This is a genomic window from Salinibacterium sp. NG253 (assembly GCF_015864945.1).
Taxonomy (GTDB): domain Bacteria; phylum Actinomycetota; class Actinomycetes; order Actinomycetales; family Microbacteriaceae; genus Rhodoglobus.
Genome location: NZ_JADYWF010000003.1, coordinates 115344 through 230686, shown reverse-complemented (window position 1 = coordinate 230686; position 115343 = coordinate 115344). Strand labels below are relative to the sequence as shown.

General features: G+C 61.1%; 117 protein-coding genes (1 of these 117 only partly in view). 24 read left to right on the top strand and 93 right to left on the bottom strand.

Annotation, left to right across the window (positions count from 1 at the left end; all coding sequences use genetic code 11):
* The 5 genes from I6E52_RS13970 to infC all read right to left on the bottom strand — a co-directional run.
* Positions 1–393: the 5' portion of an amino acid ABC transporter ATP-binding protein gene (locus I6E52_RS13970; protein ID WP_197126736.1), read on the bottom strand. The gene continues 360 nt to the left of window position 1, outside the view; the window shows 393 of its 753 coding nt (coding positions 1–393); its start codon is at positions 391–393; the stop codon falls past the left edge of the window.
* 92 nt (positions 394–485) lie between these two features.
* Entirely contained in the window at positions 486–1289 is an 804-nt protein-coding gene (locus tag I6E52_RS13965; RefSeq protein ID WP_197158394.1) for an RNA methyltransferase, read from the bottom strand.
* A 105-nt stretch (positions 1290–1394) separates the two neighbouring features.
* Positions 1395–1781, bottom strand: a complete 387-nt coding sequence (gene rplT / locus I6E52_RS13960; RefSeq protein ID WP_009771944.1) for a 50S ribosomal protein L20 — start codon at positions 1779–1781, stop codon at positions 1395–1397.
* An 18-nt stretch (positions 1782–1799) separates the two neighbouring features.
* Positions 1800–1994: a 50S ribosomal protein L35 gene (gene rpmI, locus I6E52_RS13955; RefSeq protein WP_197108656.1), complete on the bottom strand. Its 195-nt coding sequence runs from the start codon at positions 1992–1994 to the stop codon at positions 1800–1802.
* Complete coding sequence (infC, locus tag I6E52_RS13950) at positions 1987–2589, bottom strand: translation initiation factor IF-3 (protein WP_197126768.1); 603 nt, start codon at positions 2587–2589, stop codon at positions 1987–1989. Before infC ends, rpmI begins: the two co-directional genes overlap by 8 nt.
* A 324-nt stretch (positions 2590–2913) precedes the next feature.
* Between infC and I6E52_RS13945 the strand changes: the two genes are divergently transcribed.
* Positions 2914–3264 (top strand): DUF1844 domain-containing protein, encoded by a 351-nt coding sequence (locus I6E52_RS13945; RefSeq protein ID WP_197126597.1) that lies wholly within the window; start codon positions 2914–2916, stop codon positions 3262–3264.
* Between the two features lie 21 nt (positions 3265–3285).
* On the opposite strand, the gene I6E52_RS13940 is transcribed toward I6E52_RS13945, so the two are convergent.
* The 6 genes from I6E52_RS13940 to I6E52_RS13915 form a co-directional block, all read right to left on the bottom strand.
* Positions 3286–4062, bottom strand: coding sequence for an SseB family protein (locus I6E52_RS13940; RefSeq protein WP_197158392.1), 777 nt, complete (start codon positions 4060–4062; stop codon positions 3286–3288).
* A gap of 71 nt (positions 4063–4133) precedes the next feature.
* Complete coding sequence (gene priA / locus I6E52_RS13935; RefSeq protein WP_197139251.1) at positions 4134–4883, bottom strand: bifunctional 1-(5-phosphoribosyl)-5-((5-phosphoribosylamino)methylideneamino)imidazole-4-carboxamide isomerase/phosphoribosylanthranilate isomerase PriA; 750 nt, start codon at positions 4881–4883, stop codon at positions 4134–4136.
* Between the two features lie 79 nt (positions 4884–4962).
* On the bottom strand, positions 4963–5640 hold the full coding sequence (gene hisH / locus I6E52_RS13930) for an imidazole glycerol phosphate synthase subunit HisH (protein WP_197158390.1): 678 nt from the start codon (positions 5638–5640) through the stop codon (positions 4963–4965).
* Positions 5597–6202, bottom strand: a complete 606-nt coding sequence (gene hisB, locus I6E52_RS13925) for an imidazoleglycerol-phosphate dehydratase HisB (RefSeq protein WP_197126731.1) — start codon at positions 6200–6202, stop codon at positions 5597–5599. The genes hisH and hisB overlap by 44 nt, the downstream gene beginning before the upstream one ends.
* Positions 6199–7287: a histidinol-phosphate transaminase gene (locus tag I6E52_RS13920; protein ID WP_197158388.1), complete on the bottom strand. Its 1089-nt coding sequence runs from the start codon at positions 7285–7287 to the stop codon at positions 6199–6201. Before I6E52_RS13920 ends, hisB begins: the two co-directional genes overlap by 4 nt.
* Positions 7288–7359: 72 nt before the next feature.
* Positions 7360–7725 (bottom strand): LysM peptidoglycan-binding domain-containing protein, encoded by a 366-nt coding sequence (locus I6E52_RS13915; RefSeq protein WP_231601034.1) that lies wholly within the window; start codon positions 7723–7725, stop codon positions 7360–7362.
* Between the two features lie 231 nt (positions 7726–7956).
* Between I6E52_RS13915 and lexA the strand changes: the two genes are divergently transcribed.
* Positions 7957–8649, top strand: a complete 693-nt coding sequence (gene lexA / locus I6E52_RS13910; RefSeq protein WP_197158386.1) for a transcriptional repressor LexA — start codon at positions 7957–7959, stop codon at positions 8647–8649.
* Between the two features lie 23 nt (positions 8650–8672).
* Here the strand turns inward: lexA and I6E52_RS13905 are convergent, their stop codons facing one another.
* The gene (locus I6E52_RS13905; RefSeq protein WP_197158384.1) at positions 8673–9272 is read right to left on the bottom strand and encodes a TetR/AcrR family transcriptional regulator; all 600 of its coding nucleotides are present in this window, start codon (positions 9270–9272) and stop codon (positions 8673–8675) included.
* 78 nt (positions 9273–9350) lie between these two features.
* On the opposite strand from I6E52_RS13905, the gene I6E52_RS13900 reads away from it, so the two are divergent.
* Positions 9351–10145, top strand: a complete 795-nt coding sequence (locus I6E52_RS13900; RefSeq protein WP_197158382.1) for an SDR family oxidoreductase — start codon at positions 9351–9353, stop codon at positions 10143–10145.
* Between the two features lie 66 nt (positions 10146–10211).
* Here the strand turns inward: I6E52_RS13900 and hflX are convergent, their stop codons facing one another.
* Positions 10212–11771, bottom strand: a complete 1560-nt coding sequence (gene hflX, locus I6E52_RS13895) for a GTPase HflX (protein ID WP_197158380.1) — start codon at positions 11769–11771, stop codon at positions 10212–10214.
* 41 nt (positions 11772–11812) lie between these two features.
* Between hflX and I6E52_RS13890 the strand changes: the two genes are divergently transcribed.
* Entirely contained in the window at positions 11813–12448 is a 636-nt protein-coding gene (locus I6E52_RS13890; RefSeq protein WP_197158378.1) for a class I SAM-dependent methyltransferase, read from the top strand.
* Positions 12449–12486: 38 nt separating this feature from the next.
* On the opposite strand, the gene dapF is transcribed toward I6E52_RS13890, so the two are convergent.
* The 17 genes from dapF to I6E52_RS13805 all read right to left on the bottom strand — a co-directional run bounded on the left by dapF (position 12487) and on the right by I6E52_RS13805 (position 30553).
* Entirely contained in the window at positions 12487–13365 is an 879-nt protein-coding gene (gene dapF, locus I6E52_RS13885; protein ID WP_197158376.1) for a diaminopimelate epimerase, read from the bottom strand.
* On the bottom strand, positions 13352–14278 hold the full coding sequence (gene miaA / locus I6E52_RS13880; protein ID WP_374059118.1) for a tRNA (adenosine(37)-N6)-dimethylallyltransferase MiaA: 927 nt from the start codon (positions 14276–14278) through the stop codon (positions 13352–13354). Before miaA ends, dapF begins: the two co-directional genes overlap by 14 nt.
* Positions 14279–14414: 136 nt before the next feature.
* Positions 14415–15968 (bottom strand): tRNA (N6-isopentenyl adenosine(37)-C2)-methylthiotransferase MiaB, encoded by a 1554-nt coding sequence (gene miaB / locus I6E52_RS13875; RefSeq protein ID WP_197158371.1) that lies wholly within the window; start codon positions 15966–15968, stop codon positions 14415–14417.
* A 60-nt stretch (positions 15969–16028) separates the two neighbouring features.
* The gene (locus I6E52_RS14610; RefSeq protein WP_307842552.1) at positions 16029–16880 is read right to left on the bottom strand and encodes a regulatory protein RecX; all 852 of its coding nucleotides are present in this window, start codon (positions 16878–16880) and stop codon (positions 16029–16031) included.
* 9 nt (positions 16881–16889) lie between these two features.
* The gene (gene recA / locus I6E52_RS13865; RefSeq protein WP_197158368.1) at positions 16890–18056 is read right to left on the bottom strand and encodes a recombinase RecA; all 1167 of its coding nucleotides are present in this window, start codon (positions 18054–18056) and stop codon (positions 16890–16892) included.
* 243 nt (positions 18057–18299) lie between these two features.
* Complete coding sequence (locus I6E52_RS13860) at positions 18300–18524, bottom strand: DUF3046 domain-containing protein (protein ID WP_197158365.1); 225 nt, start codon at positions 18522–18524, stop codon at positions 18300–18302.
* Positions 18525–18621: 97 nt separating this feature from the next.
* On the bottom strand, positions 18622–18930 hold the full coding sequence (locus I6E52_RS13855; protein ID WP_197108707.1) for a helix-turn-helix domain-containing protein: 309 nt from the start codon (positions 18928–18930) through the stop codon (positions 18622–18624).
* Between the two features lie 206 nt (positions 18931–19136).
* Positions 19137–19634 (bottom strand): CinA family protein, encoded by a 498-nt coding sequence (locus I6E52_RS13850; protein ID WP_197126721.1) that lies wholly within the window; start codon positions 19632–19634, stop codon positions 19137–19139.
* A gap of 10 nt (positions 19635–19644) precedes the next feature.
* Positions 19645–20238, bottom strand: coding sequence for a CDP-diacylglycerol--glycerol-3-phosphate 3-phosphatidyltransferase (pgsA, locus tag I6E52_RS13845; protein WP_197158362.1), 594 nt, complete (start codon positions 20236–20238; stop codon positions 19645–19647).
* Between the two features lie 67 nt (positions 20239–20305).
* Positions 20306–23071, bottom strand: coding sequence for a DNA translocase FtsK (locus I6E52_RS13840; protein ID WP_231602214.1), 2766 nt, complete (start codon positions 23069–23071; stop codon positions 20306–20308).
* 73 nt (positions 23072–23144) lie between these two features.
* Entirely contained in the window at positions 23145–24545 is a 1401-nt protein-coding gene (locus I6E52_RS13835; RefSeq protein ID WP_197158359.1) for an ABC transporter permease, read from the bottom strand.
* Entirely contained in the window at positions 24542–25267 is a 726-nt protein-coding gene (locus I6E52_RS13830; protein ID WP_197158357.1) for an ABC transporter ATP-binding protein, read from the bottom strand. The genes I6E52_RS13835 and I6E52_RS13830 overlap by 4 nt, the downstream gene beginning before the upstream one ends.
* Positions 25267–26196, bottom strand: coding sequence for a biotin/lipoyl-binding protein (locus I6E52_RS13825; RefSeq protein WP_231602212.1), 930 nt, complete (start codon positions 26194–26196; stop codon positions 25267–25269). The genes I6E52_RS13830 and I6E52_RS13825 overlap by 1 nt, the downstream gene beginning before the upstream one ends.
* Positions 26197–26432: 236 nt before the next feature.
* Positions 26433–28109: a ribonuclease J gene (locus I6E52_RS13820; protein WP_197158353.1), complete on the bottom strand. Its 1677-nt coding sequence runs from the start codon at positions 28107–28109 to the stop codon at positions 26433–26435.
* Positions 28110–28202: 93 nt separating this feature from the next.
* On the bottom strand, positions 28203–29177 hold the full coding sequence (dapA, locus tag I6E52_RS13815; protein WP_197126715.1) for a 4-hydroxy-tetrahydrodipicolinate synthase: 975 nt from the start codon (positions 29175–29177) through the stop codon (positions 28203–28205).
* Positions 29178–29186: 9 nt separating this feature from the next.
* On the bottom strand, positions 29187–29747 hold the full coding sequence (locus tag I6E52_RS13810) for a dihydrofolate reductase (protein WP_197158351.1): 561 nt from the start codon (positions 29745–29747) through the stop codon (positions 29187–29189).
* On the bottom strand, positions 29744–30553 hold the full coding sequence (locus I6E52_RS13805) for a thymidylate synthase (protein ID WP_197158448.1): 810 nt from the start codon (positions 30551–30553) through the stop codon (positions 29744–29746). Before I6E52_RS13805 ends, I6E52_RS13810 begins: the two co-directional genes overlap by 4 nt.
* A 134-nt stretch (positions 30554–30687) precedes the next feature.
* Here I6E52_RS13805 and I6E52_RS13800 point away from each other — a divergent pair, with 134 nt between their 5' ends.
* Positions 30688–31113 carry an OsmC family peroxiredoxin gene (locus tag I6E52_RS13800; RefSeq protein ID WP_197158349.1) on the top strand — a complete coding sequence of 142 codons (426 nt, stop codon included), beginning with the start codon at positions 30688–30690 and terminating at the stop codon, positions 31111–31113.
* Positions 31114–31115: 2 nt separating this feature from the next.
* Positions 31116–32027, top strand: coding sequence for a TIGR01777 family oxidoreductase (locus I6E52_RS13795; RefSeq protein WP_197158347.1), 912 nt, complete (start codon positions 31116–31118; stop codon positions 32025–32027).
* Positions 32028–32055: 28 nt separating this feature from the next.
* Here I6E52_RS13795 and I6E52_RS13790 read toward each other — a convergent pair whose 3' ends face one another.
* Positions 32056–32511, bottom strand: coding sequence for a hypothetical protein (locus I6E52_RS13790; RefSeq protein ID WP_197126573.1), 456 nt, complete (start codon positions 32509–32511; stop codon positions 32056–32058).
* Positions 32508–33263: a 4-hydroxy-tetrahydrodipicolinate reductase gene (gene dapB, locus I6E52_RS13785; RefSeq protein ID WP_197126572.1), complete on the bottom strand. Its 756-nt coding sequence runs from the start codon at positions 33261–33263 to the stop codon at positions 32508–32510. Before dapB ends, I6E52_RS13790 begins: the two co-directional genes overlap by 4 nt.
* A gap of 70 nt (positions 33264–33333) precedes the next feature.
* On the opposite strand from dapB, the gene I6E52_RS13780 reads away from it, so the two are divergent.
* Positions 33334–33873: a GNAT family N-acetyltransferase gene (locus tag I6E52_RS13780; RefSeq protein WP_197158345.1), complete on the top strand. Its 540-nt coding sequence runs from the start codon at positions 33334–33336 to the stop codon at positions 33871–33873.
* A 48-nt stretch (positions 33874–33921) separates the two neighbouring features.
* Here the strand turns inward: I6E52_RS13780 and I6E52_RS13775 are convergent, their stop codons facing one another.
* Together I6E52_RS13775 and I6E52_RS13770 are read right to left on the bottom strand one after the other, a co-directional pair.
* Positions 33922–34524: a histidine phosphatase family protein gene (locus I6E52_RS13775; protein WP_197126633.1), complete on the bottom strand. Its 603-nt coding sequence runs from the start codon at positions 34522–34524 to the stop codon at positions 33922–33924.
* Positions 34525–34542: 18 nt separating this feature from the next.
* Positions 34543–35913: a pitrilysin family protein gene (locus I6E52_RS13770; protein WP_197158343.1), complete on the bottom strand. Its 1371-nt coding sequence runs from the start codon at positions 35911–35913 to the stop codon at positions 34543–34545.
* A gap of 310 nt (positions 35914–36223) precedes the next feature.
* On the opposite strand from I6E52_RS13770, the gene I6E52_RS13765 reads away from it, so the two are divergent.
* Positions 36224–36814, top strand: a complete 591-nt coding sequence (locus I6E52_RS13765) for a TetR/AcrR family transcriptional regulator (protein ID WP_197158341.1) — start codon at positions 36224–36226, stop codon at positions 36812–36814.
* A gap of 98 nt (positions 36815–36912) precedes the next feature.
* Here I6E52_RS13765 and I6E52_RS13760 read toward each other — a convergent pair whose 3' ends face one another.
* On the bottom strand, positions 36913–37905 hold the full coding sequence (locus I6E52_RS13760) for an aldo/keto reductase (protein WP_197158339.1): 993 nt from the start codon (positions 37903–37905) through the stop codon (positions 36913–36915).
* A gap of 192 nt (positions 37906–38097) precedes the next feature.
* On the opposite strand from I6E52_RS13760, the gene I6E52_RS13755 reads away from it, so the two are divergent.
* A complete protein-coding gene (locus tag I6E52_RS13755; protein ID WP_197158336.1) occupies positions 38098–38628 on the top strand; it encodes a YbhB/YbcL family Raf kinase inhibitor-like protein in 531 nt (176 codons plus the stop codon).
* Positions 38629–38734: 106 nt separating this feature from the next.
* On the opposite strand, the gene I6E52_RS13750 is transcribed toward I6E52_RS13755, so the two are convergent.
* Both I6E52_RS13750 and I6E52_RS13745 read right to left on the bottom strand, forming a co-directional pair.
* Positions 38735–38920, bottom strand: coding sequence for a hypothetical protein (locus I6E52_RS13750; RefSeq protein WP_197126704.1), 186 nt, complete (start codon positions 38918–38920; stop codon positions 38735–38737).
* 187 nt (positions 38921–39107) lie between these two features.
* On the bottom strand, positions 39108–41357 hold the full coding sequence (locus I6E52_RS13745) for a polyribonucleotide nucleotidyltransferase (RefSeq protein WP_197158333.1): 2250 nt from the start codon (positions 41355–41357) through the stop codon (positions 39108–39110).
* Between the two features lie 320 nt (positions 41358–41677).
* Here I6E52_RS13745 and I6E52_RS13740 point away from each other — a divergent pair, with 320 nt between their 5' ends.
* Complete coding sequence (locus I6E52_RS13740; RefSeq protein WP_197126702.1) at positions 41678–41860, top strand: DUF5302 domain-containing protein; 183 nt, start codon at positions 41678–41680, stop codon at positions 41858–41860.
* A gap of 131 nt (positions 41861–41991) precedes the next feature.
* Positions 41992–42924 (top strand): polyphosphate kinase 2, encoded by a 933-nt coding sequence (ppk2, locus tag I6E52_RS13735; RefSeq protein WP_197158330.1) that lies wholly within the window; start codon positions 41992–41994, stop codon positions 42922–42924.
* A 52-nt stretch (positions 42925–42976) separates the two neighbouring features.
* On the opposite strand, the gene I6E52_RS13730 is transcribed toward ppk2, so the two are convergent.
* Together I6E52_RS13730 and I6E52_RS13725 are read right to left on the bottom strand one after the other, a co-directional pair.
* Complete coding sequence (locus tag I6E52_RS13730; protein WP_197158328.1) at positions 42977–43609, bottom strand: FMN reductase; 633 nt, start codon at positions 43607–43609, stop codon at positions 42977–42979.
* A 53-nt stretch (positions 43610–43662) separates the two neighbouring features.
* Complete coding sequence (locus I6E52_RS13725; RefSeq protein WP_197158326.1) at positions 43663–44778, bottom strand: LLM class flavin-dependent oxidoreductase; 1116 nt, start codon at positions 44776–44778, stop codon at positions 43663–43665.
* Between the two features lie 207 nt (positions 44779–44985).
* On the opposite strand from I6E52_RS13725, the gene I6E52_RS13720 reads away from it, so the two are divergent.
* Entirely contained in the window at positions 44986–45951 is a 966-nt protein-coding gene (locus I6E52_RS13720) for an alpha/beta hydrolase (RefSeq protein WP_197158324.1), read from the top strand.
* Positions 45952–46066: 115 nt separating this feature from the next.
* A complete protein-coding gene (locus tag I6E52_RS13715; RefSeq protein ID WP_197158322.1) occupies positions 46067–47074 on the top strand; it encodes a helix-turn-helix domain-containing protein in 1008 nt (335 codons plus the stop codon).
* Positions 47075–47106: 32 nt separating this feature from the next.
* Here the strand turns inward: I6E52_RS13715 and I6E52_RS13710 are convergent, their stop codons facing one another.
* The 6 genes from I6E52_RS13710 to I6E52_RS13685 form a co-directional block, all read right to left on the bottom strand.
* On the bottom strand, positions 47107–47883 hold the full coding sequence (locus I6E52_RS13710; protein WP_197158320.1) for an anti-sigma factor: 777 nt from the start codon (positions 47881–47883) through the stop codon (positions 47107–47109).
* Positions 47870–48430: an RNA polymerase sigma factor gene (locus tag I6E52_RS13705; protein WP_197158318.1), complete on the bottom strand. Its 561-nt coding sequence runs from the start codon at positions 48428–48430 to the stop codon at positions 47870–47872. The genes I6E52_RS13710 and I6E52_RS13705 overlap by 14 nt, the downstream gene beginning before the upstream one ends.
* A gap of 23 nt (positions 48431–48453) precedes the next feature.
* Complete coding sequence (locus I6E52_RS13700) at positions 48454–49062, bottom strand: class F sortase (protein ID WP_197158316.1); 609 nt, start codon at positions 49060–49062, stop codon at positions 48454–48456.
* A 69-nt stretch (positions 49063–49131) separates the two neighbouring features.
* Entirely contained in the window at positions 49132–49956 is an 825-nt protein-coding gene (locus I6E52_RS13695) for a DUF4397 domain-containing protein (RefSeq protein ID WP_197158314.1), read from the bottom strand.
* Positions 49957–50048: 92 nt separating this feature from the next.
* On the bottom strand, positions 50049–51314 hold the full coding sequence (locus I6E52_RS13690) for a benzoate/H(+) symporter BenE family transporter (RefSeq protein ID WP_231602211.1): 1266 nt from the start codon (positions 51312–51314) through the stop codon (positions 50049–50051).
* Positions 51315–51323: 9 nt separating this feature from the next.
* Positions 51324–52241: an NADP-dependent oxidoreductase gene (locus tag I6E52_RS13685; RefSeq protein WP_197158312.1), complete on the bottom strand. Its 918-nt coding sequence runs from the start codon at positions 52239–52241 to the stop codon at positions 51324–51326.
* Between the two features lie 101 nt (positions 52242–52342).
* Between I6E52_RS13685 and I6E52_RS13680 the strand changes: the two genes are divergently transcribed.
* A complete protein-coding gene (locus I6E52_RS13680; RefSeq protein ID WP_197158310.1) occupies positions 52343–52951 on the top strand; it encodes an HdeD family acid-resistance protein in 609 nt (202 codons plus the stop codon).
* Positions 52952–53119: 168 nt separating this feature from the next.
* Here I6E52_RS13680 and rpsO read toward each other — a convergent pair whose 3' ends face one another.
* Entirely contained in the window at positions 53120–53389 is a 270-nt protein-coding gene (gene rpsO, locus I6E52_RS13675) for a 30S ribosomal protein S15 (RefSeq protein ID WP_009771894.1), read from the bottom strand.
* 118 nt (positions 53390–53507) lie between these two features.
* Positions 53508–54341: a hypothetical protein gene (locus tag I6E52_RS13670; protein ID WP_197158308.1), complete on the bottom strand. Its 834-nt coding sequence runs from the start codon at positions 54339–54341 to the stop codon at positions 53508–53510.
* A gap of 94 nt (positions 54342–54435) precedes the next feature.
* Here I6E52_RS13670 and I6E52_RS13665 point away from each other — a divergent pair, with 94 nt between their 5' ends.
* The gene (locus I6E52_RS13665; protein ID WP_197158305.1) at positions 54436–55617 is read left to right on the top strand and encodes a MarP family serine protease; all 1182 of its coding nucleotides are present in this window, start codon (positions 54436–54438) and stop codon (positions 55615–55617) included.
* Positions 55618–55650: 33 nt separating this feature from the next.
* On the opposite strand, the gene I6E52_RS13660 is transcribed toward I6E52_RS13665, so the two are convergent.
* The 5 genes from I6E52_RS13660 to I6E52_RS13640 form a co-directional block, all read right to left on the bottom strand.
* A complete protein-coding gene (locus I6E52_RS13660) occupies positions 55651–56328 on the bottom strand; it encodes a hypothetical protein (protein WP_197158303.1) in 678 nt (225 codons plus the stop codon).
* Positions 56325–56987, bottom strand: a complete 663-nt coding sequence (locus tag I6E52_RS13655; protein ID WP_197158301.1) for a lysoplasmalogenase — start codon at positions 56985–56987, stop codon at positions 56325–56327. Before I6E52_RS13655 ends, I6E52_RS13660 begins: the two co-directional genes overlap by 4 nt.
* A gap of 19 nt (positions 56988–57006) precedes the next feature.
* Positions 57007–57468 (bottom strand): VanZ family protein, encoded by a 462-nt coding sequence (locus I6E52_RS13650; RefSeq protein WP_197126685.1) that lies wholly within the window; start codon positions 57466–57468, stop codon positions 57007–57009.
* Positions 57469–57511: 43 nt separating this feature from the next.
* Positions 57512–58309 (bottom strand): nuclease-related domain-containing protein, encoded by a 798-nt coding sequence (locus I6E52_RS13645; protein WP_307842551.1) that lies wholly within the window; start codon positions 58307–58309, stop codon positions 57512–57514.
* A gap of 218 nt (positions 58310–58527) precedes the next feature.
* The gene (locus tag I6E52_RS13640) at positions 58528–60798 is read right to left on the bottom strand and encodes a UvrD-helicase domain-containing protein (protein ID WP_197158299.1); all 2271 of its coding nucleotides are present in this window, start codon (positions 60796–60798) and stop codon (positions 58528–58530) included.
* A gap of 239 nt (positions 60799–61037) precedes the next feature.
* Here I6E52_RS13640 and I6E52_RS13635 point away from each other — a divergent pair, with 239 nt between their 5' ends.
* Complete coding sequence (locus I6E52_RS13635) at positions 61038–62114, top strand: hypothetical protein (protein WP_197158297.1); 1077 nt, start codon at positions 61038–61040, stop codon at positions 62112–62114.
* Positions 62115–62152: 38 nt separating this feature from the next.
* Here the strand turns inward: I6E52_RS13635 and I6E52_RS13630 are convergent, their stop codons facing one another.
* Together I6E52_RS13630 and I6E52_RS13625 are read right to left on the bottom strand one after the other, a co-directional pair.
* Positions 62153–63391 (bottom strand): PrsW family intramembrane metalloprotease, encoded by a 1239-nt coding sequence (locus I6E52_RS13630; protein ID WP_197158295.1) that lies wholly within the window; start codon positions 63389–63391, stop codon positions 62153–62155.
* Between the two features lie 43 nt (positions 63392–63434).
* Positions 63435–64262 carry a hypothetical protein gene (locus I6E52_RS13625; protein ID WP_197158293.1) on the bottom strand — a complete coding sequence of 276 codons (828 nt, stop codon included), beginning with the start codon at positions 64260–64262 and terminating at the stop codon, positions 63435–63437.
* A gap of 124 nt (positions 64263–64386) precedes the next feature.
* Between I6E52_RS13625 and I6E52_RS13620 the strand changes: the two genes are divergently transcribed.
* The gene (locus tag I6E52_RS13620; protein WP_197158291.1) at positions 64387–65862 is read left to right on the top strand and encodes an AlkA N-terminal domain-containing protein; all 1476 of its coding nucleotides are present in this window, start codon (positions 64387–64389) and stop codon (positions 65860–65862) included.
* 9 nt (positions 65863–65871) lie between these two features.
* Positions 65872–66498 carry a protoporphyrinogen oxidase gene (locus tag I6E52_RS13615; RefSeq protein ID WP_197158289.1) on the top strand — a complete coding sequence of 209 codons (627 nt, stop codon included), beginning with the start codon at positions 65872–65874 and terminating at the stop codon, positions 66496–66498.
* 105 nt (positions 66499–66603) lie between these two features.
* Here the strand turns inward: I6E52_RS13615 and I6E52_RS13610 are convergent, their stop codons facing one another.
* From I6E52_RS13610 to I6E52_RS13595, 4 genes are all read right to left on the bottom strand, one after another.
* Positions 66604–68064 carry an aspartate ammonia-lyase gene (locus I6E52_RS13610; protein ID WP_197158287.1) on the bottom strand — a complete coding sequence of 487 codons (1461 nt, stop codon included), beginning with the start codon at positions 68062–68064 and terminating at the stop codon, positions 66604–66606.
* A 129-nt stretch (positions 68065–68193) separates the two neighbouring features.
* A complete protein-coding gene (locus tag I6E52_RS13605; RefSeq protein WP_197158284.1) occupies positions 68194–70341 on the bottom strand; it encodes a DEAD/DEAH box helicase in 2148 nt (715 codons plus the stop codon).
* A 208-nt stretch (positions 70342–70549) separates the two neighbouring features.
* Positions 70550–70894, bottom strand: a complete 345-nt coding sequence (locus I6E52_RS13600; protein ID WP_307842549.1) for a DUF6804 family protein — start codon at positions 70892–70894, stop codon at positions 70550–70552.
* Positions 70895–70943: 49 nt separating this feature from the next.
* Positions 70944–72827: a DUF2207 domain-containing protein gene (locus I6E52_RS13595; protein WP_231602210.1), complete on the bottom strand. Its 1884-nt coding sequence runs from the start codon at positions 72825–72827 to the stop codon at positions 70944–70946.
* A gap of 67 nt (positions 72828–72894) precedes the next feature.
* On the opposite strand from I6E52_RS13595, the gene I6E52_RS13590 reads away from it, so the two are divergent.
* Complete coding sequence (locus tag I6E52_RS13590) at positions 72895–74226, top strand: M20/M25/M40 family metallo-hydrolase (RefSeq protein ID WP_197158282.1); 1332 nt, start codon at positions 72895–72897, stop codon at positions 74224–74226.
* 20 nt (positions 74227–74246) lie between these two features.
* Here the strand turns inward: I6E52_RS13590 and I6E52_RS13585 are convergent, their stop codons facing one another.
* From I6E52_RS13585 to I6E52_RS13550, 8 genes are all read right to left on the bottom strand, one after another.
* Entirely contained in the window at positions 74247–75116 is an 870-nt protein-coding gene (locus I6E52_RS13585) for a glycerophosphodiester phosphodiesterase family protein (protein WP_307842548.1), read from the bottom strand.
* 164 nt (positions 75117–75280) lie between these two features.
* On the bottom strand, positions 75281–76183 hold the full coding sequence (locus I6E52_RS13580; protein ID WP_197126674.1) for a ribokinase: 903 nt from the start codon (positions 76181–76183) through the stop codon (positions 75281–75283).
* Between the two features lie 39 nt (positions 76184–76222).
* Positions 76223–77695, bottom strand: coding sequence for an SDR family oxidoreductase (locus tag I6E52_RS13575; protein WP_197126673.1), 1473 nt, complete (start codon positions 77693–77695; stop codon positions 76223–76225).
* A gap of 67 nt (positions 77696–77762) precedes the next feature.
* Complete coding sequence (locus I6E52_RS13570) at positions 77763–78605, bottom strand: CAP domain-containing protein (protein ID WP_197158278.1); 843 nt, start codon at positions 78603–78605, stop codon at positions 77763–77765.
* A 58-nt stretch (positions 78606–78663) separates the two neighbouring features.
* Positions 78664–79521: an aldehyde dehydrogenase family protein gene (locus I6E52_RS13565; RefSeq protein WP_197158276.1), complete on the bottom strand. Its 858-nt coding sequence runs from the start codon at positions 79519–79521 to the stop codon at positions 78664–78666.
* Entirely contained in the window at positions 79518–81029 is a 1512-nt protein-coding gene (locus I6E52_RS13560; RefSeq protein ID WP_197139181.1) for an aldehyde dehydrogenase family protein, read from the bottom strand. Before I6E52_RS13560 ends, I6E52_RS13565 begins: the two co-directional genes overlap by 4 nt.
* An 8-nt stretch (positions 81030–81037) precedes the next feature.
* On the bottom strand, positions 81038–82051 hold the full coding sequence (deoC, locus tag I6E52_RS13555; protein WP_197108838.1) for a deoxyribose-phosphate aldolase: 1014 nt from the start codon (positions 82049–82051) through the stop codon (positions 81038–81040).
* The gene (locus I6E52_RS13550; protein WP_197108840.1) at positions 82048–82992 is read right to left on the bottom strand and encodes a sugar-binding transcriptional regulator; all 945 of its coding nucleotides are present in this window, start codon (positions 82990–82992) and stop codon (positions 82048–82050) included. Before I6E52_RS13550 ends, deoC begins: the two co-directional genes overlap by 4 nt.
* Before the next feature lie 189 nt (positions 82993–83181).
* Here I6E52_RS13550 and I6E52_RS13545 point away from each other — a divergent pair, with 189 nt between their 5' ends.
* A complete protein-coding gene (locus tag I6E52_RS13545) occupies positions 83182–84144 on the top strand; it encodes an ROK family protein (protein ID WP_197158273.1) in 963 nt (320 codons plus the stop codon).
* 65 nt (positions 84145–84209) lie between these two features.
* On the opposite strand, the gene I6E52_RS13540 is transcribed toward I6E52_RS13545, so the two are convergent.
* Positions 84210–85457, bottom strand: coding sequence for a CynX/NimT family MFS transporter (locus I6E52_RS13540; RefSeq protein ID WP_197158270.1), 1248 nt, complete (start codon positions 85455–85457; stop codon positions 84210–84212).
* Between the two features lie 89 nt (positions 85458–85546).
* On the opposite strand from I6E52_RS13540, the gene I6E52_RS13535 reads away from it, so the two are divergent.
* Positions 85547–85816 carry a hypothetical protein gene (locus I6E52_RS13535; RefSeq protein ID WP_197126666.1) on the top strand — a complete coding sequence of 90 codons (270 nt, stop codon included), beginning with the start codon at positions 85547–85549 and terminating at the stop codon, positions 85814–85816.
* A gap of 10 nt (positions 85817–85826) precedes the next feature.
* Here the strand turns inward: I6E52_RS13535 and I6E52_RS13530 are convergent, their stop codons facing one another.
* The 4 genes from I6E52_RS13530 to truB are packed head-to-tail and all read right to left on the bottom strand — an operon-like array spanning position 85827 to position 88559.
* Positions 85827–86783 (bottom strand): bifunctional riboflavin kinase/FAD synthetase, encoded by a 957-nt coding sequence (locus I6E52_RS13530; RefSeq protein WP_197158267.1) that lies wholly within the window; start codon positions 86781–86783, stop codon positions 85827–85829.
* A 1-nt stretch (position 86784) separates the two neighbouring features.
* Positions 86785–87198: a hypothetical protein gene (locus tag I6E52_RS13525; RefSeq protein WP_197158265.1), complete on the bottom strand. Its 414-nt coding sequence runs from the start codon at positions 87196–87198 to the stop codon at positions 86785–86787.
* Positions 87199–87223: 25 nt separating this feature from the next.
* Entirely contained in the window at positions 87224–87592 is a 369-nt protein-coding gene (locus I6E52_RS13520; protein ID WP_197158263.1) for a hypothetical protein, read from the bottom strand.
* Complete coding sequence (truB, locus tag I6E52_RS13515; protein WP_197158261.1) at positions 87585–88559, bottom strand: tRNA pseudouridine(55) synthase TruB; 975 nt, start codon at positions 88557–88559, stop codon at positions 87585–87587. Before truB ends, I6E52_RS13520 begins: the two co-directional genes overlap by 8 nt.
* Before the next feature lie 132 nt (positions 88560–88691).
* Here truB and I6E52_RS13510 point away from each other — a divergent pair, with 132 nt between their 5' ends.
* A complete protein-coding gene (locus tag I6E52_RS13510) occupies positions 88692–89711 on the top strand; it encodes a ketopantoate reductase family protein (RefSeq protein ID WP_197158259.1) in 1020 nt (339 codons plus the stop codon).
* A 59-nt stretch (positions 89712–89770) separates the two neighbouring features.
* Positions 89771–90664, top strand: coding sequence for an A/G-specific adenine glycosylase (locus I6E52_RS13505; protein ID WP_197158256.1), 894 nt, complete (start codon positions 89771–89773; stop codon positions 90662–90664).
* A 41-nt stretch (positions 90665–90705) separates the two neighbouring features.
* Here the strand turns inward: I6E52_RS13505 and rbfA are convergent, their stop codons facing one another.
* From rbfA to I6E52_RS13415, 18 genes are all read right to left on the bottom strand, one after another.
* Entirely contained in the window at positions 90706–91188 is a 483-nt protein-coding gene (gene rbfA, locus I6E52_RS13500; RefSeq protein ID WP_197158254.1) for a 30S ribosome-binding factor RbfA, read from the bottom strand.
* Between the two features lie 125 nt (positions 91189–91313).
* On the bottom strand, positions 91314–94130 hold the full coding sequence (gene infB / locus I6E52_RS13495; protein WP_197126658.1) for a translation initiation factor IF-2: 2817 nt from the start codon (positions 94128–94130) through the stop codon (positions 91314–91316).
* Positions 94131–94220: 90 nt separating this feature from the next.
* Complete coding sequence (locus I6E52_RS13490; protein ID WP_197108869.1) at positions 94221–94511, bottom strand: YlxR family protein; 291 nt, start codon at positions 94509–94511, stop codon at positions 94221–94223.
* A gap of 120 nt (positions 94512–94631) precedes the next feature.
* On the bottom strand, positions 94632–95630 hold the full coding sequence (gene nusA, locus I6E52_RS13485) for a transcription termination factor NusA (RefSeq protein ID WP_197158252.1): 999 nt from the start codon (positions 95628–95630) through the stop codon (positions 94632–94634).
* A gap of 75 nt (positions 95631–95705) precedes the next feature.
* Entirely contained in the window at positions 95706–97487 is a 1782-nt protein-coding gene (locus tag I6E52_RS13480) for a proline--tRNA ligase (RefSeq protein WP_197158250.1), read from the bottom strand.
* Between the two features lie 18 nt (positions 97488–97505).
* Positions 97506–98654, bottom strand: a complete 1149-nt coding sequence (gene ispG, locus I6E52_RS13475) for a flavodoxin-dependent (E)-4-hydroxy-3-methylbut-2-enyl-diphosphate synthase (RefSeq protein ID WP_197110642.1) — start codon at positions 98652–98654, stop codon at positions 97506–97508.
* A gap of 40 nt (positions 98655–98694) precedes the next feature.
* Complete coding sequence (locus I6E52_RS13470) at positions 98695–99753, bottom strand: alpha/beta fold hydrolase (RefSeq protein WP_197158248.1); 1059 nt, start codon at positions 99751–99753, stop codon at positions 98695–98697.
* A gap of 45 nt (positions 99754–99798) precedes the next feature.
* Positions 99799–100440 carry a CoA transferase subunit B gene (locus tag I6E52_RS13465; RefSeq protein WP_197158246.1) on the bottom strand — a complete coding sequence of 214 codons (642 nt, stop codon included), beginning with the start codon at positions 100438–100440 and terminating at the stop codon, positions 99799–99801.
* Positions 100440–101216, bottom strand: a complete 777-nt coding sequence (locus I6E52_RS13460) for a CoA transferase subunit A (RefSeq protein WP_197158244.1) — start codon at positions 101214–101216, stop codon at positions 100440–100442. The genes I6E52_RS13465 and I6E52_RS13460 overlap by 1 nt, the downstream gene beginning before the upstream one ends.
* A complete protein-coding gene (locus tag I6E52_RS13455) occupies positions 101213–102121 on the bottom strand; it encodes an alpha/beta fold hydrolase (protein ID WP_197158242.1) in 909 nt (302 codons plus the stop codon). Before I6E52_RS13455 ends, I6E52_RS13460 begins: the two co-directional genes overlap by 4 nt.
* On the bottom strand, positions 102118–102864 hold the full coding sequence (locus tag I6E52_RS13450) for a 3-hydroxybutyrate dehydrogenase (RefSeq protein ID WP_197158240.1): 747 nt from the start codon (positions 102862–102864) through the stop codon (positions 102118–102120). The genes I6E52_RS13455 and I6E52_RS13450 overlap by 4 nt, the downstream gene beginning before the upstream one ends.
* Positions 102861–103517 (bottom strand): TetR/AcrR family transcriptional regulator, encoded by a 657-nt coding sequence (locus tag I6E52_RS13445; protein ID WP_197126652.1) that lies wholly within the window; start codon positions 103515–103517, stop codon positions 102861–102863. Before I6E52_RS13445 ends, I6E52_RS13450 begins: the two co-directional genes overlap by 4 nt.
* Positions 103514–105076 (bottom strand): class I adenylate-forming enzyme family protein, encoded by a 1563-nt coding sequence (locus I6E52_RS13440; RefSeq protein WP_197158238.1) that lies wholly within the window; start codon positions 105074–105076, stop codon positions 103514–103516. The genes I6E52_RS13445 and I6E52_RS13440 overlap by 4 nt, the downstream gene beginning before the upstream one ends.
* Positions 105073–106152, bottom strand: a complete 1080-nt coding sequence (locus tag I6E52_RS13435) for a branched-chain amino acid ABC transporter permease (protein ID WP_197158236.1) — start codon at positions 106150–106152, stop codon at positions 105073–105075. The genes I6E52_RS13440 and I6E52_RS13435 overlap by 4 nt, the downstream gene beginning before the upstream one ends.
* The gene (locus I6E52_RS13430) at positions 106149–107024 is read right to left on the bottom strand and encodes a branched-chain amino acid ABC transporter permease (protein WP_197126649.1); all 876 of its coding nucleotides are present in this window, start codon (positions 107022–107024) and stop codon (positions 106149–106151) included. Before I6E52_RS13430 ends, I6E52_RS13435 begins: the two co-directional genes overlap by 4 nt.
* On the bottom strand, positions 107021–107716 hold the full coding sequence (locus tag I6E52_RS13425; protein WP_197158234.1) for an ABC transporter ATP-binding protein: 696 nt from the start codon (positions 107714–107716) through the stop codon (positions 107021–107023). The genes I6E52_RS13430 and I6E52_RS13425 overlap by 4 nt, the downstream gene beginning before the upstream one ends.
* Positions 107713–108468: an ABC transporter ATP-binding protein gene (locus I6E52_RS13420; RefSeq protein WP_197158232.1), complete on the bottom strand. Its 756-nt coding sequence runs from the start codon at positions 108466–108468 to the stop codon at positions 107713–107715. Before I6E52_RS13420 ends, I6E52_RS13425 begins: the two co-directional genes overlap by 4 nt.
* 14 nt (positions 108469–108482) lie before the next feature.
* A complete protein-coding gene (locus tag I6E52_RS13415) occupies positions 108483–109673 on the bottom strand; it encodes a substrate-binding domain-containing protein (protein WP_197126644.1) in 1191 nt (396 codons plus the stop codon).
* A gap of 127 nt (positions 109674–109800) precedes the next feature.
* Between I6E52_RS13415 and I6E52_RS13410 the strand changes: the two genes are divergently transcribed.
* A complete protein-coding gene (locus I6E52_RS13410) occupies positions 109801–110997 on the top strand; it encodes an acetyl-CoA C-acetyltransferase (protein WP_197158230.1) in 1197 nt (398 codons plus the stop codon).
* Positions 110998–111099: 102 nt separating this feature from the next.
* Here I6E52_RS13410 and I6E52_RS13405 read toward each other — a convergent pair whose 3' ends face one another.
* The 4 genes from I6E52_RS13405 to I6E52_RS13390 form a co-directional block, all read right to left on the bottom strand.
* Positions 111100–112428, bottom strand: coding sequence for an RIP metalloprotease (locus tag I6E52_RS13405; protein ID WP_197158228.1), 1329 nt, complete (start codon positions 112426–112428; stop codon positions 111100–111102).
* An 89-nt stretch (positions 112429–112517) separates the two neighbouring features.
* Positions 112518–113600, bottom strand: a complete 1083-nt coding sequence (locus I6E52_RS13400) for a 1-deoxy-D-xylulose-5-phosphate reductoisomerase (protein WP_197158226.1) — start codon at positions 113598–113600, stop codon at positions 112518–112520.
* A gap of 50 nt (positions 113601–113650) precedes the next feature.
* Positions 113651–114634, bottom strand: a complete 984-nt coding sequence (locus tag I6E52_RS13395; RefSeq protein WP_197158224.1) for an FKBP-type peptidyl-prolyl cis-trans isomerase — start codon at positions 114632–114634, stop codon at positions 113651–113653.
* A gap of 150 nt (positions 114635–114784) precedes the next feature.
* Positions 114785–115267 carry an OsmC family protein gene (locus I6E52_RS13390; protein ID WP_197158222.1) on the bottom strand — a complete coding sequence of 161 codons (483 nt, stop codon included), beginning with the start codon at positions 115265–115267 and terminating at the stop codon, positions 114785–114787.
* Between the last annotated feature and the right edge of the window lie 76 nt (positions 115268–115343).

The following is a 115343-nucleotide window of genomic DNA, read 5'->3' as shown; positions in this document are numbered from 1 at the left end:
GCGATCGAGAAGCTCCATCGCCTTCTTGTCGGCCTCCGCCTTGGACATCTTGCGCACGCGGCGCGGGCCGAGAGTGACGTTCTCAAGAATCGTCTTGTGAGCGAAGAGGTTGAAGGACTGGAACACCATGCCGACGTCTGCGCGCAACTTGGCCAGACCAGCGCCTTCTTCGGGCAGCAACTTGCCATCAATCGTGATGGTGCCATCGTCGATCGTCTCAAGGCGGTTGATCGCACGGCAGAGCGTGGATTTACCTGAACCACTCGGCCCGATAACCACGACTACCTCACCACGTTTAATCGTGGTCGAGATGTCTTTGAGCACGTGAAGCTCACCGTAATGTTTGTTGACGTGGTCGATAACGACCAGAGGTTCACCGCTCTGCGCTGCCATTCACCAAGATAAACACACGCCTGCAACGGGGGTCAATCAACGCGCCTAGTTGTAACACGGTCGTGACACTAAATCACGAGTACCGGTTGCGATCAGTTGCTGCGTTGCGCGAAAGCACTCTCATACAGGCAGACGGATGCCGCAGTCGCGAGGTTCATCGACTCTGCATGTCCGTAGATCGGCACCGAAATAACCCAGTCGGCCAAGGCATAATGCTCGTCGGTCAGGCCACGAGCTTCATTGCCAAACAGCCACGCCGAGGGCTTATCGAGAACGCCCTCATTGCGAGCCGCCAACAAGTCGCCACCCTTGATATCGGCGGCAAGAACACGCATGCCCTCCCCCTTGACGCGCTCCAGCACCGCTTCGAGCTCGGCACCGACGGCAACAGGAAGGTGGAACAGCGATCCCGTCGTGGCGCGCACAACCTTGGGGTTGTAAAGGTCAACACTGCGACCCGTAAGAATCACGCCGTCGGCACCAGCGGCATCCGCTGCACGAATGATCGTGCCGGCGTTGCCAGGATCACGAACCTCTTCAAGAATTGCGATCAGTTTCGGCCCGCCAGCAAGAAGGTCTTTAACCGACGTCGGGAACTGGCGGCAGACAGCCAGAATGCCCTGAGGAGTGACAGTGTCAGCCATCGTCTCGAGCACCTGCTCAGAAACGAATTCAATTTCGATCTCCGCAGCTTCGGCGGCACGAGCGAGATCGCTGTGGCGCTCGAGAGCGGTAGGAGTGGCGTAGAGCTCAACCAAGAGATCCGGGCGAAACTCAAGAGCTTCAGCTACGGATTGGGGGCCTTCCAAGAGAAAAAGCCCGGTCTCAGACCGGGCACTCTTCTTTGCAAGTTTGGCCACTGCTCGTACACGTGGCGAGCGCGGGTTATCAATCACGCCACTAACCCTAAGCTCGCGCCCTGCACATACGAGAATCGGCACGCTGTAGGGACCAAATTGGTCACTACAGCGTGCCGATTGCACGAATAGTTGTGCGGCTAGTTACGCAGCCGAACGGGGTGCCGACGTGTCAGCAGGAAGTGCAGCCTTAGCGGTTGCAACCAGCGACGCGAACGTGGCGGGCTCGGTGACCGCGAGGTCAGCGAGGATACGACGGTCAACCTGCACACCAGCAAGGTTCAGACCCTGGATGAGACGGTTGTAAGTGAGGCCGTTCGCACGCGATGCAGCGTTGATGCGCTGAATCCACAGGCGACGGAATTCACCCTTGCGGGCGCGACGGTCGCGGTATGCGTAGACGAGGGAGTGAGTGACCTGCTCCTTGGCCTTGCGGTAGAGACGCGAACGCTGGCCGCGGTAACCCTTAGCGCGTTCGAGGATTACCCGACGCTTCTTGTGAGCGTTAACCGCCCTTTTTACTCTTGCCATGATGTATTCCTAAACCCTTTACTTACCGAGAAGCTTCTTGATTGTCTTGGCGTCCTGCGGCGCAATGACCTGATCCTGGTTGAGTGCGCGCTTACGCTTGCTGCTCTTAACCTCGAGGTTGTGTCGCATACCCGCCTGCTGCTTCATGACCTTGCCGCTACCGGTGACCTTGAAACGCTTCTTGGTGCCTGAGTGCGTCTTCTGCTTAGGCATCTTTCTCCTCTTTCTCTGGAACTTCTGCCTCACGAGGCTTCTTGTTAGCTGCCTTGCGGGCCTCGGCTTCAGCCTTAGCTGTTGCCTTGGTCTTGTGTGGGCCAATAATCATGACCATGTTGCGACCGTCAATAGTCGGTGTCGATTCAATAGAACCGAACTCCGACACATCTTCGGCAAACTTCTGAAGCAACCGCACACCCTGATCGGGGCGAGACTGCTCACGGCCACGGAACAAGATCATTGCTTTGACCTTGTCGCCGCCAGCGAGGAATCCCTCGGCGCGCTTGCGCTTGGTTTCGTAGTCGTGCTTGTCGATCTTGAGACGGAAACGAACCTCTTTGAGAATCGTGTTCGTCTGGTTACGACGAGCTTCTTTCGCCTTCTGCGCCTCTTCGTACTTGAACTTGCCGTAATCCATAATCTTGGCAACGGGAGGCTTAGAGCTGGGAGCTACCTCGACCAAATCAAGATCTGCCTCTTGGGCGAGCTTGAGGGCGACGTCAATCGAGACGACACCGACTTGTTCGCCACCGGGTCCGACAAGACGGACCTCAGGGACTCGGATTCGGTCGTTGGTACGGGGATCGCTGATGCGTGTTCTCCTTACAGTTCGTGATGCGCAGACAAACGGTATTCGTTTGATCAACGCAGTTCGGCGGATGCCGTGGCACGAAAGAGGAGCGTCACGCAGCCAAAGCTGCATCACCCTTTAAAGCTGCGCAGCCGACATCCGGAACAATTCACACAGTCAGGAACCTGATCATGCGTACTGCACCGCCTGCGAACTGTGCGGGGTGTAACTACCCGGTAACCTTATATGCGGTTGACAGGTGGGAGAATCTCCACTTTCGTATCCGGGGCGAGCCCCGGGCCTGCATAAGAATAGCAGAGCGAACCCCAATAAGCGAAGGACATCATGAGCGAGCCCACCCCAGACGAGACAAATGAAGCACGAGACATCTCAGAAGTGCCCGCAGTCGAGGTAATCAACACCGTCGCCGTACACATGCTCAGCGCGGCTGCTGTGAAACTCGGCCTTTCTGATGGCCCGGATGCGGAGTCAGAGAAGGACCTCGACGAAGCCCGCAAACTGATTACCGCTCTTGCCGGCCTCGTGACCGCCGCCGCCCCCGAGATCGGTGACCACCATGCTCGCCCGCTGCGTGACGGACTCCGCTCGGTTCAGCTCGCGTTCCGCGAAGAGTCACGGTTCCCCGATGCCCCCGGCAAGGGCCCAGGCGAAAAGTACACCGGCCCCGTCAACTAAGACGGCGCCCGCTAGTTGCTGTCAGCTAGTGGGCACGTCAGCGGCTGGTGCGCGAATGACTTGGACTGCGAGCGAATCTACCGACTGAGCGATGAGTTCAGAGGCACTCCAGCGTTCGCGCATCCGCTCCATGACCGCATCTAAGGTCTCGCGGTCAAGCCCCTCGCGCATCGCGATCTGAACGACCAGCTCGGGGCCATGCAGCCGTGCACCGGGGTCGCCGGCCAATAGCTGGATATCAGCGACGTATTCTTCGCTCTCAGCGGATGCTGCGAACTCGTCCCGCACATCGGCACGCAAGAAGCTCGGCGTCCACGGAACAGACTGTGCGATCGCCCACACTGCCGGGCGACGAAGGATGAACTCGCTGTCGCTGAGCGGATCGATGATAACGAGGTCAGTGCTTTCGCTGGCGGCCGCAAGCGCCACGCGGGTGCCCGCCGCTGGCACTGGCCGAGCATCCGGATTCCACGCCTTCATCGCCTCAACAGAACTAAATACGGGCAACACGGCACGGCCATCTGGCCCCGTAACCGTGACGATTGAGAGTTCTTGCGTCTTGTCGACAGTGAGCCCCTCGGCGGTAGTGCCGGTCTCCCCCGCCTTGGCAAGCAGCGGGATCAGAAGGCGGGACTCGCGAACCTGATCGACAACCTCAGATTCGGTGGCATCGCCAGCATGAAAGCGGGTGATCGTGGCCATGAGCGCTTCAGGAGCGCTGCCATCGTCATCCGGTGCTGCGTTGGGCTCAAAGGAACGCCCCTCCCACGGCACGCCTGCGGAATCCGTTGCGTTCATTTCTGCGCCCATGTCAGCTCCCGTGTCAGTGCTAGATCAGTTCCGGTGTCCGCGCCCGCGAAATGATTCGCTTAGTGCGAGGAGACGTCGAGCGCTTCAGCGAGCGTGAACGCCTTCGCATAGAGAGCCTTGCCCACAATGGCGCCCTCAAGACCCTGCGGAACAAGTTCGCGCAGCTCAATAAGGTCGTCCAAGCTCGAGATTCCGCCAGAGGCAATAACCGGGCGGTGTGTGCGCTCCATGACCTGGCGAAGCAGCTCAATGTTCGGGCCCTGCAGCGTGCCATCTTTAGTGACGTCAGTAACGACGTAGCGGCAGCATCCGGCAGATTCGAGACGGTCGAGAACCGTCCAAATGTCGCCACCCTCTTGCGTCCAGCCGCGAGCAGCCAGCGTCGTGCCGCGAACATCAAGACCAACAGCAATGGCCTCGCCATATTCGGCGATAACGTGAGCAGCCCACTCGGGGTTTTCCAACGCGGCAGTGCCGAGGTTGATGCGCTTCGCGCCAGTCGCAAGAGCAGATTCCAGCGACTCGTCGTCGCGGATACCACCCGAAAGTTCGATGTTGACGCGCTTCGGCGTCGACTTGATGACCTTCTTGATCATCGCGTGGTTGTCGCCACGACCGAATGCAGCATCGAGGTCAACGAGGTGAATCCACTCGGCGCCCTGGTCGGCCCAGTCGTGAGCTGCAGCGCACGGATCGCCATAACTCTTCTCGGTTCCTGCCTCGCCTTGCGTGAGACGCACTGCCTTGCCGTCGGCTACATCCACTGCCGGCAGCAGGGTTAGACCGGGGGTTTTGTTGAACTCGCTCATAGATACGCTCTCTAAAGACCTGACCGCGGAACGCCGCGCACAAGCATCCGATACTAGTGCACGTAGAACCAACGCAAAATCAGAAGGTCTTCAACCAGTTGCTTAGTAGTCGGATTCCAGCTTCGCCAGACTTCTCGGGGTGAAATTGAGTGGCAGTCAATGGCCCGTTTTCGACCGCGGCTAAGAATCGGCCGCCGTGGTCTGCCCACGTGAGCTTCGGCTGCGGAAAAGGCGGCTGAACATCAAGCGTCCACTGTTGTGCAGCGTAGGAGTGCACGAAATAGAAACGTTCGTCTCGCACCGAATCAAACAGCGTCGTGTCGTCAGGAGTCTCGACAGTATTCCACCCCATGTGCGGCAAAACCGGGGCGGGTAACTTTTCTACAACACCAGGCCACTCGTTGAGGCCTTCGGTCTGAATGCCGTGTTCGTCGCCCGAGGCGAAGAGCACCTGCATGCCGACACAAATACCCATAACCGGGCGACTTCCGGTGAGGCGCTTCTCGATGATTGCGCCCCCGCGAACTGACTCGAGCGCCGACATCACAGCAGCGAAAGCACCAACGCCGGGCACGAGGAGCCCGTCAGCCGCCTCAGCGACCGAACGATCCGCACTCAAGCGAACGTTCGCGCCAGCAGCCTCGAGAGCCTTCGCTGCCGAGTGAATGTTGCCGGAACCGTAGTCAAGGATGACAACCGAAGGAGCAGCCACTCTAGAGCGCACCCTTCGTGGAAGGAATTCCCGTGACACGAGCATCCGGCTCAACCGCAGCACGCATCGCGCGAGCGAAGGCCTTGAACTCTGCCTCAGCAATGTGGTGCGGGTCGCGACCGCCCAGAACCGTCACGTGCACGGTGATACCCGCGTTGTAACTGATTGCCTCAAAGACGTGACGAACCATCGAGCCGGTGAAGTGACCACCGATAAGGTGCATCTCGAAGCCCGCAGGCTCGCCCGTGTGGACGAGATATGGACGACCGGAGACGTCAACAACAGCACGCACGAGCGCCTCATCGAGCGGAACAAGCGCGTCACCGTAGCGCGAGATGCCGGCCTTGGTGCCGAGCGCCTGCCTGATGGCCATCCCGAGCGCAATGCCAATGTCTTCGACCGTGTGGTGCACATCGATGTGCGTGTCTCCACTGGCCTTGACGGTGAGATCGATGAGCGAGTGCTTCGAGAACGCCGTAAGCATGTGGTCGTAGAAGGGCACGCTCGTGTCGATAGATGAGGTGCCGGTGCCGTCGAGATTGATCGAAAGTTCGATGCTCGACTCGCTAGTTTCGCGCGTAATTGTCGCGGTGCGCTGTGAGGTCATTGTTCAACTCTACCGAGCGTCTGGAGGTCGGCCATCGCATCCAAGAACGCAGTGGTTTCCTCTTCGGTGCCGGCAGTGACTCGCAAGTGGTGCGGGATGCCGACGTCGCGGATCAGGATGTCCTGAATGAGGAGCTTGTGGAACAGCTCCTGAGGGTCAGCGACGTTGCCGAACAATACGAAGTTGGACTCACTGGGTACGGGGGTGAATCCCAATGCTTCGAGTCCAGCGCTCATGCGATCGCGCTGCGCCTTAATCTCGTCGACCATGGCAAGCATTTGCGGCGCGTGGGCCAGTGCCGCTACGGCCGCCGCCTGCGTGAGCGCCGATAGGTGGTACGGGAGTCGCACCAAACGCAGGGCATCCGCGATCGCCGGATCCGCGGCGAGATAACCGACACGAGCGCCGGCAAAGGCGAATGCCTTGCTCATCGTGCGGGACACAAGAAGTCGCGGGCGACCCTCAAGGAGCGACAGAGCCGATTCGCGATCAGAGAACTCGGCGTACGCTTCGTCAACGAGCACGATGCCATCGGTCGCGTCGTAGGCGGCCACGATCGTGTCGTTGCTGACGGGGGTGCCGGTGGGATTGTTAGGGGAACAGAGAAAAACAACATCGGGCGTGTGCTCAGCGATTGCGGCAACGACGCTCTCTGGCGTGATGTCGTAGGCAGGATCGCGCGGTGCCGTGACCCACTCGGTGCCGGTGCCTGAGGCGATGATGGAGTGCATCGAGTAGGTGGGCGGGAAGCCAAGCACGCGGCGACCTGGCCCGCCGAACGCCTGCAGCGTCTGCTGAAGCACTTCGTTGGAACCATTGGCCGCCCAGATGTTGTCGGCAGCAAGGCCGTGACCGAGGTAGGCCGCAAGTGATTCGCGGAGTTCAGTGAATTCGCGGTCGGGGTAGCGGTTGGCATTCATAACAGCGCCGGCGAGAGCCATGACAATGTCGGTGGCAACCGCCTCCGGAATCGGATGCGTGTTCTCGTTGACGTTCAGCTGAATGCGAACCGGATCGGTTGGTGCACCGTAGGGCGTAAGGCCCCTGAGGTCATCACGAATAGGGAGATCTGATAGCGAAGTCACTCCACCAATCGTAGAGGAACAGGCTGTGACCGGATGCCGGGGCCCGTGGCGACGCCGGCGGAGCGTGGCAGGCTAGTTGGAGAAGCTGGCGGGGATCGCGAGCTCTTGACCCGCGAAGATGTCTGCTGACGACATCTGGTTCACTTCAATCAACTGGGCAACAACCTCGCGCGGGTCATGCCCCGGGGCGTGCTGCTCGGCAATGTTCCACAGGGACTGGCCCGCTGCGACATCGACATAAACGAACGCGTTCTCGTTGGACTCGAGCGTCGCAGCGGCGCCGCCGCTGTTGAGCGAGATGAGAAGGGCCGCGATAACCAACGGCGTGGCCGCGAGAGTCATGAGGACGACGCGACCACGCGTGGTGAGGCGAAGACGCGGTGCGGACTGCCGTGCACGGACAGCCGCGTTAGGTGCAATCACAGCAGTAGACATCATTCGCTCCTCATGGGGGTGGTATCGCATCCGGTTCTCGGCCGGGAGAACCGGATGCGAAGTTGTGTTCCGAACATACATTCGAATAGTTCGAATATCAAGTACATATTCGAAGAAGCCACTGACATTTGCTCCCGACACTCGAACAAACGTTTGTTTTTGACCCCTTCTGCGGATACAGTTTCGAATGAGCCACTGACATTGGAATCGTCAGTGGCAGAAATAGAGGACTCCGTGACTGACGCAACAGCACCCCATGACGACGCTTCTGAGCGCGGAACACGGCGGCGCACCAGCCTGAGCGCGAAGCAGCAGGCAATCCTCGAAATGATTCAGCGAGCAATCGCCACTCAGGGGTACCCGCCGAGCATGCGCGAGATCGGCGATGCCGTCGGCCTCTCCTCACTGTCGAGCGTTACCCACCAGCTCAACCAGCTCGAGCTCAGTGGCTACGTGCGCCGCGACCCCAATCGCCCTCGCGCCATCGAAGTTCTTATCGACGTTCCCAACGCCGTCGACGAATCCAGCACGATCAGCCCGTCAATGGGCGACGCAGCAATGGTGCCGCTTGTCGGTCGCATCGCCGCCGGAATCCCGATCACGGCCGAGCAGCATGTTGAAGAAGTGTTCCCGCTCCCCCGTCAGCTCGTGGGCAAGGGTGAACTCTTCATGCTGAAGGTCGTGGGAGATTCCATGATCGATGCCGCCATCTGTGACGGCGACTGGGTCGTCGTGCGTCAACAGCAGACTGCTGAGAACGGCGATATCGTCGCCGCCATGCTCGACGAAGAAGCAACAGTGAAGGTCTTTCGTCAACGAGACGGCCATACGTGGCTATTGCCGCGTAACTCAAACTTCGAGCCGATCCTCGGTGACTACGCCCAAGTGCTCGGCAAAGTTGTCACCGTACTTCGCGCCATCAAGTAAGAGCCTTCCGCGTGAGGCCCGCCCTATGAGGTGGCGCCGACGGTGCCGACCAGGCTGTCGATGACCGCACGCACTTCGTCTTCAAGCGAAGTCGGCCACAGCGCATCGACTTTATGCAAGCGAAGCGAGACGATGCCGTGCAACGACGTCCAGAGGCGAAACGCTATGACGTTCGCAGTCGTGAGATCGATGCCGGTCACCTCCACAAGAAGGACGGCGGCGCTTTCAAGCAAACCCCAGTCTGCTTCGTGCACTGAGTCGCCAAGACGGTCGGCACTTTCAAATAGCAGTTGGTAGGCGCCGGGATACTCGATTCCCCACGTCGCATAGGCGACCCCGAAGGCGTAAGCCCGAACGATCGGCGGCGATGTGCCCTCTACAGCAGCGCCAATGGCATGACCTAGCGCCTGCATCTGTGCCTGGATAACGGCGTCGATGAGGGCATGTTGAGATTCGAAGTGGAGATAGACAGCAGCGGGAGAGACAGAGCATGCCCGTGCAACAGCTCGCAGCGAAGGCGGGGCGATGGACTGCGGTGTGAGAAGCATTTCACTCGCGGCCGCGACGAGCTGATCTCGCAGCTGGTCTCCACTCCCGCGAGCGTTGCGTTGCCTATCTCTCATGATTTCTCCGCTGGACATCTGAACTGTACACGTGTAAACATACATTACTGAACACCTGTACACCTAGAAAGGGCCGCCATGGCGATCGCCTACACCGGAACCACTGTCCTCGTCACCGGCGCAAGCTCAGGGCTTGGGGAAGAGTTCGCCAGACAGCTCGCCGCCCGTGGCGCCGACCTCGTACTCGTCGCACGCCGCATCGATCGACTAGAACTACTAGCAGCCGAACTCCGTGCGAGCCACGGGGTAAACGTCACCCCGATCGAACGCGACCTCTCGACCCCGGATGCAGCATCCGCTCTTGCCGCAGAACTCACCGAGCGCGGCATCCCGGTTCACAGCCTCGTGAACAACGCGGGGTTTGCGACCCGGAACAGGTTTGAGGATGAGGAACCCGCGCGAATCGATCAGGAAATTGCACTCAATGTTGGCGCCCTTGTAGCTCTGACCCGCCAGTTCTACCCTCAGCTGCGCAGCCACAACGCGGGAGTACTTATTAATGTCGCGAGCACCGCGGGTTACCAGCCTGTGCCATTCATGGCCGTCTACGGAGCGGCCAAAGCATTCGTCCTAAGTTTCACCGAGGCTCTCTGGTCTGAAGCGCAAGGCACCGGGCTCAAAATTCTCGCCCTCTCGCCCGGTGCTACCCGCACCGAGTTCTTTGACGTCGCTGGCGCCGGAGCTCAGGTCGGAAGCTTCCGCACTTCCGTCGGCGTCGTTGCGCTGGCGCTTGCCACGGTAGACCGGCGCAACCCGCCGCCCAGCGTTATCGACGGCGGGATGAACCGTGCCACCACCATCATGACCAGGCTCGCCAGCCGCCGCCTTGTAGCCGCCATGACGAGACGTGTCACTGGTCGCGGCCTCAGCTAAGCGCGCAACCCAGAACTACGGCTGCGCGCTCGGCACGCTGCAGGCGAGAACGATTCTCGCTCCCGCCTAGGCCTGCTTCGAAACGAACTCTTCGATCTCTGGAACTCGCGCCGGGTGAACCAACGCGGTAACCAGCGTGCCCTCTTCGCGGTAATCGGTGGAAATCACTCGGCCCTGCACGTGGAGGCGTGAAATGACCTCGCCGCGGTCATACGGCACGAGCAGAGTCACCTCAATCTCAGGAGAAGGCAAGAGTTCTGCGATGCGCGCATTGAGCTCGTCGATGCCCTCACCGGAGCGCGCCGAGACAAAAATACCCGTCGGCTCCAGGCCACGAATTAGCAGACGCTGATCGTCATCCGCAAGATCGCTCTTGTTGAAGACAACGATCTCGGGAATGTCACGCGCACCGAGTTCGCCAATAACATCGCGCACCGTGGCGAGCTGAGCTCCAGGGTCAGGATGCGACGCGTCGACAACGTGCACAATGACATCGGACTGACCGATCTCTTCGAGCGTCGAACGGAAAGCTTCCACCAGTTGATGCGGCAGGTTGCGCACGAAACCAACCGTGTCACTCAACGTGTACAGCCGACCATCAGCAGTTGCCGACTTGCGCACGGTTGCGTCGAGGGTCGCGAAGAGGGCGTTCTCCACGAGCACACCAGCGCGCGTCAGGCGGTTCAACAGGCTTGACTTGCCCGCGTTCGTATAGCCCGCAATAGCAACACTCGGAACCTCAAAGCGATCACGGTTTGCCCGCTTCGCTTCACGCGCCGGCGCAAAGCCCTTGATCTGCTTACGCAGGCGCGCCATCCGCGTGTGGATACGGCGACGATCGAGCTCAATCTTGGTCTCACCGGGGCCACGGCTACCCATACCGGCACCCGCACCACCCACCTGGCCACCGGCCTGGCGGGACATCGATTCACCCCAACCACGCAGACGGGGAAGCAAGTACTCCATTTGAGCGAGTTCAACCTGGGCCTTGCCCTCGCGGCTCGTCGCGTGCTGGCTGAAGATGTCAAGAATTACCGCAGTGCGGTCGATGACCTTGACCCCCACAACGTCTTCAAGAGCGCGTCGCTGGCTTGGGGCAAGCTCGGTATCGGCGATCACGGTATCGGCACCGGTCGCGGCGACCACGTCCTTCAGTTCGCGTGCCTTGCCCTTGCCCAGGTACGTGCTCGGGTCGGGGTGGCTACGGCGCTGCAGGAGGCCGTCAAGCACGACGGCGCCCGCAGTCTCGGCTAGCGCAGAAAGCTCTCGAAGCGAGTTCTCGGCCTCGCGCAGGTTTCCCTGCCCGTAGATACCGATGAGCACCACGTTCTCGATGCGCAGCTGGCGGTACTCGACCTCCGTGACGTCATCAAGTTCGGTCGACAGCCCTGCCACCCGCTTCAGGGCGTGGCGATCCTCGCGATCGAACTGGTCACCATCGCGATCGGACTCATAGTGAGCATCGGATTGCAGCGCCTGGGCGCCAGATTTGCCTGCTCCTTCGGCACCGAAGCGCGTCACTGCGGCGTGGTCAGAGCTTTCTGTGGCCAGAACACGGTCGACGGAACGCTCGGCGTCGTCGCCATCATTGGCCTCGATACTGGTTTCTGTCGTGTTTCGCGTCATTGGGTTAACCCTACTTCTCTAGTTTTCGGTAAGTTCTGTGCATGGCTAACGAGCATTACTTCTCGTCATCACCCGAGAGTGATCTCAAATTGCGGACGATTCACGCGACCATTGCTGGTCTCGAACGCGAACTTGTCACGTCAAATGGGATCTTCAGTCCGGAACGGATCGACGCTGGAACCAAGGTTCTACTGGCGAACGTGCCCGCTCCTCCCCCGGGAGGAAACCTGCTTGACCTCGGTTGCGGCTGGGGACCGATGGCGCTCACCCTTGCCCTCGAGTCACCTCATGCAACGGTGTGGGCGGTGGACGTCAACGAGCGCGCACTGGATCTTGTACGCGCAAACGCCGAAAAATTGTCCATACCCAACATTAACGCGGTTTTGCCCGCAGATGTTCCCGAAGACATAACGTTTATGTCTATTTGGTCGAACCCGCCCATCCGCGTCGGCAAGAACGAGCTGCACAACATTCTCCAGACCTGGCTACCCCGTCTCGAAGAAGACGCCGACGCCTGGCTGGTTGTGCAAAAGAACCTCGGATCGGATTCCCTCCACCGCTGGATGGAAGCAACCTTCCCCGACGACTTCAGTTTCACTCGTGCCGCAACTAACAAGGGCTACCGGCTACTGCGGGCGCGACACCACGCTGCAACGCTCGACGACGCTGACGTCTAGGCGGCAGCGAAGGGCCGTCAACGGCCCTCAGCGGCGCGCTACGCGAGTTCTAGGCTGCCGGTGTAAACGAGTTCGGCCGGACCGCTCAGCGACACGTGTTCGCCATCCTCGGTCGGGAACATGCGAACGACAACGGTTCCGCCGGGAACGGTGACCCGCCACTGGTGGGGAGCGCTCGCTCCGGCGTAATGACGAATAGCGAGAGCCGCGGCGACAGCACCCGTGCCACACGACAACGTTTCGCCACTGCCGCGCTCATGCACGCGCATCCGAATTGAACCAACGCCATCCTTGACGAGCGGCTCGGCCGGCACCACGAATTCAACATTCGCGCCGTTTTCGGGCAGCGGATCAATCACGGGGATGTAGCCGAGGTCAACACCATCGAGTTCTGCTTCTTCGGCAAGAGCTACGACCACATGAGGATTTCCAACATTGATACCGAGGCCCGGACGGGCGACCTCAAGTTCTTTCGCCCGCACGAGCGGCTCTCCGCCGTCGAGCGCCCAACGCCCCATGTCGACTTGATAGCCAGCCATGTTGCGCTGAACATCGCGCACGCCGCCACGAGTACCGATCGGCAAGGTGTCACCTGGCTCGAAGTCAACAAAACCCTCATTGGCGAGGTACTCCGCGTAGACACGGATGCCGTTGCCACACATCTCGGAGATGCTGCCGTCAGCATTGCGGTAGTCCATGAACCACTCCGCGTCGGCATCTTCGGCAAGCGCCGCAGCGCCCGCGTCAAGACTGCGGGACCGAACAGCGCGGATGATTCCATCGGCGCCCACACCAAAGTGACGATCGCAAATGGCCGCAACCTGCTTCGGGGTGAGGTCAATCTCACCATCCGGATCAGAAAACAGCACGAAGTCGTTGCCAGTTCCCTGACCTTTAGTGAAGTTAAGCGTTGCCATGCGTTCCATTCTCCCCCATGACGATCGACAGAGCGCGCTCTGCCCGCTCGGGATCGTCATACTGCAGCCAATGACAGTGGTCGTAACGCTTGAACCAGCCCACCTGACGACGCGCATAGCGGCGCGTGAGGGCGGCCGTCTGCTCGATCGCATCCGCCTCAGTGAGCGTGCCATCCAACTGCTCGATCGCCTGGGCATAACCGATAGCGCGAGCGGCGGTGACGCCCAGCCCGCGCGGACGAAGCTCACGAACCTCATCGAGTAACCCGGAGTCCCACATCTGCTGCACGCGGGCGTTGAGCCTTGGCACAAGTTCATCTCGAGGCGCGGCTACACCAAGAATATGCGCGGGAGTCCATAGTTTTTTCTCTTCGGGAAGCCCGGCGCCGAACGGCTCGCCCGTAATCTCAATCACCTCAAGCGCCCGAACGATACGCCGCCCATTGCTCGCGCCGATCGAGTGCGCCGCTGCCGCGTCACGCTGTTGAAGGCGCTGAAAAAGAAGCCCAACACCCAGCTCGTCGAGTTCGGCTTCAAGGCGCGCGCGAACCTCCGGGTCTCGGGCGGGAAATTGGAAGTCGTGGATCACGCTCGAGACGTAGAGGCCCGAGCCGCCAACCATGATCGGCACGCGCCCGGTACTCTGGATTTGCCGAATGATTCGCCGCGCATCCGTCTGGTACTGCGCAACGCTGGCGTCGTCGGTGGGGTCGAGCACATCAAGCAGGTGGTGTGGGATGCCGCGGCGCTGGTCGAGAGGCAGCTTGGCTGTGCCAATATCCATGCCCCGATACAGCTGCATGGCGTCGGCGTTGATGATCTCGGATGAGATGCCCTGACGCGCAAGACCATCCGCTGTGTTCAAGGAGAGTTCAGACTTGCCTGTGCCGGTCGCGCCGACGACCACTACCAGCGGGAACGCGTCAGCGCTGTCGCTGGCAAGTGTCTCGGGCTCGGGGCCGGGGTGGTCAGAGCGGGCAGAAACGGGCAACGACGTGGTCAGTTCGGACTGCTCGTGATGGGCATGCGGTGGTTGTGCCATTTCGTACTTAGCGCAGGGAATCGCTGGGGTCATAGATCGGTGTCGTGGCGACACGGATCGTGGGCAGACCAAGCGATACGCGTGGACTCGCGTCCGCTGCGCCAGCGCCCGTGCTTGTGCCTGCGCTCGTGGGGACTCCACACGACGCTGCCTCGGCACGGTCCCAGGCGTCTCCCGCCCGGGTGCGACGGATGTCGAGCACTCCCCCGGGTTCGGTGTCGGCAACGAGATGGAATGCCGCAGCTTCGGTGATCGTGAGAGTGACGACGTCACCGGGGCGGGGCGTAGCGCTGCCCTCGGGAATGTTGAAGTGCACGAGTCGAGAGTCTTCAGCGCGGCCAGAGAGTCGCGCGGTTTCAGCCTGCTTGCGGCCTTCCGTTGCCGTCACCATCACCTCGAGGGTGCGGCCGATTTGCTCATCATTCTCTTCTCTCGAGATGCGGTCCTGAAGCGCCGCGAGTCGCTCGTAGCGCTCTTGTACGACCTCTTTCGGAATCTGGTCTTCCATGGTGGCCGCCGGCGTTCCGGGACGGATGGAGTACTGGAACGTGTAGGCCGAGGCGAAACGTGATTCTTCGACCACACGCAGGGTGTCCTGGAAGTCGTCTTCGGTCTCACCGGGGAATCCCACGATGATGTCAGTCGTAATCGCAGCGTGAGGCATCTGCGCCCGTACTCGCTCAAGGATGCCGAGGAATTTGGTCGAACGGTAACTGCGGCGCATGGCTTTGAGAATGCGGTCGGAGCCTGATTGGAGTGGCATGTGAAGCTGCGGCATCACATTCGGGGTTTCCGCCATCGCGTCGATAACGTCGTCGGTGAATGCGGCAGGGTGGGGGCTCGTGAACCTGACGCGTTCAAGGCCTTCGATGGAGCCCATAGCGCGCAGCAGTTTGCTGAACGCTTGGCGGTCGCCAAATTCGACGCCGTAGGAGTTCACGTTTTGACCCAGGAGAGTGATTTCGGTAGCGCCGTCATCGACCACCGCTTGCACTTCGGCAAGAATCTCGCCGGGGCGACGGTCTTTCTCTTTACCGCGCAGCGTGGGAACGATACAAAAAGTGCAGGTGTTGTTGCAGCCGACAGAGATCGACACCCAGGCGCTGTGGGTCGATTCGCGGCGGGTGGGCAGAGTGGAGGGAAAAACGTCGAGCGATTCGAGGATCTCGAGTTGGGCTTCTTCGTTGTGGCGGGCCCGTTCGAGCAGCGTGGGCAGTGAGCCCATGTTGTGGGTGCCGAAGACGACGTCAACCCACGGAGCTTTCTCGAGGATGACGCCCTGATCCTTTTGAGCGAGACAGCCTCCGACAGCAATTTGCATGCCGTCGTGCTCTTTCTTAACGCTCGCCAACATGCCGAGGTTGCCGTAGAGCTTGTTGTCGGCGTTCTCGCGAACGGCACACGTGTTGATGACAACGACGTCCGCTTGGCCTTCAGTCGCTCGCACGTAGCCAGCAGCTTCGAGCGAGCCGCTCAGTCGTTCTGAATCGTGCACGTTCATCTGGCACCCGTAGGTGCGCACTTCGTAGCTGCGCGGGGTCGCCAGTTTTTCGTCAATCATGTGTTCCACCTTAAGCCTCAGCGTTGAGGAGGGTTGACAGGCGCGAAGCTCGGCGAGCTTCTAGCGAAAGCGGGGACCGTGCGATGATCCGCCGGCACCGGGCGCCAGCGCGGTGTTGACTGCCGATGACACCACAGAGCCCGAATAGCCTCTGCGAAGCAGGAATCCGCTGAGGCGGCGCTTGGCCGTTTCGTTGTCGAGTGAGCGGAGTTGTGGTACGCGTTTGAGTGCGACTTCATTTGCGCGCTCTTGTTCTTCATCACGCTCGAAGTCGACGACGGCGTCAATGTGCTCTTGGTCGATCTTTCGACGACGAAGTTCCGCAATGATTCCGCCGGAGCCGAGGCCTTTACGTTCGCGCAATGTGCGGGTGAGCGTTTCGGCGAGGGCCGCATCGTCGAGGAGCGCGGATCCTTCAAGACGCTCGATCTCTGCCTCGACCTCGTCGGACTCGAATTCACGGGTGGCGAGGAACTGGGTCATCTCGTGCGAGGACATCCCGCGGCGAGCAAGCGCCCGCATGCTGACTCGGCTGATCTCGGAGAAGCCGTCGCGGGCTTGCTTTCGTGCCTTGCGCGACGAACCATCTTCCGGCTCCACCGTTGCTGATCCGTTAGCGGGATGATCGGCCCAAATCGTTGCTTCTGAAGCAACCGGTTCAGGGACGAATCGTGGCTCGCGACGTGTTGCTGGCTGCGGTTCTTCTTCTTTTTCGCTGGCCGGACTGAAGTCACGCATTGTGGGCAGTGCGCGAAGCACCGCCTGCGGTTCTTCAACGGCCTCAGCTGCCCAGTGTTCTTGTGAGGAGGATTCCTCCGGCGACGACTCCAACACGTCAGCGCGCGCAGCGCTAGACCTGTCAGCAAAGAGGTCGATGACGGGGGCGATGTAATCGTCGTCGGAGGAATTCACCAGTACTACCTACTGCCCAGAAGCCTTCTTGAGGGGCGCGGCAGGCGCCTTAGCTGCCACCGGCAACGTAGGGCCGTCAGCTTTGGCCTCAGCCTTAGCACTGGCCTTAGCGGCCTTCTCCGCAACAGCGGCAGCATCAGCAAGCGCTTTCGCCTCGCTTGCATTGGCGGCCTTAGCTTCTGCACCGACACCGAGCTTGCGCATGATCTTTTGCTCAATCTCTAGCGCGATGGCAGGATTTTGGAGCAGGAAAGCACGAGACTTCTCCTTGCCCTGGCCGAGCTGGTCGCCGTCGTAGGTGTACCACGCGCCCGACTTGCGGACGATTTCGTGGTCGACGCCGAAGTCGATGAGGCTACCTTCGCGGGAGATGCCAATGCCGTAGAGAATGTCGAACTCCGCCTGCTTGAAGGGCGGAGCCATCTTGTTCTTCACGACCTTGACGCGCGTGCGGTTGCCCACCGCATCTGTGCCGTCTTTAAGCGTTTCGATACGACGGATGTCGAGGCGAACTGACGCGTAGAATTTAAGCGCCTTACCACCGGCGGTGGTTTCGGGGCTACCGAAGAAGACACCGATCTTTTCGCGCAGTTGGTTAATGAAGATCATGGTGGTGTTGGTCTGGCTCAGGCCACCGGTGAGCTTGCGCAGCGCCTGCGACATGAGTCGAGCTTGCAGACCAACGTGCGTGTCGCCCATCTCGCCTTCGATTTCTGCGCGCGGAACCAGCGCAGCAACCGAGTCAATGACGATCAGGTCGATAGAGCCACTTCGCACCAGCATGTCGGCGATTTCAAGCGCCTGCTCACCGGTGTCGGGCTGGGAAACGAGAAGCGCATCGATGTCGACGCCAAGCTTCGCTGCGTATTCCGGGTCGAGCGCGTGCTCGGCGTCGATGAAGGCTGCGATTCCGCCATTGCGCTGGGCATTGGCGATGGCGTGCAAGGTGAGCGTGGTCTTACCCGAAGATTCCGGGCCGTAGATCTCGACGATACGGCCCCGGGGAAGCCCGCCTATGCCGAGTGCGACATCCAAAGCGATCGAGCCGGTGGGAATAACCTCAACCGGAGCGCGCTCATCGCTGCCGAGGCGCATGACTGAGCCTTTGCCGAACTGACGGTCAATTTGAGCGAGAGCGGTCTCAAGGGACTTCTCGCGGTCTGCTACTGATGGCATTACTTCTTCTCCAGTGGTCGTAGGTTGCTGCCCATAGGCTGTCGTGATTGGCGTGGACCGATGATGCAAGGCCCGCAACCTCCCGACAAAGGCTGTGTTGCTAATGCCACGCTACGGGCATGCTCTGACATTCCAGAGAAGCGACGTGCGCAACTCATCCAAACTCAATATTCGAAAGGATGTTAGGGAGAAGACTACCAATGTCGAACAGATGTTCGAACATGCCACGCAGAATCGAAAAGATTACTTCTTAGGCTCGCGCTGGCCAACGCCATAGCGGCGATCCATTGGGACATCCATGGCGTCACACAGGGCAGCCCACACCTGTTTCGCGGGAACACCACGTGACAGCGCTTGAGCTGCGGTAACGCCGCCGACCGGACCAAGCACTTGGTCATTGACGAGAACGCGGCCGTAGGGCTCACCGAACTCATCGGAGACAGCCGTCCAGAACTCACTCAATCGCATTACTCCACCCTAAACGCGACAACAGCGCCCGGAACGCACGAATGCCCCGCTCCACACCGGAACGGGGCACTGACGTGATGGGTCTGACGTGATGGGGTTAGCGCGAAACCAAGTTCGAATCGAACTCTGCGACGAGCTCGTCAGGCAGAGTATCGGGAATCGTGGTTGCGCCTTCGATGACCGCAAGACGGTCGCCGACCTCACGCATGATCACGGAGATGGGCGTATCGAGAGCTTCAGCTACCGAGGCAAGAATTTCAGAACTCGCCTCTTTCTGACCACGTTCAACCTCACTGAGGTATCCGAGAGCAACGCTCGCCTTACTTGCTACCTGTCGAAGGGTGCGTCCCTTTTGCAAGCGGAAGTCGCGGAGAACGTCACCGATTTCTTGACGAACTAGAACCATTGGACACTCCCTTTCTGACTGAATCGTGCGACCAGACAATTCTGGATAGCTAAGACTACAGCCAATTTATGTTCTGAACTCTAACCGCTCCACACTGGAGAAGCCTTGTGAGTTCGCTTACTGTAACCGAGCCGAAACATGGAATATTCCCGGCTCCTGCCACGAACTGACACCAGTTTTGGGGACAAACGAACCATCCGCGAGAGCTAGTCTTCCGACGTCAGATAGTCGTACAAACACTGCAGCGCCTCGTGAACGGCCTGTGCACGAATCTCGTGACGGTCTCCCGAGAACTCAAAATCACGAGTTTCGACAAAGCCAGTGGCAGCGAAACCGATGAATACCGTTCCGGGTGGCTTTCCCTCGTGGGAGCCAGGCCCCGCGACTCCCGTCGTCGCCAAGCCGTAGTAGGCCTGTTGCTCGCCTACGCCGAGAACGTCGCGCGCTCCCGTGGCCATGTGAGCTGCGACATCCGGATGCACCGTGCCGTGGATGGCGAGAAGACTCGCATCGACGCCCAGAACCTGATGCTTGATGGCGGTGTTGTACGCCACCACTGCCCCATTGAGCACAGCGGAGGCACCAGGCACTGCCACGAGCGACGCGCACAACAGACCGCCCGTCAAAGACTCGGCTAGAGCAAGGGTTTGTCGTTGTTCGGTGAGAATCGCCACGATCTTCGTGGCGAGTTCTTCAGTAGTCACTGGTGAAGGGTCACGCTCCTGAGTTGGATTTGCGGGTGTGACGCCATGCACGCCACAGATATTCGATGCCGGTGTACATCGTCAAGATGAAAGCGATAGCCATCACGAACCAGTTCACCCAAAGGACCCACGGGCCGAGCACGGTAAACAACGGAACCAGGAAGAGAGAAATGGCGACGGCCTGCAGAACGGTCTTCAGTTTGCCCCCGCGGGAGGCCGGGACAACGACCTTCGACAGCACCGCAAAACGGTAGATCGTGATGCCGAACTCGCGCACCAGAATAAGAATCGTGATCCACCAAGGAAGCTCACCCAGAATCGACAGGGCAACGAGAGCGCCACCGGTCAGAATCTTGTCGGCAATGGGATCAAGGATGATCCCGACGTTCGTGATGAGGTTTCGCCCCCGCGCTAGGTGGCCATCAACGGTGTCGGTGACGATCGCAAAGATGAAGAGCGCAGCCGCCAAGTAACGGATGAGCCCCATCTCGCCGTCATCGAAGAGCAGCATCCAGATGAAGAGCGGAGCGAGGAAGATGCGCACCACTGTAACGATGTTGGCGATGTTGGCATTCGACGCCGGGGTATCACCCTTGCGAACCATCCGACCACGAAATGAGCTCGTGCGGTGGGGCGGAGCGGATTCAGAAACTGGTTGGTCGCCCACGCGATCACTCCCGATCGGTCAAATTCCAGGCGTCCTCATCTGAGGCGCTTTCTACTTCATCGTATCCGCTGAGAGACTCGGCTACCGCGTCGACCGGAGCCGGCTCGTCTTCTCCCCGGAGTCGAGCGAGCACTGCAGGCAGCTGTTCAGCGGACACCAGCACGTCGCGCGCCTTTGACCCTTCGGAGGGACCAACGATTTCCCGCGACTCAAGCAGGTCCATGAGACGGCCGGCCTTAGCGAAGCCGACACGCAACTTGCGCTGAAGCATCGAGGTAGAACCAAATTGCGTACTAACGATGAGTTCGGTAGCTGCGAGGAGCACATCGAGATCATCCCCGATGTCAGCATCGATCTGCTTCTTCTCGGCAACAGCCGCGACATCGTTGCGGTACTCCGGCTGCGCTTGAGCAATAACGTGCTTCACGATTTCGGCAACTTCGCTCTCAGGAACCCACGCGCCTTGAACGCGGATGGCTTTGGAAGCGCCCATCGGGAGGAAAAGTGCGTCTCCCTGACCGATGAGTTTGTCAGCGCCCGGCTGGTCGAGGATCACGCGAGAGTCCGTCATGCTCGACACCGCGAAAGCGAGTCGCGACGGCACGTTGGCCTTGATGAGGCCGGTGACGACATCGACGCTGGGTCGCTGGGTCGCAAGCACGAGGTGGATTCCGGAGGCACGTGCCAGCTGGGTGATGCGCACGATGGAGTCTTCGACATCTCGTGGCGCGACCATCATGAGGTCGGCGAGCTCATCGACGACGATCAGCAGGTACGGGTAGGGCTTGAGCTTGCGCTGGCTACCCTCAGGAAGTTTGATCTCGTCGGCAATTACCGCGCGATTGAAGTCATCGATGTGACGGAACCCGAAACTTGCAAGGTCGTCGTAGCGCATGTCCATCTCTTTCACGACCCAGGCGAGGGCTTCAGCAGCCTTCTTGGGGTTCGTGATGATGGGAGTGATGAGATGAGGCACGCCAGCGTAGATCGAGAGCTCGACCCGCTTAGGGTCGATGAGAACCATGCGCACTTCGGCAGGCGTGGCCCGCATCAGCACCGAAGTGATCATCGAGTTCACGAAGCTTGACTTACCCGAACCGGTCGAACCGGCAACCAAAAGGTGGGGCATTTTCGCCAGGTTAGCAACGACGAATCCACCCTCGACATCTTTGCCGAGCCCAATAGTCATCGGGTGTTCGCTCTTTGTGCTGGCGCTCGAGCGCAGCACATCGCCAAGCGACACAATCTCGCGGTCCTTGTTGGGGATTTCAACACCGATAGCACTCTTGCCCGGAATGGGTGACAGGATGTTGACCTCGTTGCTCGCGACCGCGTAGCTGATGTTGCGGGCGAGCGCGGTAACGCGCTCCACCTTCACGCCGGGGCCGAGTTCAAGTTCATAGCGCGTAACGGAAGGACCGCGACTGAAACCAGTGACGGTCGCATCCACGCTGAACTGCTTGAGCACTTCGGTGATCGCTGCGACCACTTCGTCATTCGCGGCTGAGCGCGACTTCGGTGGCGTTCCCGCCGAGAGCATGGCGGCCTGGGGAAGGCGATACACCGCGGTAGACTGCGGGGTGGTTTCGTGCGGGCCATCGAACTCGCCCGCATTGCCCTTTTCGCTGGCCTTGGTCGTGAAACCGGGCAGGATGCCGGGGCCGTCGTCGCGCACACCGGTGGCTGCGGCATCCACTTCTCCGGTCGCGTACTTCTTGACCGCGTCTTCTGCCTTGAGGAGATCCTCGAGCAGCTCGACGCCGAACTCGTCCTCTTTCTTCGTGAGATCTTTGGCCGCCGGCGGTTTAACCGGAGCCACTGACGGCGCCGAGGTCGGAGCCGGAGCAACAATCTCGGTCGACTGATCACGCGAAATCACAGGACTATCGAACGCCTTGTCTTCAGTCTGTTGTGACTTGTTGCGGCGCCACCATGGCAACGAGCCGGTGTCGTTGACATCACCAAGCCCGATGTCGGTTAAGGAACCGAACTGAACGGAATCGTTCTTATGCGCACCAGTCTGATTCTTCGCCGCAGCACGTTCTTCATCGCTCTGCAGTTGCGCCCCAAAGAGGTACGCGTAGAGCTCGCGCAGTCGCGACGGGAGCCGATTGGGCGGGGTCTTAGTGACGATGAAAAGCGAAAGGACGAGCAAGATCACGATCAACGGCACGGCAAGCCACATGCCGCCAAGCCACAGCAGCGGATTGGCTAGCAACCACCCGAAGACTCCCCCGGCGCGGGCGATTACCTCGGCACCGTCGGAGGGATGGGGCTGACCACTGTAGACGTGGCAGAGCGCTGCGACAGTAACGATCAGGATGCTGAGACCGATACCGATGCGGCCGTTGTCGTGAACGCTCGACGGATGCCGGAACATCCAAATGGCCAAGAGCAGCAGAATCACGGGGAGCGCGAAAGCGACTCGTCCGACGAGACCGCCGAAGGTGTATGCGTCGAGGGCGATCGCTACTGAGTCGGTGGGGTTGAACCACTCGACGACGGCGCCGACGATCGCCAGCAGGAAGAAGAGGAAAGGAACACCGTCGCGACGCTCATCTTTCGTGAGTTCTTCACGGCCGAAAACGCGGAACGCTCCACCGACCATGTGCGCGAGCGCGAGCCACAGCTTGGTGAGAGGACCCTCCGGCTCGACCGGAGGCTTCTTGCCTCGCGGCATCCGTTTGGTCGCTTGGGTCTTATTCGTGGTGTTTCTGGCGCGCGGTTTCGACGCACCCGAGCGCGAGGTCGACGATGTACGCGTAGCCATAATTCAACGCTACCGGTGGCCTCTGTCAGAGCAATGCAGCGACACTCATCGCGCCCGCTCTGCCCCAGCAGCCCTAATAGCGGATGGCGTCGATAACTTTCACTCGAACAGCGACGAGAGCAGGCATGAGGCCTGCCAACGCTCCGACCGCCGCGGATGCCGCGAGCGCGATCAACGCTGCCTCCAGCGGGAACGGGGGAAGATCTTGAACCCCGGGCGCGATAAGTCCTTGCACCGACGGATTCTGAACGATCACAATCGCGAGGGCGACGCCGATGACACCGGCGGCAACCGTCGCGACGACGCTTTCCATCATCACGGCGAAGAAAACACGACCGGCGGTGGCCCCGAACGCGCGGCGAACACCAATTTCCCGTACGCGGTACTTGACGGTCACGAGAGAGATGTTGACCAGACCGAGACCGCCAAGGAGCAGAATCAGGCCGGCGATGCCACCGATGACCCATTGCAAAGGCTCGAGTGGACTTGGCCCGCCCCAGGCAAGGTAGTCATTTCGATGGACGTTCGCCGTCCAGCCTTCCCCAAAGCCGCCGACCATCTCCCGCGCGATGATGTCTTGCAACTGCGCTGATTGCTCTTCGGGAACCCACAGCTCATAGCCGATATCTGATTGCTGCCCTGCTGCGGACCCCACGAGGGCCTCGAATGGTTCCGCCAACATCGACAGAGTGAGCCCGCTAGAAAACGGTTGGGGCAGAAAAACTCCGACCACCACGGCAGTGGTAGTGGTTTCTCCTTCCAACTCGATGGTCGGGTGGGTGCGCAGATCGGGGCGACCGAGCGCGTCATAAAACTCGTCGTTGATTACAACGGCAGGAGCAAGGCGGTTCCCATCCTCCTCAGTGAGCCAACGCCCCTCGCCCAGCTCAACGCGATGCATAACGCCATAGGCAGCGCTCACTCCCTGCACAGTCGTGAACTGGGTGCCATTGACGAGGTTGGCGGTGATGCTCCCCCGCAATAGCGGAGTCGCGTGACTGACCTGGTAACGCTCGATGATGTTTTCCATAGTGGCGACGAAAGTAGCCGAGTCGGCACTCTGTGCTCCGTTTATTCGGTACGGCGGATACACGGCAAGCGTTGCGGGGCGACCACTGCCCCGCTCAAACTGTTCCGTCTGGGCTTGGCCGAACACGGTACCCGCACCCACGACAGTGGCGAGCGCGCACACCGCGACACCAATGCCGATCAGGCTCAACAAGACACGAGTGCGATTGATGCGCACCTCGTCCCACGCTTCAACCACTGCGCCAACGACACCGCTGACCACGGCACCGCGAGGCTCCTGACGAATTACGGCAAGCTCAGAACTCGGGCGTGCAACGAGTTCAGCGGATGTCGCGGGCCCGGTCGTCAGGCCCGTAGGCTCGATCGGTGGTTCCGCGAGCTCGCTCGGTGCCTCCACAGGCTCAGCCGGTGAATCCGCAGGCTTTTTCTTGCGCCACCAGCTCATAGCGCAGCCTCCGGCAGACTCGCGGCAAGCATTTTGCGCACATCAATAGCTTCCAACACCCCACCGTCGAGGCGGTAGTGCCGGCGGGCCAGCGCTGCGACATTCGGGTCGTGCGTGATGGTGATGAGAGCCGCGCCTGATTGCTCAGCAACGTCATCCAGCAAAGCCATCACCGTTTTGCCTGTTTCGACATCCAGAGCACCGGTCGGTTCGTCGGCCAGGATCAGGCGGGGGCTGCGAACAAGGGCGCGCGCGATAGCAACGCGTTGTTGTTCACCACCCGAGAGCTTTTCAGGCATCGAGGCCATCCGGCCGCCAAGCCCGACGCGGTCGAGCATCTCTGCGGCGATAACTTTACGTCGCCAAAATTGGCGCCCGGAGGCATAGAGCAAAGGGGTCATTACATTTTCGAGGGCGGTGCGACCGGCCAAGAGATTGAACTGCTGAAAGATGAAACCGACATCTCTGCCGCGCTTGCGGTCGCGTTTGCTGCCGGCGAGCTTCTCGAGCGGTTCACCGTCGAACACGATGCGACCACTGGTGGGGTTGTCGATGAGGCCGAGAAGATTGAGCAGAGTGGACTTTCCGGAACCCGAACGCCCCACAATGCTGATGTGGTCACCCACCTCGACATTGAGGGTGATTCCCTTGAGAATCTCCAGCGTCGAGAAATCAGGCAACTCGACCGAGCGCGTGACGTCATCAAGCGAGAGCAATGGCACTAGTAGCACACCACTTCAGTGCCCTCGTAGTAACAATTGTCGGGCAAAGCTTCGTCGCCGGTAGCCTCAGCGCCAGGAACGAACTGCAAGATGGTGTCTCCGACCTCAATTCCAGAGACCACTTCGACGCTGATGCCGTCGTTGAGCCCCAGAACGACTTCCCGTTCCTCCGTCGTGCCATCGGGCATCACGAGGTGAACGATGCCGGAAAGGGCAGTGCCTTCCACCGCCGTGATCGGAACGACCATGACGTCTTCGGCAATCCCTCCCGCAATCGTGATGTCGGCGGTGAGCCCGGGAAAGACCACGACGTCACTCGGCACTGCGCACGACACCGTTGGCCCGGACGCTGCTTCCGCGCCCCCATCGCTCGTCGAGGCGAACGCGATGCTGAGCCCCGTGCAGGTAAACGGCGCCGGACCACCATTGATCGCAACGCTCGCCTCTTTCGGACGATCTACGAGGCGATACAGCTGCTCTGACGGCACGGTTCCGCTCACGATGTAGGAGGGTGGCGCAACGTTTCCGACCGGAGAGCCCACCTGAAACGATGACCCCACAAGCGCGGTGAAATCAGTGAGCTTGCCAGTTGCCGGCGCTTCGACGATTTTCCATTGCGTTCCCGATGTTCCATCGGGGTTGACGACTTCAGCCCGCAACTTCAGGATCTCCTGCCCCTTCTTCACTGATTGACCGGCCGACACGGCAACTTCGCGCACCTCACCCGAGAGGGTTGCAGGAATAGGCACCGCAGCCGCAGCGGCAATGCTTCCTGTCAGCTCGACGTCATTGGCGATGGTGCCTGTCACTACTTCGTAGTGCTGTTCTTCGATCGCGACCGTTGGGTATTCGAGGCTCTCGGCGGTGAGTGCATCACCAAAGAAGGCGAACTTCACGAGCGCCGCCGCGATAATGGCAAAAATGATCATCCAGATGATGGGAAAGACCCACCTGCGCGCAACGCCCAATTGAAACCCCGAATCTGAACAGGCCCGATCCACACAGCCGAGCAATCTTCACATCAGATCATCTCGGGCACCGAAAAACAAGCCCAACGTTTGCCCTCGCGCAGACGTCAGCGATCCCCAAGCGACAGCGGTCTAGGAGAAAGAGTCCGGGCGCACAAATGGCGCGGAAGCCGAAGCCCCCGCGCCATTCATAAAAGTTACGCCTCGATGATGACCGGAACGATCATCGGGCGGCGACGGTGCTGAGTATTCACCCAACGACCCACCGTGCGACGAACCACCTGAGCGAACGCGTGAGTATCGCGCGTTCCGTTCTCGGCGGCATCCGTCAGTGCCTTGACAACCTGCGGAAGCACGGCGTCGAACACGCCCTCGTCTTCGGCGAAACCTCGAGACTGAATCTCGGGTCCCACGATGACCTTGCCGGTTTGAGCATCCACCGCAACGAAGATGGAGATGAATCCCTCTTCGGCGAGGATGCGGCGGTCCTTGAGGTCCGCCTCCGTGATCTCGCCGACACTCGAGCCGTCGACATACACGAAACCGACATCGAGCTGACCAACAACAGCCGCGTGGCCGTCCTTGAGATCAATGACAGTGCCGTCTTCAGCAATGATCGTGTTCTCAGCGGGCACGCCCGACTGAATCGCGAGGTTCGCGTTCGCGACCAAGTGGCGGTACTCACCGTGAACGGGAAGAACGTTCTTGGGGCGCAAGATGTTGTAGCAGTAGAGAAGCTCACCCGCTGCGGCGTGACCCGACACATGCACCTTGGCGTTCGCCTTGTGCACGACGTTGGCGCCCAACTTGGTGAGGCCATTGATGACGCGGTAAACCGCATTCTCGTTGCCGGGGATGAGGCTCGACGCGAGGATGACGGTGTCGCCCTGGCCCACCTCAATCTGGTGTTCCATGTTGGCCATGCGCGCCAGAACAGCCATCGGCTCTCCCTGGCTGCCGGTTGACATGTACACGAGCTGGTTGTCGGGGTAGTTGACGGCCTTCTTGGCGTCTAACAGAACCCCGTCGGGCACCTTGAGGAATCCGAGGTCTGACGCGATGCCCATGTTGCGCACCATAGAACGCCCCATCAGAACAACCTTGCGGTTGTTGGCGATCGCGGCATCCAACACCTGCTGCACGCGATGGACGTGACTCGAGAAGCTGGCCACGATGACGCGCCGCGGAGCCTTAGCGATAACCGCTTCGAGTACTGGGCCGATGTCACGCTCGTTGGGCGTGAAACCGGGAACGTCTGCGTTCGTGGAATCGGAGAGGAAGAGGTCAATTCCCGCTTCGCCCAGACGCGCAAACGCACGAAGGTCGGTGATGCGGTTATCGAGAGGCAACTGGTCCATCTTGAAGTCACCCGTGTGCAGGACGGTGCCCGCCACAGTGGTGATGGCGACAGCGAGTGCATCCGGAATCGAGTGATTCACGGCAACGAACTCGAGGTCGAAGGGACCGATCTTCTCCTTCTGGCCCTCGGTGACGTTGAGCGTGTACGGCTTGATGCGGTGCTCTTTGAGCTTCGCCTCAATCAACGCGAGCGTGAGAGTCGACCCGATCAGCGGGATGTCTTGGCGCAAACGCAAGAGATAAGGAACAGCACCGATGTGGTCTTCGTGGCCGTGCGTGAGCACAATGCCGAGGATGTCGTCGAGACGATCGCGAATCGAGCTGAAATCGGGCAGGATCAGGTCGACTCCGGGCTGGTGTTCCTCAGGGAACAGGACGCCACAATCGACGATGAGAATCTTGCCGTCAATTTCGAAGGTGGTCATGTTGCGACCGATTTCGCCAAGACCACCGATCGGGGTGACACGGAGCGTTCCCGACTCAAGTGCGGGCGGATCAAAAATAGAAACTGGCATTCAGTACCTTGCAGATAGATGTGTGGGGCCGTCAGCCCCCGTGCGAAAAATGTGGGCCATGCCCGTGGCAGAGCCTACCCCGCGTCGGCGAAGCTAGCGGGTTGCCCCGGCAATCTTGGGCAGGGCTCCCCCAGCCGCGGCATTGCGGTCAGGGCGAAAGTTGGACAGATCGAGCCCCTCGATGCCCGAGACGAGAGCCAACTCGTCTTCGATGAGGGCTGCCTCAGCGTCTTCGGGGCCCACGAGAGGCAAGCGCACGCGCGGGCTCGAGATACGGCCGAGACCGTGAAGGATGTACTTGGCGGCGACCGTGCCCGGTACGTGGGCCATCGCTGCACGCACGAGCGGCTCGAGAGCTTGGTGGGCGGCCGTTGCGGTTGCAAGGTCGCCAGCGTTGACGGCATCCACGATCACGCGGTACGGCGCTGGCGCGATGTTGGCGGTCACACCGATGAGGCCAGAGGCACCGATCGACAAGTGCGGCAAGACGTTGGAGTCGTCACCCGAGAAGTACATGAGATCAGTTTGGTTGAGCACACGGCTTACCTCACTGAAGTCACCCTTCGCGTCTTTGACAGCGAGGATGTTGGGGTGCTTGGCGGCGCGAAGAATAGTTTCGTAGGTGATCGGGATTCCGGTGCGGCCGGGAATGTCATACAAGATCACCGGCAAATCGGTCGCGTCCGCGATCATGCGGAAGTGAGTGAGCACACCGGACTGAGTTGGCTTGTTGTAGTACGGCGTGACGATCATGACGCCGTCAGCGCCCGCCTTCTCGCTCGCTTTGTAGAGTTCGATCGCGTGCGCAGTCTCGTTAGATCCGCCGCCCGTGATGATCTTGGCACGACCGCCAGAGACCGACTTGGCAACTTCAACGAGCTTGATCTTCTCGGGGTCAGTGAGCGTGCTCGTCTCCCCCGTGGTGCCCGTGACGACGATGCCGTCGGCGCCAGAACTGATCACGCTATCGATGTGCTTCTCTACATCGGCCCAATCGACTTCACCCTCAGAGGTGAAGGGCGTAATGAGCGCAACAAGGACTTGGCCGAAGGGATTCTCTTTAGTCACCCCTCTAGGCTACCGCTGCTGAGGCTCTTGGTTCTCGTAACGCAAAAATCGGTAGCGAAGATCAGTGGCTGACGTGTGCCAGCCATCGACCGGATCGGTGGCGGCGAGCATCCACTCCTCACCGAATTCTGGCGCCACAGTGTCGCCAGCGTAGGTCGCCGCGATCTCGGTGACTTCTACCCAACTGGCGTGGCTAAGAACCGCAGCGAAGATTTCCGCTCCGCCAATAACCCACACGGTGTCGGGTTGCTCAGCTTCGCCCTGTTCAGCGGATGCCGCAGCCAGCTCTATCGCCGCTTCAATGCTGTGCGCGACTTCGGCTCCGCTCGCGGCCCATGTTTCTTGGCGAGTGACAACGATATTGCGTCGCCCTGGCAGCGGGCGAAACCGTGGATTCAGGGAATCCCACGTCTTGCGTCCCATGATGACGGGGCTGCCGAGGGTGAGTTCTTTGAAGTGTTTGAGGTCTTCGGGCAAATGCCACGGCATCGAGCCGTCGTGACCGATGATTCCGCCGGCGGATTGTGCCCAGATCAGGGCGACGGAGAAAGTGCGACCGTTGCCGCTCACACGGCGACCGGGGCTTTGATGGCCGGGTGGTGCTCGTAGCCGACAATCTCAAAGTCTTCAAAGCTGTAGTCGAAGATGCTCGCCGGCCTTGCAGTGATCGCCAGCTGCGGTGCCGCAAACGGCTCGCGAGAGAGCTGCTCTGTCACTTGCTCAACGTGGTTGTCGTAGATGTGGCAGTCGCCGCCCGTCCAGACGAAGTCACCGACCTCGAGGCCGGTCTGCTCTGCTACGAGGTGAGTGAGCAGCGCGTAGCTCGCGATATTGAAGGGCACGCCTAAAAAGAGGTCGGCACTGCGCTGATAGAGCTGGCACGAGAGCTTGCCGTCTGCGACATAAAACTGGAAGAACGCGTGACACGGCGCGAGAGCCATCTTCGGGATGTCTGCAGGATTCCAGGCCGTCACGATCAGACGACGGGAATCGGGGTTGGTCTTGATCTGCTCGATGACCTCGGAGATCTGGTCGATCTGCTCACCAGACGGTGTCGGCCAGGAGCGCCACTGAACGCCGTAGACAGGGCCAAGCTCGCCGTCGGCATCCGCCCATTCATTCCAAATGCTGACACCGTTGTCGCGCAACCACGAGACGTTGCTTTCGCCGCGCAAGAACCACAAGAGTTCGTAGGCGATCGACTTGAAATGCACCCGTTTGGTCGTGATGAGCGGAAACCCCTCGGCGAGATTGAACCGCAACTGGCGCCCGAACACACTGCGGGTGCCCGTGCCAGTTCGGTCGCCCTTAGCTACGCCGTTCGCGAGAGTGTCGCGCAGCAAGTCTTCATATGGGGTTGCAATCGTGGATGCCATCGAACCAATAGTACTGAGTGCACCGCCCGCGGCGCCACGGCTCCGCAGCGCGGCGACCGGCATCGGTTTCACACGGCTTTCTCATGCGCGCTGCATAGCCAACGCATAGTGTTGAGATCGACGAAAGGACAGCAATGCCTGTTACGAGCGAAGCAACAACTCTCTGGTTCGGCGACCTCTTCAGCGGCAAAGGAACCACCTCGTTGGATTCCTCTGACGCCGCAGAATTCCCCGTGACGTGGGCCGCACGATCCGAAGGTCAAGAAGCGACGACAAACCCCGAAGAACTTTTGGGTGCCGCCCACTCCGCGTGCTTTGCGATGGCGTTCTCGAACGGTCTAGCCGAGAACGGCACCCCGGCAGAAAGTCTTCAAGTCACTGCCGCCGTGACGTTCGATCCCGCCGAGGGCATCACCGGGAGCCACCTGCTCGTGAGCGCCAAAGTGGCGGACCTCAGCGATGACGACTTTCAGCGACTGGCAACTGAAGCCAAAGAAGGCTGCCCCGTCTCACGAGCGCTGACCGGCATCCCGATCACCCTCGAAGCGAGCTTGGCCTAGCCATGAACGAGCCCGCTCCCCGTCCCCCGATTTCACGAGTCCTTGTTGCCGGCGCGTCTGGCTACATCGGAACAGAGCTGGTAGCCCAACTCACCGCTGCGGGATTCGAAGTGATGCAGCTTGTGCGTCGCAAACCGACTGCCGAGGGCGAATACGAGTGGGATCCACGATCGGGCACGGTGGATGAACGGGCCATCGAGCGCGCAGACGCCGTCATCAACCTCGCTGGTGCGTCCACGGGCAAGCTCCCGTGGACGGCCAGCTATAAGCGCGAGATTTTGCGCTCGCGCGTAGACGGCACGCGCGCGCTGGCCGAAGCGATTCGGCGCGCCTCGAATCCGCCAGTCGTGTTTCTCAGCGGGTCAGCCGTTGGTTACTTTGGCAGCCGCCCCGGTGAAGTGCTCACTGATGAATCGAGCAAGGGAACAGGATTTCTGAGCGATGTCGTCTACGCGTGGGAGCAAGCGGCGCGACTAACGCCGAGCACCACACGGCTCGTCATGTTCCGTACCGGAATTGTGGTTGGCCGGGGCGGAGCATTCACGCCGCTCAACCTCTTGACGCGGTTTGGAGTCGGAAGCCGGCTCGGCAGCGGTGCCCAATACTGGCCATGGATCAGCCTGCACGATGAAGCCGCGGCTATCGTCCATCTACTACGAAGCGACTTTGCCGGCGCCGTTTCGCTCGTCGGCCCCACTCCAGCAACCGCTGAAACCATCACAAAGACACTGGCCCAGAAGATGAAACGGCCACACTGGTTTGTGGTTCCGAGTTTCGCATTCCGGATGCTGGGCGACGCCGGCAAGGACCTCATTTTGGTCGATGAGAACGTTCAATCGCCCACGCTAGCCAACACGGGATTCACGTTCCGCCACACGACTATCGAGCAGGCCATCGACGCGTTCGTCGAGTAAAAGTACTCTCGCCGACCAGCGAAGCTAGCTAGGCGGTGGGCGTCGGCTTCGCGCGCGAGAGCGCGATTGCCCGTCGGGTAGCCCAACGAGCCCGCTTGCGGTCGCCGCTGGCGTCATACGCGAGCCCCAAGCGCAGCCAGGCACGCCATGATTCTGGTGCGGCCTCAGCCTCGGTACGATAGCGGTCAAAGGCGCGATCTGCCGTCGCGGGATCGGGGCGGCCGCTCGGCAAGAGCTCAACCACCTCATCCGGCAGCGCACCTTCCTCCTCAAGAGTGGTGAGCAGTCGCTCGGCCCGGAAAATGAAAAACAGTTCTGCGGCGAGCGCCCAAAAACCGATCAGCGGCAGCACGAGCAAAGCCCAGCCCATGACGTTGGCAATGGGTTGATCGATGCGGATGAGCACGATCGAATAGTTGATCACGAAGATCATGTAGAGCGCGAGAAGCGCCACCATGACCAGTGCGGCTATGCGTGTTTTCATGCGGAGGGTGCGCCCGATGCTGGTGAGAGGTCTATGAGTTGGTCGAGACCAACCGTCACGCCGGTAGCGCTGACCACGGCACGGAGTCCCAACAGGATGCCGGCCTCGTAGGAATCCTGCGACATTGTGCGGTGGTCGATGGTGAGCACCTCGCCGGGACCACCGAAAATGACCTGCTGGTGCGCGATCACTCCCGTCATCCGCAGACTGTGCACCGGAATGCCGGCGACCTGCTCGCCCCGGGCGCGCTGATCGACGTGCGGGGCCAACGCCGGGCCACGCTCTGAGCGAGCATCCGCCATGAGCTCGGCGGTGCGCACTGCGGTGCCCGACGGAGAATCGACCTTGGCGGCGTGATGGCTCTCGATGATTTCGATTGAGTCGAAATAGCGAGCGGCGGCGGTCGCAAAGGACGTCGCGAGGGCCGATCCGACAGAAAAGTTGGGGATGATGACGACGCCAACCTCCGGAGTCTCCGTCAAGGTTGAGCGCAAGCCCTGAACGCGGTCCTCACTCCAGCCCGACGTGCCAACGAGCACGCTCTTGCCATTGCTGATCGCGAAATCGACAACCGAGGGTGAGACACTCGGCTCCGTGACATCGACCACGATGTCTGCCGCGAGCATCTCGCTGAGTTCAGACCGTGAGTTGAGGGCGGCGACGAGCGAGAAATCAGCAGCAGCCTCTACGACGCCACTGATGTATTTGCCCATGCGACCGGTTGCGCCGACTACCGCTACTTTCGTTGTCATTGTTCAAATCTACCAATCCTGAGCGGGCTCACCGACTACTCCCCCGCTGCGCCGCGAGTACTCTGGTGCTGTGCCACAGTTTCGCTCTCTTCCCGTGACGGATGCCCTCGCCCACGAACTTCTGACGGAATACTTCAGCTACCGCGCTGAGACCTTCCCGACGCCCTCTGGCTATGTCACAACGTTTCCCACGCCGGAACAGTTCACTGAGCCGCGCGGGGTTTTCCTGGTCATCGAGACGAACCCCGAGCCAGCTGCCGGCCCCGGACGTGATGCGAAGCCCACCGTTGCATCGGAAGCATCCGCCGTTGATGCTCAGTCGCAGGCGACCGCACTCGGCTGTGGCGGCATCCGCCAGCTTGAGCCCGGCCGGTTCGAGGTGAAGCACCTGTGGGTGCGCCCCGAGGGTCGCGGTGCGGGTCTTGGCCGCCAGCTTCTCAGCGAACTCGAACGACGAGCACGCGCCTGGGGCGCTACGGAACTCGTACTCGACACCAACGAAAGCCTCGCCGCGGCAGGCGGGCTCTACCGTTCAAGCGGCTTCGAACCGTGCGAGCCCTACAACGACAACTCGAACGCCACGACCTGGTATCTCAAGACGCTGCGCTAATCGCTGCGTGTCAGCTCACGGCCGCCCAACCTTGCCGAGCAGAACTGGCTAGTAGGGCTGTTCGGTGGGCAATCCGGTGCGCAGCTCAGCGGGCAAGTGCCCGAGGTCATTGTGGGTCACGAGCACGGGTGGCTTGGCACTGCGCACACGGATGATCGTCAGCCCGCAATTGGCCTGATTGAGGCCGAGCCAGCGCCACTGATCCCCGCCAAGCACTTCGCGCACGAACCACGAAATCACAAAGTTGTGGGTAATCAGAAGGTCATGACGGTCTTCGCGCGCCGGAGTCAAAAACTCGTTGACGGCATCTTCCATCTGCGCCTGCCCGGCGTCGATCTCTTCATCCGTCACGGAACCGAAGAAGGGCTCAAAGGCTGCAGGCATATCGTGAGTGGGGCCGCTGGGGATGCAGTCCATGAGTAGCGTCGTCGGCTGAGACTCAAGGGCCGGCATCCGCTCGGTCATGATCGCGGCTGTCTCTTCTGCTCGCTGCAACGGCGAATGGAACGCGCGCGTAAAGGGAACCCCGCTCAGCCGTTCAGAGATCGCTTGGGCCTGCCGGACACCTTTGCCCGACAACGGTCCGTCTGGTAGTCCGTGTTCTGCGTCCTGCTGCTCTCCGTGCCGGACGAGATACAGGTAATGCGCCATCATCATTCCTTTGCTGATCTAGCTCTGGGCAACGCTGCCGAGAGCAAGCCCTGAGAACATCTCTTCGTTGACGGCCCCGACCGCTGCAATAGAGAGGGGGCGCGACGAGAGTTCATGAGCAAGTTCTTGGATGTCGTCGGCAGTGACTGCCGAGATGCGGGCAATGGAGGCGTCGAGGTCGACAAACTCACCGAGAGTGAGCTCGCTGCGGCCGAGGCGTGACATGCGGGAATCGGAGTCTTCGAGCGCGAGCGCTGACCCTCCCCGCAGTTGGCCAATCGCACGGCTGATCTCTTCGTCGGTGACGTGGGCGGTGCCGAGCTTGTGGAATTCCTCGAGCATCAGGTCAGTAACCTGAGTGACTTTCTCGGGTGAGCATCCGGCATAGATGCCAAACACGCCTGCGTCGGAGTAGCTCGGCGAGAACGAGTAGACGGAGTAGGCAAGCCCGCGCTTTTCGCGCACCTCTTGGAAAAGGCGCGATGACATGCCGCTGCCCAGAATCGAGTTCAACACCGTCAGTGTTGCGCGACGACTATCAGTAGCCGAGAGGCCTTCGACCCCGGCGATGATATTGGCCTGCTCGATGGGGCGATGCGTGACGTGCAGCCGTTGGCCCGGGGTCAGCACCGGAGAATGCGCGCTACCAGAGAGGTCGCGACGCGCAACCGGAGCCGCTTCTACCGAGAGATCCCAGCCGGCCGAAACGAGGCACGCGGAAATCGCTGCTACGAGTTCATCGTGGTCAACCGCCCCTGCCACCGTGATGACGAGGTCTTGCGGACGGTAGTTAGCTTGGTAGTGGTCCCAGACGGCATCGCGCGAGATCGCATTGATGGTCTCAGGGCTTCCCCCAATAGGACGGCCGAGCGGATGCGCGCCGAAGACGGCCTCGAAGTAGCGCTCGCTGGCAACATCCGTGGGATCGTCGTCGGCCATCGCCAGTTCTTCGAGAATGACGCCGCGCTCGTTAGCGAACTCGGTGGGATCGATGAGGCTTGACGTGAGCATGTCGCCGATGACCTCGATCGCCATCGGCAGGTCGATGTCTTGCACCTTGGCGTAGTAACAGGTGTATTCCTTGGCCGTCATCGCGTTGTGCTCACCGCCCACAGCATCGAAGCTCACAGCAATGTCAAGAGCCGAACGCGCGGCGGTGCCTTTGAACAACAGGTGCTCAAGAAAGTGCGTGGCGCCGAAGGTCTCGGGATGTTCGTCACGGGAGCCGGCAGCAACCCAGTAGCCCACGGTTGCGCTGCGCGCTCCGGGTACTTGTTCGCTCAGAATGCGCACACCGCTTGGCAAAACAGTTCTACGAACGAGACTGTCGCCGGTTGCGGTGAACGACAGTTCGGGAAGGTCAAGAGGAAGAATTACAGCGTCGCTCATCACCACTGAGCCTACGTCATTTGTCTCTCTCTTGAGCCGATTGCTCAGATTCGGTCGGATTCCGTCCCCCATATTGGGGTGAAAAAAAGGGGACAGACAGACTTGTCTGTATGTCCTCATATGCTAATGTTCTTTCTAGGCACCCGAAGCCGACAACCCATCATCCGGACCCGAACCGGTTGATGTAAACCACATAACCCAGACCCGAATCCGGGTTATGAAACAAACCGCATCGCTTGGACCCGAATCTAGCGATGCACATAGTGGGGACAGTTCCTGATCCGAACCTCCACGGAAGGAGTGCGCTGCGATGGTATTTGAGACACCAGAGACCGCGCAGCGCGCTCCGGCCAAAGGCCGCATCTTAGAAACGGCCAACACACTCTTCTACCAAGACGGCATTCTGAACGTCGGGGTAGACCGCATCATCGCCCAGTCGAGCGTGACCAAGGCAACCTTCTATAAGCACTACCGCTCAAAAGACAACCTCATCCTTGAGTACGTCAAGAGCCGCCGTGCCGCCGTCGAGACCGAAGTGCAGTCGATCATCGACAATTCCGCCTCACCACACGATGCCGTTCTTGGCCTCCTGGAGTCAGTCGCTGGAGAGCTCACTAAGCCCGACTTCCGTGGATGCCCGTTCCTCAACGTTGTCGCAGAGTTCCCCGACCCGACGCACCCCGTCCGTGTGCTGATCGCTGATCACCGCGACTGGTACAACGAGTCGCTGTACGAACTTATGCGCGCCGCAGAGCACCCCTTTGCCGGCGACGCCGCTGACGAGCTCATGCTCGCCAAGGATGGCGCCCTCGCCGGCGGCTACGCTGGCGACACTATCGCCGCCGGCGCCGCTATGGCTCGCGTCATCAAGCGCGTACTCGCCGAAGCGGTCAAGGTCTAGCGACCCACCCGCGTGCCCGTTGAGGCACGCTGACGGCTAGAACGAAGCAGTAGCGAGAGACGTGCTCGACACCAGAACACGCCTGCTACAAGCGCGCTCTAGAAGCTAGAGACGCGATCCAACTCGGCTGACTGGTGCCGCGTCAATTGCACGCGCGCCGCCGCGATGAGCTCAGGGACCTGCTCTGCCCGGCTAGCGCTCACCACTGGTGCGACAACACCCGGCTTGTTCAACAGCCACGCCAAAGCGATCGTCGCAACGCTTTCATCCTGCTCTTCGGCGACTCCGTCGAGAGCATTCAAAATCTTGATACCGCGGCGACGCAAGTACTGCGCCGCATCGTGACCGCGCGAGTTGAGCGCCAGATCGGCACGCTGCCGGTACTTGCCGCTCAAAAACCCACTAGCCAGCGCGAACCGAGGCATCACACCTAGGCCTTGAATGGCTGCCACGTGGGCGAGCCCGGTTTCGTACTCTTGGCGGTGAAGAAGGTTGTAGTGCGCCTGCACAGCCACCATGGGGGCAACGCCCATCTGACCGCACGCGATGCGCGCCTGGATAAGACGATTGCCCGTGTGATCGGAACCGCCGAAGTAGCGCACTTTGCCTTCGCCGATGAGTTCGTCGACCGCGAGCAGAGTCTCGTCGAAGTCAACACTCTCGTCATCGACGTGCAGGTACAAAAGATCGATGTGGGATGTCCCTAACCGCGCAAGCGAGGCATCCACCGAACGCTTGATGGCGTCCGCTTCCATGCCGGGGTTATCGCGGCTCTTGCCGACCTTGGTCGCCACCACCATCTGATCGCGATTGCGACGGACGCGCATCCACTTTCCGATCATGAGCTCGCTGCGACCAGAAGCATAGGAGTCTGCTGTGTCGATGAAGTTGCCACCGCCGTCGGCGAAAGCGTTGAGGATCGAGGCTGTTGCAGCATCATCTGCGGTCCAGCCGAAGATGTTTCCGCTGAGCGCAACCGGGAAAACACGGAGGTCAGATGACCCGATTACCCGGGTAGAGAAATGCTGCCCAGTTACTGGACGCGCGCGAGTGGAACCCGTCAGTGATTGAGTCGGGTGCACCTGCGTCATAACGGCCTCCCACAAGGCTTTTGGTAAGAATATGTCGCCACGGCAGTGAATGGAGGGAGGACAGACAGATCGTTATTAGTCCGTGTCGAAAACTGTCATTTTCGGGTCACACGCCCCGTGAAAGTGTCATCCGGACGTCATTCTCGTCATACTGGCCCCAGCGTCGTTTTTGCAACCGAAAGGACCGTCACCGTGAATGACCCCAACTGGAAACTGCCTCAAGTCCCCTCATTTGTGCTCGAAAGTCCTGACTTCGAAGAGGGCGGCATGCTTCCCCAGTGGGCTCGCTCCGGAATTGCGAATATTGGCGGCGAAGATCGCTCCCCCACATTGCACTGGCACGGCTTCCCCTCCGGCACGAAGAGCTTCGCGCTAACGGTCTTTGACCCTGATGCCCCCACCGGCAGCGGCTGGTGGCACTGGGCGGTCTACAACATCCCTGCCTCCGTTGAGTCGTTGCCGCACGACGCCGGCAATCCGGATGCCCAACTCCTGCCCAACGGCGCAATTACTCTTCCCAACGAACTGCGGCTCACCTCGTTCCAAGGAGCAGCCCCTCCCGCTGGCCACGGGCCGCACCGCTATGTCTTCACCGTGAGTGCACTCAACGTCGAACGCCTCGACGTTGCCGAAGGAAGCACTCCCGCCATGCTGGGGTTCGCACTACGCGACCACATCGTTGCCCGCGCCCAGCTGATCGGCCTGTCGAGCACTAGCGAGTAGCTCGCTTACGAAGCGCGCGGCCGGAAGCGCGCAGCAGGAAGCGCAGGCACGACGAGCATCCCGTATCGGGAATACGGGCAATCGGGAGAACGCGAGAGTCTCTGACTTAGGTGTTGCGGCGGTAGTAATGCGGAACGCGTTCGTAGCCTCGGTTGCGCATCTTCGCAACAACCACGCTGACGACCACGACGATTACAACAATGCCGAGGGCCACCCACAAATACCATGCGGTCTCTAGCCAAATGAGCATGTCGCTCATGAAGGCATCAAGAGGTGTAGTGATTCGGGTCACAACCACACAATAGCGCGGTAACCCCCACATAGCGGCACCCCAACGAAGGGCAGACTAGGGTGACTACCCCCTTTCTGGCTGTCATTTGCTCAAGAAAGTTTTCGTGCGCACACTCCCCCGTACCGTTAACGACACAGCGCCCCTTCTCAACGAGAAGAGGCGCTGTGTGATGTGCGTTTAGCGGGACTTAGCTTTCGTCAGCGGGAGCCGCTGCGTCTGCGTCAGCCTCGTCGAGGACGGGAGCAAGCGAGAGCTTGCCACGGTCGTCGATCTTGGTGATTTCAACCTGAATCTTCTGGCCGACTCCGAGAACGTCTTCGACGTTCTCAACACGCTTGCCACCGGCAAGCTTGCGGACCTCGGAGATGTGCAGCAGACCGTCTTTACCAGGGGTAAGCGAAACGAATGCACCGAAGGTAGCGATCTTGACGACCGTACCCAAGAAGCGTTCGCCAACCTCAGGGTTGAGCGGGTTCGCGATGGCGTTAACCGCCGCGCGTGCAGCCTCAGCAGAAGGACCATCGACAGCGCCGATGTAGACGGTTCCGTCATCCTCAATCGAGATGTCGGCTCCAGTGTCATCCTGGATCTGGTTGATGTTCTTGCCCTTCGGGCCAATCAGCTCACCGATCTTGTCGATCGGAATCTGAACCGAGATCACGCGAGGTGCCGTGGGGGCCATCTCGTCAGGAGCATCGATTGCAGCGTTGATCACCGAAAGAATCGCGGTACGCGCTTCTTTAGCCTGCTTGAGTGCACCGTCGAGAACCGACGAAGGCAAACCAGCGAGCTTGGTGTCGAGCTGAATAGCGGTGATGAACTCACTCGTACCGGCAACCTTGAAGTCCATGTCGCCGAGTGCGTCTTCAGCACCAAGGATGTCGGTGAGAGCTGCGTAGCGCGTAACGCCATCAACTTCATCCGAAATCAAGCCCATGGCGATACCCGCAACCGGTGCGCGCAGCGGCACACCAGCGTTGAGCAGCGACAAGGTCGAAGCACAGACGGAACCCATCGACGTTGAACCGTTGGAACCGAGAGCCTCGGACACCTGGCGGATCGCGTATGGGAAGTCTTCACGAGCAGGAAGAACTGGCGCGATGGCGCGCTCGGCAAGGAAGCCGTGCCCGATCTCGCGACGCTTCGGGCTACCAACACGACCGGTCTCACCAGTCGAGTAGGGCGGGAAGTTGTAGTGGTGCATGTAGCGCTTCTTGGTCACTGGTGCCAGTGAGTCAATCTGCTGCTCCATCTTGAGCATGTTCAGCGTGGTCACACCCAAGATCTGAGTCTCGCCGCGCTGGAAGATTGCCGAACCGTGAACGCGAGGAATGACCTCAACCTCAGCATCGAGCGCACGAATGTCGCTCAAGCCACGGCCGTCGATACGGATTCCCTCGGTGAGCACGCGGGTACGCATGACCTTCTTGCTGACGGCCTTGTACGCTCCGCCAACCATGCCGAGTACGTCTTCGCCGAGTTCTTCAGCGTCAACCTTGGACTGAACCTCAGCCTTGACGCGAGCCTTGAGCTCGTCATCAGCGGTCTGGCGCTCAATCTTGTCGGCAATCTTGTAGACATCGCGAAGCTCTGCTTCCGCGATTTCACTGACTGCGTTGTACGCCTGGTCAGAGTACGGCGGGAAGAGCTTGAACTCGGCAACAGGCTTTGCAGCCTTGGTCGAAACCTCGAGCTGAGCCTTCACAAGCTGCTTGAGGAACGGCTTGGATGCTTCGAGACCCTGAGCAACAACGGCCTCATCGGGCTTGGTCGCGCCAGCCTTGATGAGTTCCCAGCTGTTCTCGGTAGCTTCTGCCTCAACCATCATGATGGCGATGTCTTCTTCGCCCTTGTCGTTGGTGACCATACGGCCAGCAACAGTGAGGTCGAAGACAGCGTCAGCAAGCTGGCTGTACTTCGGGAAGGCAACCCACTGGTCGTTGATGAGAGCCATGCGGATGCCGGCAACCGGACCATAGAACGGAAGTCCCGAGATCTGGGTGCTGAGCGATGCTGCGTTAATCGCGAGAGCGTCGTAGAACTCATCCGGGGCGATGCTCAGAACGGTGATGACGATCTGAACTTCGTTGCGGAGTCCCTCAACGAAGGTCGGACGCATCGGACGGTCAATGAGACGGCAGACGAGGATCGCTTCCGTGGAGGGACGACCCTCGCGACGGAAGAAGCTGCCGGGGATCTTGCCCGCTGCGTACGAACGCTCTTCAACATCCACAGTGAGTGGGAAGAAGTCGAAGCCTTCACGCGGGTGCTTGCCAGCGCTGGTTGCGCTCAAGATCATTGTTTCTTCGTCGAGGTACGCAGCGACGGCACCCTGTGCCTGCTGAGCGAGTCGACCGGTTTCGAAGCGCACGGTGCGCTTGCCGAACTTGCCGTTATCGAGAACGGCTTCGGCGAATGTGATTTCTGGACCCTCCATGCGGGGGTTTCTCCTTTGTTTTACGTCGCGCACCCGTGTGGTGTGCGACTCGTCAAGGAGCAGGAGCGGGCAGAAGGACGCGATGGTTCATGCGCATGCCTAGAGTGGCGGCGCATGTCTGGCCAACAGTAGAAAGCCTCCGAACGACTCGGAAAATTACCACCGGTGACCAGCTTCTTGCCAGCCTGCTCCGTGCGTCGCCCTCTAACTAGCAGGACAACTCCCATAATCGTAGCACCGGGGGCCTGTGAAGCCCCAGAGATTGGCGCGCGACACGGACGAGGAGCGCATTGCCATAGAGGTGGCCTACGCTGACAAGTATGGAACCCACAGAAGAAACACCCTCTGCGAGCGAAGAGAACAAGCGCAGGTTCCGCGAGGCGCTTGACCGCAAGCAGGGTAAGCAAACATCACGTCCGGGCCATTTGGATGCCGAATCGGCTATCCACGGCACACAGGACCGCGCAGACCACAAGCGCGACTTCCGCCGCAAGACCGGGTAATCACGGCCGAATGACGCGCAGCTCGACAAGCTTTTGCCGATGAGCTCGGTGCTTTTCTCGCTGAGCTCGGTGCTTTTTGCGCTGCGCTAAGGTTTTCAAGCTATTTTTTCTACAGTCTGTAGAATTGCTGAATGACCTCATCCAACGGTGATTCAGAACCAGAAGCCAGCTCCGACACGGTCTCGCGTGAAAATGCAACGAGTGCCCCCTCCCCTCGAGAGCACAGCGTTCTGCCACCCCAAGAACCGAAAGTCGCGTGGCGGCACGGTCATCCGTATGAGACCAAGATGTCCCGTCGCGAGTACGAGCGCCAGAAACGATTGCTTCAGATCGAGCTGCTCAAACTTCAGTCGTGGATCAAGGAGACAGACCGAAAGGTCGTCATCATCTTTGAGGGCCGCGACGCCGCAGGTAAGGGCGGCGCCATCAAACGATTCATGGAGCATCTCAATCCGCGAGGGGCCCGGGTGGTTGCGCTCGAAGTCCCCACCGAGCGCGAACGAAAGCAGTGGTACTTCCAGCGGTACGTGCAGCACTTGCCGACCGGTGGCGAGATAGTGATCTTCGACCGCTCTTGGTACAACCGAGCCGGTGTCGAACGCGTAATGGACTATTGCACGCCACATGAGCATCTCGAGTTCACCCGTTCGGCACCCGAGTTTGAGCGCATGCTCGTGCAGTCGGGCATCCATTTGGTGAAGTTCTGGTTCTCCGTTGGCCGGGATGAACAACGCGCACGGTTTGCCGCGCGCTCCCACGATGCAGTGCGGCAATGGAAGCTATCGCCAACAGACCTCGCGAGCCTCGACAAATGGGATGACTACACCGAGGCCAAAGAAGCGATGTTCTTCTATACCGATACCCCGCAGGCCCCGTGGACCGTTGTTAAATCCAACGATAAGAAGCTCGCTCGCACCGAAGCGATGCGTTGGCTCCTCGCGCAATTTGATTACACCAACAAAGACCACGATGTCGTCGGGATTCCTGATCCGAAAGTGATCGGTAGCCCGCGATCGATCTACGACGATGGCGAAGTGCTCGGCGGAACATTCCCCACGGTCTAGACACTCGGCAGCGGACTCGGTGTGCCCCGCGCCCGCCACCGCTGGTTGATTTTTATTGCGCCCCAAAGCTCCCGACGGGGCTGAATCCCTCGGGAAGGGCAAACGGGTCGGTCACCCGCGAGGAGCGATCGGAAACCGCGGCGAGCGCCGCCAACTCGCCTGCTGCACGAGAGATTCGTGCGGGAAGGGTGCTCGACGCGCTGTCTAAACCACTTCCCCAATCGGCGGATGCCGCATACACACCCGTCGGCACCGCCACAGCGTGAAGGTAGCTGAATAGCGGTCGCATCGCGTAGTCGATCGCGAGCGAGTGCCGATCGGTGCCACCGGTCGCGCCGAGCAGTACTGGTAGGTCGGTGAGCGATTGCGGGTCGAGCACATCGATGAACGACTTGAAAAGCCCGCTATAGCTCGTGGTGAAGATCGGCGTGACGGCGATGAGCCCGTCAACGCCAGTAACCGCGGCGATGGCTTCATCGAGCTTGGCGCTCGGGAAGCCCGTGAGCAGGTTGTTCATCACATCGTGCGCGAGGTCGCGCAACTCGATGACGGTCACTTCGGCTTCGATGCCACGTTCCCGCAGGTCGATGACGGTTGCCTCAGCGAGGCGGTCGGCGAGGAGGCGGGTTGACGACGGCTGGCTGAGTCCAGCGGCGATGACGGCAATCTTCTTGACGTCGGACATGGTGTGCTTCTTTCTCTGGATCTGACGGTGTGGATGCGCGGCGGGCCGCGAAACTAGACGGTCGCCGGGGCGTCGGCTGCGGAGGCGGCGAGAGCCGCATCACGCTGAGCGACGAGCGAGGCGTGGGTTGGGGCATCCGGAACTTCGGCAGGACGGTTCGTGGCGAACTCCTTGCGGAGCACCGGCACAACTTCTTCACCGAGGATGTCGAGCTGCTCGAGAACGGTCGTGAGCGGCAAGCCGGCGTGGTCCATGAGGAAGAGCTGGCGCTGGTAGTCGCCGAAGTGTTCACGCATCCCGGCGTACTTATCGATGACCTCTTGCGGGCTGCCCACGGCGAGCGGAGTCTGGTCGGTGAAATCTTCCATTGACGGTCCGTTGCCGTAGACGGGGGCGTTGTCGAAGTACGGGCGGAATTCAGCCTTCGCGGCCTGCGAGTTGCTGCGCATGAATGCCTGGCCGCCAAGACCTACGATGGCCTGCGCTGCCGTGCCGTGACCGTAGTGCTCGAAGCGCTGGCGGTAGTAGCCAACGAGGCGCATGTAGTGCTCTTTTGGCCAGAAGATGTTGTTGGCAAAGAAGCCATCACCGTAGAACGCGGCTTGCTCAGCGATCTCGGGGCTGCGGATCGAGCCGTGCCAGACGAAGGGAGGCACGCCATCCAAGGGTCGGGGTGTTGATTGGAAGCCCTGCAGCGGCGTGCGGAACTTGCCTTCCCAGTTGACGAACTCTTCACGCCACAGCTTGTGCAGCAGCGAATAGTTTTCGATGGCGAGCGGGATGCCCTCTCGAATGTCTTTGCCAAACCACGGGTACACCGGCCCCGTGTTGCCGCGGCCCATCATAAGATCGGCGCGACCATCGGAGAGGTGCTGAAGCATCGCGTAGTCTTCGGCAATCTTCACGGGGTCGTTGGTGGTGATGAGCGTCGTACTGGTCGAGAGGATGAGCTTCTCGGTCTGCGCGGCGATGTACGCCAGGGTCGTCGTGGGGCTTGAGGAGAAGAACGGTGGGTTGTGGTGCTCCCCCAGGGCGAAGACATCGAGCCCGACTTCCTCCGCTTTCTTTGCGATCGTGACGATGTCCTTGATGCGCTCGCCCTCGGTGGGCGTGCGGCCGTTTGTCGGGTCAGTCGTGACGTCGCTAACGGTGAAAATTCCGAACTGCATGGTGTGCTCCGGTCTCCCAAAATCTGTCTGGATGAATCAGTTATCCGTTTCAACCACGCCGTTTCCCGATAATTCCAGCACCGTACCGCCAGATGGCGGTTAAGGGGCTCCGAACGTGGAATGGCTGGCGGTACTACCGTGGAGCCGCAACGCTCTAGCGTGGACATAGGCCGTCACACTGGCGTGACGCAGACCAATGGAGGTCTCATGACTACGAACAATGTTCATCCCGCTCCCCCGTTCGACGCCGAGCTGGCTGCAGTGCTGTCGATCGTGAACGAGCAGCTGCCGCCCACACTCACTCCCGCGATGATCGAGCCTTTTCGGGCCGGGCTGGCTACGCCCGTCGCCGATTTGCTCGAAGGGCGTGCGATCACGCACCGAGAAGAGACCTTCGCTGGTCCCGGTGGGGACCTGCTGGTCTCCATTTTTCACCGCAACGATCACAGCGTTGCCGGGCCCGGCATCGTTCACACGCATGGCGGCGGAATGATCATCGGCGACCGTTTCAGCGGCATGGAGACAATGCTCAGCTGGGTCGACGAGCTGGATGCCGTGGTCGTGTCGGTCGAGTACCGGTTAGCTCCTGAGCATCCTGACCCCGCTCCGGTCGAAGACTGCTACGCGACGCTCGTGTGGACGGCGGAGAACGCAGCACGGCTCGGCATCGACTCAACGAAACTCGTTATCGCCGGCGGTAGCGCTGGAGGTGGCCTTGCTGCGGGCACGACGCTCTTGGCGCGCGACCGCAAGGGACCCGCGCTTGCCGCTCAGATGCTGATCTATCCCATGCTCGATGACCGCAACGAGACAGTGTCGAGCTATCAGATCGACGGCACGGGAGTCTGGGATCGTGGAAGCAATGACACCGGCTGGGATGCTCTGCTCGGCGACCGCCGAAAGACCGGTGACGTCTCGATCTATGCGGCCCCCGCGCGTGCGACGGACCTCAGCAACTTGCCGCCAGCCTTTATCGACGTGGGCACCTCGGAAGTATTTCGCGACGAAGACGTCGCCTACGCCTTAACCATTTGGGCGTCGGGCGGCCACTGCGAGCTGCACGTCTGGCCCGGCGGTTTCCACGGCTACGATGCCATGGCTCCCTTCGCTGCCCTCTCCATCGCCACTCAAGACGCTCGACTCAACTGGTTGCGCCGCACGCTCGGTGTGTAACGAGCCGGCAGTCTGAAGCGCGACTGATACCGCTGTGGTTCGGGCCTTACTGCGACTGTTTGTTCTGGGCAGGCCGCAATAGAGTAGGGCTCGAACCACAGAGGGCGGAACGAGAATGCAAGAATTAGCCGGGCGCTTGAAGGCGCTCGATCCCGAAGCCAGCGAAACTCTGCGGGTGATCTCGTACTTCGATGCGCTCACCGCAGGCCACGCGAGCGTTGAAGTTCTCTTGCGCGGCGCCAGCATGCTTGCCGGCTGCGCTAGCGGGCTCACCTCTCCAGCACTCACCCTTCGCGTTGATGAGCGCGGACGTCGCAGCCCCGAAGCGGGCACCCCCACGTCTTGGCCAGCACGGGCAGTCACCGGCGGCGGCACCGTGTGGATCGAACGCGACGGAAACGCCCACGCGAACGACGACATGATTCTCGAACGAGTTGCGCTCGCCCTCGGCATCCTGTTCGAACGCACCGGGCCCGCTGAGTCCGTTCACAACCCCGTTGAAACATTGCTCGATTCATCGGAGAGCGCCGAGAGCCGACAAGCCGCAGCCCACGCTCTCCATTTAGTGGCCACAACCCGCTATCGCGTGATCACTCAACCAGCGAGCACTATGAACGCCGCGGCCGGGCCGTCTGCCGTGATCACCACCGTTGCGGGTGCTGTGCGCGCCGAGATCGTGCTGAGCACGGATGCGGTCGCCGCCCCGCGCGCCGGCATCGGCATCGCTGCCTCGCCCGCTGACCTCGTACGTTCGTGGCTGTCGGCGCTCACGGCGCTGCGCTTGACCTCCGATCATGAGCCCGTGCTTTATGGCGACGATCTTGGTTCGCTGTTGCTCCTCGCCGAGATCAGTCCCGCCGGAGCTCCGGAGAACTGCGACCTGCAGTCGCTCGGCGTCGTGATTCGCGAGACACCGCGAATCCTGCCGATGCTCGACACTCTGGCCGCGAGCGAGAGTCTTCGGGCGGCGGCGGCGACACTCGGTTTTCACCACTCGACGGTGCAGTCCCGCGCGGAGGAACTCAGCGCCAAGCTCGGTTTTGACGTGCGAACCTCACGCGGCCGCACCCGGCTGTCAGTCGCTCTCGCCCTGCACCGGCTCGAAACCGCACGCTTCGAGTGAGCTAAGCCGAGCGGAAGCTTCAGCGGCGCTCGCTACGCGTCGGTCGAGAGCTGACCGCGCACGATGGAGTCACCGGAGTGAGCCGGGTTTCCGTCGAACTGTTCCTCCGAGATGTCGACAAGGTCGTAACTCGAAATATCGAGACCGTCGGGCACCGTGAACTGACCTGACGTGCCTTCGACGATTCCTAGGCTGACGAGAGCCGTGGCATCCGTCGTGATGAGCCACACCTCGCGGTAGCCGCCCGCGGTTGCGGGCGCATCCAAGCTGACATCGATAACACGAGTGCCATCGGGCAATTGTTCGAGGGTGGCTTCTCCGACGGAGTCAGGCCAGTCCGGGAACGCATCGAGCGTCGCACTCGCGAGAATGGTGGGCTGGTCAGCCGGGCGGAATGTTGACCACAGTGCGGTTCCCGCGCTTGCGACCAGGGCGACGGCGGCCGCTGCAGCAACGATGCCGATCCACGGGCGGCGACGACGACGTTCTGCAAGTGAGTGCACCGTGGCACCCTCAGAAACGCTCTGAGGGGCAGCGGCAGCATGAGTGGTATCAGCAGGAACGGTATCGCCAGGAGCGGTATCGCCCGAGAGCGAGAGCTCGTCGCTGATGCGATCCCAGACGCGCGAGGGAGCGTCGAGAAGCTCGCCAGCATCGAAGGTGGAACGACCAACCATGGCAGCACGAGAGAGAACTTCGATCTCGCGGCGGCACTGTTCACACTCGCTGACGTGCACACTGTCTTCGGGGAGGGCGACTTGCTCACCGAGGGCGAGCAGCGCAAGAATATCCGGATCAACGTGTCGCATAGGTCGCCTCCAATCGTGTTCGCATCCGTTGCAGACTGCGCCGGATATGGCTCTTGACCGTTCCTAAAGGTAGTTCGAGACGGTCGGCTATTTGGTTGTGGGTGAGATCGTCGAAGAATGCCAGCCTCATGATCGCTTGGGCATCTGGTTCAAGGCGAGAGATCTCGTCGGCCACGATCAACGTGTCCGCTAAGTCGAAGTCTTCCACGACTGCGTCCCCTCGCGATGTTGTCGACGCCAGCTCTTCTTGAAGTCGGCGGATGCGTGCCCGGGCTTCGTGGGTGTCGGCAATCTTGTTTTTGGTAATTCCGACGAGCCAGGCGGAGAGGCTCGATCGTTCAGGCTTGAAACTTGACCGACCAGTCCACGCGGAGACGAAGACTTTCTGCGTGACGTCTTCTGCGTCGCCGCGATCACCGAGCGAGCGAACTGCAAGAGTGAACACGAGCGACGACCACCGCTTGTAGACCTCCGCGAGCGCCACTTCGTCACCAGCAATGAAGGCCTGCGTCATGCGGGCTTCGGCTGCGGCTTCGTCGTCCGTCATAGCTCTCCGGTTGAGGATGTCGTTCATAGCGGGTTAGCGATCGCTACAACGTTGTCAGAATATTGCCGCACATTTTCGTCGAACTGTCCACCACAGGTGAGAAGGACGATGCGTGGCGCTCCGTCTCGATCGAACACTTGGTCGAGTGGGACCTGGGCCTTCTGGACGTTCTGAACCGATTCGAGTTGATAGCGGTGATCGACGCCATCGTCGGTCGTCACAATGATTTCCGCTTGAGCTGGCATCGATGCCAGTCGCGAAAACGGTCCAAGACCTTGAATGAAGTCGTCGACATGGGCCGTGATGACAGTAGACCCTGTGTCGCTGCTCGGAGACGAGCCGTATTGGTACCAGCCCGCAACGGTGATGTTTTCGGGGATCTCCATAAAGCCGTCGGGCTGGATACCGACCGGAGCAATAGAGATGTCCACGCCCACGGAGGGAATCTGAATCCGCACCGGAGCAGCGAGCTGCTCTACCGGCGCAAGTTCGCTCGACTGGCGGGGCACATCGATCACCGCGGTTGGCGGCGCAGAAGGCACGGGCGTGGGAGCGATGGATTCGGCGGGGGCTGCAGCACAGCCAGCAAGGAGAAGCGCCATGGCGGTGAGGGCTAGGATTCTCGGGGCCATGACGTTCTCCTTGCTGGGGTGTGTGAGTGCTGGTGTTGCGGGGTCGTGCTGTGGAGGTTGTGCTGGTGACTACTTCGCGGCGCGAGCTGCGGTGAGTCGGGTTGCGGCAAATCCTGCGAGAGCAAGAAGCGCTGCGAGGCCGCCGAGGCCGGCGAAGAGGATGCCATTGTTGTTATCGGCGGCGAGACCGGCGGTTCCGGCATCCACACCGGTGGGGTTCGAGTGGAGACCATCGATGGTCTGCACTGCGAGCGTCAGATTGTCGTCTGCGGCGCTGCCCCAGGCGTAAACGATGGTGTTGACGCCTTCGGCAATGTCGACGTCAGCCGGGCCGATTACAGGGTCAGTGGTTCCGGTGAGGGCAACAGCGGCGGAGATCGTTCCGACCGCGAGGTCAGCCTTTACTTCGTCGGGGTTGCTCAGGTTTTCGAAGGCAACGGCATCGTTGGCGAGCACGTCGACAGCGGGGGCTGCCGCAGTGTGGCGAACGGTGAGTCGGCCTTCACCGGCGGCGACCGTCGAGAGGTCGTTCGTAAAGAGGCTTGCCGTGGGATCACCAGACTCGTCGAGGTGAGCTACAGCGGTGTAGCTCGTGTTGGCTTCGAGCGTGAGGTCGATGGGGCCAATAGCGGGCGCCGAGTCGTCGGTAGCGTCAGAAGCGGTGATCGCGACCGTGTAGGTGTCGGCCGGAAGATCGAGGGGGCCAGCGAGGTCACCGGGCTCGAAGTCGTCGAGGGTGAGTTCACCGTTGACGTAGACGTCTACGGTGAGTCCCGGTACTGCGTGCAGAACGTACAGGTCCGCAGTGGTGTCCGAGATGGCGTTGGCGGGAATGGCGACTCCTACGGCGGCAATCGCTCCGGCGGCTACACCGGCAAAAATTTTGTTTCGCACTGTTCTTGTCCTCTCATGGTCGGGCGTAAATCGCCTTACATGGAGTACTTCCGGCTGAACCCCTGTTTTGGATGCAGCAATCTCAAAAAACTTTAAAGTTTCTTTTCTGGGGTGGCCGGTTTGGTTCCCTCGGGCGTTGGTTCTTCGCCACCGGGCGCCGGTGCGGGAGCCACTTTTCGGCGCCAGCCCAGCCACGCCATGATGACCGCTCCCACGATGAGCGCCCAGAACGCGGAGCCGATTCCGATCACGGTGACGCCCGACGCGGCGACGAGAAAGGTCGCTATGGCCGCGATGCGATGCTCGGGAGCATCCAGAGCCGTGCGCACCGACGTGATGAGGGCTCCGATCACGGCAAGGCCTGCAATCGCGACCACGACGATCGGGGGCGCAACAGAGACCAACGCTGTCGCAAAGCCTGCCGCCAGCCCAATCACGACATAGGTTGCTCCGGCGGAGACGGATGCGATCCAACGTCGCTTGGGATCATCGTGCGCTTCTTCACTGGCCGTCAACGCTGCCGTGATGGCAGCCAGGTTGAGAGCATGGCCTCCGAAGAACGCGCTCGCTGCCGATGCCGCTCCTGTCACCGTGAGCACGGGGCCCGCGGGCACCGCGTAGCCGTAGGTGCGCATCACGGTGAAGCCCGGCACGTTCTGACCAGCCATCGTGACGATGAACAGCGGGATGCCGAGGCTCACGATCAGAATCGGGTCAAAAATCGGAACGACAGGAGTCAGCTGCGGCACCACGGCGGCATCCCCTAACAGGTTGCCCTCGGTCGTGAGCGCAATTGCGACAATCGCCGCCACGAGCGCGCCGGGCACAGCCCAGCGCGGCGCCACCTTCAACAGGATCAGCCACACCACGACCATCGGCAGGCCCAGCCACGGGTAGTCAACCGAAGCCGTGATCGGAGCAAGACAAATGGGGAACAGGATGCCCGCGAGCATCGCACTCGCGATTGGCTGCGGAATGCGAGTGATGAGTCGGCCCAGTGCCGGCACGAGGCCGCACACCATGATGAGCACCCCACACACGATGAATGCACCGACGGCCGCCTGAAACTCGATATCACCCTGCGCTGCGACGATCAGCAACGCCGCTCCCGGAGTCGACCAGGCCACGGTGATCGGCATCCGGTACCGCCACGCCAAACCGATCGTGACGAGACCCATCATGACGGTCAGAATCAGCAGGCCGGATGCCGCTTGCGCGTCGCTAGCGCCAACCGCGTGAAGCCCCGCAACGACGAGAGTAAACGAGGACGCAAAACCGGCGATTCCGGCAATGATGCCGGTGGTGAGGAGCTGGAAAATGGTGGTTGTCGCTCTCTGCGCAGGGATAGTTCGGGTCAAGCGGTGAAGCTAGAGGGCGAGAAGGATTTTTCCGCGAGAGTGCCCCTCAAGAAGCTTCGCGTAGGCCTCGGAGACCTGCTCGAGGGGGAAGACAGAATCAATCGGCACCTGCACGGAGCCGTCAGCAACCAGCGCGGCAAGCGCCGCAAGGTCTGCTGGGGTGGCACCGGCTGCTCCAACGCCTGATGTGCCGTATTCCGAGACCGCGGCGTAGTCAGCGATCGTGTTGATGCGGTGGGCCGGGGCACCAAGCGCAAGCGCAGCATCCACAGTTTCGCGGCCGTTGTTATCGAGTGCGGCAGTGATGCCCTCTGGGCTGATCTCGAGAATGCGTTCGACCATCCCCTCGCCGTACTTCACGGGATGGATACCGAGCGAACGCAAGAACTCGTGATTCGATTCGCTAGCGGAGCCAATGACTGTCGCCCCCTTGAGCTTGGCAAGCTGGGCGGCGATGGAACCGACACCACCCGCTGCTGCGCTCACCAGCACGGTGTCAGCCGGCGTCAGATCGATCGCCTCGACACTCGCCCACGCCGTGCGCCCGACAATGTCGAGGCCGCCGGCCTGTTCCCAACTGAGAGTGTCAGGTTTGCGCACGAGCTTGTCGGCGGGCACCACCACATAATCAGCTTGGCCGCTGAAGCCCTTGCCGCCGAGAACCTCGTCACCGACAGTCCAACCGTCTACTCCAGCGCCGACTTCATCGACGACACCAGCAAAGTCGTTGCCGTTTCCGCTCGGAAACTGCACGTCCTGAGGAGCAGCAGTGGCGGCGCCTCTGAACACCTTCGCGTCGAAAGGATTGATGCCGGCGAACTTGACTCGCACGCGCACCTCGCACGCGCCCGCGTGGGGCTCAGTGACTTCGGAAATAGTGAGCACTTCGGGCCCACCGAGCTGGGAGAAAGTAACACGTCGCGACATATACCGAGCCTAACCGGTGCGTCGCAGTTGCACACCGAGCCAATCGAACTGGGAGAATGGCAGAGTAAGGCATCACTTGACAACTCTGGATAAGGACTCTCATGAGCTCGTCTGACAGCACGACATCCCCCACCTCTTCGGTGAACGACCTTCTTCCCGGTTTGCTGCGCGTGCACCGCGGGCAACTCATCGCCGTTGCCGTCATCGGACTCGTTCTCGGAGTGATCGGACTGCTGTTCCCCGGAGCAACACTGCTTACCATCGCGGTGCTCTTCGGTATCTACCTCATTGCCTCTGGCATCTACCGCGTCACCGCGGCCTTCGTCGCCAACAACCTTGATTCCCCGATGCGCTGGACGACCGGCCTCCTGGGACTCCTCGTCGTCATTGCCGGCATCCTGTGCCTCGCCAACCCCTTCCAGTCGCTCATCGCGCTCGCGCTCGTGATCGGAATCGGCTGGATTCTCGAAGGAATCGTCGACCTCGTTGGCGGCGTGCGCGGCACCATCCAGCCCCGCTGGTTCGGTTGGGTCAGCGGAATCGTCTCCATGGCCGCAGGCGTTGCCATGTTCGTACTCCCCGCAGCTGGAGTGTTCTCGCTCGTGGCGATCGGCGCGATTCTCATGATCGCCGTAAGCCTGACCACACTGCTGACGTTGCCTCGTAAGCCCAAGGACGCTACCGATGACTCCACGACTGCAACCGTCTAGCTAGCGCTCTCGATTGACCGAACGGGGTCGGGCCAGCCGCAAGGTTAGCCCGGCCCCGTTCTGGTTAATTGACCAGGCAGGCACAGTGCGAGGTGGCGGGCCCTGCCGGAAACAACAAAGGCCGCCATCGCATTGCGATGACGGCCTTTGGCAAGTGTGACGAATCGACTAGCGACGCAGTCCCAGCTTCTCGATCAGCGTACGGTAACGCGTGATGTCAACGTTCTGCAGGTAACCCAGCAGACGGCGACGCTGACCAACAAGAAGAAGCAGTCCACGACGTGAGTGGTGGTCGTGCTTGTGCATCTTGAGGTGCTCCGTGAGGTCGAGGATGCGACGAGTCATCATCGCGATCTGGACCTCGGGGGATCCCGTGTCACCTGGGTGGGTTGCGTATTCTTCGATGATCGCCTTCTTGATACTTGCTTCAAGTGCCATAAGGTAATCCCCTCTCTAGTCGTTGCGCGGTGCCCATAGCTGAATGCGTGAGCTCTCTTTATCCGCGGCCGTTGGACGGCAACCTTGAAAGCTTAGCAGAATGGATGCTCCGGCAGCACTATCCCGAGACAAGCGCGATGATGGCGGGAATCGCGAACGCCAGCATTGTGACGGTAGCCGCGAGCGCAACAGCTGCCCCGAGGATGATCCACAGCCGCGAGCGCCGGCGGGCGGCATCCACTTCTGTTCGCAATCGTTCGAATCGTGCCGTGAGTCGCACGCTCGCACCCGTGACGGCAGGGCGCACCTGCCAGCCGGCGAGGCGGCCAGCCACCGGCACGAGTGCAGCGACTTGAGCACGTGAATACACCGCTTCATGACGAATTAACCAGCCGGCCAGCTCGCCGAGAGCAAGCACGGGTACCGGCGCTTTCGACCGGCCACGGATGAGATCGGATGCGCCTGTGAGCGCCACGATCGGCCGCACAGCGACGTCGGCCGCTCCTCGTTGCGCAAACTCTTCCGACAATTGCACTGCACGCGTTGTTGCATCGCGCACGTAGGCGGCACGATGGCCATTCACCAGAATCATGCGCCCCGCCGTCACAACCCTGTCCCCCGGATGCCGGCGGCTGCTCACAATGAAGGCACCGGCTGGGCCTAAGACCAAATGGTCGGCGCCCACGCTCGGATCGTGATCGTCGTCGGATTGCGCGACCATCCAGTCGGATCCCAGCGCGGCGAGCGCCACTGCTGACTCCAACTCGCCGACTCCGTGCTGGTACAGATCATTAGCTTCTCCAGACAACGGGCTCGTTCCGCGGAGGGCCTGAAGCCAGGTGCGCGGTTCATGATCAGCTTGAGCTCGGAGACACGCAGCCATTGCAGCACCAAAGCCGCGATCGAGCAGTGGGGTCGCCGGAACCTGGTCTTTGTGTGCTGACTCGCTCACCGGATCCCCCAACATCGTTCCGTCAGAGAATATCTGGCGTCTCGCTTTCGCCCAACTCGGCACGTCACAGGCCGACGCCGTTTAGGCTGAACCCATGAACGTGGCGCCCCTGCTCGATCTACTCCTCGTGGTAGTTCTGCTGGGCTATGTCATCTATGGACTCGTCATCGGTCTCACGCGCGGCATTTTTGTGATTGCGGGCGTTGGCGTTGGCATTTTCTTCGCCACGATGCTCGCCCCGGCCGCATCCCAGCTCGTGGAGCTTCCACAGTTGCGGGCAATAGTTGCCATCTCGGTCGCCGTCGCACTCATCGCTCTCGGCCACGCCGTGGGCGTTGCTGCCGGCAAAGCAATCCATGTTGAGATTCGAACGAGCGCGCTGCGGGGAGCGAACCGAGCCGTTGGTGGGCTCGTGATTGGTGTCGTTGCGGCCCTCGTGATCTCCACCGTCAGCTTCAGCGCTGCCCAACTTGGCCTGCCGATTCTCTCGCGCACCATTGCCTCTTCGGCGGTCATCCGCACCATTCAGGACATCACGCCCGACGTCGTTGAAGCAAGCATCGCCCGCTGGCGAACTGTGCTCACCGATCAAGCCCTGCCTCTGATTGGTTCTCCGCTCGGCGACCCCAATGCTCTGATCCCGACGATCGACTCTGACAGCCCGGCGCTTGCCGCAGCCGCACAATCGGTCGTGCGAATAACAGGAAACGCCTATGCGTGCGGTCAGGGCCAGACCGGCAGCGGGTTCGTTATTGCGCCCGAACGAGTCATGACGAACGCGCATGTGATCTCGGGAACTACCGACCCGGTCATCGAGGCGTTGAACGGTCAAGTGCTGCCGAGCACCATCGTGTACTTCGACTCGATCAATGACCTTGCGGTGCTCGCCGTTCCCGGATTGAATTCTGATCCGTTGCGACTTGGCGTCACCGCACGCCCCGGAACAAGCACGGCGCTTCAGGGTTACCCCTACGGCGGACCATTCAGCACCCACGCCGCGCTCGTGCAACACATCAGCACGTTCGAAAGCCCCGACATTTATGGAAACGGAGGGGCACCACGCGAGGTTTATACCCTCGCCGGGCAAGTCAATCCGGGCAATTCTGGGGGCCCGCTTCTCACACTCGACGGAGACGTCGTTGGTGCGATCTTCGGCAGCAGCACTGAGCAAAACAATGTCGGCTACGCTCTCACGCTGGATGCCGTTCAACCGATTGTCGAAAACGCTGCAGAGCTCACAAGCACTGTTTCTAGCGGTGCCTGCATCGCGCACTGACCGCTGCGGAATGTGAGCTAGAGCACTAGAGCACTAGCGTTCGGCGATCAAGTACTCCGGTGCGTCCGGTGTTCCTGGGCACGTGTCCACTGTCGATTCATTGGCGGCACTAAACGCGAACCACGACCAATCGTCGCCGAGCTTCTTGCCGATCGAACGGGGAATGAGAAAGCGAACGGTGGACCCATTCACCTCGGCGTCGTCAGCATCTAGCCTGTCACTGTCGTCGCGGGACAGCTCGTACGCCGAAACCTCGTCGACCTCGCCATCGTCGAGCTCGACCATGAATTGGTAGGCACGATCGCCGTCTGCTGTCTCGGCATAGATCCCGAGTTGCGATGAATCCTGATCAATCGGCGACGCGAGAGTGATCTCGATCGCGACCTCGTCGCGCTCCGACTGCGCTACCCGCGCTGACTCGATATCGAGCGACTCGACTTCGTTCGTGAAATCCACGCACTCGTTGCCGCTCGATACCCCCGCAGGGTCGACGACGGTCGACTCTGGCTCCGGCGCCTCCGTTTCGATTGGCGGGGAGGACGACGGCGAAGCGGAAATCGGTGTCACCGGCGCTTCAGACGAGGATGCCGCAGCCAACGTAATAACCACGGTGAGGACAACCGCAAAAACCACCAACACAACAACCCCGATAACCACAGGGACGACGGCGACGCGTCGGTTCACGGAGGGTTCAGAGGGCTCGGGAGTCACCCGGATACGCTAGCAGTCTTCCGCGAGCCCCTTCGTGCCGTGACAAAGCCAATCGCGATCAACAACTGGCCTGAAGTATAGAGCGCCATGATGACGGCGTCCGACTGCCACCACACTGTGGTCGGCGCGAAAAGAGCCCAGGCCAGCGCGGTGTCAGAGGCCAAAAACAACACGGCTCCGGATGCGATGAGCCGGTTCGTCGCGAATGCCGACGCCGTGGAGGCAGCCAGCACCGCTCCGTAGGCCGCGAGCGGCACGAAGAACAGCCCGAGATCGTCGCGCAGGATGACGAGCAGCCCCACCCACCACACGACGAGCACGGCGGTGCCCCACGGAATCCGACGAGAGCGCACGGCCGTCAGGAACAGTGCGAGGTACACAGCGTGGGCGGCGAGAAAAGCGGCAAGTCCGATGATGAAGCTTGAGCTCGCGGCATCCGCCACAAAAATATCGCCGATCCAGGCCAGAGCGAGCGCTGCCATGAACCCGTAGTCGGGCCGCCGAAATGGACGAGCACTCGCGAGAGCGACCGCAACCCCGAGAGCGGGCATCAAGAGGAATTTACTGGGAATGGCTATTGCATCCCAGCCCCCAAGGAGGCTGGCGACGTGAACAAGCGCGACCGCGACATAAATACCAAACCACCGGAAGTTGACCACCTTCACAGCGTAGAGCGAATCACCGTTTTTGTGAATAATTATCGTAATTGTGTTCACGGTGACGACGGCGAGCGCGCTCCCGAGCCGCGGCCACACTCAGTGTCACCACCACGCCGATAGTGGCGCCAAGCGAATTCGACACAATATCGCGCACATCAGATACGCGAGAGGGAATGAACTGCTGAACCCACTCGATTCCTGAGGTTAGAACGACAGCTAGGGCGAGAGCGAGCCACCAGCGCCTCTTTCCTACCAAGAGCACGAAGAAAAGTCCGAGCGGAACAAACAACGCGATGTTCGCAACGAATTCAAGGTCATTGAAGGTGAGCCACTGGGTCGCCGAAAAACGGTCAAGAAAAACAGCGAGCTGCCAGAGCGGACCATCGCGTTGGTCGGGGGCCTGCGGGCTCAACGTCAACCACGCCACAACGGCGAGATAGCTGAACGTGGCAGCGCTCAGATAAGGATGACGCCGAAACATCCACTAATCGTGCCCTATGAACGCTCGGAAAGTGCTCGACGCGCTAGGAGGTCACCACAAGCTCGGTTAAGACAGAGACAAGAACCCACACTGAAAGAAAGGTGACGATGAGCGCCGTGACGATCCAGAAGAAGCTTCGGAGGCTCGCGGTGCGAACATCATCATGGATGCGCACAAAAGCGCGCGTCAGGTTGCGTGACTTCTGCGCCGCCTGCTGCGGGTGCGGCCACGTTGTGCTTGCTTCAGCCGCAGTGGAGAGCGTGGCGACCTCATCCCCCGTGAATAGTGCCGGCGCACTCGCAAGCCATTGCTCAAGCTGCATCGAGGTGAGGATCTGAACGTCAGCCGGAATCGCGAGCATCGAAACTTTCACCGGCTCGACCATGACAAGCACCGCAATGACGTCAACATCGCGCCCCAGCGCCGTCGTGAGCGCCGCAGCGACTGCACGAGCGGCAGTCCGAGCGGTAACGATGGCTGTGCTCACGCTTCGCGCGACGATCAGCTCGTCGCCGTTCACAGCAACATCGTCGCCCTGACAGTTCACGACAGTCACGGCGAAGACACCCGCACGCCCGACAGCAAAGTGGTCGAGCGAGGTGTCACCGAGTGGAACTCCGTGGAGTACGTCCCAGCTGTGCCCAAGCCGATCAAGGATGGAACCGACGAGAAGCTCCCCGACTGCCCCACGATACTGAGCGCGGCTTTGCTTCGTCAGCGGTGAGACACCAAACAAGCGCGCCACAGTACCTCGAGGCGCACGACGAGATTGCGCCTCTACGACGGCGGCCATGGCTGACTGTCCGGCGATCCGGCCGCGAAGATCATGATTCTGCGGCACGCAGACCTCCAACTCTCACATGCGTAGAAGAGCATGCAGAAATACGTTGGGCCGGAGGCTCCCCCGCCTCCGGCCCGACTCGTGGCGAAGAATCGCTCCCGAGTGAAGGTTCCTCCCCCGAGGAATAACTTCTAGATACATACTGCCGAACCTGTGAATCTGCCGAAACCCCCACTATTGGGCATACCCGAGTGGGGGTCAACTACTCTGACCACCCTCTATGACGGTTCGGGAATACCTTCCGGAAGCCCCTCGGCCGCGACGATGGCGAGGCGTTGAGTTGGCCGCGTCATGGCGACATACAGCGCCGCAGCACCGCGAGAAATCTCTTCGACGATGCGTTGTGGCTCGACCACAATCACAGAGTCAAACTCGAGCCCCTTCGACTCGCGCGGCGTTAGCACCGCGATGGACTTGTTGAGCCCAGCGGCACCCTCCCCAACCTCGCCGGCGAAGGACTGCTGCAGAGCATCCACGATGCTGGCCGTCAAAGAATCACTAACGATCACCGCGATGGTGCCATCGCTCGAAATGGCACGATCAGCCGTCACTGCGGCGCTGACTCGTGCGCCTAACTGTTCCGGGGTCGTGACGGTGACGGCCACGGGCCACTCACTGTGACGAACCGCCCGCGATGGTGTGATGGACACGTTGTGGGCAACCGCCACTGCCTCGGCAACCGCAACGATCTGGGACGGTGTGCGGTAGTTGACCGTGAGCTCCTCAAGACGCCAGTGCTCGCCGATATCAGCCGATAACGCAGCACCCCAGCTTGAGGTGGCCGCAGCAGCACTCGCCTGGGCGATATCGCCGACAATCGTGAAGGACTTCAGCGGATTGCGACGTGCCAGCAACTTCCACTGCATCGGCGACAACTCTTGAGCCTCATCAACCACGATGTGACCGTAGGTCCACGACCGGTCAGCGGATGCCAGCTCTGCCGTCGTTGATCGCTCAACACTTGCCTCGAAGCCCTCGGCCAGCGTTTCCGCATCGATCATGCCGTCAACGCCCATGTTGCGAATAGCGGCCGTTGCGTTCTCCACGTCGCGTTTGCGTTGCTGCTTGCGCTCGTGCTCCGCCGCCGTGTGGGCCACATCCACTTCACCGAGCAGTTCGGCAGCTTCGTCGAGCAGAGCAACATCGCTGATCGTGAATGCAGCGTCTCGCTCACGGCGCAACAGTTCGCGCTGCTCGGGCGTCCAGTGGGGCGTGAGGCTCTTCAACCAACCAGGTCGGGCATAGAGGTCGTTGATAAGTTTCTGGGGCGTCAACGGCATCCACGCAGTATTGAGCGCAACCTTGACGTCGTGGGCGGTGCGAATATCTTCGCGCAGCCACTTCTGATCAGCGTCGTCGATCGTGTTGCCGTGGGCCCGCAACTGGTCGGCGAGCAATCGACTGATGCCTGCGATCGCCGCCTTATTGAAAATTACTCGTGCAAGGTTGTGCGGCTTGTGGGAATCCCACGCTTTCTGCATGGCCGACCTCAGAAGATCGGCAGGCACATCCAAAATCTCACCGTTGATCTCCATGCGCTGCGTCTCAGTCGGAACCACCCGACGCGAGCGAACGGCACGCTTGATGAGCGCCGCCATCTCGAGGGAGCCCTTCAACTGGGCTACTGCCGCATCATCATCGTGGCGCGCATCGGCTCCCGGATAGAGCTGGCCCAGGCTCGCCAAGACCACCCCCGTCTCGCCGAGCGAAGGCAGCACGGCCTCGATGTAACGAACGAACGCGCGAGACGGTCCGACAATGAGCACTCCGGATGCCGAAAGGCGTTCGCGGTGCGAGTACAGCAAGAAAGCGGCGCGGTGCAGCGCAACAGCCGTTTTTCCGGTGCCGGGTCCACCCTGCACGACAAGCGCGCCGCGAAGTTCGGAGCGGATGATCGCATCCTGCTCAGCCTGAATGGTCGCGACAATGTCGCCCATGCGTCCGGTGCGCTCTGCCGTGAGACTTGCCATGAGGGCTGCTTCACCCTGAAGGGATGCCGCATCGGTTTCAAGGAGTTGGGAGTCAAAGATCTCGTCGTCGATGCGCACGATGTCTCGACCTTTGCTCTGCAGGTGCCGGCGGGCTCTCGCCCCCAGTGGCGTCGCGGCCGTGGCCTGATAGAAAGCTCGCGCTTGCGGAACCCGCCAGTCGAGCAGAAGCGAGCGCTGATCCTCGTCGCGCAATCCGATGCGGCCGATGTACCGCACCGGGCGTTCGATAGCACTGTCGCTGTCCGTGTCAGTCTCGGCCTCAACCTCGAGTTCAAGGCGACCGAAGGCGAGCCGCTCATCGATTTCGCGCAACTGGCCGATTCGGTCTTCGTAGATGCGGGCGAAAGCGTCGCGCTCTGAACGGTTCTGGTGGGTGCCACCTGGCGCACTCCGGCGCACTGATTCGAGCTGCTCTTGAGCCGCATCTCTCAGGGCGTCGAGCCGCCGGTAGAGGCCGTGGACATAGTCCCGCTCACGTTCAAGCTCACTCGATGACATCAGCTGTCCTCTCCAAATTGCGACCTCCAATCGTACGCGCTTTTTGACTATGAATTCGCCGCTTAACTCTTGCGCTCAGCGAAACTCAGTGGCAATCTAAAAGCAGTTAAACTCATCGCCCTCTAGGTCGCAGGCAGTGCCGCACCAGCGGGCGATGAGTCTGTTAAGGGGTAAAGACCGCGCTGATCACCCCCGAACGGAGACTGCAGCAACCATCCCCCAGCCCCTACGATGGGCGGATGCTTCGCTCTATCGACTATTCCGGGTTGATCTATCCTGTGACCCCTCACGCTGTCGCAGAGTTCAAAGCCAACCGCCGCGGACTATTCGGCTATTCGCAGGCGCACCTTTTGGGCAGAGTGCTGATGGTGGGTTTCATCATCGTTGCGTTCATCTCCTTCGCCGGCGTCCCGTTCGCCTTGATCGTTGCGCATGATTTTCGTACCGCAGCGCAGACAGGCAATATCGGCCAGGTCGCCCCGATGCTCATCATCGCCGGCCTCGTCGTTGCTGTTGCCGCGGGCGCGCTCTTCACCGTGGTGCGGGCGTGGCGAAAAGACGGCGGACCGTGGACGCGGTTCTACCGGATGAATAAGTTCGCCGAGGACAACGATCTAGCGTTTTCACCCAAAGATCTGAGCGCCGAGTATCCCGGCCTGATCTTTGCACAGGGCGGCAATCAGTCGATTCGTGATCGATTCCGCAGCGCAAGCGGCCGAGCGCTCGACTACGGAAACTACCAGTACACCACCGGCTCAGGGAAGAACCGTCGCACCTACGACTGGGGATTTTTGGCCTTCGAACTCGACCGCGCCCTGCCCCACATGGTGCTCGACGCCACCCGCAATAACCAATTCTTTGGCATGAGCAATCTTCCTCAGACGTTCGCGAAGAATCAGGTCCTCACGCTCGAGGGCGATTTCAATTCGCACTTCACCCTCTATTGCCCGCGCGAGTACGAACGCGACGCTCTGTACATTTTCACGCCCGACCTTATGGCGCTGTTGATCGACAACGTGGCAGCGTACGACGTGGAAGTAGTCGACAAGTGGCTATTGGTGTACTCCCCGAAACCATTTGACCTTGTAGATCCGGCCCAGCACCGCCGCCTCCTCGGCATCGCTGACACCGTGGGCACAAAAACGGTGCGGCAATCACGTCGCTATGCCGATGAAACAATCGGCGATTACAGCGTGAACCTCGTGGCTCCCCGCGGTCAACGGCTCAAGGCCGGCATCCCCGCAGCCACGCTCGTGATGGTCGCGCTGTTCGCGGCAGTGTGGGGCATCCCTTTCGTGCTCGGGATGTTCACCTAACGCCGCCGAGGTCGAGTTTGGGCGTAGCGATCAGAACCTTACGGTCGCGGCGCACCCGTGAGCGCGTGGCGTGCTTCGACGATTGCACCGAGCAATACCGCTTCGTCAGCGATTGCCCCGATCCGATCCCGTCCGGTGATGATGCGTTGACGAGCGAAAGCGAGCCGAGTGGCCTCTTGGATGTATACCTTCATCGTGGCGCGCTTGTTGTGTTGCGCCGCCCATGTCAGGGCCCGTCGACGTCCCTGGGAAGTCGCAAGAACCGGCACCTCATCCTGATTGAACCAGCCAGCATTCGCGTATTCGGTGAGTCGCTCGAAGGTCATGCGCTCTTCTTGGCGGCGCAGGTACACCACGATGATGATGGCGATCACGAAGAGCGGCACCTGCACGATGGCGTAGTAACCAAAGAAGTCGCTCACAAAGAAGAGGGCGCCATTCCAGAGGGCGTGCAACGCGATCGCGAGGCCGAGGCCTACGGCAAAGACGCCGACGCTGCGGGCATTACTTGTCGATCGCACGGCAAAGCCCAATGCGATACCGGTGCAGGCCGTGAACATGACGTGCGCGAACGGTGACATGAGCCCGCGGATGAGGAACACCTGCAGGATGCCGGTGCTGTTATCCCCAGCGCTGAGCAGTTCGGAACCGAAATAGAGAATGTTCTCGATGAAAGCGAAACCGCCCGCGATCCACGCCGCGTACACGAGGCCATCGACCGGACCATCGAAGTGGCGTCGCGCGACCCAGAAAATCACCAGAATGCCGAGCGCTTTGCCCGCTTCTTCAACGATGGGCGCTTGAATCGCTGCCGAGAAGAATTCGTAGCCGGGCCCTGGGCCTCCGAGAGAGTTGATGACGTTGTCGATCTCGGCTCCCACAATGAGTGCGAGCAACACCGCAACGCCGGCGCCCCAGAGGAAGGCAAACACCACTGCGAGCCGAGGCTCCGGTTCCCAACGGTCGATCCAGCGGACCGCGAAAAACACGACAGCAAGCGGGACTACGGCCAGCACTCCCCCGATAGCGAAGGCATCAGTCCCGATGCCCGAAATTACGTAGACAACGACGAAGAGAAGAACGAACGAGAGTGCAATGACTCCCAAGATTCCCAGAATAAGCAGGCCTGGTCCCCGGGGCTGAGGCACATGCGGAGGCAGGTGGTGTTGGCGCGCCTGATCGGCGATCTCGGCGGAGGCCGCCGTCGGGTGTGGTGCTGATCGTCCAGAAGATGCGGTGAAATCGGGAGTCGCAGAAGCAGAATGGCTCTCGGTCATGTCAACGAGACTAGCGTGCAGGCGGCACCCCACCGCGTCACCGCTACTCTGCTTCTTGCTGCTCGCGCAGAATGCTGAGCGCGCGAGTGACTCGATCGCCGAGCCCGGCGACGCGCTTCTTGGACGAGCGCTCGGCATCCGCGATGAGGCCCATGAGCTCGCCTCGATAGACATCGTGAGTCGACCGCACTGATGCTCTCAGAGCGAGCGAGGCTTGGGCCGCGATGACGCCGATAACGCAACTTGCGATCAGAGCGAGTACCGCGACGACGACCGCCAAGCCCGGCGAGGACTCCGCGGCAACCTCACTAGCCGAAGCAACAACCAGCCCGAGAGCAAGAACCGGGGCGATTAGGCGATAGGGGGTGCGCACGCTCAGTTGCAGCGCCGCAGCGATGGTGGTGGCATCCGTATTCAATCGACCGCGTGATGCGCTGTCGATGGCGCTAACACGAGCGCGAAACTCGTCAACCTGATCTTGATGGATGCGCAGCCCCGCCGACTCGATGAGTTCGTCGCGCACAAGACGGTAGCTGTCGGCGGGCGGCCGAACGATGACCACCGCGATAATTGCCACAATCGTGACCGCTACCACTACCGTGCTGAGCGCGATGAGAATGGCGGCGGGTGCCTGCGCTGGCTCGGCAAAGAACAGTCGGGTGCTCCAGTCGGCCGCGATCGTGAGCGCGACAATTCCCAGCCCGGCCGTCGGCACGATCCACGCGACCGGATGTAAACGCAGTCGGGTGCGAACTCCGCGTGCAAGCCGGAGGTGATCGAAGCGCGCAGTGCCGTAGTCAGCGAGTTGTGCCGAGAAGGCGACAAGCCAGAGTGCCGCCAGAACGGTGAGTAGTGTCCACGAAGATTCCACGGTGCGACTGTACTCGTTACTGTCGCCGACGGAGTGATCGAGCACGGGTGGCGTGGAGGAAATCGACCGTAACGATGTCTGATTTCCGCTGGTCAGGGGTGGCCAGGGGTGGCACAGTTAAGGCATGTCCTCCCCCACGCTCAGCTTCGATGAGCAGTACCGCGCCCTTTGTTCGCGGGATGCTCGCTTCGACGGTCAGTTCATCGCTGGCGTGCACTCCACCGGAATCTATTGCCGCCCCAGTTGCCCTGCCGTCGCCCCCAAACCGCGCAATGTGCGTTTTTACCGCACCGCTGCCGCCGCCCACGAAGCAGGACTTCGCGCCTGCAAACGCTGCCAGCCGGATGCCGTTCCCGGCTCGCCCGAATGGAATCTCAACGACGACCTTGCCTCGCGCGCCATGCGACTCATTGCCGACGGTGTCGTCGAACGCGACGGCGTAGAAGGGCTATCGACCCGTCTCGGCTACACCAGCCGCCACCTCACACGCGTACTCTCCGCCGAACTCGGCGCCGGTCCGCTCGCACTGGCCCGTGCTCACCGCGCCCAAGCCGCCCGCACCTTGCTCGCCGCGACAGAGCTCAGTATTTCTGACGTTGCGTTTGCTGCCGGGTTTTCCAGCATCCGTCAGTTCAACGACACCATTCAGGCGGTGTACGAAACCACACCGAGCCAGCTTCGCGCCCTTGCCCGCCGCGGCGCTGCAGCCCATCCCCACGGTGCCGTCGAACGACCGTCAGCGCTTACCCTGCGATTGCCCACTCGCGCCCCATTCGACGGCGCCGGGCTCATGACATTCTTTGCCAACCACGCCGTTGCCGGCATCGAGACCGCGACCGACACCAGCCTTGAACGCGCGATCCGGCTTCCGGGAGGCATCGCTCGAGTGCGGCTAGAACTCGGCGACCACGGCGTCCTCTGCACAGCCCAATTGGCCACCATTTCGGATGTCGCCCCGCTCGTGGCCCGCGTGCGTCGTCTCTTCGACCTCGACGCCGATTCGCTCGCGATCGATCGCGCGCTGAGCAGCGATCCGGCGCTGGCTGACTCTGTGGCACGTGTTCCCGGAATGCGCCTCCCGGGCAGCGTCGACACCGAAGAGACTCTCTTTCGCACGCTCATCGGCCAGCAGATTTCCGTGGCTGCCGCCCGCACGGTGCATGCCCGCGTCGTGGAAGAACTGGGCAGCGACGGGCTGTTCCCCTCCGCGGCCGTGCTCGCAGCATCCGGAGCACAGGTTCTGCGGGGTCCGGCCACGCGCATTGCGAGCATCCTCGGGGTCGCCGAAGCCATCGCCTCGGGTGACCTCGACTTGGACGTCTCGACCCCTGTCAACGAATTCACAGCAAAGTTGGTGGCGATGCCCGGAATCGGCCCGTGGACCGCGGGCTACATGGCGATGCGTGTGCTCGGCAACTCCGACATCATGCTCAGCAGCGACCTCGTTGTTCGCCAAGGTGCTGGGGAGTTGGGGCTGCCCGATACCGCGAAGGCTCTCACCGAATACTCAAGCCGGTGGGCACCGTGGCGAAGCTACGCGTGCATGCACTTGTGGCGATCGAGGCCTGTACAGGTGGAGCGAAAGGCAACGTCACCGTAGGCTGGAGTCATGAACGCCAGACTCTTCATCCTCGGTTTCGGTATCGCTGTCGGTTACGTTGTTGGCGCCCGCGCCGGCCGCGAACGTTACGACCAAATGAAGGGCAAAGCCACCCAGGTGTGGGAGAGCCCTCGAGTGTCGAGCGCGCGCACTTCGGTCGAAGAATATGCCCGCACTCAGGCCCCCATCGTGCGTGACAAAGCAACCGCCGTTGCCAAAGCGACGCCCGGTTTTGTGAGCGAAAAGGCGAAGGATGTCGCCGAGAACACTCGGGAATTTGCCGAGCACACGCGCGACACCGCCAAAGATCTCGCGGAGAACGCGAAGAAGTCAGCCAAGGAGCTGGCGGAGAACGCGAAGGAATCGGCGAAAGAGCTTGCCGACAACGCCAAGGAATCCGCAAAGGGACTCGCCGATCGTGCGTCGAACACCGCCCGCGGTGCCGTCGGTCGCGTCACGGAAACTGCTGACGACGTTCGCGAGAACGCCAATAAGGAACTAGCAGAGCTTCGCGAACGCGGCGAAGAAGCCATCGACCGCGCTTTCATTACCGCGGGAAAAGCGCGAGATGAAGCCCTCGCTCCTCTTGATGACGAAGACGACGAGGACTACGACGAAACGGCCGCACAGAAGTAAAGCCACACACGCCGTTCTCAGTTATCGCTCACGAGCGACCTGACCACACAAAGACGCCCCAGCCTCTCTTAAGAAGCTGGGGCGTCTTTCTGGTTTACCGGGTGGCTACTTTTGTTCTTCCAGCCAGGGCAGCGAGATCGCTGCGGTCATCGGCGAAGTTCCGCTGAGACGCTCGGGCGTGAGAACACGCTTCACGTCTTCTTCCTTCATGAGCCCCGACGAGACAACGAGCTGCGCAATCGACGCGTTTGTCGTGAGAGCCGTATGCGCGAGATTCGCTGCCGCCGCGTAGCCGATGTAGGGCGTCAGCGCCGTCACGACGCCGACGCTCGTCTCGACCTGAGCCGCAAGTCGCTCTTCATTGGCCGTAATGCCATCGATGCAGTTCTCCCGCAACGTACGGCAGGCATTGGTCATCCACATCACTGATTGCAGGATCGAGTGAGCGATCACCGGCTCGAAAGCGTTGAGCTGCAACTGGCCAGCTTCCGCGGCTGCCGTGACCGTGGCATCCGCTCCAATCACGCTGAAGGCAACTTGGTTGACGACCTCAGGGATAACCGGGTTGACCTTGCCGGGCATAATCGACGACCCGGCCTGCTTGGCGGGCAAATTGATCTCGCCGAAACCTGCCTGCGGCCCGCTCGACAGTAGCCGAAGGTCGTTACAGATTTTTGAGAGCTTGACAGCAGAGCGCTTGAGAACGCTGCTGAGGGTCATGAAGATTCCGACGTCGCTCGTGGCCTCGATGAGGTCGAACGCGGTCTTCATCTCGATGCCGGTGGCCTCGGTGAGGTGACGGCGCACCGCTTCGGCGTAACGAGAATCGGCGGTGATGCCGGTGCCGATCGCGGTTGCGCCCATGTTGATCTCGCTCATGAACGGCAAGACCTCGGTGAGGCGCGCATAGTCTTCTTCGAGCGTGTGGGAGAAGCCCGTGAACTCTTGACCAAGCGTCATCGGCACGGCATCTTGCATCTGCGTGCGGCCTATTTTGAGGATGTTGACGAACTCGCGTCCCTTGGCACCGAACGACTCCGAGAGCAACTCGTGCTCAACGAGCAGTCGCCGCACGCCGAAGACCATCGCAAGCTTGATCGCCGTGGGGTACACATCGTTCGTGCTCTGGCTGCGGTTCACGTCGTCAATGGGATGCAGGAACGAGTATTCGCCCTTGCTGTGTCCCAAAATTTCTAGGGCACGGTTCGCGATCACTTCGTTCGCGTTCATATTGGTCGACGTGCCGGCACCGCCCTGGATCACTCCGACACAGAACTCTGCGTGCAGAGCGCCATCGAGGATCTCTTGGCAGGCCTGATCGATAGCGTGCGCCTTGCGTGATTCGAGAACGCCTAGTTCGGCGTTAGCGCGCGCTGCTGCCTGCTTGATATGAGCGAGCGCGCGGACAAGATCGGGGTAAACGGAGATAGCGCGACGCGTGATGGGAAAGTTTTGCATCGCGCGTAGCGTGTGCACTCCCCAATACGCATCAACAGGGACCTCAAGCGAGCCGAGTGAATCGGATTCGATACGGGTGGCGGTGTTCTGCACAGAGGTGTTGCTCAACTCTTTTTCTCATCTCCATTGATTTTTGGCGCGACGCACAAGCGTTGTGATCACGCCTCAAGTGTACGCTCGCGCAGAGTCGTGCCGGAGGAAAGAGCCGTGGCCAGAAAGCCACTTCTTAACGTGCAGCTACTCCTTGATCGCGTCTCGCAAGAGCGCCGAAAGAGCCTGCAATTGGATGTTCGCCTCGGCCACAACAGCCTCGTCAGAACCGTCTAGCGCGCGGGCGGCAAGGCCAGCTTTGCTGTCGATCAGCTCGGCAATGCGAGCATCGATCGTGTGCGCGGCGATGATGCGCCAGGCGGTGACCGGAAGCTCCTGACCGATGCGGTGCACGCGGTCGATTGCCTGCGTCTGCTCGGCGTTGGTCCAGCTCAATTCAGCAAGCACCACGTTGGATGCTGCCTGCAGGTTGAGCCCGACACCAGCGGCGGTGAGCGACGCAACGACGATCGCGACATCCGGATCATTGGCAAAGGAATCAATAGCGTTCTGACGCGCCTTGGCACTCTGATCACCACGAATGGAGACAGCCTTGAGGCCGACCTTGGCGAAATGCGCTTCTGCGGTGTCCATGACATCGATGTGCTTGGCGAAGAAGACGACCTTGCCCACCGAGCGAGCGAGCTGCGCCGTGTAGTCGGCGGCCAGCGTTGCCTTGGCCTGACCGATGCGGCGCACCATCGTGAAGACGTTCTCGCCGGTGGTTGCACTCTTCGACTCTTCGAGTTCGGCGTGAGCAACAACCCGAATGAGGTCTTCGATAGCAACGTCGGGCTTGAGTTTGCGCACCCGAGTGAAACGGTCGACAAGGCGGGCGGTGAGAGCCTGTTCTGCGGCCCGAATCGAGCGACCGAGGTCGTCGTCGAGCTCCACCGGGATGTCGGCAATGCGGCGGGCAGGAATGTCGGCAGCGACGTCAACCTTCTTGCGACGCACGATTCCCATATCGATAACAGCACGGCGTGCTTCAGAGAAGAACCCGGGATCGGCTGGCGTGAGATCGGAGTCTTCGAGCTTCGACATAAGCGGCGCGAGCGGCTTGGTGCCGTCGATCCAACCGAGGAACTGCCAGATAGCGCGGAAGTCTTCGATCGAGTTGATCAGCGGTGTTCCGGTCAGCGCCATGAGGAGCGCTTTCGGGTAGGTGGCGCGGATGCTTTGCGACAGGCTAAGAACGTGCTTGGAGCGTTCAGATTTGAGGTTCTTAATGAAGTGGGCTTCGTCGACGACCATGCCCTTGAAGCCGAAACGGCCGAGCCAGCCGACGTGGCGGTCGAGAACTTCGTAGTTGACGATCACGACGTCGCTGAACGCGTCTACCGTGTCGCCGTCACCGTGCACGACGGTCGCGCTGCGACCCGGAGTCCAGAGTTCAACTTCGCGTTCCCAGTTGGTTTTCACGACGTTCGGCACCACGACTAGCAGCGGGTACGAGTTAGAGGCTTCAGCCGCCATCAACGCTTGCGCGGTCTTGCCGAGTCCTGGCTCATCGGCGAGCAAGAAGGTGCGGTGACCCTGCTTGACGACCTCGACGAATCGCGCCTGGTGACGCATGAGTTCAAGATTTCCGCGGGTGCGCAGCGAAGCGGCCTCTGGCAACTCCATCGATGCCGCTCCACCGCCGGAGCCGTGCTCAAACGCACGGAAGAGAGGATCAATGAGTTCCCAGTTAGCGAGCCGGTTGCTGTGTTCCTTCTGCGGAGCAATCGCGCTGAAATCGGGGGCCAAGAACGGGTTCGCCATCTGCATTTGACGAACGGATGCGGGAACAACCTGTTTCTCGACCTGCTTGTCAACGGGCTTGGGTTCTTCGGTGATGATCAGCTCATCGGGGCTCAACTCGACACCGGCGTCGAGCAGAAGGTCACGGCGCAGCGCCTTCGCTGCGGGTGTGATCGGTGCTGACTCCCCCAACATCGACAGCAGGCTCGTATCCCGAGCGGCCGTCTTAGCCAGAATGCCAGCGAGGCCATCGAGGCGCTTTTGTTCATTCGCGCGCTCAGAGTCAGTGAGGGTCGCATCCGTCTTTACTCGAGCACGTTCTTCGCGCAGCAGCAGTGCCGCAACTTGGAAGCGGGCACGGTTGGCGGGCTTCAGCGGTCCCTTTTGCACGGCAGTTTCGACCTCGCGTGCGGCACGGGCCAACACGGGGATCACACCGGTGTCATCACCGGGACGAGCACGACGACGCTGAGCGCCGCCCGCTTGGCGCTGACCCGAATTTTTGGGTCGCTTGTTGCGCTGTGCGGAATCGGACTTTGACGAGGTGGTCAATTATTCTCCTGGCGCTAGGCGAGCGGCTCAGTCGCGGGTACGAGGACTCATAGCCGTTGAACGAATAGACGTTGCCACGATAGGGACTTCAATAGAGTGACAACATCCACTCAAGGGAGCCAGACCCAACTGCGATGCGATTGGTGGTCTCAAGGGATGCGTGAATCAGTCTACGCAGAAAATCACCAGAGTGCGCTATTCGCGCGAATTAACCTCGACTTGTGGAGTCGGTGACGCGTGCTCCCACACCGACCGCGATGAACACGAGAGCCGCCGTGTAGTGCAGCCCTTGCAGTAGTTGCACGTCAGCAATCTCGATGGGAAAAATCGGATTCCACAGGATGGCAATGGGAATGAGCCCGACGGCCCACCACCACTGGCGAACCTGCCAGACGAGCACAACGCAGATAAGAGCGAGGATGCTCACGATATAGCGCACGATCGTAAAGATCTCGGTTCCGACGACGCCGGCGCCCACCAACAGCACAAGCACGGCAAGAATTGCGGCGGGTAGTGCCACGCGTCGGGGGCGGTTCGGATACGTTGCACTCACTCGTTCGAATATACCCGCCTGCACGAAGTTGAGTTCGCCGCCCGGGGCTCTAGACCCCGCCGCCTCCTCCGCCGCCGCCACCGCCACCTGACGACCCGCCACCGCCTGAACCACCGCTGGAGCTGCTGGACGCACTACCGGAGTATGAGCTTGCGATCGACGAGGACACCGTCGAGATACTCGATGCGAAGACTGCTGCGTTGAACGCTCCCGAGCCCGAATACCAATCGGGCGACTCATCGGCGTAATAGTTGCTCAACTCGGTCAGCCACTGCTTCTCGAGACCAAAAATTACGGCGTAGGGAAGAAGCTTTTCGTACACTGCGAGAACATCGGCAGCGCCGGTGTCCTCGTTGTGTTCCCGAAGGGCGCCCGCTGGACTCTGCAACATGCGCAATCGATCGGCCTCAGCCAAACGGATATACAACTCAAGCCCCGCAAGATGATCCCGCAGCTCCGCCCCCTTCGGAGTGAGCGGCGAGCGAAACAGCAAGAACACGCACGCGAAGGCAACCCCCATCGCGAACACGATCACCACGAACGGAAACGCCGATCCATACGAGCCCGAGATCAGCACTGCTCCGAAAACGATCGAGGCTAGGGCCGCGAGTGCTGCCACCAGCAGCGGGAGGTAGCGATTGGCCGGCACCTTTCGTCGATACCCCGCGGCAATCTGCCCAGAATGCTGTTTCTGCACGATTGCGTAAAGCGCGCGGCTGAGCTTGGAGTCCGCTGTTTTCAGTTCCCGAATCGCTCCGTGGTGCAAGGAATTACCGAAGAGTGCCCGCAGTATTTCTAACTCGTAGCCCTCGACCTTCGTGGGGTCAACGAGCTCAAGCCGGTACTCCGTTCGCGTACGGAACATTCCCTTGGACTCCTGCTCAAGCACACGCACTGTGCCGCGCACAGCAAAGTCCAGAATCTGAGCAGCAACCACTCGTGTGCGCTTATTGATCACGAGAGCGGCGGTAGCGACCGAAACTCCCTTCGGCGGCGCATACTCAGCGATGATCGTCGGACGCCCAGCGGCATCCGCCAGTTGGGTACGTCGCAGACGGATCGCCCAGACGAGGGCACTCAGCGCAGCAAGAAAGCCAACCGACTGCCCGTATCCCGCCGGGGAGGCCAAATAGGAACTGTCACGCTCGACGAACGTGCCAGGTTCAAAGCCAAACGCGACCGTGACATTCTGGCCTCTCTGCAGCAGTCCATGCGTCGCGACGTACGTATCGGCATCGCGGGCAGCGATCTCGCACTGTTGCGTGGATCGCGCAATGCCCCAATAGCAATCGGGCTCCACCACTAGAGCGTCACTGAGCCCCTCACCTAAATGAATGGTCGCCTCAACCGAGCCGAAGGGCTGATTCCACCCGGTGCCGTTGGTGTCCCAGTAAAACTCGTCGGCGTTAGTGTCGGCGGCGAATGCTGTGACATTCGATTGCTCGTAGCTAAAAACATACGTGTTCGGCCCCTCCACAAAGGAGGTAGCGGCGCTCGTGACGAGAGTGAACTCGTCATCATTCTCTACGTCGAACGGCCGTGCTGTGCCCGTCTCATCCGTCACGGAAATATTGTGCACGTCGACCGGGACACCCTTGTAGTAGTTGGGGATAGCCCGGCGCATCCCACGGTTTTGATCGGCAGGAAAAATAGCGACAAACGTCTCTACCGTGCGTAACGTCGACCGGCCGTCAGCATCCCGATCAAGGAAGAATTCTGCCTCATAACTATCGAAGACAAAATCGTCGAGACCCGTGCGAACTACGCTCGCTGAAGCGGAGGAGCCGGCTGAAACGGCTACCGGAGGGATAGCGGCAGAAGCGGCAGCGGGAGTTAAGCCGAGTACGAGAACAATCGCGATTACGCTCAGAATCCGGGCTCCGACTTGAGCCAAGGCCCGAACCCCGACCATCCACAATCGTCCGTTCGTCATGCTGTCTCCGATTTCCTTCACCCTCGCGGGAAAACACGCACCGCCCAGTGCTCGCTAGAGTCGAGGTATGAAGAGTGCTTTGGCTGTCGAACATCTGCAAGAACTCGTTCGAATTCCCACCATTTCTCGGGAGGATGCCTCCACTACTGAATGGCAAGAGTTCGACCGTTTCGCCCAGACGCTGCGCAAACTGTATCCACTGTGCCACAGCCGGCTCGAGCGCGAAACGGTGCTGGACCATTCCCTGATTTTCCGCTGGCGCGGTCGCGCATCGACCGAACCCGCTGTACTCATGGGGCACTACGACGTCGTCGCGGCCACCAACGAAGGTTGGAAACGGCCGCCTTTCGCTGCCGAGCTCAGCGGCAAAGACGATGAGCAGCTGATTTGGGGGCGTGGCACGCTCGATGACAAGGGTTCTGTTGTCGCCATCCTTGAGGCTGTCGAGACACAACTCGAAGCTGGCCTCGTTCCGGCTCAGGACATTTATCTGTGCTTCGGCCACGATGAGGAAACTCACGGAACCGGGGCAGCCGCCATTGTCGATCTTCTCGAAAGCCGAGGCATCACACCCACCCTCGTGCTCGATGAGGGGGGCGCCATCGTTGATGATGTCTTCGAGCAGGTCGATTCCCCGATGGCCGTGGTTGGTGTTGCGGAGAAGGGCACAGCAGCTCTTCGACTCACCGTCGATCAGTCGGGTGGACACGCTTCTACACCGCCGAAAACCCCCGCCGCCGTGCGTCTTGCTCAGGCCATCGTGCGTCTCAACTCTCGTCCTTTTCCGTCGCGACTCACTCCCACGGGCGCTGACCTCATGCGACTGCTCGGCGAGCACGCTGGCGGCGTTACCGGCTACTTGCTGCGCAACGTGTCGTGGACCAAAGCACTCCTCGTGCCCATTCTTGTGCGCAAAAGCGACGAGCTCGCCGCCATGATGCGCACGACCCAAGCGGTCACGATCCTTGAGGGTGGTCACGCCGTCAATGCCATGCCCGAGCGGGTCAGCGCCGTCATCAATGTGCGCATCGCCGTGAACTCAAGTCTCGACGAGACGGTCAAGCATGTGACGCGCGCGATCAACGACAAGCGCGTTCGGGTGACGGTCGACTCCCCCGGCGAGCCATCGCCGGTTTCGGCGACCACGGGCCTCGCTTGGGAGCTGCTGCGCTCAACGATCGAAAAGAGCTTCCCAGGAACCCTCGTGACCCCCTACGTGCAAAATGGCGCTACGGACAGCCGCCACTTCACTCGCATCAGCACCGGCGTCTACCGCTTCACGCCGTTCGCGATGGCACGGGAGGTGCGCGACACTCTGCACGCGCGCAATGAGCGGATGCTCGTCAGCAGTTACCTCGACGGCATCGCGTTCTATCGAGCCCTCATCGCGTCGCTGTAGGCGAGTCGGTCACGACTGCGTTATCCCGCTGCGGCACGACGAGGCGCTAGCGGGAGGGTATTTGCGTCCGAGACTTCTTTCGCGATCCACGTGCCGAGCTCTGCCGGACGATCGGTGACGATTCCGTCAACGCCGAGGGCAACAGCATCCGACCACGTGTCTGAGTCGTTGAGGGTATAAATCAGGATGCCGAGCCCCGCATCGTGAACGAGCTGCACGAGGGTGGGGTCGCGAGTGATGGCTTTCTTGCTCGTAACGAGTGCCACAGCCCCTGATGCTGCCGCGAGTTCCGCCGGGTCTCCGACGATGTCTCGAACGATGAGAATCCCGGGCAATTCGGGACTAACCCGCTGCACGGCCTGCAGCGTCATGATGTCGAAGCTGCCGATGATCACGTGGTTGCTCACGCCATTGCGGGCAATCAGATCGGCGACGAGCGCCACCTGATCGTCGGTCCATGATCCTTTGAGTTCAAGAATGGCATTCTTTGTCGACCACCGAAGCACTCCCAAGAACTGCTCCAGGGTGGGCACAGTGGCTCCCGCGAATTCCTCGCCGAACCACGAGCCAGCGTCTAAGGCAGAAAGCTCTTCGTAGGTGTATTGCCACACCGGACCAGTGCCGTCTGTCGTGCGATCAACGGTCCAGTCGTGCATGAGCACGGGAACGCCATCGGAGGTGAGTTGCACATCCGTTTCGACATAGTCGGCCGCGCTATCGAGAGCGAGACTCAAGGCCTCGATCGTGTTCTCGGGAGCAACGGTCTTGTCGCCGCGATGACCGGCGATGAACGCGGCCTCCCCCGGCGCCTTAAGCGAGGTGAAAACTCCCGCCGCATGCACGCGAGCGACGTTGGCGTTCAGCACGAGAGCAAGCGTGACCGCCGTCACTATCGTGGCCGCTAGCGCAGCTCTCCGTGCTCGAAGATGGTGTTTCGGGTGTGCCAGGTGGTGCGATGTCGCCATTGACTCGCCGTCCTTGTGTCGGGTTGCCGCACGTTCACGGTGACCCCACTATAGCGAGCCTGTTACCAATCCGTTACCTTTTCGGCGGATTAGTTAAGGCGTGTCTCAATTGCTGCCCGGTGCGGAATCGACGGCACGGCACCGTGGTTTTCCACCGAAATGGATGCCGCAGCGCCAGCAAAGCGCAGAGCATCATCCATCATCATTCCTTCGACGACACCCGCGGCGAAGGCACCACAGAACGTGTCGCCAGCGCCCGTGGCGTCTACGGCCGTGACCCGGTGAGCGGGAACGACGACCGGCTCAGAGCCGACGCGGTGAAGAGCGGCACCCTTCGAACCCAGCGTGACGATGACGGTGGAGACGAGGCTCAAGAGTCGCTCTCCCACTCCCTCAAGGTCAGCAGAGAGGCCATTATCGCGCGCGAGCTCAGTAGCCTCGTGCTCGTTGACGATCAAGATGTCGAGGTTATCCAGCAGTTCTTTGGGCAGAGCCTGAATCGGTGCTGCATTCAGAATCACGCGCGTGCCAACGGCACGAGCGATACGAGCTGACTCGATCACGGTAGCCAGTGGGATCTCCAGCTGCATCATGAGAGCGGATGCTGCGCTGATCGCGGCAGAGTCTTCGCTCGTGAGGTTAGCGACGTCGTTATTGGCACCGGCCTCAACGATGATCGTGTTCTCGCCCGTGGGATCGACAGCGATGAGCGCAGTTCCGGTTGGCTTGTCTGTGGTCTTCAGGTGCGAGACATCGATGGAGTCGGCTGCGAGTCCGGTGCGCACCATTTCGCCGAAACCATCGTTTCCGACAGCGCCGATAAACGTGGTTGCTACTCCCGCGCGCGCTGCGGCAACAGCCTGATTTTGACCCTTACCGCCGAGCGCGGTGTTGAGGCCTTGAGAAAGGACGGTCTCTCCCGGAGAGGGAATCCGTTCTACCCGAAAGACCTGATCAATGTTTGCGCTACCGACGACGACGATTCCTGACATTAGTCAAAAGTAGCGCATTCCTGGCCCGCTCGGCGCACTTTATTCGGCTGACTCGGCTTCGGCCGCTGCCACAATCCGGTTCACCATGCCGCTAAAGATCACGCCATGGAAGGGCAAAATGGCCGCCCAATACAGCCGACCGCCCAAACCGCTCGGGAAGAATACGGCGCGCTGGCGATACAGCGCGCCCTCGTCACCGCGATCCTCAACGGTCAGTTCAAGCCACGCCCGCCCAGGAAGCTTCATCTCTGCACGCAACCGCAAACTGTGCCCACGATCGATGCTTTCCACTCGCCAAAAGTCGAGAGCATCGCCCGTATTGAGCGTGCTCGGATGCCGCCGGCCACGACGCAGGCCGACCCCACCAACCAGCTTGTCGAGCCAGCCGCGCAGAGCCCACGCCAGCGGGAAGGAATACCACCCGTTCTCGCCACCGATTCCCTCGACGACGCCCCAGAGGGCCTCCGCTGACGCCGGAGTTTCACGTTCTCGAAGGTCGGTATAGACCGTGTGCCCCGTCCATTCCGGGTCGCTGGGGAGCGGATTGCTCGGCGCACCGACAACTGTGGCATCCTGCCAGCTCGTCTCTACCTCGCCGTCGCCCATCTTTACCAGAGCCAAGCGCACCGAAGCGCGGTACCCCGTGAGGCCGCCCTCGGGCTCAGGAATGAAATCGGACACCGACGTGTCGCGCACGACACAGTCGAACTGAAGCGACTCAATAATCGGCACAGCGAGCAAGCGCGGGATGGGCGTCACCAAATTGACCCACTGCGAGGCCAGCCACGGGGTCAGCACCGGCAATGACGCGATGGGGCGCTGGTGAAGCCCCGCCTCGAGAGCGTAGCCATTCATCATTTGGCCGTAGCGCAGCACATCCGGGCCGCCGATGTCGAAGCTGCGATTGAGCTCTGCTGGCAGTTCGAGGGCAGACACGAGGTAATAGAGCACGTCGCGCACCGCGATCGGCTGAATAAAGTTACGCACCCATTTCGGTGCGGGCATGTAAGGAAGCACCTCAGTGAGGTGGCGGATCATCTCGAATGATGCCGAACCCGAACCGATCACCACGCCGGCGTTGAACGCAATGGTAGGCACACCAGATTCCAGCAGGATGTTGCCCACCTCGGCGCGACTGCGCAAGTGGCGGCTGAGCTCAGAGATATCCCCGGCGGGGTGCAAGCCACCGAGATAGACGATGCGCGAGACGCCCGCCTTCTTGGCCGCCTTCGCCACGTTGGTCGCGGAGAGCTTCTCGGTCTTTTCGAAGTCCCCAGCGGCGCCCATGGCGTGCACAAGGTAATAGAGCGCATCGATGTCGACCATGGCATCGGTGAGAGAGTTCGCGTCGGTGAGATCACCGACGACGACGTCGACATCCTCACGCCACGGGACGTCCTGCAGCTTGCGGGGGTTGCGCACCAGAACGCGCACCGTATGACCCGCTTCGATCAGCCGAGGTACGAGTCGGCCACCCAAATATCCTGTTGCTCCAGTTACTAGAACGCGCATACGACAACCCTAGGCAGCGCGACTGGGAAGCAGCGCACAAACGCCTAGATACTCGCCCTAGGTGCTTCTATTGACGGGCGCGACGCGCTACAGGCCGTCGTGACTTCAGACGACGCCACACCACGAACCAGAAGCCTCCGCCGACCGCAAGCAGGGTGAAGAAGATGGTCCACGAGATCCAGGTGTAGTCGGGGCGAGCGCCATAGACGCTGGCCTGCAGCTCGGCTTGCGAGAGCGTGGGAGCAGCATCGCCGTCAATCTCACCGATTGCTCCGTCGGAGGACGACCCCGAGGATGAGTTCGTTCCCGTGCCCGCGTCGCCCGTCTCGCTGGCGGTCGGGGTGGGAGTCGGCGTTGCGGAGGCGGTTGCCGAATCGCTTGGCTCTTCAGAAGGCTCAGGATCGGGATCCGGTGCGGGCGCTGCGGAAGCCGCATCCGGACCAGTGTGGCCGGGGTAGGTCGCGAAGACCTGCACTCCCCACGTTGTTCCACCGCTGGAGTAGAAGGCGATACCGATGTCGGTGAATGCGCCCAGGATGTTCTCGCGGTGGCCCTGCGACGCCATCCAGCCATCATGCATCGCCTGAGCGGTGCGGTAGCCCTGCGCCACATTTTCGCCAGCCGAACGCCAGCCACTCGGGATCTGATCCGAATAGTTGGGGTTGTGCGACATGGTGTTGTTCGCCGCCATCTTCTTGGCCCACGCCAAAGCGACCGCGTCCATCTCAGCATTGCGGATGAGGCCGAGCTGACCGTCATCCCACCGCGCTTCATTCACGAGACTGTAAATCGTGTCTGCCTCTGCCGCAGAAGCGGGGCTGGCTGCGGCGACAGGGACCAGAAATATCGCCAGCAGGAAGGCAAAGGCTGCGCTGACAATACGAGACGGAGTGTGGCGTGAAAAAATCATTACTCAGCAAGTATCCGTAGATACGCGCGCTGGGCAACCCCCACGCCACACCTCTCGGCTAAATCAGAGACTTCGTGTGCCAGACCGTTTTCGTTTCGGTCCACTGAACGATGCGTTCAACGGAGGGCGCAGGAACCCCTACAACCGGGCCGAGCACGCGCTTGAGCGTGTCGGCTGCGGCAATTTGAAGGTCAACCCACTCGAGCCGTTCTGCTCCGGCGAGGTCGAGACCATTGACATCCGCATGGCTCGCAAGCCACGGCGCGATCTCCGCTGGTGACCCCGTGAGGATATTGACGACGCCACCGGGAACGTCACTCGTCGCGAGAACCTCAGAGAGGCTGATCGCGCTGAGCGGAGCGTTCTGGTGAGCAACCACGACAACCGTGTTGCCGCTGACGAGAGCCGGAGCAATGACGCTCACGAGGCCAAGCAGCGACGACGAATCCTGCGGAGCCACGATGGCGATGACGCCACTGGGCTCCGGGGTCGAGAGGTTGAAGTACGGACCAGAAACGGGGTTACCGTTACCGGCAACCTGCACGTACTTGTCCGCCCAGCCCGCGTACCAAACCCAGGCATCGATTGCCGTATCGAGCTGCGCGGTCGCTGCCGACTTCGAGAGCGATTCGGTAGCCATGAGCTCGTCGATGAACTGCTCGCGACGCCCCTCCAACAGCTCGGCGATGCGGTACAGCACCTGGCCGCGGTTGTAGCCCGTGGCCCCCGACCAGCCGCTGAAGGCTGCGCGGGCGGCGACTACGGCATCCCGTGCATCCTTGCGGCTTGCCAGCGCTGCGTTCGCGAGGAAGGCACCCTTTTTAGTGGCGACTTCGTAGGTACGGCCGCTTTCGCTGCGCGGAAACTTGCCACCGATGTAGAGCTTGTAGGTCTTAGGAACCGTGAGACGGGTCATTTCTTGCCACCTTTCGTGACGGCGGGCGCGGCCCATCCAGCGGATTCTAGGTAGGAGGCCAGTCCGTGACGGCCACCCTCGCGGCCGTAGCCACTCTCCTTGTAGCCACCAAACGGCGACGCAGGATCGAAACGGTTGAACGTGTTGGCCCAGATAACGCCAGCACGCAGCTTGTCAGCCACCGCGAGGACTCGTGAGCCCTTCTCGCTCCAAATGCCCGCAGACAGCCCGTAGGGCGTGTTGTTGGCCTTAGCGATAGCTTCTGCGGGAGTGCGGAACGTGAGAACGCTCAGCACCGGCCCGAAGACTTCTTCGCGAGCGATGCGACTCGAGGTCGATACGTTCGTGAAGATCGTGGGTGCAAACCAGAAACCGTTTTCGGGAATCGGGCAGTCGGCGGTCCAGCGCTCTGAACCTTCGGCTTCACCAATGTCGCTGAGTTCACGGATGCGGTCGAGCTGAGCCTTGGAGTTGATCGCACCGATGTCGGTGTTCTTGTCGAGCGGGTCACCCATGCGCAGTGTCGACAGTCGCGCCTTGAGACGGTCGACGACCTCGTCGTGCACGTTCTCTTGAACCAGCAGTCGCGATCCTGCACAGCAGACGTGACCCTGGTTGAAGAAGATGCCGTTGACGATTCCCTCAATGGCTTGGTCCATGGGGGCGTCATCGAAGACGATGTTCGCCGCCTTGCCGCCGAGTTCGAGGGTGACTTTCTTGCCCGTGCCTGCGACCGACTTCGCGATCGCACGGCCAACACCGGTCGAGCCGGTGAAGGCGACCTTGTTGACGTCGGGGTGGTTGACGAGCGCGTGGCCCGTGTCGCCGGCGCCGGTGACGATGTTGACGACACCCTTGGGCAGGTCAGCCTGCTGCAGGATTTCGGCGAAGATCATCGCGCTCAACGGCGTCGTCTCTGCCGGCTTGATCACGACGGTGTTTCCTGCCGCGAGCGCCGGAGCGATCTTCCACGCGAGCATGAGCAGCGGGAAGTTCCACGGGATTACCTGAGCGGCAACGCCGAGCGACTGCGGGTTTGGGCCGAGACCGGCGTAGTCGAGCTTGTCAGCCCAACCGGCGTAGTAGAAGAACCAGGCAGCAACGAGAGGCACGTCAACGTCGCGGCTCTCCTTGATCGGCTTTCCGTTATCGAGGCTCTCGGCAACAGCAAGCTCACGAGCCCGCTCCTGCACGAGGCGCGCGATGCGGAAGAGGTACTTGCCGCGGTCAGCGCCCGAGAGCTTCGACCACGTGCGGTCGTAAGCCTTGCGGGCTGCAGCGACGGCAACATCCACATCGGCGCTGTTGGCGTTGGAGATCGAGGCGATCTCCTTTTCGGTTGCCGGTGAGATCGTGCTGAACGCGTCGCCGCGACCATCCACAAATTCACCATCGATGAAGAGACCGTAGTGCTTCTTCAAGTGCAGAACCGAAGTCGATTCGGGGGCTGGAGCGTAGTCGAGAAAGCTCGGGGCCTTCGCGGTTACCGCTTTGTCATTCTCAGTCATGGTGTGCCTTAGTCAATCGTGACGTAGTCGGGGCCGGAGTAGTGACCGGTGGTGAGCTTCTGACGCTGCATAAGCACGTCATTGAGAAGACTGGATGCTCCGAAACGGAACAGGTGCGGCTGAAGCCATTCCTCGCCAACCGTCTCAGCAACCGTGACGAGGTACTTGATGGCATCCTTCGAGCTGCGGATGCCGCCAGCGGGCTTCACACCGATCTTCTCCCCGGTGAGCAAGTGCCAATCGCGCACAACCTCGAGCATGAGGAGGGTGACGGGTAAGGTCGCTGCCGGCGCGACCTTTCCGGTTGACGTCTTGATGAAGTCTCCCCCGGCCAGAATTGCCAGCCAGGATGCGCGGCGAACGTTGTCGTAGGTGTTGAGTTCGCCGGTCTCCAAGATCACCTTGAGGTGAGCGTAGGTGCCGTTCTCGCGGCGGCAGGCTTCTTTGACCGCAACGATCTGATCGAAGACGACACCGTACTTGCCGGAGAGGAAGGCGCCACGGTCGATAACCATGTCGATTTCGTCTGCACCGTTAGCGACGGCTTCCTTCGTGTCCATGATCTTGATCGGCAACGAGGAGCGTCCGCTCGGGAACGCGGTCGCGACGGCGGCAACGTTGATTCCGTTGTCTGAGCCGTTTGACCAGGATGACCCGAGGGCTTCGGCCGCGTAGGGAACCATGTCGCCGTAAACACACACGGCTGCGACCTGAGGAGTCGAGGCATCCGAAGCATCCGGCAGTACAGCCTTGGCGGCGAGCGAGCGAACCTTGCCAGGGGTGTCTGCGCCCTCAAGAGTGGTGAGGTCGATGAGCTTGATGATGGTGTCGAGCGCCCACGCCTTCGACGTGGTCTTGATCGAGCGAGTGCCGAGCGCTGCAGCACGCTGCTCAAGACCGACCGCGTCGACGCCAGGGAGCCCCTCAAGGTGAAGCTTGAGAGATTTCTCGGTCAGGTCTGCTCCGATGAGATTGACCGCGCGCTCAGCAGGAGCGAGCGCGATGGCCGATTCGATTGTCATGTAGTTTCCTCCAGAAGGGCGTGAGCGGTGGCCTCATCGGTGACGATGACGGAACACAGCCCACTCGTAACGACGGCGCGCGCGACGTCATGTTTAGCGTCGCCAGCGACGACAAAAATTGCGTGCTCAGCAGCACGGAGCTCATCAAGGCCGATACCGACGGTTCGTTCGTCGAGTGCCGAATCGACGATCTTGCCTGCGCTATCGATATAGCGGCCGACAACGTCGCCAACCGCTCCCTTAGCCACGAGCTCGTCAACATCGCTCTCAGTGAGGTAGCCGCTATCGACGTGCACGGAACTAGCCCCAGCAACACCAGCGCTATAGAGATACGCGGATGCCGAAGCACCCAACGCACGAACACTTGCCACCGTGCGGTCACGTTCGATCGCACGCTTCGTTTCGACCTGCTCGAGAATTGCGGGGATCGGCAGCAACGTTGCTTGACCGTGTCCCTTCTGGGCAATGGTCACTGCGGTCTGAGCTGCGGTGCCCTGCTTACTGTTGAGGCTCACTCCGCCGTTGATCTGCACCACTTGAACACCGATGGTCCAGCCGTCAGCGAGCAAACGAGCGACCTCGTCGAGAGTGCGACCCCAGCTCACGCCGAGGGTACGGGGAATGGGGCGCACGGCAGCGAGGTAGTCGGCGGCGGCTTGCGCCACCCGAGGGCTCACTTCTTCGTCTTCGGCGGGAAGCGGAACAACAACGGCATCTTTGAGGCCGAAGCGGTCTCGCAGCTGACGTTCGATATCCAGCCGGCGGGCTCGGGGGTGCACGATCTCAATGCGAACAATTCCGGCTTCGCGAGCGCGAGTGAGCAGACGGCCCACTTTCCACCGGGTTATTCCGAGGAGGGCGCCGACTTCATCTTGCGTCTTGTTCTCTTCGTAATAGAGCTCGGCAACGCGCACGGCCAAGAGTTCGGTTGATTCATCCACTGCTGCCTCCTGCTTCAACGATAGAGTCACGGACACCGACGTGCAACATATGCGGGAATGCTTGCTCAGATGAGCAGCTTGTTTGGGTCGTGAGTGCACACACGAGCAGCAAACACCCTGAAGCTGAACACCACACGAACGTCCACAGGTGCACAATGACCACCCCTCGAACCCAATAAGGTGGATGCCGTGACCACCACCACATCAAATCGCTATGCCCTTGCCATTGATATTGGCGGAACCAAAGTCGAGGCCGCTCTCGTTGACCCCCACGGCGTCGTTCTCACCCCGAGTCGCTTCCGCGCCCCCACGGGTCGTGCATCGTCGAGCGCCCAACTCGCGGAGAGCGTGCGCACGGTCGTGCGCCAGTCGATCGCCGAGCTTCCGGATGGCGCCGAATTACTCGGTGCTGGCATCGGCAGCGCTGGCCCCATCTCGGTGTCGCGCGGCGAAGTCTCCCCTTTGAACTTGCCCGCGTGGCGCGACTTTGGAGTCCGCGGCTTGGTCGAAGAAGAACTGCCAGGACTCACGGTGTCTCTGCGCGGCGATGGAAACTGCATCGCACTGGCCGAGCACTGGATTGGCGCTGCCCAGGGAGTGAAGTACTTCATGGGCATGGTCGTCTCCACCGGCGTCGGCGGCGGGCTCATCCTCGACAATCAGCTCATCGACGGTCCCACCGGCAACGGCGGCCACTTCGGTCACGTCGAAGTTGGCGGAGAAACTGTTATCTGCGGTTGTGGCGGAACAGGCTGCGTCGAAGCAGTAGCAGCGGGCCCCAAAACCGTGGAGTGGGCACAATCGCAGGGCTGGACCGGCACCACCGGCGAAGAGCTGTCTGCTGACTATGCGGCCGGAAACGACATTGCGATCGCTGCGGTTCGCCGCTCTGCGCGTGCCGTTGGCCACGGAATCGCCTCAGCCACGGCGCTCGTCGATCTCGAACTGGTCGCGATCGGTGGCGGTTTCTCCCACGTCGCTGCCGACTACATCGACCTTGTCGCCGAAGCGATTACCGACCGAGCGCCTTTCCCGTTCATTACGAAGGTGCGAGTCGTCGCGTCCGGGCTCTCCAGCGATGGCCCGCTGATCGGCGCCGCCTCTCTCGTGCACCACCCCGAGCGACTGAGCACGTCAGCGCTCGGCCATTAGACACACCGTTCAGGATGCTGCGCTGTGGCCGACATCCTGAACGCAGCTAGGTACGCCCACGCCCGCTACTCGTCGAGCGCAGCTACCGGAAAATCGATCTCGTCTTCGACGAAGCTCGGTCGCGCAAGCATGACAGCGCTAATGAGCGCCAGCAGACTGGCCGCGAGCAGGAACATGAGCGGCCACACCCAGCCGCCGCTGAGCTCACGCACGAGGGCCACCGCAAACGGTCCGAGCGCCGCTACCGAGTAGGCGACACTTTGCACAAAGCCGCTGAGAGCTGCCGAGCCTTCATGGGTTCGTGTGCGCAGATTGATCAGCACGAGGCACAGTGGGAACAGGATCGAGCTGATGCCGACAAGTACCACCCATAGCCAGGTCGCGACCGTTGGGGCGAACGCAAGACCGAGAAAGCCAGCAACGCCGACAAACACTCCCCCAGCGATGACCACACCAATATTCCGTACTCGGCTGGCAAGAATCGGGCTCAGAATGCCCAGCGGAATTCCAATGAGCCCGAAGAGCGACAGCATCGCTCCGGCCTCGACCGGGGTGAACTGAGCAGACTCGATAAGAATCTCGGGGAGCCAAGCAAAGAAGGAATAGAACGCGACAGAGGAAACTCCGAACGCAATCGTGATAGCCCACGCCGTTCGCGACTTCGCTACGGCCCACACCGAAATATGGGGCGTCAACGGCAGCACGCTCTCGTCGTTCACCGCCCGACGTTTGGCATGCCGCCCTCGCGACGTCAAGATGAGCCACGGCACGAACGCCGTGAGTGCGAGCGCAGCCCAGACCGCGACAGACACGCGCCATCCCGCAACGTCAGCGATCGGTGCCGCGAAGAACGCCGGGATTGCCGCACCCAACGAGATGAGCACGACGTAGCCACCCGTGACCGTCGCTAAGCGGTCCGGGAAATACTTTTTGACGGCAGGAGGCAGCAGAACGTTGCCGATTCCCATTCCTGCCAGGGCGACAAAACTACCAATAGCCAGCACAACGTAGTTATCGCTGACTGCACGGAGGCTCGACCCCACCACCATCGCGGCCGCCGCAATGAGCAAACCAGCGTCGAGGCCGCGGGCGCGAGCGAGCGCAGGCGCGGCGAGTCCGGCGATAGCAAAAGCGATCGGCGGCAGCATTCCGAGCACACCGAGGCCGAGGCTCGAGATCGGGATGTCGTTCTGGATCACGCCAATAATCGGCGAAATAGCGGCCACTGCGGTGCGCACATTCAATGCAACGAACAGGATGCCAGCAAGAGCAAGAATGCGCCCTCTCCACAGAGTGCGCGCGGGTGTAGTCATTCGCACGAGTCTACGTCCCGAAATCGTCTACCCGTACGATAGTGGTATCGCCGACAACTCGTGTCGGCTGGCATCTCAGGGAGACAAATATGGGTAACAGCGGATTCGACCTCGGTGACATTGGTGACGTCGTCGGCGATCTCGTCAAAGGCAAGGGTCTCGACACTGACGCTCTTGAGCCCATCTGGGAAGGCATCCAGCCGACCCTCAAGGGTCTCGACACCGACACGATCCTTGAGACCGTCGCGAACTGGGCCAAGGACCTCAACCTACCCATCGTCGGCAACGTGCCCGATGACGTGGTCGAGAACCTCAAGAACGGCGTCAAGGTTCCCCTCGACAAGCTCATCAAGGGCTAACTCTTAAAAACTATTTCTTGGGCGTCTCTTTTGCGGGGACGCCCAAGATTTCTCTCACCGCAACCTCGTCAAGGCACATTTGCTCGATCAGATCATCGACCGTCGTGTACTTGACCATGCCACGGACGTATTCGACAAATTCGATTTCGACCCGCTTGCCGTAAATATCGAAATCTTGGTCGAGAGCGTGTGCTTCGACCTGCTTCTCTGGCACCCCGTCAAAAGTCGGGTTGTTGCCGATGGACACCGCGGCCGCAAAGCGAACACCGTCTACGACGAGCCACGCCGCGTAGACGCCATCTGCCGGAATAAAGCCTTCAGAGTTTCGTTCCAAATTGGCGGTTGGATACCCGAGCTCCCGCCCACGCTGTTGACCGAGTACCACCACGCCCCGGACCGAGTGCGGGGCCGTGAGCAATTGCCCGGCCTCAGCCACTCGGCCCTCAGCGAGAAGCTCGCGCACAAAGGTGGAGGAGACGCGACGGCCTTCTTCCAAAGCAATGTCGTCGATGACTACGACATCAAAACCGTGTTGCTCGCCGAGAGTGCGCAGCAAAGCGACATCGCCGGCGCCGCGAGCGCCAAAGCGGAAATCAGCTCCGACGAGAACAACCTTGGTGTCGAGCGCCCCCGCGAGCACCGTCGCGACAAAGTCATCAGCCGAGACTTCGCTGAGGGCGCGGTCAAAGGTCAAGACAAGAGCGGCGTCGACGTCGGTCGTGGCCAGTCGTTCCAGCTTCTGTTCTTTGCTGAGCAAAGGTTGGGGGCACGCTGCTGGGTTCAACAGGCTCATCGGATTGCGGTCGAAAGTGACAACGACAGAGCGCAGACCGCGCTCAGCGGCAACCTCCCGCAAGCGAGCCAGCACTGCACGGTGTCCGCTGTGCACGCCATCGAACTTGCCGATAGTGACGGCAACCGGACCGTAGGTCGCGGGGACAGCATCAATTGACTCGAAAACATCCATGTCAGCGTCTCCCCTCAGCACGACGCACCCGATACAGCCAGATCAGGCCAAGCACCGGAAGAGCGAGAGGCACGAAGAGATAGCCTGCGCCGAAAGCAGACCAGACAGTATCTGCGGGGAACAGCACAGAATCTACCTGGCTGAGGGTTCCGACAGTGAGTACTCCGACAAGTTCAAAAACAATCGCGACCACAGCGACGCGGAACCAGACCCGACCCGAGCGAATGAGGGCAACAGTGGCGACAATGTAGACGAGCCCCGCTAGCCCAGACAACAGATACGCCAGAGGCGCTTCATCGAACTTGGTGGCGATCTGAAACAGCGACCGCGCAGTAGCGCCCAGCGCCATCACCGCATACACGGCAATCAGCACTCGGCCGATGCCCGAGGCAGTCGAAGAAGCTTTCCTAGTCATCACGTTCAACTTTAGGCGCTCTCGGCTACGCCAATTGCACAAACCAGATTTGGCTCATGCGGTAGACCATGACGGCGATCGACAAACAGGCCACTCCCAAGATGACCGTGCTCCAGCGGTTGCGCTCGATAAGCCCCCACATCACCGCTGCGGGAGGGATCAGGATGGCCGACACGAGGTAAATCCAGAACTCCAGCGAACTGCCCGTCGCCACATTGCCGAGCAACGGCGCAACGATCGCCATCACCAGTTGAACGATGAGCAAGAGCTCAACCAATAGCGTTGCACCCAGGGTGTAATCGTTGGGCTTCACTCGCGCGAAACCCACAATCACGGCGCCAAGGCCAGCAACGACCGCCACAGCGATCTGAACCCACACAAACCACTCAACCATTGTTCGGGGTTCCTTCCTCAGGGGCTAACTCGCCGTCGGCCGTCGGCAGGTTCTCGGGCGCAGCTGGCTCGGCATCCGGCCGAAAATTGGAGAGGATGCGGGCGCGGCCGTCAACGATCTCCAAGAGACCAACCAGGCGGCCTTCCGCGTTGATAGCGGCAATCGCACCCTCGCCCTGAGGCTCCAGAGCGATCTGCTTGCCCTGCGCCAGATCTGCCGCCTGCTCGTCATCGAGATCGACAGTGTCGAAAAGCACACGAGCGACCACGGCCGGTGCCACGAGCTTCGTTTCGAGATCCTCATCGACAGCACTCGCGTGCTCGACAGAGAACGGCCCGACCCGAGTGCGACGCAGCACCGTGAGGTGACCGCCAACGCCCAGCGCCTCCCCCATGTCACGAGCAAGGGCTCGAATATAGGTGCCCGAGGAACAATCCACTCGAACCTTCACATCAATGAACTCTCCGCGCGCAATCTCCAGCACTTCGAAAGCAGAAACGGTGACCGCTCGCTCAGCCAGCACGACCTCTTCGCCCGCGCGAGCCAACGTGTAAGCACGGCGACCATCCACCTTGATGGCGCTCACGGAACTGGGGCGCTGCGAGATAGCGCCAGTGAGATTAGCCACGGCGTGCGCGATGGCATCGTCGGAGACGGCAGCGAGAGCCGCGGCATCCGCGGTCTCAGAGAGTTCGCCCTCAGCGTCGTCAGTGTTTGACGATGCCCCCAAACGAATGGTGGCGGTGTACTGCTTGTCGAGCCCGACGAGATACGTGAGCAGGCGAGTCGCATTGTTGACGCCGAGCACGAGAAGCCCGGTAGCCATCGGATCGAGCGTGCCCGCGTGCCCGATCTTGCGGGTGCCCACTGATTTGCGAGCCCGAGAAATGACGCCATGGCTCGTGATGCCTTGAGGCTTATCGACGAACAGGATGCCGCTCGTAGGATTGCGTGGCGGCTTAGCCATAACATTCCTTTCCGCACGGGTGCCCTAGATGGGCAGCCCCACAACTTTAGCCAATTCTGGCGCCGTCGACGTGCGGCGCTCCATTGAGTTCGGTCAGGATAAATGTTCACGTAGTACGCCTAGACTTCCCCTATGCGAATCGGCGTTATTGGGGCGGGTGCCGTGGGCGGTGCAATAGCAGCGTTACTCGCGCGCGCCGGCAACGATGTTGAAGTGACAGCCCGCGGAGCCCATCTTCAGGCCATCCGCGAATCGGGACTCACCCTCACCGGCGCCTGGGGCGACAGTGTGTCCCGCGTACGTGTTGCTGGCACCCTCAGCCGCGTCAACGAACTCGTGATCGTTGCCACAAAAGCGCACGATGCTGAAGAGGCGATTCGCGACAACATCCGCTTCTTGCGCGACCTTCCGGTCGTCATTTTCCAGAACGGTCTCGACTCACTCGATGTCGCCACCCACGCTTCCCCGCGATCAGACATCATCGGCGGGCTTGCAACTTTCGCTTCATCATTCCTCTCCCCCGGCATCATCCGTGTCACCGCCGCCGGCCCCAGCTACCTCGGAGTCGCCGGGAACAACGATGTGCCCGCACGGTACGCCGCGCACGTGCTCAACACCGTGATGCCGACCTTCGCTGTGGCCAACTTCCAGGGTGCCCAATGGACGAAGCTCGTTATCAATCAGGTCAACGCGTTGCCGGCGATCACGGGCCTCAGCGTGCAAGACGTCATCGATGATCGGGCACTGCGCCGGATAATGACCGCAAGTATGCGTGAGACGGCACGCACCGCCCTCGCCAGCGGCATCCGCTTCGAAACCCTTCAAGGGCTCTCCCACCGACGCCTGCGCAACCTCGCACGGTCACCGCTGTGGTTCGGTCAGATCATTCCCCTGCTCATGAGCCAGCGGATGGGGCGCACGCCCAATCCCGGCTCTACGTTGCAGAGCATTCGTCGCGGCCAGATCAGCGAAGTGGATGCCCTCAACGGCGCCGTCGTGCGCGCCGCCGCAGAGATCAACCGTGCCGCCCCCATCAACGCGCTCATGGTTGAGCTCGTGCACTCCGTCGAAAAGACCGGCAACTTCTTGAGTATCGACGATGTCGCTGCACGATACGCCGCGCTCGACACCAGCACTCGCCCCGCTCGATAGCCAGCGCCGATTACGCCCCGACCCTGCGCCCGACGACTTCGACGAAACCACAGACTTCCGTGACCACCGAAACCGCGACGCCTGATCGCAGCGAAATCGCCCGACTCATCCGCGACTGGTTTACTGAACACGGCCGCGACCTGCCGTGGCGACACGATGACTTCGGGGCGTGGGGCATCCTCGTGAGCGAGATCATGTTGCAGCAGACCCCCGTGGTTCGCGTCATCCCCCGACTCGCGCAGTGGCTCGAACGCTGGCCATCCCCCGCCGCTCTCGCGGCCTCCGCCCCCGGCGATGCCGTTCGTGCGTGGGAACGGCTCGGCTATCCGCGCCGCGCTCTCAACCTGCATGCTGCCGCGACCGTGATCGCTGAGGTCCACCACAACGTGGTTCCCGAGGATGTGCCGACCCTGCTGTCGCTGCCTGGTATCGGCGACTACACGGCCCGCGCTGTCGCTGTATTCGCCTACGGCCACCATCATCCGGTCGTTGACACCAATGTGCGGCGGGTGATCGCCCGGGCCGTCAACGGCGAGGGCGAAGCGGGCCCGCCGTCGACGAAGAGAGATCTCGCAGCGATGGAGCAGCTTCTGCCCGCCGACCGGGCTGCAGCTCACGCCACCAACGCGGCCGTCATGGAACTAGGCGCGATCGTGTGTACCGCCAAGAAACCGCGGTGTGAGGAGTGCCCGGTGCGCGAGCTGTGCGCATGGCGTGCTGCTGGCTACCCGGCCTATGAGGGCAAGCGGCAGGTGGTGCAGAAAAAATTTGAGGGCTCAGACCGCCAAGTGCGCGGTCTTATCCTTGCCGGGCTTCGGGCCAGCGATGTGCCGGTCACCGCAGACGAAATCACGCAAGTGTGGGCGGATGCCGAACAGCGTGAACGCGCACTGGCAGGCCTCCTGAAGGACGGACTCGCCGTCGCTGAGGATTCGGGTTACGTTCTGCCCTAGCGGGCGTCAGTCAGGCGCGCTTTCGCCGCCTGGCGGAACAGCTAGGCCTGAGTCGTGTCATCCTCGTCGTCGTCAAAGCCTGCGGCTTCTTCTTCGGCGGCAAGATCGCGAGGCTTCACGTAGGGGTCTTCTTCTCCTGCGTACTTCGCGCTCTTCTTGAGAGCGTCGACCGACGCGTCCCGCTGTTGGGCTTCCGTAAGAAGCGAGTCGATGAGAGCCGCGTTCTCGGGGATGCCGTCTGCAATGAACTGAATTGATGGCGTGAGGCGTGCGGTGAGATTCTTACCCACTTCGCGACGCACGAGGCCGGTGGCCGACTTGAGAGCCGCTGCACTGTCGCTGCGTTCTTCGTCAGTGCCGTAGACCGTGTAGAAAACTGAGGCGTGCTGGAGGTCGCCGGTTACCCGAACGTCAGTGATGGTCACGAAACCCAAGCGAGGATCTCTGATGCCACGCTCAAGCGTCTTGGCAACGATTACCTTGATGCGATCCGCCATTTTCGCGGCGCGAGCTGCGTCAACCATCTCTACTCCTTCTAGTACTTGTGCTGCCTCGGGGTGTACCGAGGCGTTGACGGCAACCTGACCAGGAAGCTTGCGGAGCCTGCGTAGCTCCGCTTCCTGATCAGGTTGCCGTCATAAGCCAACGGCTAAACCCGCGGCTTTTCCTTCATTTCAATTGTCTCGATCTCGTCACCGATTTGGATGTCGTTGAACTTACCAAGTCCGATACCGGCTTCGTAGTCGGTACGAACTTCAGTGACGTCGTCCTTGAAGCGACGCAGCGAGTCGATCGCCAGGTTGTCGCCAACGACGACACCTTCGCGGATAACTCGTGCCTTGGCGTTTCGCGTGATCGTTCCCGATCGCACGATGACACCGGCGATGTTTCCGACCTTGGAGGAGCGGAAGATCTCGCGGATCTCAGCAACACCCGACTGAACTTCTTCGAATTCAGGCTTGAGCATTCCCTTGAGCGAGTTCTCCACGTCTTCCAGTGCGGCGTAGATGACCGAGTAGAAGCGCACGTCGACACCTTCGCGAACGGCGCGCTCGCGTGCCTTCGGGTCGGGGCGAACGTTGAATCCGATGATGATGGCGTTGTCGACCGTGGCGAGGTTGATGTCGCTTTCGGTAACAGCACCGACACCGCGGTGGATGATGCGCAGCTGAACCGAGTCATCAACATCAATCTTGAGCAGCGACTCTTCGAGGGCTTCAACAGCACCCGATACGTCACCCTTGATGATGAGGTTGAGCGATTCGACCTTGCCGTCTTCGAGGGCCTTTGTGAAGTCCTCGAGGCTGATGCGCTTGCGGCTACGAGCGAGCATTGCGTTACGCTCTGCTGCTTCGCGCTTTTCAGCGATCTGGCGGGCCATGCGGTCGTCGTCGGTAACCAAGAACACGTCGCCGGCCTTGGGTACTGAAGTCAGACCGAGCACAGCAACGGGGCGCGAAGGCTCCGCGTGTGTAACCGATTCGCCGTTCTCGTCGAACATGGCACGAACGCGACCGTAGGCGGTACCCGCAACGATGGGGTCTCCGACTTCAAGCGTTCCCGACTGGATAAGCACGGTAGCAACAGCACCGCGGCCCTTGTCGAGCTTCGCTTCAATCGCGACACCACGAGCGTCCTTGTTGGGGTTTGCTCGCAGGTCGAGTCCGGCATCCGCTGTCAGGAGCACTGCGTCAAGAAGCTCGGTGATACCGACCTTGTTGAGCGCCGAGACATCCATGAACATGGTGTCTCCGCCGTACTCTTCTGCAACGAGGCCGAATTCGGTGAGCTGCTGACGCACCTTCGCCGGGTTCGCACCCTCTTTATCGATCTTGTTGATCGCGACAACGATCGGAACGTTTGCTGCCTGAGCGTGGTTGAGAGCTTCAACCGTCTGGGGCATGATTCCGTCATCTGCTGCAACCACGAGGATCGCAACGTCGGTGACCTGAGCTCCACGAGCACGCATAGCGGTGAACGCTTCGTGGCCCGGGGTGTCAATGAAGGTGATCGGACGTTCGATACCGTCGTGCTCTTTGACAACCTGGTAAGCACCAATGTGCTGCGTGATGCCGCCGGCTTCGCCCGCAACAACGTTGGCGTTACGGATAGCGTCAAGAAGCTTGGTCTTACCGTGGTCAACGTGACCCATGACGGTAACAACAGGAGGACGAATAACAAGTTCGTCTTCTGATTCGTCTTCGAGTTCTTGATCGAGGTCCATGTCGAAGCCGAGCAGAAGCTCGCGGTCTTCTTCTTCTGGCGAGACCATTTCGATCTTGAAGCCGAGTTCTTCACCCAGAATGTCGAACGTTGCCTCATCGAGAGACTCGGTTGCTGTCGCCATTTGTCCCAAGTGGAACAGAACAGTGACGAGGTTTCCGGGGCTCGTGTCGATCTTGTCGGCGAAGTCGGTGATGGATGCACCACGGCGAAGACGAATGACTTCCTTGCCGTTTCCGCGCGGGACGCTAACGCCACCAAGCGACGGTGCTTCTCTCAGTTCGAACTCTGCCCGCTTCGCCCGCTTGGACTTGCGTGCCTTGCTCTTGCCGCCGCCGCGACCGAAAGCACCTGCGGTGCCTCCACCGGGGCCACGACCGCGTCCACCAGCTGGCGGACGGTTAGGACCAAAGTTGTTTCCTGGTGCTCCACCGGGACGGAATCCGCCACCAGCTGCGCCTGGGCGTGCGCCAGCGCCTGCTCCAGCAGGACCGCCTGGACGCTGACCGAAGCCACCTGGGCGCTGACCCTGACCGGGTCCACCGGGACGAGGCGAGCCGGGGCGAGGTGAACCTGGGCGCGGCGAACCGGGACGAGGTGCACCCGGACGCGGAGCGCCGGGACGAGGCAGGCCCGGACGCGGAGCGCCAGGACGAGGAATCGAGCTTGCGCCACCGGCAGGTGCCGGTCGCCCCATGCCCTGATTCGAGGCGAAGGGGTTGTTTCCCGGACGGGGAGTACCCGGACGAGGAACAGCGGAAGGGTTGGGAGCATCTGCTGCGCCGCCCGCGGGCTTTGCACCCGACTCGGCGGAAGCCTTCTCAGCGGCCAATGCCTTTTCAGCAGCCAATGCCTGAGCTTGACGCTCGGCAACCGTCAGAGGAGCGGGAGCCGCGCCTTCTTCTGGTTCAGCAGCCTGCTCGGGCTCCGGTGCGGCAGCGGGTGCTTCCTCAGCAACAGGTGCTGGGGTCGGTGCGCTAGGCATCGGAGTCTTGGGCTTCGGTGTCGCTTTAGCGGCAGCCTTCGGCGCGGCCTTGGGAGCAGCCTTAGGCTTCTCCGGCTCTGCCGGTGCTTTCGCTGCGTCAGCTTCGAGTGCAGCCTTCAACCGTCGTGCGACGGGGGGCTCAATGCTCGATGACGGGCCCTTAACGAATTCGCCCATTTCTTTAAGCTTCGCTAGAGCAGCCTTGCTATCGACGCCAGCTTCGGCGGCGACTTCGTGTACGCGTGGTTTTGCAGCCACTTTTCTCCTGTCTGGGTCTGCTCCCAGACAGGGGCAGACCACTAATTACGGACGGAACTCATTTCGAGCCGCTCATTAGTTGTCCATAGGTCAATCAGCCTGTTCGTTAGGGGACATCGGTTGATGTCCCGCCTCATATTCAGCTAACACTGAAAGAAGTGCTCCGGTATCTAGCGGTGGTTCCACCTTCAACGCACGTGCAAAAGCTCTGCGTTTGATTGCAGACTCAAAACACGTGGTTGTGGGATGAAGCCACGCACCGCGACCCGGAAGTGTGGCCGAATGGTCGGCCACAACCGCACCGTGAGATGCGATAACCCTCAGTAACGAGGATCTGCTGGCGCTCGCGCGACAGCCAATACACGTTCTTACTGCTTCCATGATACCCCTACTCTGCAATCCCGCACTCCCCCGCGCCCGAGAATAAACGCACGCGCGATGGAACGCTACCGGCCTCCCCCACAGCACACCGTGCTGCGGGGAGAGCCAGGCGAACGACTATTAGTCGTCGAGAATCGAGTCGGGCTGGATGTCGATGCGTGCGCCGGTGAGCTTGGCAGCCAGTCGGGCGTTTTGCCCTTCCTTGCCAATCGCCAACGACAGTTGGTAGTCGGGCACGAGGGCACGAACCGCCTTGGTGGCCTCATCGATCACGAAGGAGCTCGATACCTTGGCGGGCGAGAGCGCATTAGCGACAAAGGTGGCCAGGTTCTCGGAGTAGTCGACGATGTCGATTTTCTCGTTATTGAGTTCCGCTGTTACTGCTCGAACACGCTGACCGAGCTCGCCGATGCACGAACCCTTCGCGTTGATGCCGGTCTCGGTTGCCCGGACAGCCATCTTGGTGCGGTGGCCTGCCTCGCGGGCAACAGAAGTGATTTCTACCAGTCCGCTGGCAATCTCAGGAACCTCAAGTGCGAAGAGCTTACGAACGAGCGACGGGTGGGTGCGGCTGACCGTAATCTGCGGCCCCTTGTCGCCCTTGTTTACTGCCGTGACGTACACCCGGATGCGTGATCCGTGCGTGTATTCCTCGCTGGGAACCTGCTCTTCGGGAGGCATGATTGCCTCCACCGAGCCGAGGTCGATGTGGATCATGCGCGGGTTGGGACCCTGCTGAATCACGCCGGCAACAATGTCACCCTCGCGACCCTTGAACTCACCAAGCACCTTGTCGTCACCAATGTCGCGCAAGCGCTGGTTGATGACCTGTTTTGCCGCGAACGCTGCAATACGTCCGAAATCACTGGGGCTGTCTTCAGCCTCGCCAATAACCGCACCCTCTTCGTCGTACTCAGGGACCCAGACACTGACGTGTCCAGTTTTGCGGTCGAGCACAACACGAGCGGTCGGCTGCACTTCTGCAGCCTTACCTTCGGGAGCCTCAACGTGCTTGAGATAGGCGCTCAGAATCGCCTGCTCAATAATCTGCACCAGTTCTTCGAACGGTATCTCTCGCTCGCGCTCCATCATGCGCAGCACGCTCAAGTCGATATCCATTGAGGACCTCCGATATTCATTTAGGGGTTGTGACCCGGAACCGTCTGCGGCTCCGAACTTGCTAGTTTAGCTGGCTTATTTCGAGAGTGCAGCGACGACATCGGCGACAGGGGTGCTCGTGCGCTCGTTCGTCGCGCGATCCCAGACTTCGACCATTCCGTTGGCGGCATCGCGGCCGACAATCACAATCATGGGCACGCCGAGGAGCTCAGCATCGCCGAACTTCACGCCGGGCGAAACCTTGGGACGGTCATCAAAGAGAACATCGAGACCGGACTGTTCAAGCGAGGTCACGAGACCTTCGGCGGTCTCATACACAACAGCGTCCTTGCCCGCCGCAACGATGTGCACGTCGAAGGGGCTGATCTGCTTGGGCCACAACAGGCCCTTGCCGTCGTTCGTGGTCTCGGCGATGGCCGCCATCAAACGGGTGACGCCGATTCCGTAGGAACCCATCGTGACGGTGACAAGCTTGCCGTTCTCATCGAGAACCTTCAGCCCGAGCACCTCGGCGTACTTGCGGCCGAGCTGGAAGACGTGACCGATTTCCATGCCGCGAGCGGTTTCGATGGGACCGCTGCCATCGGGGGCAGGGTCGCCGGCGCGGACATCCGACACCTCAACGGTGCCGTCAGAGATGAAGTCACGACCGGCCACGAGGCCAAGAACGTGCTTTTCGTGGAGGTTGGCGCCCGTGATCCACTGAGTGCCATCAACGACGCGGGGGTCGAGCACGAAGCGCACGCCCGTCGTCGACTTCTCACCGATGACAGCGCCCTCGGGCGACCATGGACCGATGTAGCCCTTGACGAAACCGGGGTTTCCCTCGAGCTTGGCCAGCTCGGCGAAGTCTTTCTCGGTGGCGGGTTCGACCTCAGCCGGCGCGAAGGCAACCTCGGCGCGCTTCATGTCAACATCGCGGTCGCCGGGCAAACCGACGACAACAAGTTCGCGCGTTCCGTCAATTGACGTCAGGGCGAGAACGATGTTCTTGAGCGTGTCTGCGGCGGTCCAGGGACGATCATCGCGGGGCTGCTCTTCGTTAGCGAGAGCAACAAGAGTGTCGATCGTGGGAGTGTTTGGCGAATCGAAGACCAGCGGAGCGGGCAGGCCGTCAATCGGCAATGCCTCGGGAACCGTGGTGCGGTACGCCTCAACGTTGGCGGCGTAACCACCAGCCGAGCGCACGAACGTGTCTTCACCCACGGGAGTCGGGTGCAAGAATTCTTCGCTCTTCGAGCCACCCATCGCGCCAGCATCCGCGCTGACAATCACATATTCGAGACCGAGGCGGTTGAAGATGCGCTCGTAGGCGTCACGGTGCTGCTGGTACGACACATCGAGGCCGGCATCCGTGTAGTCGAAGGAGTAGCTGTCTTTCATCGAGAACTCGCGACCACGCAGCAGACCGGCACGGGGGCGGGCCTCATCGCGGTACTTGTCCTGGATTTGGTACAGCGAGAGCGGCAAGTCTTTGTAGCTCGAGTACAGGTCTTTCACGAGCAGCGTGAAGACTTCTTCGTGCGTGGGCGCCAACAGGTAGTCGGCGTCTTTGCGGTCTTTCAAACGGAAGATGCCGTCACCGTACTCTGTCCAGCGGCCCGTGAGCTCGTAGGGTTCGCGCGGCAGCAGAGCCGGGAACAGCACCTCTTGGGCCCCGAACGACTCAAGCTCTTCGCGGATGACCGCTTCAATCTTGCGGCGAACCTTGAGCCCGAGCGGCAACCACGCAAAAACACCGGGAGCCTGACGACGGATGTAGCCGGCACGCACCAAAAGGCGGTGGCTGGCTACTTCAGCATCGACGGGATCTTCGCGAAGCGTGCGGACAAAGAGTTGAGAGAGACGTGTAGACACGCCTCAATGGTAGTGCGCCTACGGGGTGAGAACTTGCGGACTTCCCGTGGCACCGGCCGGCATCTCTGCTGCGATGCGGTTAGCCTCTTCGATCAAGGTCGCCACGATGTCTGCTTCGGGAACAGTCTTGATGACTTCACCCTTCACAAAGATCTGGCCCTTGCCGTTACCGCTGGCAACACCGAGGTCAGCTTCACGAGCTTCACCCGGTCCGTTGACGACACAACCCATGACAGCGACGCGCAGCGGAACCGTCATACCCTCGAGGCCCTCGGTGACATCGTTGGCGAGCTTGTAGACATCGACCTGCGCGCGACCACACGAGGGGCACGACACGATTTCAAGCTTGCGCTCGCGCAGGTTGAGCGACTGCAGAATTTGCAGGCCAACCTTGATCTCTTGCACGGGAGGAGCCGACAGCGAGACGCGAATCGTGTCTCCGATTCCCTCCGAGAGCAGGATGCCGAACGCCGTAGCGCTCTTGATCGTGCCCTGGAACTCCGGGCCCGCCTCGGTCACACCGAGGTGCAGCGGCCAGTCGCCGCGCTCTGCGAGCATGCGGTACGCCTTGACCATGACAATGGGGTCGTTGTGCTTGACCGAAATCTTGAAGTCGTGGAAGTCGTGCTCTTCGAAGAGGCTTGCCTCCCAGACAGCGCTCTCCACGAGCGCTTCTGCGGTGGCCTTGCCGTACTTCTGCAGCAGGCTTGGCTCGAGCGAACCGGCGTTGATACCAATGCGCAGGCTTGTGCCCGCATCCTTGGCAGCCTTAGCGATCTCGCCGACCTTGTCATCGAACTTACGGATGTTTCCGGGGTTAACGCGCACGGCGCCCACTCCGGCATCAATCGCCGAGAAAACATAACGCGGCTGGAAGTGGATGTCGGCAATAACCGGAATCTGGCTCTTCTTCGCGATGATGTGCAGCACATCCGCGTCGTCCTGATGCGGCACAGCAACACGCACGATGTCACAACCGGATGCCGTGAGTTCGGCAATCTGCTGCAGCGTCGCATCAATATTGGTGGTCTGCGTCGTCGTCATGGACTGGACGCTCACTTGTGACTCGCTGCCGACTCCTACTGAACCGACCTTGATCTGCCGGGTCTTGCGACGGGGAGCGAGGACTTCAGGGACTTTCGGCATTCCGAGATTAATTGCTGGCACTAACCCATCCTAAAGCCGACTCCTGAACAACAGCGGAACGCTAGCGCGCGCCGAGGTGAGCAGTCAGCGCATCAACGAACTCCTGCGGGCGTTCGAGGTGGGCCGAGTGGCCACAGTTCTCCCACGCCAACTCGGTGTATTGGCCACCGTTGGTCTGGTACTGGTCGAACACGGCTCGGGTCTGCTCGATCATCGGCTGGGGCGGAGCAACCTCGGCGCCGGGCCAGCCGGGAATCACGCCAAGCTGGCCGAGGAAGTTCAGGTCGAAACCCGAGGCATCCGACACGATCGCGTCTTGCAGACCGCGTACCCACAAAATGTGCGGCTTGGTCGCAAGTTCGGTAATGCCGCTGACGTTGAAGTGGTCGGGAGTCATGGTGTTGAGCACTCCGCGACCGCCGGGACCAAAGCCAGGCCAGGGCTCAACAACGAACGAGTCGCCGGGGTAATTGTCCTCGCCAGTGGCTGTCGTGAGCATCGACTCGACCCACAGATCTTCGTGCTCGGTGTGGGCTGCGGCATCCGCCACATAGGCCGTACGGAACACCATGCGAGCGGATGTCGGCGAATCGTCGGCCGCATCGCCCGCGTTCAATTGGGCCACAAAGTCGGGGTTCGCTCCCCCGCCGCCCGTGCCCGAGCACTCCGGATTCAGCAGCTCGCCGTTCGCACCCTTCGTGCCACCGAAGCCGAAGGGCGAGACGGGTGACACGAACGTCACCGTGTCGACGCGGGCTGGGTGATCGAGCATGAACTGCATCACGATTCCGCCGCCCATGCTCCAGCCGACGAAGCTCACACTTTCGATACTGAGCGCGTCGAGCACTGAGGCAATGTCGTCAGAGAAATCGCGAACGCCGCGCGTGGCATCCACCGGAAGAGTTTCGCTGTCGCCGAAGCCGCGCAGGTCAATCGCCAACGCGCGAACGCTGCTATCGAGTGCCAGCATCGTGGGCTGCCAGAACAGCGACGACGAGACGTTTCCGTGCACGAACACCACCGTCGACGTTGCGGTGTCGGATGGGCGTTCAAGAACCGACGCGACAATGCGCGGTGTGGTGACGCTGTGCTGAACGATGCCGGTGAGAAGGGTAGCCATGATGTGTCCTTTGGTGAGTGGAACTACGGGTGGTGGCGAAATTTCTTAAGAGGTGAGCTCGACAATGAGTTCGGGTTCGGTGGCAGCGCGAACGGTCGCTTCGTCGACGCCGGGGGCGAGTTCGCGAAGAACGAGACCGCGGTCGGTGATATCAATCACCGCGAGATCGGTAATGATGCGGTGAACGACACCGCGGCCGGTCAGCGGCAGCGAGCACTCGTTCACGATCTTGGGGCTGCCGTCTTTGGCGACATGCTCCATGAGAACGATGACGCGAGCCGCGCCGTGCACAAGGTCCATGGCGCCGCCTGGACCCTTGACCATCTTGCCGGGAATCATCCAATTGGCGAGGTCACCGGCCACCGACACCTGCATGGCGCCGAGGATGGCCGCATCGATCTTGCCGCCGCGGATCATTCCGAAGCTCAGAGCGGAGTCAAAGAAGGCGGTGCCCGGCAGGGTCGTGACCGTCTCTTTTCCCGCGTTGATGAGGTCGGGGTCGACGTTTCCTTCGGTTGGATACGGCCCAACGCCGAGGATGCCGTTCTCCGACTGCAGCACAACCGTGCGGCCCTCAGGAACGTAGTTCGGCACCAGAGTCGGAAGACCGATACCGAGGTTCACATAGGAGCCGTCGGCCAGTTCGAGCGCGGCACGCGCCGCCATTTCTTCGCGAGTCAAAGCCATTATGCGACCACCTTCTGCACTGTGCGACGTTCGATCCGTTTCTCGACATCGGGGCCAACCTCGATGATCCGCGTGACATACACGCCGGGCAGGTGAACGGCATCCGGCTCAATCTCACCTGGCTCCACGAGCTCTTCGACCTGGGCAATGCAGACGCGGCCAGCCATCGCGGCTAGCGGCGAGAAGTTGCGCGCCGACTTCGCGAAGACGAGGTTGCCATGACGGTCGCCCTTGAGCGCGTGCACGAGTGAGAAGTCGGTCGTGATCGCTTCTTCGAGCACGAAATCTTTGGCGGTGCCGTTCACATCGAACGAGCGAACTTCTTTCTGAGGCGAGGCAATCGCGATGCCGCCCGAGCCGTCGTAACGGCGCGGCAGGCCGCCCTCGGCAACCTGGGTTCCGACGCCGGTTTGCGTGAAGAATGCTGCGACTCCCGAGCCACCGGCACGAAGCTTCTCGGCGAGGGTGCCCTGGGGGGTCAGCTCCACTTCGAGCTCCCCCGTCAAGAACTGACGCTCAAACTCTTTGTTCTCGCCCACATACGACGAGGTCATCTTACGGATGCGGCGGGCAGCCAGCAGCACGCCAAGCCCCCAGTCATCGACACCACAGTTGTTGCTGACAATGCTGAGGTCGTCTGACCCTGACTCGAGCAACGCCTGGATGAGCACCATCGGATTGCCGCAGAGGCCAAAGCCGCCAACGGCGAGAGATGCCCCGCTGGGAATATCAGCGACCGCTTCGGCTGCTGACCCCACTGTCTTATCGATGCTCACGCTCGGACCTCCCGCGGTTGATTCGCCAATATTTCAGTCATGACGCGCGCAACATCGTCGGCGCCACGCTGCGTCAAAGTAATCGTGTAGTGGTTCACATCGGCGGCTTCAGAGAACGTCACGTGAGGAAGCTCCGACCGCCATTGGTCGCACTGTTCCGGAGAATACAACGCCGGAACCTGATTGAGAAGACCCCGCGGCGCCCGGATGAAGTGCACGGGCATCGTGAGCCCCTGAAGCCCGGCAAGATAGTCGGTGTCGCCGCTCAACTGCAGCGCATCGAAACTGACCGCAGCAAGGTTGCTCGCCGGGTGCAGCTCGGGGGCAGTTCCCACCAAGTCGTAATCGACATAGTCGCGGATGGCCTCAGTGAAGTTATCGGCAAACGCCGGGTGCACTCGCCAAAACTCTTGGTAGCTCTCGCGGTCGGCGAATGTCATCGACAGCCGATCAACAGCCGGCCCCAAAATCACCTGCGGCAGATCTTCCATTGACACGCCCTCGGGTGCCGGAATCGGCAAACCGCCATCGATCAAGAGAAGGCTCGAGACACGCTCCGGGTACTGCGCCGCCAACGTTGCTGCGACGAAAGCACCCATCGAATGCCCCACGACGAGCGCGGAATCAGTGCCGGTTGCGGCCAACAGGGCGTTCATGTCCTTCGCGTGCTGCGGCATCCCGAACGGTGCGGGAAGGTCGCGGCTCGCACCGCGACCGCGCAGATCGGGCGCGATTACCCGGTAGTCGGGGAACGAAGCCGCGACGAGCGGCCACGACATATGCGATGCCGTGATGCCGTGGATGAGCAGGATCGTGCCGCGAGGTTCCGACTCGGGTTCCCACATCGCCGCGGTGAGTTCACCGCCGTCGACCAGGCACGTGATGGTGGTGTGTTGCTCGGTCATCGTGCGCTCCAGCCGCCATCCATCGTGTACGAGGCGCCCGTGACCATTCCGGCCGTGTCCCCCGCGAGCCAGAGCACGAGATCGGCGACCTCACTCGGTTCAAGGAGTCGCTTGATCGCACTCTCGGTGAGCATGACCTTCTCGACGACTTCAGCCTCTGGGATGCCGTGCACCTTGGCCTGATCGGCAATCTGCTTTTCAACAAGCGGCGTGCGCACGTAGCCAGGGTTGACGCAATTGCTCGTGACGCCGTGGGCACCGCCTTCGAGGGCCGTGACTTTGGAGAAGCCTTCGAGCCCATGCTTCGCGGCAACGTACGCCGACTTGTAGGGCGACGCGCGGAGGCCGTGCACCGAGCTGATATTGATGATGCGACCAAACCCGCGCTCGTACATTTTCGGTAGCGCCGCCCGCACGAGCAAGAACGGTGCTTCGAGCATGAGGTCGAGAATGCGGCCGAACATGACCGGATCGAAACTTTCGATGGGGCTCACGTGTTGAATGCCCGCATTGTTGACGATGACATCCACGTCGAGCGTGAGATCGGCGAGCGCCACCGTGTCGGTGAGGTCAACCTGCCACGCTTCACCACCAATGCGGTCGGCTTGAGCTTTCGCGGCATCACCATTGAGGTCGGCCACGATAACGTGGGCTCCAGCGCGAGCAAGCGACTCGGTGCACGCGGCACCAATTCCACTCGCTCCGCCGGTGACGAGGGCTCGACGGCCCGTGAGATCGGTCATTTCTCGACTCCTTCAGTGCTCGGCTCTGGCACAGCCAAAGCGCGGCGGATAAACGTAATCATCTGATCGAGAACTTCATCGGGCACGCGAGAGGTACCACTCGCGGTCGGGTCAGCATCGTGGCCGGCGTCGGGCGAATCGCCCCACAGCACCCAGCGCATCCCGATCATTTCGCCGATGCCCATGAGGGCCCATGCTGCTACGGTCGGGTCGATGTCACCGATTTCTCCGAGCAGTTGAGCTTCTTTGAGGCCCTCGATGTAGCCGTCGACGATGCGGGAATAGTGCAAGCGCAGCGACTTGGGCGACACGAATTCGGCTTCGCGCACGACGCGGTACAGGGCGGGGTGTTCGGCGGTGAACTCGAAGAAGGCCCTGAATCCAGCACGCTCTGATTCGATGCGGTTGGATGCCGCCCCCGAAGCTTCGCTCATGGCACGACGAACGCGGCGGTTGAGATCCTCAACGAGCTCTTCGAAGATTTCGAGCTTGCTCGCGAAGTAGAGATAGAAAGTGCCTTGGCCGACACCGGCCTCTTCTGTGATGCGCACGACTGAGGCATCCGTGTAGCCATAGCGGGCAAAGATTGTTTCGGCAGCCTCGATCAGTTTCGTCTTGGTGCGAGTGCCGCGAGCGGTTAGGGGTGTGCTCATGAACTGATCCGTCCGTGGTGTGAAGGCTGTTCTGTCCATTGTTCTAGCAACACTCGGCGACGAACTTTGTCGCTGGATGACCGAGGAATCTGTTCAACGAAGATCACTCGCTTGGGCACTTTGAATTTGGCGAGACTTGCCCGCGCAAACTCGAGAACGTCGGTCTCGTCGGTCGATGCTCCTGATCGCACGACCACCCAGGCGATAGCGACTTCGCCCCACGTCTCGTCGGGAACCCCCACGACAGCAACGTCGGCAATCGCCGGATGCCCGAAGAGCACGCCTTCGATCTCGGCGGGGGCGACAGATTCTCCCCCGGTGATGAAGATGTCTTTGAGGCGGTCGAGCACGCGGTAGTAGCCCTCCGCGTCGCGACTGACGAGATCGCCGGTTGCCAGCCAGCCGTTGCGGAGCGCGAGCGCTGTAGCTTCGGGGGCACGAAAGTAGCCGCTGAAGACTCCGGGACCGTGCACGAGCAATTCGCCCTGGCCCGCGCCCTCGATACGTTCTCCCGTCACGGGGTCGGCGATATCGACATCCACGTGAGGGTAGGGCTTGCCCGCTGAGCCGATGCGCGTGCGCGCTTCTTCATCGGGCAGGCACAACACGTTCGGCGCTGCCTCGGTTAGGCCGTAACCCTGAGTAAGCGCGACCCCGCGGCTGTGCCAGACGCGCAAGAGCGGTTCGGGCATGGGCGCTCCCCCGACAATGGCGTGCGCGAGGCTCGAGAGGTCGCTTGAAGCGAATCGCGGATGCTGCGACAGGATCAAGTAGTTGGCGGGCACGCCCATCATCGTGGTGATGCGACGGTCGGCGATGAGCTGCAGCACTCGGGCCGGATCAAACGTGCGCTCGAGCACGACGGTCGCGCCCATCCACCATGCCAGCAACGGCTGAATGTTCCAGCCACCGACGTGGTACTGCGGCATGACCGCGAGCACGGTGTCGGCGCTCGTGATCTCGGCGGTGCGCGAGAGCGAGAGGTTGGTCCAGAAGCAATTGGCGTGAGTGAGGATCGCGCCCTTGGCCTGATCGAGCGTTCCCGATGTGAAGATGATCAGCAGCGGATCGTCGTCGCACACGGCACGACGCACGGGGTCGACGCTCGCGTGCTGGAGCGGGGCGACAATGTCGTGTTCAATTCCGTGAGTGCCAAGGATGCCGCGAGCGATTGGTGCAATGAGGCGGTCAGTGGCGAGGGTTGCCAGAGTCGCGAACTCGTCTTCGACCAGTAGCAGAGCGGGGTCTGCCTGTTCCAGTTGTTGGGCGATCTCCCTCGGCGACAAACGCCACGAGAGCGGCACGAGCACGAGTCCGGCCTTGGCACAGGCGAAGAACACGACGACGTGGTCCGAGCTATTGCCCGTGATGGTGGCGATGCGATCGCCAACACCGTAGCCGCCATCGAGGAAGGCTTCGGCGAGCGCCGTAGCCCGGTCATCCAGTTGGCGGTAGGTCAGCACGACACCGCGGTCATCGACAGCAACTCTTTCTGGCGTCGCGAGTGCGCGGTCGGCGGTCCACCGCCCTAGCGTGTGTAGCCCTTCAGACTGGGTCATTCCGCCTCCTCAAGCAGCTTGCGCTCTGACGGTGTGGCAGAGGTGCCTGTGGAGAGGCGCTTCACCGCACCGGCGATTCCTCCGGGAAGGAACAACACCACAAGGATAAACAGGGTGCCGAGGATAAAGAGCGGTTCGGAGAGAGGAATGCGCAAAATCGCGGGAAGTCCGTCAATAGCATCCGAACTTGCGAGCGCGGTGAGCCGCTGGTCGAGCAACGTGTAGATGATGCCGCCGACGATCGCACCCCAGCGCGAGCCGACACCTCCGAGCACCACAATCACCAGGATCGTGAGAGTGAAGTCAGCCGAGGTTGCCCGCGGTGTTGTGCCGCTCTGCAGCAGCAAGTGCACCATTCCCACGAGCGAGGCCAGCACAGAGGCGATGACAAACGCCATGAGCTTCACGCCGAAGGGACGGAGGCCGAGCACCCGCACGCGCAACTCGTTTTCGCGGGTTGCTGTCACAGCATGACCGGCACGGGAGTTTTCGAACCACGCAACAACCACGAACACAACGACGAGCAGTGCAAGTGAGAGCCAGTACAGGTTGCGGGTGTTAATCACTCCGATGAAGAAATCCGGGATGTGCTCGGTGTCGAGTCTCAGGCCTTCTTCACCACCCGTGATGGCGGGGTTGCGTCGCACGAGCACGTTGCCGGCTTGAGCGAAGGCGAGCGTCACCATCGCAAAGGAAATCCCCGTGACGCGCAGGCTCAGCGAACCCAGAAGATACGCGGCGGCAATGACAACCGCGAGAGTGAGCCCGAGAGCAGGAATCAGCGTCAGCTCGGTCTGCTGCAGCACGATGCCGAGACCATACGCCCCGAGAGCGAAGTACAGCGCGTGGCCGAAGGACAGCATCCCGGCCGTGCCAAAGAGCAAGTGGTAGCTGAGCGCCAGCGACGCAAAGAGCAAAGCGAGCGCGAGCAGTTGCAGCGTGCCAGGCGTGTAGGTTGCGCCCGGCAGCACGCCGGGGATCGAGAGGTTGAGCAGTGGCAGCAGTGCGGCTACGACGACGAGAACGCCGCCGACGATCCACCAGGTGCGCTGACTCAGGTTTGCGAGCGACTTCATGCTTTCTTCCCCAAGATTCCGGTTGGGCGCACCAACAAGACGACGGCGAGCAGGAGGACGACCATGAGGTCACCTGTTCCGCCCCAGAAGTAATTGGCAAACTGCTGCAGGATGGCGACCACCACCGACGCGATAGCGGCGCCAGCGAGTGAACCCAGGCCACCGATCACGGTGACGATGAACGCGAAGATCAGTAGCGATCCGCCGAGCTGGGGCGAAACGTAGCCGAAGTAGTGCGAGGCAAGGACGCCACCCAAACCGGCGGCAGCGCCACCGATCGCGAACACGACAGTGAATGCCTTGCGCACATCGATACCGAGCGCCGTGACCATGGATCGGTTTTCAACACCGGCCCGAATGATGAGGCCGAAGCGGGTGTAGCGCAAGAATGCAACGATTCCGAGCAGCACGAGAACTGCCGCACCGATCATCAAGAACCGGTCGTTGGGAACGCGTGCCCCCAAGATCTCAGTGGTCTGCGACAACCACGGAGGTGCTGTCACGTAAATCGGGTCGGTACCCCAGATGCCCTCAAAGAGAGCAACCGTCGCGAGCGCCAAACCGACCGTCACGAGCACTTGCTCGATATGCCGGTTGTAGAGACGCCGGATGAGCAGAAACTCGGTCGCGGCAGCAACAGCAGCGCCGACGACCATTCCGAGCAGCATCGAGGCGATGAGGGTGCCCCAGCTTTCGCCGCCCATGCGTCTCGATAGCTCCCAGCCGGCAAATGCACCAAGCGTGAGGAAGGAACCGTGGGCAAAGTTCAGCACTCCCATGAGGCCGTAAATCAGCGAGAGACCGGATGCGACCAGGAAGTAGAGCGCACCGAGGCCGAGTCCTGTAATGAGCAGGAGAATTATGGTGCTCACGCGACCCCCAACAATTCTTTCGTGAGGGCTTCGTTGCCCAAGAGTTCTTCGGCGCTGCCGTCGTAAACCACGCGACCGCCTTCGAGCACGATGGCCTTGTCGGCGAGCATCCGCACGACCTGCAAGTTTTGTTCCACCAAGAGCACCGGCACTGTTTGAGCGGCACGTTCGAGTGCTTTCGCGACATCCATCACGATCAACGGCGCCAGGCCTTTGGTCGGTTCGTCAACGAGGAGGACCCTGTTGTCGTTCACGAGCGCTCGTGCCAGTGACACCATCTGCTGCTGGCCACCCGAGAGTGTGCCGGCAAGCTGACCGGCCCGCGCAATGAGGTCCGGAAAAAGTTCTTCTATGAGTTGGCGGTTCGGCGTGGAATCACGCTCAGCCAAACGGAGATTCTCGTTCACAGTGAGCGAGGCAAAAACTTCGCGGTCTTCGGGAACATAACCAACGCCCCGCTGCACGATGCGGTGAGTCGGTTCGCGATCAACGCGCTCCCCCGCAATCGTCACTTCACCCGAGCGCTCAATGAGGCCCATGATGGCCCGCAGAGTGCTGGTCTTACCAACACCATTGCGGCCGAGAAGCGCCGTCACACCGACGGGGAGCATCTCAAAGCTCACATCCTCGACAACTTGCTGACCCTCGATGCTGGCGTTCAAACCAGCAACCGTCAGAATCGATTCAGTCATAGTGGCGCCCCCAAATAAGCCTTCTGCACCGCTTCGTCTGCCATGACGGCATCCGGGGTGTCACACGCGAGCAAACTGCCATGGTGCATAACCGCCACCCGGTCGACCAGACCAAGAACGACATCCATGTGATGTTCGACCATCAGCACGGTGCGACCCGACTGATGAACCTGACGAATCACTTCGGTGAGCCCCGCAACGTCGCCAGAAGCGACACCGGCCATCGGCTCATCGAGCAGGATGACGCTGGGATCGGTAGCCAGCAACATGGCGATTTCGAGCTTGCGCTTGTCACCGTGCGACAGCACCCCCGCCTCTGTAGCGACGTGGTGGCTGAGCCCGACCTCGTCGAGGCGAGCTCGGGCAATGGTGGTCGCTTTGTCGTGCGAGCGCGGGAAGCGCAGCACCGAGGTGGCACCGCCCAGCTTCACTTGAGCGGCGAGGCGCACGTTCTCCAGCGCACTGAGCGCCGGGAAGAGGCTGGATGTTTGAAAGGTTCTGCCGAGCCCAGCCCGGGCCCGCGCATCAATGGTCTGATTCGTGACATCACGCCCTTCAAGAGTGACGGCTCCCGTAGTCGGAGTCATCACCCCCGAGATGAGATTGAAGAGCGTGGTTTTTCCGGCCCCATTCGGGCCGATCACGCCGAGCATCTCACCCTGGGCGATCGAGAGGGACACGTCATCGATGATGACGGCTCCCCCGATCGTGAGGGCAAGGTGCTCGACCGTGAGCACGGGCTGGTTCGACATAGTTCTCTAGGTACTTACTCTGCGATGGGCGGGGTTACGGCGTCAGCATCAACGGCCGTGACGAGCTCAGGAATCCACGAGTCGCCATCGGCAACAAGCGACACCTGGAACATCGGCTGGATCATCGCGTGGTCTTCAGCGCGAACCGTGATCGATCCCTTGACGGAATCGAAGGTCCAGCCTTCGAGCGCGGCGATCATAGCGTCGACATCGTCGCCACCTTCACGCACTGCCTGAACAACCATCTGAGCGGCAACGAAGCCGTCGGGCGAGAACAGGTCGGCCTGCTTGCCCTCTGCTTCGAGGTAGCTGACCATGGCGCTGTTGGCGTCATTGTCGGTCGCTCCTGCGAAGTAGTGGTTGAGGAAGCTGATCTGGTCGCTCGCGGCACCGTAAGCGCCATAGGTCGAGATGTCACCAAGACCGGTTGCGACAGGAACGCTGTCGAACACGCCCTGCTGGCTGAGCGCCTCCCACATTGCACCGGATGTTGCACCAGCCCATGCAACGAACACGAGGTCGGGCTGAGCATCAACGATCTGCTGCGCGAAAGGGGTGAACTCGGTGGCATCTTCGGGAACAAGCAGGCTCGTCACGTCAGCACCCTGGCCGCCAAGGACGGCGGTTGCTGCTGCGACATTGCCCTGACCGAAAGCGGTGTCCTGAGCGAAGACCAGAACGGACTGGCCTGCCGGGTCACCGATGAAGGTACCGGCGGTTGCGACGTCTTGGTAGCTCTGACGACCCGAGCGGAACGTGTAATCGTTCACGCCAGTGATGCCGTCAGCCGCGGCCGGCCCGGAAATGTAGAGAACCTTGTTCTGCTCGGCTTGCTCAGCAAGCGCGAGTGCGATTCCCGACGAGACCGTACCGATGATGATCTTCTGGCCTTGGCCAATCACGTCTTTCGCTGCCGTGACGGCTTTGTCAGCGTCGCCAGCGTCATCCGTGATTTCGATGTTCAGCTCGCGGCCATCGACGGTGCCTGTTCCGTCGGTGGCGTAATCGAGACCAGCGTCGAAGCCGGCGAGGTAGGCCTCACCGTAGGCCGCGAGGGGGCCAGTTTGGGAAGTGATGATGGAGATATCGACGGGGGCGAGTTCATCGCCGCCAGTTCCGCCGTCAGTACTGGGGGCACAGCCCGCCAGTGTGAGTGCAACCGTCGCAATTAACGCCGGAGCGAGGTACTTTTTACTGACCCGCATGATGGGACCTTTCCTGCTGCCTTAGGAGGATTGTGATCTGAACCTGAGACCCGGTTCAGGTTTCATGTAGCCTATGGTTGCGCAACCGCGCTGTCAACAACGGCGCCCAAACAAAGGAGTTTGCACAGTGGCCAACACCCCCGCACCCAATGACGTAGTGATCCTCTCTGCGACACGCACCCCACAAGGGAAACTGCGCGGACAGCTCGCGTCGCTCACCGCCGTCGAGCTAGGTGCAATCGCACTTCGAGCCGCCGTTGAACGCTCCGGCGTGGATGTCGACTCCATCGATCAGGTGATCTTCGGTCAAGTGATCCAAGCCGGTGCTGGCCAAAACCCCGCCCGCCAGACCTCCATCGCGGCAGGCCTCGCCTGGAAAACCCCGGCCGTCACCGTCAACAAGGTCTGCCTCTCCGGACTTGCCGCCATTGTGGATGCTGCGCGTCTCATCCGTCTCGGAGAAGCCAACGTGGTCGCTGCCGGCGGCCAAGAGTCAATGACCAATGCCCCTCACGTGCTCCCCGGGTCACGCATGGGCTGGGCGTACGGAACCGTGTCAGCACTCGACACCGCAGCCCACGACGCCCTGACCGACGCGTTTGATGCTGAGTCGATGGGCGCGAGCACCGAACGCCACAACGGACGCCTCGAGATCGGTCGAACCGAACAGGACGAGATCGCTGCCGCCTCGCACCAGCGGGCAGCCGCCGCCATTGAGGCCGGAGTATTTGCCGACGAGATCGTGCCGGTCGTTATTCCCCAACGCAAGGGCGATGACCTCGTTCTGGACACAGATGAAGGCGTACGCGCCAACACAACCGTCGACACCCTTGCTGGGTTGCGCCCCGCCTTCGACCCCGAAGGCACCATCACGGCGGGCAACTCGTCGCCATTGAGCGACGGTGCTTCTGCCGTAATTTTGGCCAGCCGTGCGTGGGCCGAAGAACACAATCTGCCGTGGCTTGCGGTGCTCGACCGCTCGGGTCACGTCGCTGGCCCCGATAACTCGTTGCACTCGCAGCCCGCTCGCGCAATCGCGGCAGCCCTCGATAATGCGGGTTGGACGGCCGACGACCTCGATTTCGCCGAAATTAACGAAGCCTTTGCCGCGGTAAGCCTGCGCTCAACGGCCGAGCTTGGGTTGAGCCACGACATCGTAAACATCCACGGCGGCGCTATTGCGATCGGCCACCCGGTCGGAGCATCCGGTGCTCGCCTCGTCGTGCATGCCGCCCATGAGCTGGCACGCCGCGGCTCAGGCCGCGCTGCCGTCGCTCTCTGTGGCGGTGGCGGTCAGGGCGACGCGCTGCTGCTCACGCGCTAAAGCTGCCTAGCTGTGGTCGCGTTCAGTCGAACGCGACCACAGCGCCAGCCAGAGCTGCTGACGTAGCTAATATGGCCCGCTTCGCTAGAACGGCCCGCTTCGCTAGAACGGCGAGATTGGCTTCACGATGTCTGCGTACACCAACAGCAGTGTCATGATGCCGAGGAGCACGACCACCACGAGGGTGAGCGGCACGAACTTGGCGGTGTCGAGCGGACCAGGATCCGGCTTGCCAAATAGTTTCGCGAAGAAGCGGCGCACGCCTTCGAACAGCGCGCCCGCTACGTGCCCGCCATCGAGCGGCAGCAGCGGCACGAGATTGAAGACGAAGAGCGCAACGTTGAGCGATCCCACCAAACTGATGAGGTAAGCGGCACGGTCGGCAACGGTTGCCGCCTGCAAGCTCGTTGCCTCTCCGGCGATACGGCCGACGCCGACGAGTCCGATGGGACCGTTCGGGTCGCGTTCCTCCGGACCAAACGCGGCAATTACCACGTCGACCATGCGCTGCGGGAGAGTCAGAACGACCTTGGCCACGGCCACGATGTTGTCACCAACAGCAGGCAATACAGCGGTCACGGGCTGCTGCACGGTCTCCGCCGCTGGGCCAATTCCCAAGAAGCCGTACTCCTCGGTCAGGGCTTCGCCGTCATCGTTCTCAGCGATCTGCCCGCTGTCGTCATACACGTATCGTTCCGCGAGCAGAGGCTCAGCGGTGAGAGTGACTTCTTCTCCCGCACGCTCGACCACGATCGTGAGCTGATCCCCCGCAGCGGCACGAATGTGCTCAGTGATCTCATCCCAAGTCGCGATTGGCTCACCGTCCATCGAGACGATGCGATCGTCGGGTTGGATGCCGGCAGCAAGAGCAGGGGCAACAGGGTCGCTGTCGGTGCACGCGTCGCGGTCAGCGGAAGCGGGGATCACACACTCCGAGACGCTACTGATCGTCGTCGATGCCTGAGCGGTTCCAAAGCCCATCAACAGAATCGCAAACATCACGATCGCAATGAGCAAGTTCATGAACGGACCACCGAGCATGATGATGATGCGCTTGAACACCGGGAGTTTGTAGAACGCCCGCGACTCATCGACATCGGTGAGCGTATCGGCGCTGGACTCCCGGGCATCCTGCACGAGAGTTTGGAAGACACTCGTCGTGGAACTGCGTGAATTGTCGTGTGATTTGCCGGGTGGGAACATGCCCGCCATGGAGATATATCCGCCGAGTGGAATGGCCTTGAGACCGTACTCAGTCTCACCGCGCTTGCGGGAGAAAAGAGTCGGGCCGAACCCGATCATGTACTGACTCACGCGCACGCCGAAGAGCTTCGCCGGCACCAAATGACCAATTTCATGCAGGCCAATAGAGACAGCAAGCCCGACCACAAGAATCAGGACACCAAGAATGTACAAGAGCACGTTTTCCACTCGCTAAGAATAGTCACGAGCACCGACGCTCGCCTGTACTCGTGCTGTGGAAGCCCCAGAACCGCCCCAGATTGGGGGCGAATCCCACGCTAGGAGCGGGTCGCGACCACCGCGTCCGCTGCCTGTCGCGCCCACGACTCGGCAGCCGCGAGCGACTCGAGCGTCAGCTCGGTCGCCTCGTGGCTCTGCACAACCTGCTCAACGACATCCAGAATATCAAGGTAGCCGATGGCGCCAGCGTGGAAGGCAAGCACCGCCTGCTCGTTGGCGGCGTTGAACACAGCCGGGAACGTGAGGCCCGCGGCGCCAACGGCTTTGGCCATTTCCACAGCCGGGAACACCTCGTTATCGAGAGGTTCGAAGCTCCACGTGCTCGCCGTCGTCCAATCGAGCGGCGCTCCGACGCCGGCAACCCGCTCTGGCCAGGCCAACCCGAGAGAGATCGGCAAACGCATGTCGGGAGGGCTCGCCTGAGCGATCGTCGAGCCATCGACGAACTCCACCATCGAATGCACGATGGACTGCGGATGCACAGTGACCGCAATGCGGTCATACGGCACCCCGAACAACAGATGCGCCTCGATCACTTCGAGACCCTTGTTCACGAGAGTCGATGAATTCGTCGTCACCACGAGGCCCATATCCCACGTGGGGTGTGCGAGTGCTTCACGCGGGGTCACGGTGTGGAGCGATTCCCGCGTGCGACCACGGAACGGTCCCCCGGATGCCGTCAGCACGAGGCGTCGCACTTCCGAGTGTTCGCCTGAACGCAACGCTTGGGCTATCGCCGAGTGCTCCGAATCAACCGGAACAATTTGGCCGGGCTTCGCTCGCGACATGACGAGCTCACCGCCGACGATGAGGCTCTCTTTGTTGGCGAGGGCGAGCATGGCGCCGGACTCGAGGGCCGCGAGCGTTGGCCCGAGGCCTACAGAACCGGTGATTCCATTAACGACGACATCGGCAGGGACATCCCGGACCAGCTGGGCTGCCTGCTCAGCGCCGAAGGCAATGTGCTGCACGCCAAAGTGTGCCGCCTGTTCTTCTACGAGAGTGCGGTTGCTGCCTGCCGCCAGACCGACGACCTCGAATCGATCACGGTTTGCCTCGATAACTTCGAGGGTTTGCGTGCCGATCGAGCCCGTCGATCCGAGCAGAATTATCTTGCGCATCCCGCTACTTTAGTTGGCTCGCACAAATGTGCGTCAACACTAGGGCTGAATTAGCCGATACCGAGGATGTCAACGACGAACACGATGGTGTCGGTGCCTGAAATTCCCGCGCTTTCGCTGCCTGCTTCGCCGTAGCCTTCGCTTGGCGGAAGAACGGCAATGATCTGCGAGCCGACCTGCTGACCCTCAAGAGCGGTCTTGAAGCCACTGACAACCTGGCCCGTGTTGAACGTCGACGGTTCTCCGCGAGCCCAGCTTTCGTCAAAGATCTCGCCGGTGGTCCAGTTCATGCCCACGTAGTGAACAACGACATCCGAGTTCTCTTCGATGGTCTCGCCGTCGCCCTGCTTCAGCACAGCAACTTCGAGCTCCGTAGGAGCGTCAGCGTCGGGGATGGTGATTGTGGGGCGACCGTCATCGTCGAGTTCGACGGTGGGGAAGCCTTCTACTGCAGGCTGGTCTTCACCATCGGCACGCGGAAGAGCAGGCTCAGCGGGCTCGTCGACAGAAATGACATCAACAACGAAAACAATGTCGTCATCTGCGCCGACTCCGAGCGACTCGCGACTCGCGTCATCGGCAAAGGACTCCTCGGGAGGAATAACCCCGACGAGGCGTGAGCCAGCGGTGGAACACTCAATAGTCTTGACGATTCCGACAAGGAACTGCTCAGCATCCACCGGGAACGGCGTGAGGCCAGCATCGTCGTATGACGTGGAGGAAAGTTCTTCACCGGTCGCGCCGCTGTACAGCGAGAATTGAACGTTGGCGGTTGATGCTTCGATAGCAGCCAGATCGCCATCGCCAGCGATAGCAACCGTGCGCTCAGTCTCTGAGACGTCGGTCGGGAAGTCGATCGTGACCTCGGGCTTGGTGCCAAAGTCGCCGCTCACTTCAACAGCGTCTGACGCAGAGCCTGATGACGTCGGAACGCAATCAGCGGATCCCTCAGCCGTCGTGGAATCTGCGGGAGAACACGCCGCAAGCGACGCCACAACGCCGATGGTCAACAGAAATGGAATCGCTTTACGCACAAGAACCCTTCACAACACGAACACGGAGCACCAATCCTGCCCCACCGCGGCTGAACAAAGCGTGTGGAATCGCCGCCGGTACGTCGACAGTTCACCCTGCACTCGCTATGACGAACGCTGCGGCGCTCCGGAAACCGGCACGCACCGCCGCTACTCCTCTACTGGCGCCTCCACAATGACGCGAGCTTGGTGCAGCACAGGAAAGTTGACGGATGACGCGATGAAGCACTTCTGGCTGGCCTCAACGTGAGCATCCATGGCGTCTTCCACACTGCCGGCCGCAATCGTGACCACCGGTCGCAGCGTGACCGACGTGAAGTGCCCGCCACCGTTATCCGTCTGCTTCATCGTGCCGGAAACTTCGTCGTGATACGCCGTGACGACAATGCCTCGACTCACAGCCACATGCAGATAGCTCAACATGTGGCACTGGCTGAGCGCCGCGATGAGCAACTCTTCAGGATTCCAGCGATCTGCCGAGCCGTGAAAGACGCGGGCGCTCGAACCGTCGATGGGATGCTTGCCCACGGCAGTGATGTCGTTGTGGCGCGAGTACCCACGATAGCTAGTGGTGCCGTCGCCCAGATTGCCCGACCATTCCACGCGCACTTCAAAGTTGTGGTCGATGTTCATTGGGACCTCCTTGGCCTGCTAAAAAGCCAGCCTTGGCGATCACACCGGGTGATCGGGCAAACTTCTCTCGAGATCA

Coding starts and splice junctions, on each gene's coding strand:
- rplT (WP_009771944.1), bottom strand. CDS start 1,781: ATGGCAAGAGTAAAAAGGGCGGTTAACGCTCACAAGAAGCGTCGGGTA.
- rpmI (WP_197108656.1), bottom strand. CDS start 1,994: ATGCCTAAGCAGAAGACGCACTCAGGCACCAAGAAGCGTTTCAAGGTC.
- I6E52_RS13945 (WP_197126597.1), top strand. CDS start 2,914: ATGAGCGAGCCCACCCCAGACGAGACAAATGAAGCACGAGACATCTCA.
- I6E52_RS13940 (WP_197158392.1), bottom strand. CDS start 4,062: ATGAACGCAACGGATTCCGCAGGCGTGCCGTGGGAGGGGCGTTCCTTT.
- priA (WP_197139251.1), bottom strand. CDS start 4,883: ATGAGCGAGTTCAACAAAACCCCCGGTCTAACCCTGCTGCCGGCAGTG.
- hisH (WP_197158390.1), bottom strand. CDS start 5,640: ATGCTCGTGTCACGGGAATTCCTTCCACGAAGGGTGCGCTCTAGAGTG.
- hisB (WP_197126731.1), bottom strand. CDS start 6,202: ATGACCTCACAGCGCACCGCGACAATTACGCGCGAAACTAGCGAGTCG.
- I6E52_RS13915 (WP_231601034.1), bottom strand. CDS start 7,725: ATGATGTCTACTGCTGTGATTGCACCTAACGCGGCTGTCCGTGCACGG.
- I6E52_RS13905 (WP_197158384.1), bottom strand. CDS start 9,272: ATGAGAGATAGGCAACGCAACGCTCGCGGGAGTGGAGACCAGCTGCGA.
- I6E52_RS13900 (WP_197158382.1), top strand. CDS start 9,351: ATGGCGATCGCCTACACCGGAACCACTGTCCTCGTCACCGGCGCAAGC.
- hflX (WP_197158380.1), bottom strand. CDS start 11,771: ATGACGCGAAACACGACAGAAACCAGTATCGAGGCCAATGATGGCGAC.
- I6E52_RS13890 (WP_197158378.1), top strand. CDS start 11,813: ATGGCTAACGAGCATTACTTCTCGTCATCACCCGAGAGTGATCTCAAA.
- dapF (WP_197158376.1), bottom strand. CDS start 13,365: ATGGCAACGCTTAACTTCACTAAAGGTCAGGGAACTGGCAACGACTTC.
- miaB (WP_197158371.1), bottom strand. CDS start 15,968: ATGATTGACGAAAAACTGGCGACCCCGCGCAGCTACGAAGTGCGCACC.
- recA (WP_197158368.1), bottom strand. CDS start 18,056: ATGCCATCAGTAGCAGACCGCGAGAAGTCCCTTGAGACCGCTCTCGCT.
- I6E52_RS13860 (WP_197158365.1), bottom strand. CDS start 18,524: ATGCGATTGAGTGAGTTCTGGACGGCTGTCTCCGATGAGTTCGGTGAG.
- I6E52_RS13855 (WP_197108707.1), bottom strand. CDS start 18,930: ATGGTTCTAGTTCGTCAAGAAATCGGTGACGTTCTCCGCGACTTCCGC.
- pgsA (WP_197158362.1), bottom strand. CDS start 20,238: ATGGTTCGCAAGGGTGATACCCCGGCGTCGAATGCCAACATCGCCAAC.
- I6E52_RS13840 (WP_231602214.1), bottom strand. CDS start 23,071: ATGGCTACGCGTACATCGTCGACCTCGCGCTCGGGTGCGTCGAAACCG.
- I6E52_RS13835 (WP_197158359.1), bottom strand. CDS start 24,545: ATGAGCTGGTGGCGCAAGAAAAAGCCTGCGGATTCACCGGCTGAGCCT.
- I6E52_RS13825 (WP_231602212.1), bottom strand. CDS start 26,196: ATGATCATTTTTGCCATTATCGCGGCGGCGCTCGTGAAGTTCGCCTTC.
- I6E52_RS13820 (WP_197158353.1), bottom strand. CDS start 28,109: ATGCCAGTTTCTATTTTTGATCCGCCCGCACTTGAGTCGGGAACGCTC.
- I6E52_RS13805 (WP_197158448.1), bottom strand. CDS start 30,553: ATGGCATCCACGATTGCAACCCCATATGAAGACTTGCTGCGCGACACT.
- I6E52_RS13800 (WP_197158349.1), top strand. CDS start 30,688: ATGCCTGTTACGAGCGAAGCAACAACTCTCTGGTTCGGCGACCTCTTC.
- I6E52_RS13795 (WP_197158347.1), top strand. CDS start 31,116: ATGAACGAGCCCGCTCCCCGTCCCCCGATTTCACGAGTCCTTGTTGCC.
- I6E52_RS13790 (WP_197126573.1), bottom strand. CDS start 32,511: ATGAAAACACGCATAGCCGCACTGGTCATGGTGGCGCTTCTCGCGCTC.
- dapB (WP_197126572.1), bottom strand. CDS start 33,263: ATGACAACGAAAGTAGCGGTAGTCGGCGCAACCGGTCGCATGGGCAAA.
- I6E52_RS13775 (WP_197126633.1), bottom strand. CDS start 34,524: ATGGCGCATTACCTGTATCTCGTCCGGCACGGAGAGCAGCAGGACGCA.
- I6E52_RS13770 (WP_197158343.1), bottom strand. CDS start 35,913: ATGAGCGACGCTGTAATTCTTCCTCTTGACCTTCCCGAACTGTCGTTC.
- I6E52_RS13765 (WP_197158341.1), top strand. CDS start 36,224: ATGGTATTTGAGACACCAGAGACCGCGCAGCGCGCTCCGGCCAAAGGC.
- I6E52_RS13760 (WP_197158339.1), bottom strand. CDS start 37,905: ATGACGCAGGTGCACCCGACTCAATCACTGACGGGTTCCACTCGCGCG.
- I6E52_RS13745 (WP_197158333.1), bottom strand. CDS start 41,357: ATGGAGGGTCCAGAAATCACATTCGCCGAAGCCGTTCTCGATAACGGC.
- I6E52_RS13740 (WP_197126702.1), top strand. CDS start 41,678: ATGGAACCCACAGAAGAAACACCCTCTGCGAGCGAAGAGAACAAGCGC.
- ppk2 (WP_197158330.1), top strand. CDS start 41,992: ATGACCTCATCCAACGGTGATTCAGAACCAGAAGCCAGCTCCGACACG.
- I6E52_RS13730 (WP_197158328.1), bottom strand. CDS start 43,609: ATGTCCGACGTCAAGAAGATTGCCGTCATCGCCGCTGGACTCAGCCAG.
- I6E52_RS13725 (WP_197158326.1), bottom strand. CDS start 44,778: ATGCAGTTCGGAATTTTCACCGTTAGCGACGTCACGACTGACCCGACA.
- I6E52_RS13720 (WP_197158324.1), top strand. CDS start 44,986: ATGACTACGAACAATGTTCATCCCGCTCCCCCGTTCGACGCCGAGCTG.
- I6E52_RS13715 (WP_197158322.1), top strand. CDS start 46,067: ATGCAAGAATTAGCCGGGCGCTTGAAGGCGCTCGATCCCGAAGCCAGC.
- I6E52_RS13710 (WP_197158320.1), bottom strand. CDS start 47,883: ATGCGACACGTTGATCCGGATATTCTTGCGCTGCTCGCCCTCGGTGAG.
- I6E52_RS13705 (WP_197158318.1), bottom strand. CDS start 48,430: ATGACGGACGACGAAGCCGCAGCCGAAGCCCGCATGACGCAGGCCTTC.
- I6E52_RS13700 (WP_197158316.1), bottom strand. CDS start 49,062: ATGGCCCCGAGAATCCTAGCCCTCACCGCCATGGCGCTTCTCCTTGCT.
- I6E52_RS13685 (WP_197158312.1), bottom strand. CDS start 52,241: ATGTCGCGACGTGTTACTTTCTCCCAGCTCGGTGGGCCCGAAGTGCTC.
- I6E52_RS13680 (WP_197158310.1), top strand. CDS start 52,343: ATGAGCTCGTCTGACAGCACGACATCCCCCACCTCTTCGGTGAACGAC.
- rpsO (WP_009771894.1), bottom strand. CDS start 53,389: ATGGCACTTGAAGCAAGTATCAAGAAGGCGATCATCGAAGAATACGCA.
- I6E52_RS13665 (WP_197158305.1), top strand. CDS start 54,436: ATGAACGTGGCGCCCCTGCTCGATCTACTCCTCGTGGTAGTTCTGCTG.
- I6E52_RS13650 (WP_197126685.1), bottom strand. CDS start 57,468: ATGTTTCGGCGTCATCCTTATCTGAGCGCTGCCACGTTCAGCTATCTC.
- I6E52_RS13640 (WP_197158299.1), bottom strand. CDS start 60,798: ATGTCATCGAGTGAGCTTGAACGTGAGCGGGACTATGTCCACGGCCTC.
- I6E52_RS13635 (WP_197158297.1), top strand. CDS start 61,038: ATGCTTCGCTCTATCGACTATTCCGGGTTGATCTATCCTGTGACCCCT.
- I6E52_RS13630 (WP_197158295.1), bottom strand. CDS start 63,391: ATGACCGAGAGCCATTCTGCTTCTGCGACTCCCGATTTCACCGCATCT.
- I6E52_RS13620 (WP_197158291.1), top strand. CDS start 64,387: ATGTCCTCCCCCACGCTCAGCTTCGATGAGCAGTACCGCGCCCTTTGT.
- I6E52_RS13615 (WP_197158289.1), top strand. CDS start 65,872: ATGAACGCCAGACTCTTCATCCTCGGTTTCGGTATCGCTGTCGGTTAC.
- I6E52_RS13595 (WP_231602210.1), bottom strand. CDS start 72,827: ATGACGAACGGACGATTGTGGATGGTCGGGGTTCGGGCCTTGGCTCAA.
- I6E52_RS13590 (WP_197158282.1), top strand. CDS start 72,895: ATGAAGAGTGCTTTGGCTGTCGAACATCTGCAAGAACTCGTTCGAATT.
- I6E52_RS13580 (WP_197126674.1), bottom strand. CDS start 76,183: ATGTCAGGAATCGTCGTCGTCGGTAGCGCAAACATTGATCAGGTCTTT.
- I6E52_RS13575 (WP_197126673.1), bottom strand. CDS start 77,695: ATGCGCGTTCTAGTAACTGGAGCAACAGGATATTTGGGTGGCCGACTC.
- I6E52_RS13570 (WP_197158278.1), bottom strand. CDS start 78,605: ATGATTTTTTCACGCCACACTCCGTCTCGTATTGTCAGCGCAGCCTTT.
- I6E52_RS13565 (WP_197158276.1), bottom strand. CDS start 79,521: ATGACCCGTCTCACGGTTCCTAAGACCTACAAGCTCTACATCGGTGGC.
- I6E52_RS13560 (WP_197139181.1), bottom strand. CDS start 81,029: ATGACTGAGAATGACAAAGCGGTAACCGCGAAGGCCCCGAGCTTTCTC.
- deoC (WP_197108838.1), bottom strand. CDS start 82,051: ATGACAATCGAATCGGCCATCGCGCTCGCTCCTGCTGAGCGCGCGGTC.
- I6E52_RS13540 (WP_197158270.1), bottom strand. CDS start 85,457: ATGACTACACCCGCGCGCACTCTGTGGAGAGGGCGCATTCTTGCTCTT.
- I6E52_RS13535 (WP_197126666.1), top strand. CDS start 85,547: ATGGGTAACAGCGGATTCGACCTCGGTGACATTGGTGACGTCGTCGGC.
- I6E52_RS13530 (WP_197158267.1), bottom strand. CDS start 86,783: ATGGATGTTTTCGAGTCAATTGATGCTGTCCCCGCGACCTACGGTCCG.
- I6E52_RS13525 (WP_197158265.1), bottom strand. CDS start 87,198: ATGACTAGGAAAGCTTCTTCGACTGCCTCGGGCATCGGCCGAGTGCTG.
- I6E52_RS13520 (WP_197158263.1), bottom strand. CDS start 87,592: ATGGTTGAGTGGTTTGTGTGGGTTCAGATCGCTGTGGCGGTCGTTGCT.
- truB (WP_197158261.1), bottom strand. CDS start 88,559: ATGGCTAAGCCGCCACGCAATCCTACGAGCGGCATCCTGTTCGTCGAT.
- I6E52_RS13510 (WP_197158259.1), top strand. CDS start 88,692: ATGCGAATCGGCGTTATTGGGGCGGGTGCCGTGGGCGGTGCAATAGCA.
- rbfA (WP_197158254.1), bottom strand. CDS start 91,188: ATGGTTGACGCAGCTCGCGCCGCGAAAATGGCGGATCGCATCAAGGTA.
- I6E52_RS13490 (WP_197108869.1), bottom strand. CDS start 94,511: ATGGAAGCAGTAAGAACGTGTATTGGCTGTCGCGCGAGCGCCAGCAGA.
- nusA (WP_197158252.1), bottom strand. CDS start 95,630: ATGGATATCGACTTGAGCGTGCTGCGCATGATGGAGCGCGAGCGAGAG.
- I6E52_RS13470 (WP_197158248.1), bottom strand. CDS start 99,753: ATGGCTACCCTTCTCACCGGCATCGTTCAGCACAGCGTCACCACACCG.
- I6E52_RS13465 (WP_197158246.1), bottom strand. CDS start 100,440: ATGGCTTTGACTCGCGAAGAAATGGCGGCGCGTGCCGCGCTCGAACTG.
- I6E52_RS13455 (WP_197158242.1), bottom strand. CDS start 102,121: ATGACCGAGCAACACACCACCATCACGTGCCTGGTCGACGGCGGTGAA.
- I6E52_RS13450 (WP_197158240.1), bottom strand. CDS start 102,864: ATGACCGATCTCACGGGCCGTCGAGCCCTCGTCACCGGCGGAGCGAGT.
- I6E52_RS13445 (WP_197126652.1), bottom strand. CDS start 103,517: ATGAGCACACCCCTAACCGCTCGCGGCACTCGCACCAAGACGAAACTG.
- I6E52_RS13440 (WP_197158238.1), bottom strand. CDS start 105,076: ATGACCCAGTCTGAAGGGCTACACACGCTAGGGCGGTGGACCGCCGAC.
- I6E52_RS13435 (WP_197158236.1), bottom strand. CDS start 106,152: ATGAAGTCGCTCGCAAACCTGAGTCAGCGCACCTGGTGGATCGTCGGC.
- I6E52_RS13425 (WP_197158234.1), bottom strand. CDS start 107,716: ATGACTGAATCGATTCTGACGGTTGCTGGTTTGAACGCCAGCATCGAG.
- I6E52_RS13420 (WP_197158232.1), bottom strand. CDS start 108,468: ATGTCGAACCAGCCCGTGCTCACGGTCGAGCACCTTGCCCTCACGATC.
- I6E52_RS13415 (WP_197126644.1), bottom strand. CDS start 109,673: ATGCGGGTCAGTAAAAAGTACCTCGCTCCGGCGTTAATTGCGACGGTT.
- I6E52_RS13400 (WP_197158226.1), bottom strand. CDS start 113,600: ATGCGCAAGATAATTCTGCTCGGATCGACGGGCTCGATCGGCACGCAA.
- I6E52_RS13390 (WP_197158222.1), bottom strand. CDS start 115,267: ATGAACATCGACCACAACTTTGAAGTGCGCGTGGAATGGTCGGGCAAT.